Origin of the sequence: Actomonas aquatica (genome assembly GCF_019679435.2) — a bacterium.
Taxonomy (GTDB): Bacteria; Verrucomicrobiota; Verrucomicrobiia; order Opitutales; family Opitutaceae; genus Actomonas; species Actomonas aquatica.
Map to the genome: position 1 here is coordinate 3228151 of NZ_CP139781.1, position 115343 is coordinate 3343493.

General features: G+C 62.4%; 70 protein-coding genes, 1 tRNA gene and 1 pseudogene (2 of these 72 only partly in view). 38 read left to right on the forward strand and 34 right to left on the reverse strand.

The features are described from left to right. The 3 genes in view from K1X11_RS12690 to K1X11_RS12700 are tightly spaced (each overlapping or abutting the next) and all read left to right on the forward strand, a layout consistent with a single transcriptional unit that may run on beyond the window. Positions 1-1280, forward strand: partial view of a CHAT domain-containing protein gene (locus tag K1X11_RS12690; RefSeq protein ID WP_221032797.1) — the 3' end only. 1384 nt of this gene lie to the left of the window's left edge; the window shows 1280 of its 2664 coding nt (coding positions 1385-2664); the start codon falls outside the window, past its left edge; the stop codon is at positions 1278-1280. After that, positions 1270-1860 carry an RNA polymerase sigma factor gene (locus tag K1X11_RS12695; RefSeq protein ID WP_221032796.1) on the forward strand — a complete coding sequence of 197 codons (591 nt, stop codon included), beginning with the start codon at positions 1270-1272 and terminating at the stop codon, positions 1858-1860. Before K1X11_RS12690 ends, K1X11_RS12695 begins: the two co-directional genes overlap by 11 nt. Then, positions 1857-2873, forward strand: a complete 1017-nt coding sequence (locus tag K1X11_RS12700) for a hypothetical protein (protein ID WP_221032795.1) — start codon at positions 1857-1859, stop codon at positions 2871-2873. Before K1X11_RS12695 ends, K1X11_RS12700 begins: the two co-directional genes overlap by 4 nt. Positions 2874-2964: 91 nt before the next feature. Here the strand turns inward: K1X11_RS12700 and K1X11_RS12705 are convergent, their stop codons facing one another. After that, entirely contained in the window at positions 2965-3465 is a 501-nt protein-coding gene (locus K1X11_RS12705) for a GNAT family N-acetyltransferase (protein ID WP_221032794.1), read from the reverse strand. A gap of 171 nt (positions 3466-3636) precedes the next feature. On the opposite strand from K1X11_RS12705, the gene K1X11_RS12710 reads away from it, so the two are divergent. From K1X11_RS12710 to K1X11_RS12720, 4 genes and pseudogenes are all read left to right on the forward strand, one after another. Further along, entirely contained in the window at positions 3637-5667 is a 2031-nt protein-coding gene (locus K1X11_RS12710; protein ID WP_221032793.1) for a PAS domain-containing hybrid sensor histidine kinase/response regulator, read from the forward strand. A 94-nt stretch (positions 5668-5761) separates the two neighbouring features. Then, the gene (locus K1X11_RS12715) at positions 5762-6133 is read left to right on the forward strand and encodes a YciI family protein (RefSeq protein WP_221032792.1); all 372 of its coding nucleotides are present in this window, start codon (positions 5762-5764) and stop codon (positions 6131-6133) included. Beyond that, positions 6130-6948, forward strand: a pseudogene (locus K1X11_RS23510) (RNA polymerase sigma factor); the annotation flags it as partial. The gene K1X11_RS12715 and the pseudogene K1X11_RS23510, both read left to right, overlap by 4 nt. Continuing rightward, a complete protein-coding gene (locus tag K1X11_RS12720) occupies positions 6851-7393 on the forward strand; it encodes an RNA polymerase sigma factor (protein WP_221032791.1) in 543 nt (180 codons plus the stop codon). The pseudogene K1X11_RS23510 and the gene K1X11_RS12720, both read left to right, overlap by 98 nt. Before the next feature lie 56 nt (positions 7394-7449). Here the strand turns inward: K1X11_RS12720 and K1X11_RS12725 are convergent, their stop codons facing one another. Further along, the gene (locus K1X11_RS12725; protein WP_221032790.1) at positions 7450-8748 is read right to left on the reverse strand and encodes an MFS transporter; all 1299 of its coding nucleotides are present in this window, start codon (positions 8746-8748) and stop codon (positions 7450-7452) included. A gap of 185 nt (positions 8749-8933) precedes the next feature. Here K1X11_RS12725 and K1X11_RS12730 point away from each other — a divergent pair, with 185 nt between their 5' ends. Beyond that, positions 8934-10952, forward strand: a complete 2019-nt coding sequence (locus K1X11_RS12730; protein WP_221032789.1) for a M64 family metallopeptidase — start codon at positions 8934-8936, stop codon at positions 10950-10952. A gap of 141 nt (positions 10953-11093) precedes the next feature. Here the strand turns inward: K1X11_RS12730 and K1X11_RS12735 are convergent, their stop codons facing one another. Continuing rightward, entirely contained in the window at positions 11094-11318 is a 225-nt protein-coding gene (locus tag K1X11_RS12735) for a hypothetical protein (RefSeq protein ID WP_221032788.1), read from the reverse strand. A gap of 223 nt (positions 11319-11541) precedes the next feature. On the opposite strand from K1X11_RS12735, the gene K1X11_RS12740 reads away from it, so the two are divergent. Continuing rightward, positions 11542-12216, forward strand: coding sequence for a hypothetical protein (locus K1X11_RS12740; protein WP_221032787.1), 675 nt, complete (start codon positions 11542-11544; stop codon positions 12214-12216). Then, entirely contained in the window at positions 12213-14201 is a 1989-nt protein-coding gene (locus K1X11_RS12745) for a M64 family metallopeptidase (protein ID WP_221032786.1), read from the forward strand. Before K1X11_RS12740 ends, K1X11_RS12745 begins: the two co-directional genes overlap by 4 nt. Here the strand turns inward: K1X11_RS12745 and K1X11_RS12750 are convergent. Further along, positions 14186-15346 (reverse strand): MFS transporter, encoded by a 1161-nt coding sequence (locus K1X11_RS12750; protein WP_221032785.1) that lies wholly within the window; start codon positions 15344-15346, stop codon positions 14186-14188. The genes K1X11_RS12745 and K1X11_RS12750 overlap by 16 nt on opposite strands. Before the next feature lie 137 nt (positions 15347-15483). On the opposite strand from K1X11_RS12750, the gene K1X11_RS12755 reads away from it, so the two are divergent. The 3 genes from K1X11_RS12755 to K1X11_RS12765 are packed head-to-tail and all read left to right on the forward strand — an operon-like array spanning position 15484 to position 19114. Continuing rightward, on the forward strand, positions 15484-16866 hold the full coding sequence (locus tag K1X11_RS12755) for a vWA domain-containing protein (RefSeq protein WP_221032784.1): 1383 nt from the start codon (positions 15484-15486) through the stop codon (positions 16864-16866). Positions 16867-16868: 2 nt separating this feature from the next. Beyond that, positions 16869-18374, forward strand: a complete 1506-nt coding sequence (locus K1X11_RS12760) for a sensor histidine kinase (protein WP_221032783.1) — start codon at positions 16869-16871, stop codon at positions 18372-18374. Beyond that, positions 18371-19114 carry a response regulator transcription factor gene (locus K1X11_RS12765; RefSeq protein ID WP_221032782.1) on the forward strand — a complete coding sequence of 248 codons (744 nt, stop codon included), beginning with the start codon at positions 18371-18373 and terminating at the stop codon, positions 19112-19114. The genes K1X11_RS12760 and K1X11_RS12765 overlap by 4 nt, the downstream gene beginning before the upstream one ends. Before the next feature lie 631 nt (positions 19115-19745). Here the strand turns inward: K1X11_RS12765 and K1X11_RS12770 are convergent. After that, on the reverse strand, positions 19746-20156 hold the full coding sequence (locus K1X11_RS12770; protein ID WP_221032781.1) for a VOC family protein: 411 nt from the start codon (positions 20154-20156) through the stop codon (positions 19746-19748). A 188-nt stretch (positions 20157-20344) separates the two neighbouring features. On the opposite strand from K1X11_RS12770, the gene K1X11_RS12775 reads away from it, so the two are divergent. Continuing rightward, complete coding sequence (locus K1X11_RS12775) at positions 20345-22021, forward strand: VWA domain-containing protein (RefSeq protein WP_221032780.1); 1677 nt, start codon at positions 20345-20347, stop codon at positions 22019-22021. Positions 22022-22023: 2 nt separating this feature from the next. Here K1X11_RS12775 and K1X11_RS12780 read toward each other — a convergent pair whose 3' ends face one another. Beyond that, complete coding sequence (locus K1X11_RS12780; protein WP_221032779.1) at positions 22024-23931, reverse strand: methyl-accepting chemotaxis protein; 1908 nt, start codon at positions 23929-23931, stop codon at positions 22024-22026. A 169-nt stretch (positions 23932-24100) separates the two neighbouring features. Between K1X11_RS12780 and K1X11_RS12785 the strand changes: the two genes are divergently transcribed. Continuing rightward, positions 24101-24952 (forward strand): RDD family protein, encoded by an 852-nt coding sequence (locus K1X11_RS12785; protein ID WP_221032778.1) that lies wholly within the window; start codon positions 24101-24103, stop codon positions 24950-24952. Between the two features lie 125 nt (positions 24953-25077). On the opposite strand, the gene K1X11_RS12790 is transcribed toward K1X11_RS12785, so the two are convergent. Then, positions 25078-26358, reverse strand: a complete 1281-nt coding sequence (locus tag K1X11_RS12790; protein WP_221032777.1) for a fasciclin domain-containing protein — start codon at positions 26356-26358, stop codon at positions 25078-25080. A gap of 197 nt (positions 26359-26555) precedes the next feature. Between K1X11_RS12790 and K1X11_RS12795 the strand changes: the two genes are divergently transcribed. Next, the gene (locus K1X11_RS12795; protein ID WP_221032776.1) at positions 26556-27461 is read left to right on the forward strand and encodes a MerR family transcriptional regulator; all 906 of its coding nucleotides are present in this window, start codon (positions 26556-26558) and stop codon (positions 27459-27461) included. A gap of 56 nt (positions 27462-27517) precedes the next feature. Continuing rightward, positions 27518-28204, forward strand: coding sequence for a hypothetical protein (locus K1X11_RS12800; protein WP_221032775.1), 687 nt, complete (start codon positions 27518-27520; stop codon positions 28202-28204). A 35-nt stretch (positions 28205-28239) separates the two neighbouring features. On the opposite strand, the gene K1X11_RS12805 is transcribed toward K1X11_RS12800, so the two are convergent. Beyond that, on the reverse strand, positions 28240-29367 hold the full coding sequence (locus K1X11_RS12805) for a Gfo/Idh/MocA family protein (RefSeq protein ID WP_221032774.1): 1128 nt from the start codon (positions 29365-29367) through the stop codon (positions 28240-28242). 218 nt (positions 29368-29585) lie between these two features. Between K1X11_RS12805 and K1X11_RS12810 the strand changes: the two genes are divergently transcribed. Beyond that, positions 29586-33143, forward strand: a complete 3558-nt coding sequence (locus K1X11_RS12810; RefSeq protein ID WP_221032773.1) for an ATP-binding protein — start codon at positions 29586-29588, stop codon at positions 33141-33143. 77 nt (positions 33144-33220) lie between these two features. Then, positions 33221-34288: an alcohol dehydrogenase catalytic domain-containing protein gene (locus K1X11_RS12815; protein WP_221032772.1), complete on the forward strand. Its 1068-nt coding sequence runs from the start codon at positions 33221-33223 to the stop codon at positions 34286-34288. 64 nt (positions 34289-34352) lie between these two features. Here K1X11_RS12815 and K1X11_RS12820 read toward each other — a convergent pair whose 3' ends face one another. The 4 genes from K1X11_RS12820 to K1X11_RS12835 form a co-directional block, all read right to left on the reverse strand. Beyond that, positions 34353-36086, reverse strand: a complete 1734-nt coding sequence (locus tag K1X11_RS12820; protein ID WP_221032771.1) for an ATP-binding protein — start codon at positions 36084-36086, stop codon at positions 34353-34355. 52 nt (positions 36087-36138) lie between these two features. Beyond that, on the reverse strand, positions 36139-37281 hold the full coding sequence (locus K1X11_RS12825) for an FIST signal transduction protein (RefSeq protein ID WP_221032770.1): 1143 nt from the start codon (positions 37279-37281) through the stop codon (positions 36139-36141). 18 nt (positions 37282-37299) lie between these two features. Next, entirely contained in the window at positions 37300-38508 is a 1209-nt protein-coding gene (locus tag K1X11_RS12830; protein WP_221032769.1) for a hypothetical protein, read from the reverse strand. A gap of 112 nt (positions 38509-38620) precedes the next feature. Then, positions 38621-39667 carry a Gfo/Idh/MocA family protein gene (locus K1X11_RS12835; protein WP_221032768.1) on the reverse strand — a complete coding sequence of 349 codons (1047 nt, stop codon included), beginning with the start codon at positions 39665-39667 and terminating at the stop codon, positions 38621-38623. 160 nt (positions 39668-39827) lie between these two features. On the opposite strand from K1X11_RS12835, the gene K1X11_RS12840 reads away from it, so the two are divergent. After that, positions 39828-42032 (forward strand): hypothetical protein, encoded by a 2205-nt coding sequence (locus tag K1X11_RS12840; RefSeq protein WP_221032767.1) that lies wholly within the window; start codon positions 39828-39830, stop codon positions 42030-42032. 42 nt (positions 42033-42074) lie between these two features. Here K1X11_RS12840 and K1X11_RS12845 read toward each other — a convergent pair whose 3' ends face one another. The 3 genes from K1X11_RS12845 to K1X11_RS12855 form a co-directional block, all read right to left on the reverse strand. Continuing rightward, a complete protein-coding gene (locus tag K1X11_RS12845; protein WP_221032766.1) occupies positions 42075-43133 on the reverse strand; it encodes a phytase in 1059 nt (352 codons plus the stop codon). A 116-nt stretch (positions 43134-43249) separates the two neighbouring features. After that, positions 43250-46015 carry a TonB-dependent receptor gene (locus tag K1X11_RS12850; protein WP_221032765.1) on the reverse strand — a complete coding sequence of 922 codons (2766 nt, stop codon included), beginning with the start codon at positions 46013-46015 and terminating at the stop codon, positions 43250-43252. A 142-nt stretch (positions 46016-46157) separates the two neighbouring features. Further along, the gene (locus tag K1X11_RS12855; protein WP_221032764.1) at positions 46158-46625 is read right to left on the reverse strand and encodes an OsmC family protein; all 468 of its coding nucleotides are present in this window, start codon (positions 46623-46625) and stop codon (positions 46158-46160) included. Positions 46626-46715: 90 nt separating this feature from the next. Between K1X11_RS12855 and K1X11_RS12860 the strand changes: the two genes are divergently transcribed. The 5 genes from K1X11_RS12860 to K1X11_RS12880 all read left to right on the forward strand — a co-directional run bounded on the left by K1X11_RS12860 (position 46716) and on the right by K1X11_RS12880 (position 53851). Next, positions 46716-47444 carry a TrmH family RNA methyltransferase gene (locus tag K1X11_RS12860; RefSeq protein WP_221032763.1) on the forward strand — a complete coding sequence of 243 codons (729 nt, stop codon included), beginning with the start codon at positions 46716-46718 and terminating at the stop codon, positions 47442-47444. Further along, a complete protein-coding gene (gene kynU, locus K1X11_RS12865) occupies positions 47441-48697 on the forward strand; it encodes a kynureninase (RefSeq protein WP_221032762.1) in 1257 nt (418 codons plus the stop codon). The genes K1X11_RS12860 and kynU overlap by 4 nt, the downstream gene beginning before the upstream one ends. After that, a complete protein-coding gene (locus tag K1X11_RS12870) occupies positions 48694-49317 on the forward strand; it encodes a cyclase family protein (protein ID WP_221032761.1) in 624 nt (207 codons plus the stop codon). Before kynU ends, K1X11_RS12870 begins: the two co-directional genes overlap by 4 nt. A gap of 735 nt (positions 49318-50052) precedes the next feature. Continuing rightward, positions 50053-50682, forward strand: a complete 630-nt coding sequence (locus K1X11_RS12875) for an RNA polymerase sigma factor (protein ID WP_221032760.1) — start codon at positions 50053-50055, stop codon at positions 50680-50682. Between the two features lie 160 nt (positions 50683-50842). Further along, positions 50843-53851, forward strand: a complete 3009-nt coding sequence (locus K1X11_RS12880) for a WD40 repeat domain-containing serine/threonine protein kinase (RefSeq protein WP_221032759.1) — start codon at positions 50843-50845, stop codon at positions 53849-53851. A 93-nt stretch (positions 53852-53944) separates the two neighbouring features. On the opposite strand, the gene K1X11_RS12885 is transcribed toward K1X11_RS12880, so the two are convergent. Next, positions 53945-54469, reverse strand: coding sequence for a hypothetical protein (locus K1X11_RS12885; protein ID WP_221032758.1), 525 nt, complete (start codon positions 54467-54469; stop codon positions 53945-53947). A gap of 230 nt (positions 54470-54699) precedes the next feature. Between K1X11_RS12885 and K1X11_RS12890 the strand changes: the two genes are divergently transcribed. The 3 genes from K1X11_RS12890 to K1X11_RS12900 are packed head-to-tail and all read left to right on the forward strand — an operon-like array spanning position 54700 to position 57260. Then, positions 54700-55338: an RNA polymerase sigma factor gene (locus tag K1X11_RS12890; RefSeq protein WP_221032757.1), complete on the forward strand. Its 639-nt coding sequence runs from the start codon at positions 54700-54702 to the stop codon at positions 55336-55338. 22 nt (positions 55339-55360) lie between these two features. Further along, positions 55361-56206, forward strand: a complete 846-nt coding sequence (locus tag K1X11_RS12895; protein ID WP_221032902.1) for a zf-HC2 domain-containing protein — start codon at positions 55361-55363, stop codon at positions 56204-56206. Between the two features lie 58 nt (positions 56207-56264). Then, on the forward strand, positions 56265-57260 hold the full coding sequence (locus tag K1X11_RS12900; protein ID WP_221032756.1) for a DUF4097 family beta strand repeat-containing protein: 996 nt from the start codon (positions 56265-56267) through the stop codon (positions 57258-57260). A 26-nt stretch (positions 57261-57286) separates the two neighbouring features. On the opposite strand, the gene K1X11_RS12905 is transcribed toward K1X11_RS12900, so the two are convergent. After that, positions 57287-59062, reverse strand: coding sequence for a hypothetical protein (locus K1X11_RS12905; RefSeq protein ID WP_221032755.1), 1776 nt, complete (start codon positions 59060-59062; stop codon positions 57287-57289). 272 nt (positions 59063-59334) lie between these two features. After that, a complete protein-coding gene (locus tag K1X11_RS12910; RefSeq protein ID WP_221032754.1) occupies positions 59335-60534 on the reverse strand; it encodes an alpha/beta hydrolase in 1200 nt (399 codons plus the stop codon). Between the two features lie 109 nt (positions 60535-60643). Between K1X11_RS12910 and K1X11_RS12915 the strand changes: the two genes are divergently transcribed. Further along, positions 60644-61339 carry a pseudouridine synthase gene (locus tag K1X11_RS12915; RefSeq protein ID WP_221032753.1) on the forward strand — a complete coding sequence of 232 codons (696 nt, stop codon included), beginning with the start codon at positions 60644-60646 and terminating at the stop codon, positions 61337-61339. A gap of 45 nt (positions 61340-61384) precedes the next feature. On the opposite strand, the gene K1X11_RS12920 is transcribed toward K1X11_RS12915, so the two are convergent. The 6 genes from K1X11_RS12920 to K1X11_RS12945 form a co-directional block, all read right to left on the reverse strand. Beyond that, positions 61385-62596 carry a hypothetical protein gene (locus K1X11_RS12920; RefSeq protein WP_221032752.1) on the reverse strand — a complete coding sequence of 404 codons (1212 nt, stop codon included), beginning with the start codon at positions 62594-62596 and terminating at the stop codon, positions 61385-61387. Further along, positions 62593-63228: a bifunctional nicotinamidase/pyrazinamidase gene (gene pncA / locus K1X11_RS12925; RefSeq protein ID WP_221032751.1), complete on the reverse strand. Its 636-nt coding sequence runs from the start codon at positions 63226-63228 to the stop codon at positions 62593-62595. The genes K1X11_RS12920 and pncA overlap by 4 nt, the downstream gene beginning before the upstream one ends. A 17-nt stretch (positions 63229-63245) precedes the next feature. Next, positions 63246-63935 carry an NUDIX hydrolase gene (locus K1X11_RS12930; RefSeq protein ID WP_221032750.1) on the reverse strand — a complete coding sequence of 230 codons (690 nt, stop codon included), beginning with the start codon at positions 63933-63935 and terminating at the stop codon, positions 63246-63248. A 103-nt stretch (positions 63936-64038) separates the two neighbouring features. After that, the gene (locus K1X11_RS12935) at positions 64039-65505 is read right to left on the reverse strand and encodes a nicotinate phosphoribosyltransferase (protein WP_221032749.1); all 1467 of its coding nucleotides are present in this window, start codon (positions 65503-65505) and stop codon (positions 64039-64041) included. 45 nt (positions 65506-65550) lie between these two features. Next, entirely contained in the window at positions 65551-66108 is a 558-nt protein-coding gene (locus K1X11_RS12940; RefSeq protein WP_343212926.1) for an RNA 2'-phosphotransferase, read from the reverse strand. 104 nt (positions 66109-66212) lie between these two features. Beyond that, a complete protein-coding gene (locus K1X11_RS12945) occupies positions 66213-67496 on the reverse strand; it encodes an ABC transporter substrate-binding protein (protein WP_221032747.1) in 1284 nt (427 codons plus the stop codon). 262 nt (positions 67497-67758) lie between these two features. On the opposite strand from K1X11_RS12945, the gene K1X11_RS12950 reads away from it, so the two are divergent. Together K1X11_RS12950 and K1X11_RS12955 are read left to right on the forward strand one after the other, a co-directional pair. After that, entirely contained in the window at positions 67759-68235 is a 477-nt protein-coding gene (locus K1X11_RS12950; protein WP_221032746.1) for a hypothetical protein, read from the forward strand. A 107-nt stretch (positions 68236-68342) separates the two neighbouring features. Continuing rightward, positions 68343-69128 (forward strand): hypothetical protein, encoded by a 786-nt coding sequence (locus K1X11_RS12955; protein WP_221032745.1) that lies wholly within the window; start codon positions 68343-68345, stop codon positions 69126-69128. A 326-nt stretch (positions 69129-69454) separates the two neighbouring features. On the opposite strand, the gene K1X11_RS12960 is transcribed toward K1X11_RS12955, so the two are convergent. Continuing rightward, on the reverse strand, positions 69455-69631 hold the full coding sequence (locus tag K1X11_RS12960; RefSeq protein ID WP_221032744.1) for a hypothetical protein: 177 nt from the start codon (positions 69629-69631) through the stop codon (positions 69455-69457). Between the two features lie 150 nt (positions 69632-69781). Here K1X11_RS12960 and K1X11_RS12965 point away from each other — a divergent pair, with 150 nt between their 5' ends. Both K1X11_RS12965 and K1X11_RS12970 read left to right on the forward strand, forming a co-directional pair. Beyond that, positions 69782-70456: a hypothetical protein gene (locus K1X11_RS12965; RefSeq protein ID WP_221032743.1), complete on the forward strand. Its 675-nt coding sequence runs from the start codon at positions 69782-69784 to the stop codon at positions 70454-70456. A 109-nt stretch (positions 70457-70565) separates the two neighbouring features. Continuing rightward, on the forward strand, positions 70566-70688 hold the full coding sequence (locus tag K1X11_RS12970) for a hypothetical protein (protein ID WP_255599992.1): 123 nt from the start codon (positions 70566-70568) through the stop codon (positions 70686-70688). 19 nt (positions 70689-70707) lie between these two features. On the opposite strand, the gene K1X11_RS12975 is transcribed toward K1X11_RS12970, so the two are convergent. The 5 genes from K1X11_RS12975 to K1X11_RS12995 all read right to left on the reverse strand — a co-directional run bounded on the left by K1X11_RS12975 (position 70708) and on the right by K1X11_RS12995 (position 90844). After that, positions 70708-71649: a transposase gene (locus K1X11_RS12975; RefSeq protein ID WP_221032742.1), complete on the reverse strand. Its 942-nt coding sequence runs from the start codon at positions 71647-71649 to the stop codon at positions 70708-70710. Positions 71650-71812: 163 nt separating this feature from the next. Then, positions 71813-72256, reverse strand: coding sequence for a hypothetical protein (locus K1X11_RS12980; protein ID WP_221032741.1), 444 nt, complete (start codon positions 72254-72256; stop codon positions 71813-71815). 146 nt (positions 72257-72402) lie between these two features. Beyond that, positions 72403-73344 (reverse strand): transposase, encoded by a 942-nt coding sequence (locus K1X11_RS12985; protein WP_221032740.1) that lies wholly within the window; start codon positions 73342-73344, stop codon positions 72403-72405. Between the two features lie 216 nt (positions 73345-73560). Beyond that, the gene (locus K1X11_RS12990; protein WP_221032739.1) at positions 73561-74118 is read right to left on the reverse strand and encodes a hypothetical protein; all 558 of its coding nucleotides are present in this window, start codon (positions 74116-74118) and stop codon (positions 73561-73563) included. Continuing rightward, positions 74108-90844, reverse strand: a complete 16737-nt coding sequence (locus K1X11_RS12995) for an Ig-like domain-containing protein (RefSeq protein ID WP_324725975.1) — start codon at positions 90842-90844, stop codon at positions 74108-74110. The genes K1X11_RS12990 and K1X11_RS12995 overlap by 11 nt, the downstream gene beginning before the upstream one ends. A 491-nt stretch (positions 90845-91335) precedes the next feature. Here K1X11_RS12995 and K1X11_RS13000 point away from each other — a divergent pair. Next, a tRNA-Ile gene (locus K1X11_RS13000) sits at positions 91336-91411 on the forward strand. A gap of 468 nt (positions 91412-91879) precedes the next feature. On the opposite strand, the gene K1X11_RS13005 is transcribed toward K1X11_RS13000, so the two are convergent. Next, positions 91880-99733 (reverse strand): putative Ig domain-containing protein, encoded by a 7854-nt coding sequence (locus K1X11_RS13005; protein WP_221033165.1) that lies wholly within the window; start codon positions 99731-99733, stop codon positions 91880-91882. 336 nt (positions 99734-100069) lie between these two features. On the opposite strand from K1X11_RS13005, the gene K1X11_RS13010 reads away from it, so the two are divergent. The 4 genes from K1X11_RS13010 (at position 100070) to K1X11_RS13025 (ending at position 107124) form a co-directional block, all read left to right on the forward strand. Then, positions 100070-100666 carry an RNA polymerase sigma factor gene (locus K1X11_RS13010; protein WP_221033166.1) on the forward strand — a complete coding sequence of 199 codons (597 nt, stop codon included), beginning with the start codon at positions 100070-100072 and terminating at the stop codon, positions 100664-100666. A 39-nt stretch (positions 100667-100705) separates the two neighbouring features. Next, positions 100706-101128 carry an FHA domain-containing protein gene (locus K1X11_RS13015; RefSeq protein ID WP_221033167.1) on the forward strand — a complete coding sequence of 141 codons (423 nt, stop codon included), beginning with the start codon at positions 100706-100708 and terminating at the stop codon, positions 101126-101128. Positions 101129-101165: 37 nt separating this feature from the next. Continuing rightward, positions 101166-103787: a protein kinase domain-containing protein gene (locus tag K1X11_RS13020; RefSeq protein ID WP_221033168.1), complete on the forward strand. Its 2622-nt coding sequence runs from the start codon at positions 101166-101168 to the stop codon at positions 103785-103787. Between the two features lie 628 nt (positions 103788-104415). Beyond that, positions 104416-107124 carry a TonB-dependent receptor domain-containing protein gene (locus K1X11_RS13025; protein ID WP_221033169.1) on the forward strand — a complete coding sequence of 903 codons (2709 nt, stop codon included), beginning with the start codon at positions 104416-104418 and terminating at the stop codon, positions 107122-107124. A 36-nt stretch (positions 107125-107160) separates the two neighbouring features. On the opposite strand, the gene K1X11_RS13030 is transcribed toward K1X11_RS13025, so the two are convergent. The 3 genes from K1X11_RS13030 to K1X11_RS13040 all read right to left on the reverse strand — a co-directional run. After that, the gene (locus K1X11_RS13030; protein WP_221033170.1) at positions 107161-107601 is read right to left on the reverse strand and encodes a hypothetical protein; all 441 of its coding nucleotides are present in this window, start codon (positions 107599-107601) and stop codon (positions 107161-107163) included. Between the two features lie 34 nt (positions 107602-107635). Beyond that, positions 107636-108100 carry an FHA domain-containing protein gene (locus K1X11_RS13035; protein ID WP_221033171.1) on the reverse strand — a complete coding sequence of 155 codons (465 nt, stop codon included), beginning with the start codon at positions 108098-108100 and terminating at the stop codon, positions 107636-107638. 85 nt (positions 108101-108185) lie between these two features. Beyond that, a protein-coding gene (locus K1X11_RS13040) for an immunoglobulin domain-containing protein (RefSeq protein WP_221033172.1) crosses the window boundary here: on the reverse strand, positions 108186-115343 show its 3' portion. The gene runs 2856 nt beyond the window's last position; 7158 of the gene's 10014 nt are visible here — the last part of the coding sequence; its start codon lies off the right edge, out of view — the gene reads right to left on this strand; its stop codon occupies positions 108186-108188.

The following is a 115343-nucleotide window of genomic DNA, read 5'->3' on the forward strand; positions in this document are numbered from 1 at the left end:
CCCAAGCCGACGCCGCCGACCTCGCCGCCTGGCGTGCTGCCCTGCGCTCACCCGAGACCGACACCTCCACCCTCGCCGCCCTCGAAGCCCGCCTCGCCACCAGCGCCACCGAACTCGGCGCCCCCCGCCGCGCGCTCGACCTCCACCTCGCCGACCTCACCCCGCAGCTCCAACCCGGCGACACCGTCCTCGTTTTCTTCCTCCATCAACCGTGGGCCGACGGCCCGACCGCGCCGACGCACTACGGCGCGTGGACACTCAGCCCCGGCCAAACCGCGCCCACCCTCCACGACCTCGGTCCCCGCGCCAAGCTCGACGCCGGCATCGCCGCGTTCCTGACCAGCTTCGATCCCAACGCCCCCGCCGTGCAAAGCCTCGCCGCCCGCCTGCACGCGCTCCTGCCCGCCACCACGCGCCGCGCCCTCATCGTGCCCGAAGCCTCGCTGCACCAACTGCCCTTCGCCGCGCTGCCCTACGACGCCGATTCCTTTTGGGCTGAGCACCTCAGCGTCCTGCATCTCACCTCGCCGCGAGACCTGATCCCAACTACTATCGCGATTGCCTCACCGGACACGCCTCACTTCGCCGCCATCGGCGCGCCCGATTTCGGTTCCTCCACTTGGGCACCGCTGCCCGCCGCCGCCCTCGAAGTCGACCAACTCACCACCGCCGCCACTGCCGCCGGTTGGACGACTCACCCCGCGACCGCGGCCGACGCCACCGAAACCCAACTCCGCGCCCTCTCAGCCGACACCACTCACCTTCACCTCGCCACCCACGGCTTCGCCCTCGCCGACCGCGCCGACACCGAGCCTTCCGAACGCCTCGCCGCCAGCGGCCTCATCCTCGCCCAACCCCGCTTCGACGCTTGGACCGACGGCCGCACCGAGTTGCCCCTCGACCCGACCGACGGCGTTTTGACCGCGCTCGAAATCATGCCCCTCGACCTGCGCGGCGTGCAGCTCGTCACCCTCGCCGCCTGCACCTCCGCCAACGGCAGCATCGCGCCCAACGAGGGCCTCTACGGTCTGCCCCAAGCCTTCCGCCGCGCCGGCGCCGGCTCCGTGGTCGCCGCCCTCTGGCCAATCGACGACGACGCCGCCCGCGACTGGATGATCGCCTTCTACGAGCAACTCTTTGCTGGCGCCTCGATCGACGCCGCCTTCGCCGCCACCCAAGCCGCCCAACTCCGCGCCATTGCCGCCGACCAGGGCCCGGCCGCCGCCATCCGCCGCGCCGGCGCGTGGATGCTCAGTTATCGCGCTCCGCATGCCGACTGAGTCCCCCGCCTCCTTGGCCGCACTCCGTCGCGGCGACCCCGCCGCCTGGCGCACGGTCTACCACGCGCAGTGGCCGCGCGCGTGGAGCGCCGCCGCCAAATACCTGCGCGACCCCCGCGACCGCGAGGACGTCGCCAGCCACGCCCTGCAACAGCTCTCCACCCAGATCGCGAATCTTAAGAGTATGGCCCACCTCGACGCCATGGTCATCGTGCTCACCCAACGCCGCGCCATCTCGCTGCTGCGTGAGTTGACCGCGCAAAAACGCGCCGACGTCGCCCCCGCCAGCCTCGATGCCCTCGAGGGTGGCATCGACACCAACCGCCTCGAGGACACCCATCCCCTGCTCCCGCCCGATCACGGCACCCCGGCCGAAGCCGCCACCCGCCGCCTCGACCTGCAACACTGCCTCGCCGACCTGCCCGCCGCCGACCGCGACCTGCTCCACGCCTACTTCGTCGACGACCGCAGCTCCGCCGAAATCGCCGCCGCCACCGGCGCCAACCCCAACACGCTCCGCAGCCGGGTCTTGCGCCTGCTCGGCCACCTGCGCGACCGTTTCGAGTCCACCTCCCCATGAGCGCCGAACGCGACCAGTTTGAACAACTCGTCATCGCGTGCCTCGAAGCACCCGACGATACGACCGCGCGCGCCCAACTCGACGCTCTGCTCACCGCCCACCCCGAATGGATCGCCGACCGCACCGAGATCGAAACCCTCTGGCACGCCGCCCACCTCACCGCGCCCACCCTCGGCGAAACCCCCGTGCCCAACGCGCCCGCCCTGCCCCCGGAAATCGAAGCCCGCCTGATGGAGGCGCACTCCAACACCGCCAAAGTCGTCCGGGTCTCGTTTCGCACCAGCTGGTGGATGGCTGCCGCCGCTGCCATCGCTGTGCTGCTCACCCTCTTCCTTTGGCCCCGCGGCGGCGGCGGCTGGACGCTTGACGCCCAAGGCCAACTCACCACCCGCGACGCCGCCGACGCCCTGCTCGCCTACGCCGACGGCCAATGGACCCAGGTCGGCGCATGGGACACCACCATCGATCCCGCGCAACGCGCCACCCTCGAATATCTCACCGGCCAAGCTACCAACGCCAAGCCCAGCCGCCCGCGTTCGGCCAATGCCGTGGAAGTCTGGTCACCCCTGCGTATTCACTCCGGCGATACCGAGTTTCTGCTCTACTCGCCCATCGACCGCACGGTGCAGCTCGAAGTGCGCGCCTTCGAATCCTCCGCACCGTTGTGGTCGACCAGCGTCACCCTGACCGCCGGTCAACCGCAGTCCGTGCCCGCCCCGTCCCTGCCGCCTGCGGTGGCTTACGACCTCTTCCTCACCCCTGCCGACTCCCCCCTCGCTCAGCAGCACCTGCGCTTTGGTCAAACGATCGCCACGCCCAGCGCCGACACCCCCGTGCCGCTTTGGGCCGCGCAAAACCTCCTGCAAAACAACCCGCCCGTCGGCGAACTCATCGTCCGCCTCCTCCCCGCCGCAAAGGACTCAGCGGGCGCCCGCCAACTCCTCCGCGCCATCGCCGCCGGTTACGATCTCCCCAACCTCGCCGCCTACGTGGGCAAGCTACACTCCGAATAACCCACCCCCGCCCGCGCTCCCCCTGCTCCTCGGCATCCCGCATCCCGCATCCCGTATCCCGTATCCCGCATCCCGCATCCCGCATCCCGCCTCACAACCCCTTCGTCAGAAAGATCGCCTCCCCGGCGCCGTCCTGCAGCGCATAGCGCTTGAAGCCTGCCGCCAAATACGTGCGCAGCGCTCGATGGTTTTGATCGAGCACCTCCAGCGTCAGTTTACAGCAGCCTTCTGCTCGGGCCTGCTCTTCCGCCCCCGCCAACAGCGCCCGGCCCACGCCGCGCCCACGATGTGACGGCGCCACACACACGTCGTGCAGGTTGAGCAAAGGTTTCGCCGCAAAGGTCGAGAACCCCAGAAAACACACCGCGACACCCACCGCTTGCGAACCGTCGTAGGCCAGAAATACCCGCGTCGTCGGAAACGCCCGCAACCCCTCCACCAGGCGCTCCCGCACCTCCGCCCGCAGCGGCGCCCCGTCGCCCATCGCGTCCTGCGAATAGGTGTCGACCATCGCCAAAACCTCGGCGGCCTGCCCCGCATCGTTCAGATCCGCCAACACCACCCGCACGGTCGATTCATCACTGCTGCTCATCGTTCCAACAACGACCACCAGCCAAGCTGCGTCCAGTCCGCATTTTCGGGCGCGTTCCTGCTCCGCCGGAAACGCAACCGATTGACCTCTTTCACTTGTTTCATTTGCCTCCGTGTTGGTTCAGCCCACTTCTCCCGCTTCGCTTCTCTCTCCCGCTTTGCCTTTCGTCGCATGGGGCCTCCATCAGCTTCCTCGTCCCCATCCCCCTCGGATGACACTATCGACCCGGATCCGGCACTCTACCGCCAGACCTTCGCTCACGCCATCGAGGCCACCACCATCAGCTCCGACGGGCAGATCGTCGATATCAACAATGCCGCTCTGGCTATCTTCGGCTACCGACGGGATGAGTTGGTCGGTGCGTCGCTGCTAAAGCTTATCGCACCGACCTGCCGCACCGAAGCCTCGCTCTCCATCGATAAAAACCAACCCGCGCGTTACGAGATCACGCTCCAGCGCGCCGATGGCTCGCAATTTGAAGCGGAAATCGAGGCGAAAATGACCGAGCACGATGGGCGCCCCCTGCGGCTGACCATCCTGCGCGACATCTCCGAACGTCGTCGCCACCTCGCCTCCCTGCACGACCAGCAGGTCAAACTCGCCATGGCCATGCGCGTCGCCCAACTCGGCCACTGGGAACTCGATGTGCCCTCGATGACGTTCACCTTCGACGACAACCTCTGGTCCATCCTCGGCACCTCCGCCGAAACCGAAGGCGGCACCACCATCAGTGCCGACGACTACTGCCGACGATTCATCATCCCCGAAGATTCCGATCGCGTCGAAGAACGCATCGTCGCCTCCGCCCAGGCCCACAACGAACCAAACCGCCCCAACGACGGTCGCATCGAACACCGCTTCAGGCGCGCTGACGGCACCGAGGGCATCATGCTCGTGCACACCGCCGTCACCCGTGACGCAAGTGGCCGCGTCGTGCGCACCCACGGCGTCAACCAGGACATCACTGCCCTGCGCGCCGCCGAGATCGAACGCCAACGACTCGAACAACAGCTCCAACAAACCCAAAAACTCGAAGCCCTCGGCACTCTCGCCGGCGGCATCGCCCACGACTTCAACAACATCCTCACCGGCATCCTCGGTAACCTCCAGCTCGCCGCCATCGACCTCGACCCGGACCACCCCGCCCACATCAGCGTGATCGATGCCGACCGCGCCGCGAAACGCGCCCGCGAGCTCGTCAGCCGTATCCTTGCTTTCGGCCGGCGCAGCCCGGCCAACCGCGCCGCCGCCCCCCTCAACACCGTGATCACCGAGGTCGCCGATCTTCTCCGCGCCAGCCTGCCCCCCAGCATCCAGCTCACCACCGAGGTCCATCCACTGTGTCCCCTCGTGGAGTGCGACCCCACGGAGATCCACCAGGCCCTGCTCAACCTCTGCACCAACGCCGCCCAAGCCGTCTCGGCGCGCGAGGGCCACATTCACATCTCGCTCAACTACACCACACCCGACGACGACTTCTGCCAAAAGCACCCGCAGGTGAAACCCGAGCACCATGTTCACCTCAGCGTGACCGACAACGGAGACGGCATCGACCCCCAGCTGCTCCACCGCATCTTCGAACCCTTCTTCACCACCAAACCCACCGGCAAAGGCACCGGCCTCGGCCTCACCACCGTGCATCGGATCATGCAGAATCACCACGGAGCCGTGAGCGTCGAATCGCCCGAAAACGCCGGCGCCCGTTTCACCCTGCACTTTGCTCCGGCCGCGACCTCCGCCTCCAACCCGAGCCCCGCCTCCAACCCGAGCCCCGCCACCAGCCCACGCTCACGCCGCGACCCCGCCGCCCTCGTCCAACCCTTCGGCCGCGGTCGCCGTATCCTGCTCATCGACGACGACGCCACCGCTCGCTCCGCCAGCCTGCGCGCCCTCGCCCACCTCGGGTTCAACCCGCTCTCGTTCGCCGACCCGCGCAACGCCGTAACCCATCTGCACCAATGCCCCGATGATTTCTGTGCCGCCATCAGTGACCTCGCCATGCCCCACATGGACGGCATCGAACTCGCCTCCCAGCTCTCCGAGATCAATCCCACCCTGCCCATCATCCTGATCTCCGGCTACATTCACGACCAGTCCTCCCGCTCCGCCTCCGCCGTCGGCATCGCCCATATTCTGGGCAAACCCTACTCCCTCGCAGATCTCGCCTCCGTCCTTCGCACCACGTTGGAAGAAGCGAACTGAGTTTTTCCCCAAAAACAGCGAGCGCCCGTCCTCTCCCCGCCGTCCTGTTCGTGTAGAAGGTTGAACCCATCACCTTCAACCACACTTCTGCATCATGTCTTCCGCCGACGCCTCCGACGCCCTCCCTCAGTTCCTCCTCCTCTTCCGCGAACCTAAAACCGATGCCCTGCCCCCCTCCCCGGAGGAGCTGCAGGCCCTCCTCGCCGAGTGGACCGCCTGGGCCGACCACGTCGGCGCCGAGGGCAAATACCACAGCGGCAACCCCCTCGAGGAAAGCGGCGCCGTCCTGCGCGGTCCCGCCGGCGAACACGTGACCGATGGCCCCTTCATCGAAGCCAAGGAATTCCTCGGCGGCTACTTCCTGATCAGCGCCGCCGACCTCAACGACGCGATCACCATCGCCCGCGGCTGTCCCGGTCTGCGTGACGGCATGTCCGTCGAGGTGCGCCCCATCCTCGCCCATTGAGCGACGACGCCCCTCCCGCGGTCTCGCGCAGCCAGCGCCTGCTGGCCCACCTCTTTCGGCACGAATACGGCCGCTTGGTGGCGGTGCTCACCCGCCACCTCGGCCCCGCTCAGCTCGCCCTGGCCGAAGACGTTGTTTCCGACGCCCTCCTGCGCGCCGCCCAATCCTGGCCCTATCACGGCATCCCGCCCTCGCCCATCGCCTGGCTGCTCACCACCGCCCGGCACCGCGCGACCGACCTCTGCCGCCGCGACCAACGCTGGCAGCGCAACGAAGCCGCCATCATCACTCACCTCGAACAACTGTGCGCCCAGGTCCAACTGGCACCGACTGCCGTATTCGAAGAGGAACTACAGGATGCCACCCTGCGCATGATGTTTGTCTGCTGTGATCCGGGCCTCTCCCCCGCGGCGTCCGTCGCCCTCATCCTCAAGACGCTGGCCGGCTTCAGCGAAGCCGAGATCGCCGCGGCCTACCTGCAACCCCGCGACACCATCGCCAAACGCCTCGTGCGCGCCCGCCGCCAACTACGGGAGCATCCGCCCGCCTTCGAGCTACCGCCCCCGGCCGAACTTACGACCCGCACCGGCGCCGTGCTGCACGCGCTCTACCTCCTGTTCAGCGAAGGCTACTGCGCCTCCACCGGCGACCAAACCATTCGCGCCGACCTCTGCGCCGAGGCCCGCCGCCTGCTCGCCGCCCTTCGGCAGGCGCCCTGTGGCCAGACCCCCGCCGCCGCCGCGTTGGCCGCATTGTTCTGTTTTCACTCCGCCCGCCTCACCGCCCGCACCGACCTCGACGGCACCCCGCTGCTGCTCGCCGATCAGGACCGTCGCCTATGGGACCAGACACTCATTCACGAAGGCAGGCGACACCCTCACCCGCTATCACTGCGAAGCCGGCATCGCCGCCTGCCACTGCCTCGCGCTGACCTTTGCGCAGACCGACTGGCCGCAGATCATTCGTCTCTACCGTCAGTTTGCTACCATCGCGCCGTCGCCTCTGGTCACCCTCAATCACGCCGTCGCCCTCACCGCCGGCGGCCAGGCCGCCACCGCCCGCCAACTGCTGGACGAAGGCATCGACCGCCAAGCCCTCGCGGCGCACCACCGCTACCACGCCGCCCGCGCCTACGCCTGGCACGACCACGATCCCGCCATCGCCCGCGCCGCCTACCAACGCGCCGTCGCCCTCGCGCCGTTGCCCGCCGAGCGCGAGGCCCTCCTCCGCCGACTGGATTCGCTGCCGCAAACCCCGTAGCTGCGTTTGAGCAAAGCGAAAACGTGGCCCACCCTGCCCCCCCCGCCTCGGCCCGCTCAGTCGATCGCGTCCTGGCTCTCCGGTTCGTGCGGGAACGGCGCAAACCACGCCAGCAGCACCGGCGGTATCGACGCCAACAATACAAAACCAAAGAAGGTCGAGTAGGTCTGGTCACACAGCGAATAGACCCAACCGCTCACCGACCCGGTCGACCAGCGCGTCATCGCCATCACCCCGGTCGCAAACGCATAGTGCGTCATCTTGAACGGCCCCGGCGCCACCTGCTGCATCATGTAAAGCATGTGCCCCACCGACCCCATGCCGAAGCCGAACTTTTCCAACGCCACCACCGCGCCAATCAAGACCACGTTGTCCGGCAGCGCCTGGCTCAGGTAGTAGTAGGTCACGTTCGGCACGTTCAGCACGAGCACCAGCAACACGAGCGAGCGTTTCAGCGTCATGCGCGCCACCAGAAACCCGCCCACAAACGCCCCCACGATGAAGGCGATCGTGCCCACCGTGCCGTTGATGTGACCCAACGCCGCGTTGTCCAAACCGAGCCCGCCCAGCGCTCGATCATCGAGCATGAACAGGGGTCCAAACTTCTCGATGAACCCTTCGCCAAAGCGGTAGAAAAACACCACCGCCAGCATCATCCAGATGTGCGGCTTCTGGAAAAAACTCGCCCACGACTCCGTCAACGCCGGCCACGCTGCCTTCATGCCCTGTCCCTGCAAAGGCGAGATCTGCCCCGTTGGCAGCGTGCGCAAATGCCACAGGCCAAACGCGCCCATCACCAGCCCCGTGCCGCCCATCACCAGAATCCAGCAATGCACCCACGACAACTGCAGGTCGTTGTGCAACCAGCCCGTGAGCGACACCAACAGACCCGACGCGATCACCGCGCCGAGATTCCAACACATGCCCTGCAAGCCCGCGTAACGCGCCTGATCCCGCACCGGCATCGTCGTCATGAACACGCCGTCCGCCACGATGTCCTGCGTCGCCGACGCAAACCCCACGATCCAGAAGAACGCCAGCGACGCCCGGAAGAAGCCTTCCAGCGGCAAACAGAACGCCACCGCGCCCAGGCCGAGCATCATGGTGAACTCCATCGAGATCACCCACCACCGCTTCGTTTTGAACGGCTCCAGAAACGGCGACCACAGCGGCTTGAGCACCCACGGCAGATACATCTGCGAGGTGTAGAGCGCGATCTCCTCATTCGAGACGCCGAGGTTCTTGTAGATGATGGCGGCGACCACACCGACCGTCACATTGGGCAAACCCATCGCCAAATACAGCGAGGGCACCCACGTAAGCGGGTGGCGGGGGGAACGAGCAGATTCAGACATGCGCGGGGGTTTTGATTTAACCCAAAACCTGCACGTAAATCCGCCCCCACCGCCAGCTCCAAGTCAGCTCCAACCTTAGGATGGCTCACCCCGTCCTCACCCGAACCCTCGCAAACACAGTCGACACGCCACCGCTCCTCTGAACGAATCTCCGCCTCAGGCTGGCCACCCGATTCGCGTTTCGCATGTCCGCATCACTTCCCCCGCCCTCCCGCCTCCGCCACCACTGGCTGTCCCGGCTGCTGCTTACCGGCCTCCTCGCCAGCCTGGTCTCCGCCCAGACCATCACCGTCCGCAACCTGCGCGACACCGGTCCCTCCGCCAACCGTCTGAACGTCGTCATCCTCGGCGACGGTTTCACCGGGGCCCAGGAGACCGCGTTCTTCAACGAGGCCACGTGGGCGCTCAGCGCCATCGTCAATGATCCCGCACTGCAGCCGTTCTACGAATATATCAACGCGACCGCCATCTTCACCGAGAGCGCCGAAGCCGGCACCCGCATCCCCGCCGAGAACCTGACCCCCGACACCTACTTCGGCGCCTCCTTCACCGACGGCGACGATTCCCGGTTGGTGTATATCCAAAACAGCGCCGGCCAATCCAAAGTCTACGACCTGCTGCTGCAGCACGTGCCGGACTACGACTACGTGGTGCTCTTGATCAACAGCACCCGCTACGGCGGCGCCGGAGGGTTTCCCATGACGGCCACCCTGCATTCGAGTTCCGCCGAAATCCTGCTCCACGAGAGCGGTCACAGCTTCGCGGGACTGACCGACGAATATGTCGACGAGGCCAACGCCGACTACTACCCGATTGCCGAATTCGCCAACAGCACTTCGAACCCCACCCGTGAATCGTTGCCGTGGCGCAAGTTCGTCGATGACGGCACCCCGATTCCCACCACCTCTTCGTTCAGCACCGCCATCACCAGCATCGGCGCGTATGAAGGCAGCCACTACCGCAGCACCGGCCAGTTCCGTCCCGTCTACGACTCCAAGATGCGCTCCCTCAACCGCCCGTGGGGCGCCGTCAACCTGCGCGCCTTCAGCGAGAGTGTTCACGCCCTCAACCTCGAACAGGCCACCGAACTCCCCGACATCATCAGCGAACCCGACCCGAGTCTCTACACCCCCGGAAGCCTCCTCTCCTTCTACGTCAACGCCTCCAGCCCCGGCCCACTCTCTTACCAATGGATCAAGGACGGCCGCTACCTGCCCGAAGCTCAGTCGCTCAGCCTCGATCTCGGCGTCGTCTCCGCCCTCGAATACGGCGTCTACACCGTGGAGATCACCAACGCCGTCGGCACCACCACCTCGCGAGCCATCGCACTGGACGCCAACGGTGCGCGCTTCCTCGAGGACGATCCGGCTCCCTCGGATCCCAATGGACGCCTCACCAACCTCTCGGTCCTCTCCATCGCCGGCTCCGGCGAGCAAACGCTCACCCTCGGCTTCGCCGTCGACAACGCCTTGGACGGCGCGACCAAACAACTGCTCGTCCGCGCCATCGGCCCTGGTCTCAGCCGCTTCGAGGTGCCCAACACCATTGGCGACCCGTTCCTCACCGTGGCCCCCCTCGGCTCCAGCACCAGCGAGACCAACGACAATTGGGGCGGCAGTTCCGAATTCGCCAACATCTTTGCCATGGTTGGCGCCTTCGCCCTCGAGGATGCCGCCAGCACCGACTCCGTTCTGCGCGTCACCGCACCCAAGCTGCCACACACCGCCCAAGTCAGCAACCGCCTCCTCAGCACGGGCCGCGCTCTGATTGAGGTTTACGATCTCGACGGTCTTTCCTCCCCGCGACTCGTCAACCTCTCCGCCCGCAGCGCGCTCAGCCCTGGTGCCCCCTCGCTCGTCGGCGGTTTTGTCTACGAGGGTTCGGCCCCCAAGCGTTTCTTGATTCGCGCCGTGGGACCGAGCTTGAGCCAGTTCAATATCGGCAACCCGCTGCCCGATCCCACGCTCACAATTCACTCCGCGTTGACCGGATCCGTCGTCGCGACCAACGACGACTGGAATGGCGACGACGCGCTGGCGGCGGCGTTCGATTCCGTGGGCGCGTTTGGCTTCAGCGACACCACCTCCGCCGACTCCGCCCTTATCATCGAATTGGCCAACGGCCCCTACACCGCGACGATTTCCCCCGCTCCCGGCAGCGACACGTCCGGCACGGTGTTGATCGAGGTTTACGAATTGCCCTGAGCGGCCTCCGCGCACTCCGCAAAAAACCGCCCGGTTTCACCGCGCGGTCGGGTCAAGCTGGCGTGCTCCTGCCGTCCTGTTCGCAGGACGGTTGAGGAGCCGCGCAGCTGGTGCATCACATCGACTCGGAGCAGCAACCGCTCAATCGATGCGCAGGTATTTTTCCGCCGGAATCTTGAAACGGTGCCCTGAGTCCAGATCCGTGAAAATGTGCCAGTGCGGATCGTCTGTCTTGTGCACCGCGACCTCTAGTTTTTGGCCCGGTTCGTAGTGGTATTCCGACGCGACCAAGACGTGGTCTTCATGTTCGATCGCTTCACCCAACTCGCCGCTGTGCGGCTCCTTAATTTCAATATGCCAGTGCATGGGAGGTATGGGGTTATGCCTTCCACTGGCTCTCACACGAAGGGCGGGGAGCCAGCTTCGGCGTTACGGGGGATGCCGCTGACCATGACCGCCCCCTGCGCCCACGTCGATTCCCCTCATCGCGCAGTTTCTGCCAAACAAAGCGCACCCCCTGCATCCTCCGGGAACCTCCCTCCCTCAAGGGAGTCGACTCCTCCCTTCGCCCACCTAATCCTCCCACCTCTTGCCGAGCTTCCCCCCGCCATCCGCTTCTTCTTCAACCCGCCGACGCCTCGTCGGACTGGTCGTGCTGCTGCTGCTCTTGGTCGGCGCGGGCTTCATGCTACTTCGCCCGCCGCCGCGTCCGGCCACGGCGTCCACTCCGGCCACCGACACCCCATCCGCCGACATCACCTCGGATCGTCCGGCCACGGGTGCCTCAGCACCCTCGCCCGCTCCGCTCGACTCGCCAGACGCATCCACCACCACGGTCGATCTCGCCACCGAATTGACGACCAACCTCCAACCCGGACGGATTGCCTTTCTCACGCTGTCCATCGATCCCACCGCCGGCACCGCCCAACTCACCGCCGCCCGCGGCTCCGCCGGACGCGCCAAAGCACTGCCCGTCCGGCCGCGGCCCGGTTACCTGCGCGTCGACGCGTTCGACGCGTCGGGTGCACTCACTTTTTCCGCCTCCGTGCCGGACCCAACCAATCGCCATCTCGAGCACCCCAGCGCCGAGGACCCCCACCAACTCACCACCACCGTAATCCGCGATCCGGACGCACCGCTGCACCTGCGCCTGCCCGGGGAATCCCAAGCCACCCGCCTCATTCTCTATCGCCTCTCCCCCGATGCGCCCTCCGCCACCGCGCCGTGGGCTCCTTTTGCCACCGTGACGCTTCCTCGCTCATGATCTCTCGTATTCCCGACGCCCTTCGCCTGCTGTTCCTCATTGGCCTGACCACCGCGTTCGCCTCCGCCCAGACCGCCACCGTGCGCAGCCTGCGTGACACCGGTCCCTCCGCCCAGCGCATCAATTTCGTCATCCTCGGCGATGGCTTCACCGCCGCTCAGGAAAACAGCTTCTTCACCGCCGCCGAAAACGCCGTAACCACCCTGCTCACCGACGAGGCCTTCGCCCCCTTCGCCGACCTCATCAACGCCACCGCCATCTTCACCGCCAGTGCCGAAGCCGGCACCACCATCCCGGCCGAGAACCTTGCCCCGGACACCTACTTCCGCAGCACCTTTTCCGAGGGTGAGTTCTCCCGCCTCGTTTACATCGACGACCCCACCGGCCGCGCCCGCGTCAACGACCTGCTCTTCACCCACACGCCCGACTACGACCACGTCGTGATGCTCGTAAATACCCCGCGCTACGGCGGCGGCGGCGGGTTCCCCCTCTGCGTCACCTTGCACGAAAGCACCGCTGGCGTGCTCCTCCACGAGAGCGGACACAGCTTCGCCGGTCTCGCCGACGAATACGTCGATGAGGAAATCGCCGACGACTACCCGCCCAACGAATACCCCAACAGCACCGCCGAAAACACCCGTGAACGCCTGCCCTGGCGCCGCTTCGTGAGCGACACCACGCCCGTCCCCACCACCGAAAGCTTCAGCACCGACATCTCCATCATCGGCGCCTTCGAAGGCAGCTACTACCGCAGCACCGGATATTACCGCCCCGTCTTCGCCTCCAAGATGCGCGACCACACGCAACCGTGGGGCGCCGTCAACCTCCGCGCCTTCGCCAACGCCGTGCACCAACTCGACCTCAACCAGGCCGAGCTGCCGCCCTTCGTGGCCAACCTCTCCGTGCCCGACAACTACACCCCCGGCTCCCCCCTCGTTCTCTCCGCCACCGCCCAGGGCGTCGGCCCCTTCACCTACCAGTGGACGAAGGACAACCGCTTCATCATCGGCCAAACCGACGCCGCCCTCAACCTCGGCAACGGCAGCCCGTCCACCTACGGCACCTACACCCTCGAGATCACCAACGCCGCCGGCACCACCCGCTCCCGCACGGTCATCGTCGACGCCTCCGGCGCACGTATCGAGGAACAGGATACAAGCGGCGTCGGCCGCCTTACCAACCTCTCGGTCCGCACCCTCGCCGGTCCGGCTTCCTCGCCCCTCACCCTCGGCTTCACCATCGACCAAGGCTCCGCCGGCGCGACCAAGGAGCTGCTCGTGCGCGCCGTCGGCCCCGGTCTCGCCATCTTCGAAGTGGCCAACTACCTCGGCGACCCGCAGCTCTCCATCGGTGCCCTCGGCAGCAGTGACCCGCGCGTGCGGAACGACAACTGGGGCGGAGACGCCGCACTCAGCGACGCCTTCACGCGCGTCGGCGCCTTCCCCCTCGACGACCCCGACAGCGGCGACGCCGCCGTGCTGCTCTCCGCCCTGCAACGCCCGCACACCGCCCAAGTCACCAGCACCCTCGAAGGCATCTCCGGTATCACTTTGGTGGAAGTCTACGACACCGAAGACCAAGCCTCCCCGCGCTTGGTCAACCTCTCCGCGCGGGCCGCCATCGATCCCATCAACCCGATCCTCGTCGCCGGCTTCGTCTACGCGGGCGACGCGCCGAAACGTTTCCTCATCCGCGCCATCGGCCCAGGACTCGCGACCTACCACGTGCCCGACTTGCTCGAGGATCCGCAGCTGGTGGTTCGCTCTCTCACCACCGGCCAGATCGTCGCCGCCAACGACAACTGGGCCGGCTCCGACGAACTCGCCGCCGCCTTCGCCGCCGTCGGCGCCTTCCCGCTGACCGATCCCGATTCGACCGATGCCGCCCTCATCATCGAACTCGAGAGCGGCCCCTACACCGCCACCGTTTCGCCCACCGCCTTCGGCTTCGGCACCGTGCTCGTCGAAGTTTACGAACTGCCCTGAGTCGGCGCCGGCGTGAGCCGGTTGAGCCAGCGCACCAAACCTGCCTGCAACACCGCGCCCACCGCCACCACGAGCATCACCAGCCACGGGCCGCTCACCTGCACCACCCAACCCATCGCGGCCGGCACCACCGCGCCGCCCACGTAAGCCGCGCCGATCTGCCGCCCGATCACCGGCTGCACCGCGTCCGGCGCAAACCGCCGCGGCACTTCGTGCATCATCGTCGGATACACCGGCGCAAAGCCCAGCCCCAGGATCAACACCGCCACCATCAGCCCCCCCGTGCCCACCGGCAGACACAAGCCCACGCCCCCCGCGATCGCCAACAGCGTGCCCGCCACCAACACCCGCCGGTTGCCCAGTCGATCCACCACAAAACCCACCGCAATCCGCCCCCCCGTGATCGCGCCAAAATACAACGACACCGCCAACCCCGCCGTGCCCACGCTCACCTCGCGCGCCACCACCAGGTAGGTCGCCACCCACAGGCCCGCGCTCATTTCGATCGCCACATACAGCGCAAAAATCACCGCACTCAGCCACCCCGCCACCGAGTTGGCCGGCATCGTCGGCACCGCCCTGCCGCCCGCCGTCGCCGCCTCTTCCGCCGAGCGCGTCGGCACCGCCTTCCACCAACTCAACGTTGCCAAAAACACCGCCGCCAAAACCAACTGCGCACTGCCGATCAGCGTGTAGCCGAGTCGCCATCCGCCGTCGCGCTCCACCACCTGCGCCATCGCCAGCGGTCCCACCGTCGCGCCGATTCCCCAACACGCGTGCAACCAGTTCATGTGTCGCCCGCTGTAGTGCCGCGCCACATACCCGTTGAGCCCGGCATCCACCGCGCCCGCGCCCAACCCCAGCGGCACCGCCACCACCAGAAGCCATACCACGTGCGGCGCGTGCGCGATGCCCAACAACGCCCCGCCCGTCATGATGCCACTGACCAGCACGACCGGCCCCTCGCCCAGCCGTTTGATCACCGCCCCGCTGCCAAAGCTCGACCCGGCCGAAAACAAGGTCAGCCACAACATCAACGGCCCCGCCAAGCCCAGCGCCAGCCCCAGGTCACCATGCATCCGCGGCCACGCCACGCCCAGCGTGCCATCCGGCAACCCCAGACTCACAAAGCCCAGATAAATCACCGGCAAAAGCCAACGTGCTGCCCGTTTTGCATCCATTCCCCCAGCCTGCCACGTGCACCCCGTTGCTTCCAAGCCTGACAATTTCTTACAACTGCCTGACAACTCCTCCCCGCCCCTCTGCTAGAGTCGCCCCCTCCATGCTCGACCGCCCGTTCCGCTTTCTCTGCCGCCTGCTCGCGACCACCGTCGTCGCCAGCACCGTCGGCCTGCACGGCGCCGAGCTTCAGCTCGAGCTCAGCTCCGAACGCGGATTCTACCCCGAGGCCACCGAATCCGAAATCTTCGTCGCCGCCCGGATCCTCCCGCCTCCCGCCCCCGCCAACGCCCGCCCCGCCCCGCGCAACCTCGCCCTCGTGCTCGATGTGTCCGGCTCCATGGCCGGTGAACCCATCCAAGCCCTGCGCACCGCCACCCTCGCCACCCTCGACCGCCTGCAGGATCACGAAACCCTCGCCGTCGTCGCGTTCGGCTCCGAGGTCTCCACGCCGCTGCCCGCGACCCGCGTCGACCAAGCGCGCACCCAAACCGACGCCCTCACCCAGCTCGAACCCGCCGGCGGCGCCGCCCTCTACGACGCCCTCAACCAAGGCGCCGCCCAACTCCGCCGCTTCGCCACCCCCACCACGCGCGATGAACTCATCCTGCTCGTCGATGGTCCACCCACCCGCGGCCCCCGCGAGGCCGACGACTTTCTGCGCCTCGCCAGCGCCCTCGCCCGCGAGGGCATCCGCCTCACCACCATCGGTCTCGGCGCCGACTTCGATGAAGACCTGCTCGCCGCCCTCGCCCGCACCGGCGGTGGCCGCTTCCTCTACGCGCCCACCCCCGCCGACCTCCAGTCCACGCTCGCCCAGGCCGTCACCACCTCGACCGCCACCGCGCCCGTCGCCCGCGACCTCACGCTCACCCTCACCTTCAAACCCTACTTCAATACCCTCAACCCCCACGGTCGCATTCCCGCCGAGTCCACTCCCACGCAACTCACCTACTCCCTGCCCGACCTCGCCCCCGGCCAGCCCGTTGCCTTGCTCGCATCCGCCACCATCTGGAACGCCTACGCCGCCGTCGGCCACCAACCCGCCGCCGTCACCGCCCAACTCACCTGGCGCGATCTCAACGCCCCGGCCGACGCTCCCGCCCGCACCACCTCCGCCGACCTTGACCTCCGATTCAGCGCCGACGCCCGCACCGTAAAGGAATCGACCCACGACGAAACCTTCCGCCTCGCCGTCGACACGCTCATCACCGACGGCCTGCAGGACGCCATCGGCCACATCGACGACGGCGATTTCAACCGCGCCCAACGCACCCTGCGCCGCACCCGCACTCGCGTGCACGACCTCGCCGTCACCCGCGAAGACGACGCCATCGCCGCCCGCCTCGTCGCCCTCGACACCTACCTCGCCGAAGTCGCCGCCCGCGGCCTCAACCAACTCGATCGCAAAATCCTGCGCTCCGGTCTCTCCAACGCCTTCGCCCCGCCCGCCGCGGACGACGACAACGAGGACGCTCCCCGCTGACCATGCCCCCCTCGCGCACGCGCTTCCGGCAGGTTCTACCGTGGCTGATCCTCAGCCTCCTCGCCGTTGGCGCCGTCATCGCGCTGGCCCTGCTCCACTTCACCACCACCAGAACGCTGCACGACGAAGGTAACCGCGCCCGCGACAGCGCTGCTGCCGAGTTCGAACAACGCGCCACTCAATACCTGCGCACCACCCGCCTCGCCGTCTTGGCCGAGTTGATCGCCTTCCACGAGGAAGGCCTCGCCTACGCCTTGGAGCGCTGGAACGAATCCAACGAAGTCGTCGTGGACACCTTCCTTCTCCCCCCCGGCGAACGCGTTCCCGCGCACATCGATGCCCACTCGCACGAGATTGAAGTCAAACCCCTGACCGCTCTTCCCGACCTGCCGAGCGACCTCGGCTACCAGGACGAGAACCTCGAAAACATCCGCTACGCGGGCCGCACCGCCCACCCCATCGCCGGCTTCGCCGCGTCCCGCGAGGACCCGGATGCCCCTTGGGTCATCTGGTATCGCGCCGGCCCCAGCGAACCGATCCGTGGTGCCATGGTGGATACAACCCCGATCATGGCCGAGCTGCAGACGCTGTTGCCCGACCCCACCGTCGCCCACGTCGACTCCCTCTACCACCGCCTCGAACCCAACCTAAAACTGCCGGGGTTCCCCGCCCGCAACTTCGGGTTCTCGCTGGGCACCCTGGCGCAGAACCGACTGGAAACGGCCAACCACATCGGCCTCGTCGCCGGCCTCCTCCTCGCCGGCCTCATCACCGGCGTCGCCCTGCTCGTGCGCCAAAGCCAACGCAACACCCGCGACGCCCTGCGTAAAACCACCTTCGTCTCACTCGTCTCCCACGAGCTGCGCACCCCCATCACCTCCATCCGCATGTTCGCCGACATGCTGGCCGACCCCGCCCTCCCCGCCGCCAAACGCGAAAAATTCACCGCCACCATCCAACGCGAATCCACCCGCCTCGGTCACCTCATCGAACGCCTGCTCGCCTTCAACGCCCTCGAAAAAGGTCTGCCCCCGCCGCCCCGGCACCCCGTCGAACTCACCGCCCTCATCCGCGAAACCATCGACACCGCCACCCCGCCCCTCACCGCCGCCGGCCTCACCCCTGAGCTCACCCTGCCCACCACCCCCGTCACCCTCGCCACCGACGCCGAGACCGTGCGCCAGGCCCTGCTCAACCTGCTCGACAACGCCGCCAAATACGCCCCGTCGTCCGGCCCCCTGCGTATCCAACTTTCCACGACCGACGTCCACGCCACCCTCACTGTCACTGACCAGGGGCCCGGTGTCCCCTTCTCCCAGCGCGAGCGCATCTTCGAAGCCTTTGTCCAGGGTCACGACCGCCTCACCGACAAACAACCCGGCCTCGGTCTCGGCCTCGCGCTCTCCCGCGCCGCTCTGCGCACCATCGGCGGCGACCTCACCGTTGCCCCCAATTTTCCCGCCGATCTCCCCGGAGCCACCTTCACCATCCGGCTGCCCCTCGCATGACCCCGCCTCCCACCCGCCACGTCCTCATCGTCGAAGACGACGAAGCCATTCGCGAAGCCCTCACCGCCGCGCTCGAACTCGACGGCCACCGCACCAGCGCCGCCGCCACCGGACCGGCCGGCGTGGAACTCGCCACCACCCAGCGCTTCGACCTCATCCTGCTCGATCTTATGCTGCCCGGTCTCAGCGGCTACGACGTCTGCCGCCGCATCCGCGAACACGACCGCGACGTGCCCATCCTCATGGTCACCGCCAAAGCCGACGAAATCGACAAAGTGCTCGGCCTCGAACTCGGCGCCGACGACTACATCACCAAACCCTTCGGCACCCGCGAACTCCTCGCCCGCGTCCACGTCGCCCTGCGCCGCAGCGACCGCCGCGCCGAGCTCGTCGCGTCTCCGCCCGATCCCAGCCAGACGCCCCAGCCGACGTCCACGACCGACACCTTCGCCTTCGCCCACGCCACCATCGACCGCAAACGCTTCACCGCCCGCCGCGACGACGGTTCCAGCACGGAACTCTCGGCCAAGGAACTGCACCTCATCGAGTGCTTCCAAGCGCACCGCGGCGAAGTCCTCTCGCGCGAAGCGCTGCTCAACACGGTCTGGGGCGTCGACTACCTCGGCACCACCCGCACCCTCGACCAGCACCTCGCTCAAGTGCGCAAAAAAGTCGAAGACCCCGATCGTCCCAAGACCCTCAAAACGATCCACGGCATCGGCTACCAATACCTCGCATGAGCCCCAACGGGGCTCCCCCTCTTTCTCTTTCGTCTTTATCTTTCTCTTTATCCCCACCGGCCGAACCCCGCTCGCCTACCGAACGCGGCGACACTCCGTGTCGTCAGAGAAAGATAAAGATAAAGACGAAAGAGAAAGAGGCTCAGCCGCCCTTCCAGGTGTAGCAGCGGCCGTCTCGGCCGCTCCCCCCTGCCCCTCCGGCCGCTAGCGCGAGCAAGCTCGCAGCCTACAGTTCGTATTCGAACCCTCCTCGGAAGCCGCGCCCTCAGACCCGCTTCCCCCTCCACCGAACGCGGGCGACACGCCCGCGGCTACATTCCCCCATCCAAGTGTAGCCGCGGCCGTCTCGGCCGCTCCCCCCTGCCCCACCGCCCCACCACAACCCAACCCCTCACCACATGTTCGTAATACGAACATTCACCGTAACACTCTATGAATAAGTTACTTATCATCCATTGTTCGTATTACGAACATGTGGTGGGCGCGTTTTGGGGCGGCTTGCGAGGGTGCGAGGGAGGAAGGGCGGGGAGGCCGGTTGCGCTCTGCTGCCGGGGTGGGCCGCGGGAACGCGGGTTAGGGCCTGCCAGGGAAAGCCCCAGGCTTTTGTCGAGTTGCGCGGATCCAGGCGCGCTTAGCCCATGGGACTGCAGATCTCGATGAGGTGACCGTCGGGGTCACGCACGTAGGCCACCATTTGTCCCCACGGTTTGGATACGGGGGCCGTAAACGCCTCCGCTCCGCTGGCCACGGCATGGGCAAAGGCCGCCTCCACTTCCGTCGTGACGAAACCGATTTCCACGCCCTGCGGTGCTGCGCCGCGCGCCGGCATCGCGGGCGCTTGGCCCAGCACGTCCTCCGCCTGCGCCTGACTCACCAGACCCAACTTGGTCGAGCCGGTATCGAGCTCGCCGTAAGCCTTGTCTCCCTCCACGTGCAACATCGTGCGCGTGAGCCCAAACGCCGTTTCGTAGAACGCCATCGAGGCGGCGGCATCACGCACATAGAGAAGAATGTATCCGAGGGAGAGAGAAGGAGCACTCATGGTGCCTCGAACGCTGCCGCACGGCCCCCATTCGGTCCACTCCCATTCCCGCTTTCTGACAATCCACTGACACCTTTGCACAAACTCTTACCTCCCTCTGACAACGACCACGCGGAGTCCCGGTAGAGTGGGGGCGTAGTCGAGGTCCTCCTGACCTCACCCCTTCTCCCCTCAACTCCCGCATTCCTATGAAGCTCCCCTTCCTCCGCCAAGTCACTGCCACGACGCTCGCTGCTTTATTGACCTGTCCTGCTCCCGCCCTCCTCGCGCAAACCGCTTCGCCGCCTCCGGCAGACGAAGAGGACGAGGAGCTCATCATTCTATCGCCTTTCATGGTATCGGCCGGCAGCGGGGGTAGCTACGCCGCCACATCAACGCTCGCAGGTTCCAGCATGGGTGCCACCGCCGGTGGCGCGCAGGACATCAACTACTTCCGCTCCGGCGCCGGTCGCGGAGAGGTGCCGCACCCGGATACCATCACCGCCGAAGGGCTCTTCTCCGAATACGATCTGCCGCTCGACCTCGGACACACCTCGCCCGAACTTTTTGTCGTGCAAGCCGCCGCCGCGCCCGCGCGCTTTGAGGTCCTGCCCGAGGTCACCCACCTGGCCCAACTCGGCTTCAGCTCCGGCCTCGCCGCCGCCACGTGGGAACGGGCCCCGCTCAACCTCGTCGCCGTGATCGATAAGTCCGGCTCGATGGCCGGCCACCCGTTGGACCTCGTGCGCCAGAGCCTGCAACAGGTGCTGCGGCAACTCGGTCCCGGCGACCAATTGAGCATCGTGCTCTACGGCGACCGCGCTCACGTCCACCAACCCGTTACGCGCGTCGCGGCCCACACGCGCCATCTGCTTGAACGCGCGATCCGCTCCATCCGCTCGAACGGCTCGACCAACATGGAGGAGGGACTGCAGGTCGGCTATCAGGTGGCGCGGGAGTCCGCCCGCGATTTCGCCGGCACCACTCGCGTGATGCTCTTCACCGACGAGCGCCCGAACGTCGGCGACACCTCGCCGGAAAGTTTTATGGGTATGGCGCGCGCCGCTTCGACCGACGGCATCGGCCTCACCACCATCGGCGTGGGCGTGCACTTTGGCACCGCGCTGGCCGAGCAACTCTCCAGCGTGCGCGGCGGCAACTTGTTCTTCTTCCCCGACGAAGCGGAAATGCTGACCACCTTCACCGAGGACTTCGACACCATGGTCACGGAGCTCGCTCACGACTTCTCCGTGCGCATCCGCCCGGCGCGCGGCTTCCGCATCGCCGGCGTGTTTGGACTGCCCGCCGACCTGCTCCGCTGGGAAGGCAACGACCTCGTGTTTACGGTGAACACGATCTTCCTCAGCAAGCGCAAGGGCGGCATCTACTTCGCCCTCAGCCACGAGGGCGAAAAGGCGCGCGGTTACTTGCCGGCTAGCCCTGCCCGCCCCGGCGACCGCGTGGCCCAGATCGACTTCAGCTACTCCGAAACCGAAGCCGGGCGCACCGTGCGCGCCCAGTCTGACGTGCGCCTACAGCACCCTCGCGATCTGCAGGCCGGACTCACCCGCGGTCGCGCGCTCGTCGACGAATTTCTCACCCTGCGCCGTGCGGCCTCCGCGCACCTCTTCGACAACGACCAGGAAACCGCCTTCCAACTCACCGCCGACCTCGTGCGCCGCCTCGAACGCATCGACGACCCAGCGCTCGACCCCGAACGCACCCTCGCCGCCAACGTGCACCAGACCTTCGCCGAGCTCTCCGGCAATACTGTCGAACTGATTTGCGGTCTGTCGATTGAGGTCATCGACGAGGTCGACGATGACGGCATGCCCCACCGCGAGGTGCCGGTCGACAACCTCACCGGACTGCCTTCCCGCCGCTGAGATCAGACGGGCGCCGGCCGCCGTCGCTGGGGCGACCGGGCCGGCGCTTTGCGTCTGACCGAACCGGATGCCGCTGGGGTAGTCTGCGGCACCACGTGCACTCCGATCAAAAGTGTCTCCAAAGAATCGATACGACTGCGAACTTCGCGCGCGTGACCTTCCATCCGGTGCGCCGCGCTGGCCGACTCCTCTGACGCCGCCGCGTTGCGCTGGGTCACCAGGTCGATCGTCGAAATGGCCTTGGTCGCCTGATCGATCGCCGCACGTTCCTCGGTCGCGATTTTCTCGACGGACCGCATCGACTCCCGTAGCCCCGTGGCGTGGTCGACGATGTGAGCCAGTTGATCATCGACCTGCCGGGTGATCGCCGTGCCCTCCGCCACGCTGCGATGCGCATTGTCGATCTTCGCCCGGGTGGAGTTGGCCGAGGCCACACTCTTTTGCGCGAGCGTGCGCACTTCCTCTGCCACGATCGCAAACCCGGCTCCGGCTTCGCCTGCCCGCGCGGCTTCCACCGCGGCGTTGAGCGCCAACAGGTTGGTCTGGAACGCGATCTCCTCGATCTCCTTCACGATTTTGCCGATGTCGGAACTGGAAGCTTCGATGCCCTCCATCGCCCGACGCATCTGCGACATCGATTGCGCTCCGGCCGCGGCGGCTTGATGCGTTTGCTGCGAAAGGGTCTGCACTTGGTCGACGTGGCCCACGCTGTCGTTGGCCATGCCGCGGATCTGCTCCAAGGTGGCGTGCAGCTGTTCCACGCTGGCAGCCTGTTCGGAACAGCCGTCAGCCAGTTCGGTGCTCGCCCGCGCCACGAAGTCGGAGATCTCCTGCCCTTCGTTTGAGCTGCGTTCGAGGTCGCGGGACGCCTCCCGGATCGAACGATCGATGCGCCGCACGATCAAAAAGCCGCCGACCGCGAAACCACACACGGCCAACAACACCAATCCGATCTCGCGTATCATGCCGTTGCGGGTGGCGGCTCGTTTGGCCGCGGTGAAAGAGGCAACGTCCTGCAGGATAAAATCGCGATACTGCGGAAACGCCTCGTTGAAAGCGACCACCTCGGCCGCCACGTCCCGCACCAATTTGGGCGCGAAGGTCTTCTTCTCACCGTTGGCACTGAAGCCACCGGCGCGCACCTGCTCAGTCGCAGCCACGATCGTGGCCAAGTGAGCATTGTCGACCAAGTCGCGCAGCTCATCGAGCCCGTCTTCTTCCGCCATCATGGCGATGCGGTCGATCATCGGGCGGCTGTCGTTGAGGAAGATTTCAAACCGCGTCGTCACCATCTCGGTGACCGCGCCGGACTCCAGGGCGTAGTTCAGCAACCCCGAGTGCCTATCCATCATCAGCTGCATTTGCATGACCAGATCGGCCACCGTGATCTTGCGCACCAACTCCGCGTCCTGGGTCTCCGTCGCGAGCTGCGGAATCATGCTGAGCAGGCGCTTGATCTCGTCGTTGTAGAGCAAGGTGGTGGGCCAGGGGTCGGCGTCCTCCACGAGGGACCGATGGCGGATGGGTTCGAGCCGCTCCGCAAAATTGAGCTCCGTCGTCATCAGCTTACGAAACCGCGCGGTGTGCTCCTGCAACTGCATCGAATCGACCAGCGCGTGGGTCTCCGCGATAACGGCTTCGGTCTGCGCAATGAGTTCCCGGTAGCGCGCCCGACCTTCCTCCAACTTGCCCTTCTCGCCGTGCATGGTGGAAGCCGCCCACACCCCGCCACTCTCCTGCGTGAGGGTATCGCCGAGCCGGATCATCTGCGCGAGAAACGCCCCCACCCGATCGAAGTTGGCCAGACTGCGCTGCTCCTGCGCCCGCTCAAACACCAACACCCCGCCGAGCACCAGACAGACGGCGATGGCGAAAACGTTCAGGGCAACGATCTTGGCCTTGATGGACATGACGGGAGACGGGGTCGAGGGTCGAAAGCGAGGCGGAGCTCCACCGTGGCGGCGGCACGCGCTCCACCTGGCTTATCGGCTCACTGCCTCGCCGACCTAAGTAATTCCCCCTGTTTGCAACGCGGTTGCACCCCCACGTGGACCTACCCATGCTCCCGGTCGCCTCGCCATGCCTGACGATACACCCATCGACGACCTCGGAGCCGCCGCCACTCCGCCCGCCGGTCAAACCAGCGCCCGCCGCCCGAAAGGGGTGCTCGACGCCGCCCGGTTACAAGTCGCTCCCACCCTCCTCGGCACCCGCCTCGCCAAACCCTGGCAACGGGCCGCGGCCATGGCGATCGACCTCGTGGTCATCGCGTGCCTCTCGCTCCTGTCCCACCCCGTGCTCGGTCTGCTCACCGGCGCGACCTTTGCGGTGCTGGGCACCCGCCGCGAGAGCGACGCCAAGACTTGGGCCATCCTGCGCTGGGGACTCATCGCGCTCGGGGCCATCGTGATCGTGCTCTCCGGCGCCCTGCTCGCCGGCAAACCACTGGTGCGCTCCGGCGCCTTCAACCTCGCCGCCGAAAGAGAAGCACCCGATCTGTCGCCGGTTTATTTGCCCGCCGCTCCCTCGTCCGCCGACCTGCGCGATGCGGTGCGACGACTCGATGCGCAGGTCGACTACCTGAAGCAGGAAAACGCCGCGCTGCGCGACGAGATCCGCGGCAACTCGTGGCTGCGTCTCGCCGCCGACACCTCCCGCACCATGGGCTTCACCTTCGGCTGGGCCGGCGTCTATTTCACCCTCACCACCCTGCTGCTGCGTGGCCGCACGGTCGGAAAGCTGATCCTGCGCACCCGCGTAGTGCGCCTCGATGGCCAGCGCCTCACCGGCATGGACGCCTTCATCCGCAATGGTGGTTACGCCGCCGGCCTCGCCACCGGCCTCATCGGTTTTGCCCGCCTGCTCTGGGATCCCAATCGCCAAGCCATCCAGGACCGCATCGCCGGCACTGTGGTCATCCGCCCGGAGTGATCGCCCAAAACAAAAACCGCCGCCGGGCGAAACCCGACGGCGGCGATGGCTACGGTCTACATTACCTATGAAGCAAAAGCTCGGGAGGTGAGGCGCGCGCTACGCGGTGCGGCGCGCACGCGACCTCACATCGGCGGCAGAATCACAGTGTCGATGATGTGGATGACACCATTGGAGCTCTGCCAATCGACGCCGGTGACGTTGGCGGTTTCGATCATCACGCCGCCGTCGGTGCTGAGCGTGGCATCGTCACCGTTGGCCATGCTCACCTCGCCCGCGGCGACGGCGGAGGATTCGACCTTGGTGCCACTGATCACGTGGTAGAGCAGGATGTCGCGCAGGGTCGGAATGTTCTCTTCCTGCAGCAGACTCTCGACTGTGCCTTCCGGCAGCTTGGCAAAGGCTGCATCGGTGGGCGCAAAGAGCGTAAACGGACCCGCGCCATTCAACGTGTCGACCAGATCCGCGGCGGTCACCGCGGCCACGAGGGTCTCGAAGTTGCCCTGAGCGACGAGGTTCTCGACGATGGTCTGACCTGACGGCGCTTCACCCGGGAGGATGACCTCATCGATCACGTGAATCGTGCCGTTGGTGCCCATCCAATCGACCTCGATGATGTTGGCGTTGTCGATCATCGCGCCGTTCTCGGTGGAGAGACTGGCGGGCACGCCGTTGGCCATCATGAGCGGACCGGTGGCGACCGCCGACGCCGGAATTTCCTGACCGGAAACGACGTGATAGAGCAGAATGTTGGTGAGCGCCGGGATGTCGTTGAGCAGGCCTTCCACGGTGCCGGCCGGCAGCTTGGCAAACGCCTCATCCGTCGGCGCAAAGAGCGTGAACGGACCCGCGCCGGAGAGCACGGTGTCGAGACCCGCCGCCTGCACGGCGGCCACGAGCGTGGTGAACTCACCAGCCGCCACGAGGTTGGCCGGAATGTTTTTCTCTTCGATGAAGAAGGTTTCGAGCAAGCCGTTGGCCGGCGTGTCATGACCGTGCAGGTGCACCGTGTAAGCGCCGGGCACCATCATGGCCAACATGGCGCTTTCGTTTTCATCGGTGGGCGCGTAACCGGAGGCGCGAATCGCGTAAGACTGGCCGCCCGTCATCCAGTTGTCGTTTTCGCCCATGAGGGTGGCGCCAGCGTAAACGCTGATCGCCGGGTCCGTGACCACATTGGTCAGGCCGAAGTCGGCCAGCGTCGGACCGAGACCGCGGAAGAGCACCGGCACGTAATCATCGGCCGGACCTTCCACCACGACGCCGGAGATCATCGTGTTTTCGCCGGTGCCTGCGAGGCCGCGGGTGGAGACGTTGGTGGCTTCGACGGAGGAAGCATGGTTATCAGCGAGGAGGGGGGAGGCCGAAAGCAGCACTCCGGTGAGGAGGGTAGTTGTGAATTTCATGGTTTGGGTGGTTCAAGGGTAAACAAAACCTTCACAAAAGATAGCGCCTGGCGCATTTTTGTTTAGCTTTTGTTGAGCCTAACCGGACCAGCCCACCGCCGATGGGTTCCTCTTTTCACTCTAAAAGCCCGATTTTCCGCTCCGCACACGAAATCGCGCTGGCCCCCCTCCTTGTTGAGCTTTTGTTAGCTTTTACTGTGACGTCCGACCTTCACGTTCCGATCCGTATTGCCGCCGAACGCAGCGGCCTCACTCCCCAGCGCATTCGCATGTGGGAGAAGCGGCACGGCATTCTGGCGACCCACCGCAGTGCGACCAACCGGCGCCAGTTTACGGAGGCAGAGGTCGAGTATCTGGCGCTCCTGCAGCAGGCCACCACCGCTGGCCATCGCATCGGCGATCTCGCTGCCCTGTCCATGGAGGAAATCCGCCACCTCCTGGCCAGCCCCTCCACCCCTGCGCCGACCTTTGCGGGCGCCACCAACCACGTCGATGAAGCTATCGAAGCGGTGCGGGCGCTCAATGAAACCGAGCTGCTTCGGATCGTCGATGAGGTGCACCGGGAGGAAGGCCACCAAGCATTGCTGCAACACTTTGCTGCGCCGCTGCTCGAGCGCATCGGACACGAATGGGTGGCCGGCTCGCTGCGCACCCTGCACGAACACTTCGCCACCGCCGCGCTGCGCAACGTGCTGCTGCAAGGCGTCCGTCCCTACGCTCCCGGGGTCGACGATCCCGGACTGCTGTGCGCCACGCCGGTCGGCCAACTACACGAAATGGGCGCGGTCCTGACCGCCGCCGCCGCCGGCAACCAAGGATGGCGGGTGTTATATCTTGGGGCCAATCTGCCAGCGCTGGAGATCGCAGCCGCCGCACGGCAAACCTCGGCCCGGGCGGTGGCGCTAAGCATCGTGCACCCCGCCGATGATCCGCGCCTGCCCGGCGAGCTACTGGCCCTGCGCGAAGCCCTGCCGCTGCCCACGGCCATCATCGTCGGCGGTCGCAGCGCCTCATACTATCGCGCCACGCTGGACCGCATCGCGGCCTTCACGCCCTCCGGGTTGCCGGACCTCATCACTCAGCTGCAAAAGCTGCGCGGGTAACCAAACGGCAGACCCGCGACTTGCGAGCCGACGACCGCCCCCTTGGACTTCTGGCCGTGCGCCGTATCGCCCCATTTCTTTGTCTTCACCTCGTCCTCGCGTGGTGGAGTCCCGTGCCCGCGCAGGAGGTGCAGCGCCACGGCGTCGTGTTTGAAGCGTGGATACGCGACACGTTCTTCGATGGCTACGAGCCGGAAAGCTACACGCAGAAATGGGACATTCCGGCGACCGCCAACCTCCGTCACGGCGGCCTGCCGGTTAATCCCAAGGCAACCAAATATCGCACCGCCGTTGGGCTCGGTGATGCGCTGCGCCAATACGACATCGACCAACCCTTCATCCTACTGGTCGGCTTCTGGGAACAGGACGGCGACGTGAAGCGATTCGTGAACATCACGCCGGTGACCATCCACCCGGAGACCTGGCGCATGATGTGGGGACCGGTGACGCGGTCCGACCTCGAGGAACTTGATGCGCTGATCAAAAACCGCGACCTCGACTATCGCGAAGTCCGGGAGCGGGCGCAGGCGATGAAGCGGGCCCCGCCCTTCAGTGAGTCGCTCATCGTGCTCAACCCCAAGATCGGCTCGGGGCCGCGCGGCCAACGGCGCCTGCAATGCAGCCTGCGTTTCGACCACCTCTTCGATCTGCTCGCCAGCCACGCCGATCGCACCCCCAGCGACCACCCCACCCTCTGGGGCAAGCCCTTTCCCGGCCCCGTCCGCTCGGCTCCCCGATCCTAAGGGGTCAATCTTATAATCTTGAATCGCCGCCCCACCTACAGTGCAACCGCCTGGCCGGACGCCGAAGCCCGGTAAATCGCATCGATGAGCACCATGTCGCGCCGGCCCATCGCCGCCGGCACGATGTCTTCGCCGTCGGTGAGAATCGCCGCCGCAAACGCATCCATTTGGTGCGCCTGTTGGTTGAAGCCATCCATCGACGCCAGGGTCTCGCCGTCGAGCTCCATCCGCAGACGGTCGTAGGAGAACGCGGGTTGGAGTCGCAGCGCTTGATTGGCCGCGGTGGCGGCAAAATGGTTGGAGCCCTCGACGCCGCTCGACGTGCCTTCGAGCTTCGAACCGTCCGCCCACTCGAAGGTCCAGTTGATCGTCTCTTCGACCTCGCTGAAGTATTCAGGCCGGGTCTTGGGCGGCTCACTCGCCGTGACCGCCATGGGCATCTCCCCGCCCTTGGCCATGAGCGCGGATTGGATGACATAGATGCCGGTGTTGGGCAGCTGCCCACCACCCGCCAGCGCCTTGTTCACCCGCCAATCGTAACCCGTCCCCATGCGGTAGCCAAACCCGCCCTGCATCGCGATCGGACCGCCCCAGGCCGCCTCCGCCGCGAGCGCTTTGACGCGTTGGTGATAGGGATGGAAATGCAGCCGGTAACCCATCGACAGCCGCACACCCGCCTCCTCGCACGCCGCGATCATGCGGTCGCATTCCGCGACCGACGTAGCCATGGGTTTTTCGCAGATCACGTGTTTGCCCGACGCAGCCCCGGCCAGCACATCCCGCTCGTGCAGCCCCGGCGGGGTCACGCTGTAAACGATGTCGATATCAGGGTTATCCGCGATGCGGTGCATCGTATCATAATCGTAGATACTCGACTCGGGAAACCCATAGTCCCGCGCCCAACGACGTCCCTTGCCGTGCGGGTCACCCGTCACCACGCCGCGCAGTTCGCAAAAGCGCGTCTCTCGCAGGGCCGGCCCCAGTTGCCCGGTGGAATAGCCGCCCAACCCGATGAGCGCGACGCCTAGTTTACGCCGACCAGCCAAGACGTCCTGCGCATACAGTCTCCTGCTCAGTCCGAGCCCCAAACCCACCCCTCCGATCAGACTCTGAGCAAGAAAACGACGACGCGAAGACAGGGGAGGAGCGGGGTAAGCGTTCATGGTGACTCACGATGCCCAAAGCTCGCCGGAGCGCAAATCCACCACCCAGCTCCGCGTCGTGAGCCCAAACTGCGTAATAGACCCCAGCCATTTGCGTAATTTCTCCACTTACTAAATGCCCCACGACTCATATAGGGTCTTCACCGTGGTTCGGATCACTGGCCTGGTGCCGTTGCGACGGCGCCGATCCGGCACCACTCCCCCCTCTTTTACTTGTAATGACTCGAATCTTGCCCACGCGAAACTGGTTCCGCCGGAGCCGGTGTCTCTTGCTGCTCGGCCTGACCGCCGCCGCCGCGAGTCTCCGTGCGCAGGAGATCACCCCTTCGCTGGATCAAGCCAACGCCACTCGGATCGCGCGCAGCACCGCCGAGTTTTGGCTCCTCGCCTCCGAAAACCCGGACATCCCGCTCGCCTACGACATCGAGTGCGACGTGACCTACTACAACCCGGCTTGGAACCTCATGTGGGTCCAAAGCGGCCCGACCGGCGAATACGCCATTCCGGGCTCACAGCCGCGAACCATCCGCTCCGGCGACCGCGTCCGCTTTCGCGGCACCATGCCCCCTCCCGTCACCAATTTTGATCTCTCCACCGCCACCACTGAGGTGATCGGCCCGTCCCGTGCACCGGTCCTGCCCCTGCCCGCCCCCAGTCTGGAAAACCGTCACCTGCGCAACCACCTCGTCAGCTTCGAAGCCTGGGTCGACAAGCAGTCCCCCATCGACGACGAATTCATGCGGCTCACCTTCTCGTATCTCGGCGCGACGATCAACGCCACGGTCAGCCTGCAGGCAGCCGACTATCCGTTGCCGGTGTTGGTGGACCGTCGCGTGCGGGTGCAAGGCGTCTTCGCGCCGCGCATTGATCCCACCGGAGCCAACAGCGAGCTGCAGGTGATGATCCCCGGCCTCGCGCAAATCACCACGGTGGGTTGGGTCGGAGACGATCCGCGTTTCGAGGTCCCCATCCGAGCAATCGCGGATCTGCCCAACCTGCCCGTCGGCACCGCGGTGCGCCTCGAGGGAGAAATGATCCACCAAAACACGGGGCGTTCGCTCACCGTTCGCGACGACTCCGGTCAGATCACGCTCGAGTCCGCACAGCTCCGTTATTTGCGGAGGCAGGACCCGATCGCGTTGGTGGGCGAGGTGGTTGAATCGGAAGGTCAACACACCCTGCAGCACGTCATGTTTAGACGCGGCTTCGCACCGTTGTCGTCCGATCAGCAAGCCGCTCACCCGGAGCACGCCCGTCGCCTGCTCAATCTGGCCGCCCGCGTGCGGGAATTACCGGAAGCGGAACTCACCCACGGCCACCAAGCGAATTTGCGAGGCGTCGTCAGCTGGAGCCACCCCAACGTCGCCCACTACTTCCTGCAGGATGCCAGCGGCGGCCTGCAAATCCTCCGCGGCCCGGGCAATCCATTCTATGCCCCCGGCACCAACTTGGAAGTTCGCGGAGAAGTGCAGCCGGGCGACTTTGCTCCGGTGCTCGCCGAACAAGACGTTGAGGACGTGGGCGCCATGGCCTACCCCCAGCCCCGCGAACTCAGCCTCGAGGACGCCCTCTCCGGAGCTCACGACGCCCAGTGGGCCTCCCTGCGTGGATACGTGTATGCGGTGTCCCGGGATGACGGAATTTGCACCCTGCACGCATCAACGCCGCACGGCGACTTCGCCGTCCACATGGTTTCCCCCCGTCCCCGTCGCGACTTGTTGCACGCCGTGATCGAAGCCCAAGGCGTGCTTCAAGCGATCGCCTCACCGGACCGCCAACTGACCGGCGTGCAGCTCTGGGTGCCCGAGCCGCACTTGCTCAAGAATCTCGACGCTGCGCCCGCCGACCCGTTCGACCCACCCACCCTCTCCATCGCCCGCCTCGGTCGCTTCAATCCCGGCGCGGATATGTCCAACTTCGTCAACGTCACCGGCACGGTCCTCGCCCACCTCCCGAACGGTTGGCTCTACCTCTCCGACGGCGACGCCGTCATCCGCGTGCACACCCGCGAGACCCTCACCTTCCCTCGTGGTCGCCGGCTCGAAGTCGCCGGTCGCCTCGGTCGTGACCACGGCGATGTGGTTCTACGCGAAGCCCTGCTTCGCCCTCTGGGGGTCGGCGAACTCCCGGCCGCCTGCGCCCTCCCAAGCGAGCCCTCCGAACTGACCCGTTTCGAAGGTCGCCTCGTGCAACTGCACGGCACGGTGCTCACCGCGGCCTCGGCCCGCGACTACGTGCGCCTGACCGTCGCCCAAGGCCCCTTGGTGCTCGATGCGCAACTGAAGTTTCACCCCGCCGACCGCCCCAGCGACATCGATGCCTGGACCCAACCTGGTGCCCACGTCGAACTCACCGGTGTCCTCCTGCCGGCCGCCACCGAAGCCCGCACCTCGAGCCTCGCCCTGCGCCTCTCCGAACCCGCCGACATCGTCCTGCGCCAGACCGCCCCTTGGCTCACCACCAACCGGCTCACCAACATCGCACTCTCCTTGGTGATCGTGCTGGGCCTCGGCATCCTCTGGGTGCGCGTGCTGCGCCGCCGCGTGCGATCCCAAACCTTCCGCATCAAAGAACAGATCGAACGCGAGTCCCACCTCAACGAGGAGCTGCAAAAGGCCACCCGCCTCGAATCTCTCGGCCTGCTCGCCGGCGGCATCGCCCACGACTTCAACAACCTGCTCACCGTCGTCCTCGGCAACCTTTCCCTGCTGCGCCTCGACATCCCCCGAGGCAGCGACGCCGACGACAATCTCAGCGAAGCCGAACGCGCCATCAGCCGTGCCCAACAGCTCACTTTGCAGCTGCTCACCTTCGCCAAAGGCGGCACCCCCGTGCGCCACGCCGAAGCCTTGCCCGACATCGTGAGTGAGGTCACCCAATTCGCCCTGCACGGCACCAGCGTGCGCTGCGACCTCCAGGTGGCCGACAAGCTTTGGCCGGCACACGTCGACAAGGGCCAGATCTCCCAAGTGGTGCAGAACCTCACCATCAACGCCGTCCAAGCCATGCCGCGCGGCGGTCGCTTGGAAGTCAGTCTCGCCAACGCCGGTCCGGACACCCCGCGCCCGCCCACCGTGTTCCCACAGCCCTACGTGCGTTTGCGCATCACCGACAGCGGCATGGGCATCCCCGCCAACCAACTGCCGCGCATCTTCGATCCCTACTTTTCCACCAAGTCCGACGGCCACGGCCTCGGTCTCGCGACCGTCTACTCCATCGTGCGCAAACACCACGGCGACATCGAAGTGGAGTCGGTCGAGGGCTTGGGCACCACCTTCACCATCTGGCTTCCCGCCGCCGTCCAGACGCCCACCGCCGACGAAACTTTGACCAACGACTCCGCCATGCCTTCCGCATCCATTCCGCCCGAAACCCGCATTCTCCTCATGGACGACGAGCCCAGCATTCGCACCGTCGCCTCCCGCATTCTGCAGCATCTCGGTTATCACCCCGAGGCCGTCGTCGATGGCGACGAAGCCATCACCGCCTTCCGCACCGCTCAAGCCGAGGGCAAACCCTTCGCCGCGGTCGTGCTCGACCTCACTATTCGCGGAGGCAAGGGCGGCCTGGAAACCCTCGCCGCCCTGCGCAGCCTCGATCCCGCCGTGAAGGCCGTCGTCTCCAGCGGATACTCTTCCGATCCCGCCGCCGCATCCTACCGCGACCTCGGTTTCGATGACCGCATCCCCAAGCCCTACGAGATCGCCACCATCGACCGCGTCCTGCGCAAGGTGCTGGAGGCCTCCGAGCCGGCGGTCACCGCCAGTCCGGCCTGAGATGCGCTCCGCCACCGGGCGACCAACCGCCACGCGCTTTGTGTCGCCGCCTCGCACTCGCCGTGCAAGCTGGCGCGATGATGCGCGCGACTCGACTGCACGGCCCCCAAGACCTCCGCCACGATTCGGTGCCCGCCGCAGGCGAGCCCAGCCCCGCCACCGTGCGACTGCGCATCGATGCCGTCGGCGTTTGCGGGTCCGACCTGCACCTGTATGAGACTGGCAGCATCGGCGGCCGCGTCGCCGACGAACCCTTCATCCTCGGTCACGAATTTGCCGGCACCATCGATGCCGTGGGAGCCGATCCGCGCACCGCTGACGGTCAAACCCTCTCCATCGGGCAACGGGTCGCCGTCGATCCCGCCGTGCCCTGCGGTCAGTGTGAGTGTTGTCGTGAGGGTAACCCCAACCTTTGCCCGCATCACCACTTCTTCGGCGTGCCGCCCGACGCCGGCGCCCTCCGCGAATTTGCGGTGGTCCCCGCCCGCAACTGCTGGGTGCTGCCCGACGCCACCTCGGCCGCTGTCGGCGCGCTGCTCGAACCGCTCGGTGTGGCCATGCACGCCACCGATCTCGCCAAACTACGCATCGGACAAAGTGTGGCGATCTTCGGTGCCGGGCCGATCGGGCTGCTCATTCTGAGTCTCGCCCGCCGCAGCGGCGCGGATCCCATCTGCGTTTTCGAGCCGGTCCCTGAACGCCGCGCCAAAGCCCGCGAACTCGGCGCCACCCATGCGTGGGACGTGCCGACCGACGCCACCGACGCCGCGGTGCTGCAACCCCTGCGCGAAGCCACCGCGGGCCGCGGAGTCGACGTCGCCATCGAAGCCGCCGACGCCCACCGTTCCGTCGACCTCAGTTTTGGCGCCGCAAGACCCGGAGGCCGCGCCGTTCTGGTCGGAATTCCGGCCGACGATCGCACTCATTTCAGCCACGCCGTGCCGCGCCGCAAAGGCCTCACGGTGCGTTTCGCCCGGCGCATGAAACACACCTACCCGCGCGCCCTCGCCCTGGCTCAGGACCCTGACTTCGCCGCGATGCTGGAGGGCCTGATCACCCACCGTTTCCCCCTCGCCGAAACCGCCGCCGCCTACGACCTCGTGCACCGCCAAGCCGACGGCGTCATCAAAGCGATCATCGAATAACGGCCGGAGAGAGAACTCCCACCGCCACGAGCAACGGCACCATCAATATCATGAATTTGCCGCCTCACGCCTCCAACCGATCGCGCACGGCTTGGAGCACGGTTTCGCGGCGCACGGGTTTGGGCAGGAAGAGGTTCATGCCGGCCTGCGTCGCCCGCTCCCGCGTCTCTTTAAACACGTTGGCGCTCAAGCCGATCACCCACGGTTGCGTCGGGGTGCCCTCCACCCGCTGACGCAACCAGCGCGTCACTTCGATGCCGTCGCGACCAGGCATCTCCACGTCCATGAAGATCACGTCGTAGCGATTGCGCTCCAACAGTTCGCAGGCTTCGTCGCCGTCGCACGCAAAGGCGATCTGTTGGTAGCCGCCCATTTCCAGCATGAGCCCCACAACACGGCGATTGGTCGGGTTGTCATCGACGACCAGGATGCTGGCCGGGTCACTCGGTTCCGCTTCAGGCTCGGCTTCGGCAGCGTCGTGGACCCCATCCATCGGATCCACCGCCTCCGGCGCGGTGAGACAAAACTCAAACGTCGACCCTTGCCCTTCCACACTCTGCACTTCGATGCCTCCACCCAAAGCTTCGCAAAGTCGCCGGCAAATCGCGAGGCCCAGGCCGGTGCCACCGTAGTTGCGGGTGGTGGAGGAGTCGACCTGACTGAAGGGCTTAAACAGGCGATCCAAGCTGTCTGCTGCGATGCCGATCCCCGTATCGATCACGCGCCCGATGAGGCGATCGGGTGACTGGTAATCGAGCTCGACCTGCACGCTGCCCTTGGCGGTGAACTTGACCGCGTTGCCCACCAGATTGAGCAGGATTTGCCGCAGGCGGGCGCGGTCGCAGCGCACAAAGGGCGGCAGGGGGCCGACCACCTCCACCTTGAGCGCGAGGTCTTTGCCTTCGAGCCGCGAGCGCATCATGTCGACGACGTCGGCCGCGACCATGCGAGGGTCCACCGGCTCGACGGAAAGCTCCAGTCGGCCCGCCTCGATTTTCGAAATGTCGAGCACGTCGTTGATCACTTCGAGCAGGCCTTCACCGGAGCTTTCAATCATGCGCACGTAGCGCTCCTGCGCGCCATCGAGCTCCGTCTCCCGCAACAGGCTGGTGAAGCCGATCACCGCATTCATGGGCGTGCGGATTTCGTGACTCATGACCGCGAGAAAATCGCTCTTCGCGCGGTCGGCACTCTCCGCTGTTTCCTTGGCCTGCCGCAGCTCGGCTTCGGAGTGTTTAAACTCGGTGATTTCCACCGCCGATACGATCACTTCGGTCACGGCTCCCTCCGAGTATCGCGGCTGCAGTTGAGCCACATACCAAAGTTCATTGGCCGCATCAAAACCCTCGTAGGTTGCGGCCTGCCCCGACCACGCTTGCTCATAGGCTGCGCGCACGACCGTCACTTGATCCGCCGGCAGGAAGTCCTCGAGGGCCTTGCCTTCCACCGCCTCAGCACTCCAACCCAGACGCAGCGCCAGCGCGCCGCGACAAAGCGTATGCACAAAGCGACCCTGCTCCCGCCGGAAACACAGGATCATGCCCTGCTGCAGTTCCAAGGTCTGCTCGTAGTAGCGGGTGAGATCCTGCAGGCGGCTCTCCGCGTCATGCCGGATCTTTTCGTTCGCGGCCGTAAGCTCCTCGGACACCACCTCCAGCGTGCGCTCCACAAATTCCCGCTCCTGATCGGCCTGCACATACGCCGCATCCACGGCTTCCAGAAAGTCCGCCAACGGACCGGAGGTGACATCCAGGCCGACGAGTTTTTTGCGGATCTGGCGAGCGAGCAAGGGGTGCATGACTGAGCGGACGAGAGAGGTTTTGAAAAAGTGGGACAGCGACCTGAAGCCTTCAGTCCGTCCGTTCTCCCAACAGGGTGTAGGTGAGGGTTTGATTATGGAGGTGGCAATCGCGCGTAAAGCCGCGCGGACCCAACTCACCATACGAATAAAAACCGGTCGCCGCACGGACTCCTCCGACGGCCTGCAGCATCGCTTCCAATTCCTCCTCCGTGCGCTGGTCGAGCAACAAACGACGCCCCACACAGCTCACGATGAAAGCCAACTCCGCCTGCTGGGGCGATGGATGTCTGGCTTCCCCCTCGCCCGCCTGTTCCGCCGCCCGAATCAGTCGCTCCACCGTAAGTTTCGTCAGTTGCACCGACGCGCCCTGCGGCACCCGTCCGGCAAAGGTCACCGATTGCTCGACTTCATCCACGGCCAAAATTGTGCGCACCACACTGGGGGCGTTGCCATCCTCGGAGAGCAACTCGAGCGGAAACAGCAGGCCGGTCGCCGGCAGCCCGCTGGCCCGGTCACCGAGGTAGGTTTTGTAGAGGCTCAGTGCCGGCTTCCCATCGAGTTCGTATAACACATTGCCCCGCGAGCGCGTGACCCGCCGACGTGGACCAAATTGACTCCAGCCCGCCCCCGAGCCCCAACTCACCTCCAGATCGGCGCCATACAGGCCGATCGCAACGACCTTGTCGGCCGCCACCGCCGTGCCCGAGACGACCAAGGTTTCCGCAAACCGAGTGCCGTCCCCCGCCAGGCCGCCCGTCGCGGTCACGCCCTCCGGCAAGCCCTCGCGCAAACCGTCACTCAAGGCAGCCCCATCCACGTGCAGCCCCTCGCTCACGACCAGGACATGCCGCAATTCCGGCCCCGCCAACGTCTCGGCCAACCGACGCCCAATCCCCGCGCTTTCATGTGAGTCCGCGACGGTTTCCACCGCCACCTGCACGCGAGTGGTGGCAAATTCGATCACCGTCGCCACCGCCACCTCATCGCTGATGGTGGCACCCGCGATCTGTCCGGCCGTGCTGCAGCCCACAATTTCCGCCGCCGGAGCTCGCGCCTGCAGCTCGCTCAACAAGCCCGCGTCTTCCCGCAAAGCCTGCCCGCTGGCGAAAACCAAAACCAATTGCGCGCGCGCGAGCTCGGGCCCCGCCGGCGTCCATACGCCGTCTCGGCGCAACAAGGTCGTGGTCTTCATGAACAGTCACTCATCGGCCTAAGCAGGGCTGGCTGAAGTCCCAAAGCCCATCGCCGCCTTCAGCCAGCTCCAGGCTTTGTTGATGCCGATCGGCTGCACGCCGCGACTCAGTTCATACGTCGCGGCCAGCTCCTCCTCATGCGTGCGGTAGCGCGGCGGCAGCACCAGGATCTCGCCGCGCGCATCGGTCACATTGGAGAAAAAGGCACCGCGCCCCACTGCCAGCGTGGCGGGATTCGGCACCGGCGTGCGCCGCTCCGGGAAGACCAGCCACGGCCGGTAAACAAACTCCAACGAACCCGTCTCCTTCTTCATCAAACGACCGTAGGTGCGCTGCGGCGCGCCGCCCAACCCCGTGCCGGCAAACACCTTGTTGGCATCCGGCGCGATACGGAAACGCCCCTTGCGCCCCGTGAAATAGTCCCAGCAGAAGATGCTGCTGAACACCGACAGGCGGAAGGACCAGCCCGCCACAAAATACGCGATCACGATCACCACCAGCGAGAGCCCCGCCCCGATCCACGGATCCATCTGCCCGGCAAACACCAGCAAACCGAGCAAGGCCGTGCGACCGGCCTTGAGCGCCGCGTCGATCGCGCCCCACGGGCTCAGCAGGATCAGGCCGTTGATAGCGTGGGAGCCCATGAACACCACCAGGTAGATGGCCAGTCCCGCCGGCACCGTGATGATGTTGAGGAACCACGACCAATCGATCGCCGCCAAATGCAGCATGCCCACGCCACCCAGATCCACCGTGTGCGCCACCGCGGAAGCGTCCCCGCCGTTGATGATCATCTTTGAAAGCATCGACATCGTGAAGGGCACCACCGCGCCCGCCGCGACCAAACCCGTAGCCTTGTTCTCAATCGTCTCGAGCACGTCGAACGGCTTCTTCCAGCCCGGCGGCAGCGCCGCACCGGCCGCATCCTTGAGCGCGACCGCGCCCACCAAACCGAGCGCCGGCAGCCAAAAACTCATCTGCGCAAACCACGGCAGGTCGGCCCGACCCGCCTCGCCCGCCTGAAACCACAGATAAGCCCCATACGCCCCCGTGCCCAGCAGGGGCGAAATCGCGATGCCCGTCACTGCCGTGATCGCCGCCGCGACATGGCCGGCCGGAGAGTGATCCGAACCAACGACCGTCTCGGCCTCCGTCGCTCCCCACAACGGGAGCACGATGACAGACAACAGGAACAATAGGGCGACAACCGGAGCGAAGCGTTTCATGGCGGTAAACAGGAGCAGCGAAGTTGCGCCAAGGCATAGGCCCGTCCCCGGACTTTGCAGCCGAAAACTTGCATTTGGGTGCATCCACTTACGGAGGCCGCCACCGCCCTGCTCAGCCGTAACGCACCCCTAGCTGAGCACACCAGTCGAGCATCGCCGCCAGGTTGCCCCGGGTGTCGGCCCAGGGGCAGGCCGGCACTTCGCGTTGCCCAGCCCGCACGGCGGCGGCAAACGCATCCGCCTCGTAGGCATAAAGATCCCGATCCGGCGTGACGGTGATGTGCTCGGGCGCGCCCGCACCATCCGCCCACACCTCCAGCACCGTCGGCTCCGGTTCATGGTGCACCACAAAAGGCGACGGCACCACGATACGGCCCTTACTGCCGTAGACGCGCACCACGTTTTCCTGCGTCACATCCGTGCCGCAGGACAACTCCGCCGTCATCCCGCCGGCAAACTGCGCCACCGCGCTCGACCGCACGTCGGTCCCCGTTTCCGGATGCACGACCCCCACCGCATGCAGCGCCACCGGCTCGGCAAAGGCCGTGCCCTGCGCCACTCCCGCCAGCAGCCGCGCGTAGGACAGCGGGTATCCGCCCACGTCGAGAATTCCACCGCCGCCGAGGGCCTTGTTCCACAAGCGACCCGCCGCATCAAAAGGTGCATTAAAACTGAACGCCGACTGCACGTGGCGCAGCTCGCCGATCGTGCCCGCGCGCACCAGCTCGACCAGGCGGGCCGTCTGCGGGTGGCAGCGATACATCCATGCTTCCATCAGGGTGCGGTCATGCGTCGCCGCCGCGGCCTGCATGCGCTCGACCTCGGCCAGACTCATGCCTATCGGCTTCTCGCAGAGCACGTGTTTGCCCGCGGCCAGCGCCGCGACCACGGCATCCTCGTGAAACGGGTGCGGCGTCGCCACATACACCGCTTCCACCGCGGCATCCGCCAGCAGGGCCTCCCGACTGCCGTGGGCGTGCGCGGGATCGATCCCGTGCTCCGCCGCGAAGCGTTGCGCGGCGGCCTCGTCCCGACTGCCCACGGCCACGAGTTGGCCGGTCTGGGCAGAGCGTAGTCCACGAGCAAATACACCGGCAATGTGCCCGGTGGCGAGAATGCCCCAACGCAGGGGTGGAAGTGTAGCAGCGGAATCGGTCATCGGTCGAATGGGTAAAACAAGCTTTCGCCTCCGGGTCCCGTAAAATCCCGGGCCTCAGCTCCAACCGCCGACTCGCCAAAAAACGAGTTCACAAGTGCGGCCCCGGTGCTAAGCGTTTTTGCCAACGACCCTCGTTACCGCCTGTCGCGCTGTTGTTTAAATGAAGGACCTGTTCCACTGGCTCGATCTCCACCCCGTGTTCTACACCACCGCGGGAGGCTGCGCATTGGCCGCGATGCTGGTGGTTTGGGCGGCGGTGGGTTTACGGACACCGGACGCGGCGGGCGAGCCACGTCGCTGGCGACGCTCCGGCTTGGCCTGGCTCGGCTGGGCCGGTGGTTTTACCCTCCTGCTCTTCGCCTGGCGATGGCCCCTGCTGCTGGACTCATTCCCACTGAATCCCGATGAGGCCGGCTTTGTCGCCAGCGCTATGAAGGTGCTGCACGACCCGGTGTTCTTCCGTTCGATCGACAACACCACCTCCGGTCCACTTGCCTCCCTGCCGCTCGCGCTGGCTTTCGCGCTCGGGCTCCCGGCCGATTACTTCACCGCGCGCTTCGTGGCGATTCTGCTGGTGGCGGGAGCATTGGCGTTCAGCACCCAAGCCATGCGACGCCTGGCGGGACCGCGCGCCACCGTCATCGGCCTACTGCCGGCTTGGCTGCTGTTCACCCTCGGGCAGGACTGGGACTTCACTCACTACAGCTCTGAAGTCCTTCCGCTGTTCCTGATGGGCTTGGTGGTCTGGGGTGTGGTGCGCGCAGCCGACCGCGGCTTTGGCGGGATGATTTGGGGCGTTGCCGGGTTCAGCCTGGGTTGCCTGCCCTGGGCCAAATTGCAATCGGCCCCCATCGCCCTCACGCTCGGCCTGTGGGCCACCGGATGGACCTTGTTTCGCCCCGATCGCTCCTGGACCCAACGCGGCCGCAGCGTCGGCCTTCTGGCTCTCGCCACGATCGCCCCGACCGCCCTGCTGCTCGCCGGTTATGCGCTCTCGGGCGAGCTGAACAACTGGTGGCAGGCCTACGTGCTCAACAACATCATCTACGCCGGCGGCATCCCGGGCGACACCGGGGTGGAGAACATCCTCAAGAGCGCATCCTACACCTATAACCTGCATAGCTTTCTCTTCGTCAGCGTCGCCTTGGTTTCCATCGGACTGAGCTGGACCCGCCATCCCCATCGCCAACCCGGCTTCTGGCTGGGCGCGCTCACCACGGTCTCTTCGGCCTATGCCATCATGGTGCCCGGTCGCGGATTTCAGCACTACGCGCTGTTTTTTATCCTGCCCACCGCCTGGTTGAGCTGCGCCCTGCTCGGCCATTGGCTGGACCGCTCCACGGCACCGCGCCGCAACGCCCTCGCCCTGCTCAGCTTGGTCTGCGTCGTGGCCGCCCTGCCCATTATCACCCGCGCCTCCCACCTGTATCCGCCCGAGTTGGGCCAGGCGTTGAACAACTGGCGCTTCCCCCACACGCAAATCGCGGAGGTCCTCCGCCACCTGCGCCAACCCCAGGACACGCTCTCGGTCTGGGGCTGGGATCCCAACCTCTACGTGCAATCCGGCCTGCCGCCCGCCACGCGTGACGTGCACACGGAGAGGCACATCAACAAGCACCCCATGCGCGAGGGCTTCTACTTGGCGCTCTACCTGCAGGAACTGCAGCGCTACCAACCGGCCTTCTTTGTCGACGCGGTCGGGGCCAACGCCTTCCAGTTCAGCAACCGGCGCGAAGAGGGGCATGAGACCGTGCCCATCGTGCGCGACTACATCGCGGCAAACTACACCTATGTCGGCGATTTTTCACCCTGGCGCCTCTACCTGCGCAAGGACCGCGCCGCCGATCGCAGCGCCGTGCTGGATGCCCTGGCCTACTCGGTGCGGCGTCTCCCGCCCCTAGCCGATCAGCCCCGACCCGAGGTGCAGATCGGCCTCCTCCCGAACGTCCCGCGCCGCAACGTCGAGGGCAAGGAGGTGAGCATCATGGAACCGCCTCTCTCCATCGACCTGTTCCTGCAAGGCAACGAACAGAGTGTAATCTTCGAATACGGCTACGACCCGCGGGCCTACGAACGCGACGACCAGGGTGATGGCTCCACCTTCGTGCTCTCGATCCGCTACCCCGACGGTTTCGTCCGGGAATTCTGGCGACACCACCTGGACCCCTCCCACCTGCCGCGCCATCGGGGACGGCAGGAATCGGAGGTGCCATTGCCGCTGATTCCCTCCGGTTGCCATCTGGTTGTGCAAACCACCCGCGGCCCCTACGGCGACGGGGCGTGGGACTGGCCTTGGGTGGCCAATTTCCGCTTCCGGCGCGGGCCACTGATCAGCGCCGAGTTTATCGATTTTTCCCAGCGCTGACTAAGTAACGGCGACCGCGAGCGCGGTCGCCGTCCGTTGGAATTACTTCAGACCCGCCGCGGCGGCGATGTCGTCCCAGGCGTAGAACTGGAAGGTCTTGTCCGTCGACATGGCCACAAACAACCCACCGGGATAACCCGGCAAAGCGACCGCCGTCACGTCACTGCCGTCGCTCTCATCGGTGCTCAAGGTCACCGCCGTGACAAACTGGTGATCATACGGATCGCTCGCCGTGCCTTCGCGGGTGAAGATGCGGAAGGTATTGGCCTGCTGGTCGGACACCAGGATGTAGCCGGTGCCGGGACCGGTCGGATAAATCGAGATGCCTTCGTGGTCGCGGGCAAAACCGGTGAGGCCGAACTCCGCGAGCTGGTCCTCCGCGTCCTCCGCCAGCGGATCGGCGGCGTATTGGCGAATCCCATACGTCTCGTCGGAATAGTAGATGAAGCCCAGCTCGTTATCGACCGCGATGGCCTCCACCTCCTTGCGCCCGCTCCACTCACCGAAGGCCCGGGTGAAGAGGCCGCGCAGCACGCCGGTTCCGTCGTCGACCAACCGATACTGATGCAGGTAACCGGCCGTCGGCGCGCCAAAGTCCGAGCGACTGACCACCGCAAAAAGCGCCCCATCGGTCGGGCGGGTGTAGAGCGCGATGCCCATCGGGTCGCGGGCGCGCTCGCCCTCAAACACCGGAATGCCGCCACCGTCGACCGGCGCCATGTCAGGCAGTCGATAGACGCGCAGACGGTGCGCCAGGCGTTCGGTCACGACCGCAACGTCGATCTTTTCGCCCCCGACCATCACGCCGTAGGCGATGTCGACATTGTTGGGCCGGGCGAGCCCGCGCACCGAGAGGTCCTTGCGCTCGACACCGTCGAGGCCGAAGACCAGCAGAGCACCGTCCGCCTTCTTGTCGGTGCCGACGACGAGGCTTTGCGCCGGATCGGTCGGATGCACCCAGATGGCAGGATCATCAGTGTCGTGTTTGGCAAACGTGGAAACCACGCGCGGCGCCACCGGCGTCGCAGCTGTAACCAGCGAGGTGATACCGACAAAAACAGCGGCACCAAAGAAGAGAGCATTACGAAGAGATGCAGACATAAGAGAAAAGGGGCGGCGGGTGGGCCACGGACGCAGACAAGGGGTGGCACCCTGCGGTGCCGCCCCGTCTACGATACACAACTATGGACTAACTACAGACCGAAGCGGTCAAAGGTTCAGAGGCTCCAGCGCACGCCGAAGTTGGCGGTCCAGTCGTATTCTTCCCACTGGCCGAGGCGATCGCCGCCGCCGTTGGGCGACTTGAAGAACACGCGGAAGGGTTCGTTGGTGATGTTGGCCCACTCGCCAAAGATTTCCCAATTGTGGTTCACGCGGTAACGCACGGTGAGGTCGAGCTGGGTGGCATCGTCAACCCAGACATCCTCGTAGATGTCGCCGCCGAACTCCTCGTCTTCACGCAGACGCTCGCTGCGGTGATTGAGCGCGAGGCGGGCGAAGAAGCCCTTGCGCTCGTAGGTCAGCGCCAGGTTGCCGACGAGGTCGGAGTTGCCGATGAAGTCCAGGGTCTCGCCCGGGCGGGTCGGGTAGGTCGCCTCAGAGTCGGCAAAGGTGACGTTGGCCATCACGCCAAAACCGTCGAACGGCGCCGCCAGCATCGTGAGCTGCTGCTGGTAAGCGAGCTCGAGACCGCGAATCTCGCCGGAGCTACCGTTGGCAAAGGTGGTGAGTTCGTAGTCCGGCAACGGGGCATAACCGCCGTCGACTTCATACTCGTAGGAGAAGTTTTTGATGTCCTTGTAGAACACGCTGGCCGACATCACGCCGAGCGACGGCAGGTAGTATTCCACCGAGGCATCCCAGTTGGTCGACTCGAGGGCCTCGAGGGCCGGGTTGCCGAGGAACACTTCCTCGTCATCGTGATTGATCGCGATGCGAGCCGCGCTGCTGCCAAAGGAAGGACGCGAGAGCGAATTGGAGAAGGAGGCACGCAGCACAATGCTGTCACTCAGATCGTGGCGGAGGTAAACGCCCGGCAGCCAGTTGGTGTAGCTGCGGGAGAAACGCTCGTTGCCGAGAACGACCTCGTTCTCGAGATCAACCTGCTTGCCGGTCGAGTCGAACTTCGTGCGCTCCACGCGGACACCGGCCGTATAGGTGGTGCGACCGATCGTGGTGCTGCCCATCACGTAACCCGCGAGCACGTCCTCATTGGACACCCAGTCGTCGAGCTCACTGTCTTCAAAAACACGCTCGGCGTCAAAAGAGGACAGGTTGGGGAAGAACGCTTCAGCCGCCGCCGCACGATCAATGCGGGGGACATCAAAACCAAACGGGTAATCACCGATTTCGCCCGCCAAGTTGGCGAAGCTGAAGGAATCCGGGCCGTCGGAATATTCAAACACCTCGACTTCGGAGGTCTTCTCTTTGCTGCGGAAAGCGCCACCAAACTTCACGAAAGACGGCGCGTCGCCGCCAAAGTCGTAACGGGCATTGAGCAAGGCATCGAACTCGGTCTCGTCACCAGCATCGCTGGTGAACTCCACGCGCTGCAGCTCGTAGGAAGCAGGGTTCTCAATCGAGGCGCCGGCGAGCTGGCTGATCCTCAGATCGTAAGCATTGCTGAAATCATAGGTGAACACTCCGTCACGGGTGTTGCGGCGGAAACGGTATTGCGTCTCGTCCGGGCTCTCTTCGTGGCCCTTCGAGTAACCAAGTTTGCCGTCGATCGTCCAAGCGCTGTTGCGAAAATCGAACCCGGCGGAAACCGCCTGCAGGTCCTGATCCTTCACGCGGTCGCGCAGGTCGCGACGGAAGCGGCGCAGGTCTTCGATCGTGGCGGAATTGGCGTCGAGCGCCACGAGGTCACCCTCGGTGAAATCGATCACCGTGCGATAGCGCTGCTCGGTGTCCTTGAAACGGTTGTAGTTGCCGCGCACATACCAATCGAGGTTCTCATTCGGACGCCCCTCGATCGCGGCGGAGACGCCGTAACGCTCACGCTCGATGACGTAGTCGCGATAGTTCATCGCTTCGAGGAAGTAGTAGTCATTGCCGTCGGTCGGGGACTCCTCTTCGCTCCAGCCATCGTTCTCGTAGTTGTAGGAGCCGAACTTGCGCACCTGCCAGGTCGGGGCGATGAGCAGGCCGAGTTTGCCGTCTTCCGTGACGGTGGAGAACTTGCCGTTGAACTTGTAGCCGGTCTTGCCGGAGAGCGCGGAGTAGATGCCCTGCGCCTTGAACGAAGCATGCATGCCGTCGTGATCGAAGGCGCTCTTGGACTTGATGTTCACCGTGCCACCGATGCCTTCACCATCCATGTCGGGGGTCGGGACCTTGGTCACCTCGACGCTGTCCATCGCGTCGGCCGGGATGACGTCGAGCGCGATGCCGCGGTCGCCTTCCTCCGGGCTGGCGAGTTTCACGCCGTCGAGCTGCACGTTGTTGAGCGCGTAGTTGATGCCGCGCACCACGATGTAACGCCCTTCGCCTTGGTCACGGTAGAGCGACAGGCCCGGCACGCGCTGCAGCGCCTCGGCGGCGTTTTGATCGGGGAAACTGCCGATGGCGTCGGAGGCCACGATGTTGCTCAGCGTATCCGCCGCACGCTGGGCGTTGATCGCACGGGCCGTGCCGACCACGGCGCCTTGGATGACCATCGCTTCCATCTCGAGCACCTCGAACGCGGCATCGAGGCGAGTCACGCCCGTGGAGCTCACCTCCACGGCGGACTCCATTTCATCATAGCCCACGTAGGAGAAGCGCAGCGTCTGGCTGCCTGCTTCAACGTTGGGCACGGTGTAACGGCCATCCGAGCCGGTAAAGGTGGTGGCGGCGGTGCCCGCCACTTGGACGCGCACGCCCTCGAGGGCGAGGCCAGTGTTGGCGTCGATCACGCGACCGCTCACGGTGCCCAAGGCTTGGGCCAGCAGCGTCGCGGCAGAACCGAGAGCAAGAAGAAGGGTGCAGAGAATGCGTTTCATAGGGCGCAGGTGTAAGGTGGCCTCTCGGTTCACCTCCCTGCCCGCTCCGGTCAATCGACCACACCGCCCGTCACCAGAACTTCACCCTCCCGCCAGCCTGCCGTAACCTACGTGTCGACCAGGTGACGGCGTCACCCGTTTGTCACCGTTCCGCAACGACGACCGTGACCTGCGTCTTCACCGAATTCGCGATAAAACAGGCCTCGTGCGCCCGGTGGTGCAGCTCGCGCTCGACCTCCACGCTCGGACTTTCTCCCTCGTAACTGACTTCCGGATACAGCGTGACCGTCTCGACCCAATACCGCCCCTGCGTATCCCGCGCCATCACGCCCACCGCCCGATCACGATAAGCGGTCACCTCGAGCCCGGCCTTGGCCGCCAGCGCCAACCACCAGAGCATGTGACAACTGGAGATCGACGCCACAAACGCTTCCTCGGGATCGACGTGCGCCGGATTGCTCCACGGCGCCGGCACCACCGACGGGGCCGGCGAGGCCGGCACGGTCAGGCCGCCGTCAAACGTCCAGGTGTGCTCCCGCGAATAACGCCCCTGGGAAAACGCGGCCCCGTCCGGCCGCTGCCATGCAATGATCGCGAGGTGTTCTGCCATGTTGCAGGGGCTAACGGCCGCCACCGCCGTTGCGCAAGCTCGCGCGAGCATGACGTTGCCTTGGCGCCGCCCATGCGCCGTGCTCCTCCCATGCCGCTCACCAAGGCCCAGATCCAACGCTTGCGCAGCCTGCGTCAGAAAAAGACCCGCGAAGAAACGGGTCTGTATGTCGTCGAAGGTCCCAAGGTCGTGACTGAGCTGCTCGCCGCCGGGCATCCCTTTGCCGAGGTCTATGCCACACCCGATTGGACCCAACCCGCAGGAGCCGCCGTCGAGATCGTGACCGCCAGTGAGATGGAGCGCATGAGTCACTACCCCACCCCGTCGCCCGTGCTCGCCGTCGGTCGCATCGCCCGCGCCGAACTCGCCGCCGGCGAACTGACCCACGGTCTCACCCTCGCCCTCGATGGCATTCAGGATCCGGGCAACGTCGGCACCCTGCTGCGCATCGCCGACTGGTTTGGTTTCGAACGCGTCCTGCTCTCACCCGACTGCGCCGACCTCTTTTCCCAGAAGGTCATCAACGCCTCCATGGGCTCCTTTGCGCACATGCGCGTCATCACGACCGACCTCGCCCCCGCGCTCGCCGCGGCCGCGCCCACCGTGCCGGTCTACGGCTGCGATCTCGACGGCACGCCCCTCAGCCAACTCCAACCGCCCGTCGCCGCCGTCGTCGTGATCGGCAGCGAAGGCCGCGGACTCTCCGCCGCTGTCGCCTCCACCCTGTCCGAGCGCATCACCATTCCACGTCACGGTGGCGCCGAGTCGCTCAACGCCGCCGTCGCCGCTGGCATCGTCTGCGCCCACCTGCGGCCATGACCACGCCGATCGCCACCGACGACGCCACGTGGGCGCCGTTTCGCGCGGAGTTCCACCTGCCGCCCGACCAAATCTACCTCGACGGCAATTCGCTCGGCCTGCTCAGCCGCCGCGCCGAAGCCGCCGTGCAAACCGTGCTGCGCGACTGGGCCACCCACGGCATCGGCGGTTGGTCCGAGGGGGGCTGGATCGATCTCGCCGAGCGCACTGCCGCCGATCTCGTCCCCCTGCTCGGCGCGTCGCCTCAGGCCATCGCGCTCACCGCGCAGACCACGCTCAATCTCCACCAACTGCTCGCCACCCTCTTCGATCCGGCCCACCCCACCCGCCGCGTCATCCTGGCCGATCCGATCAACTTCGCGTCCGATGCGCACGCCATCGAAAGCCATCTCCGCCTCCGCGGACTCGATCCCGCCTCCCACCTGCGTTGGATCCGCTCCACCGATGGGCGCACGCTGGAGACCGCCGATATCGTGGCCGCCTTCACGCCCGATGTGCAGCTCGCGATCCTGCCGGGCGTGCTCTACGTGAGCGGCCAACTGCTCGACCTGCCCGCCATCAACGCCGCTGCCCGCGAGCGCGGCGTGCTCATCGGCTGGGACCTCTCCCACAGCATCGGCGCCGTGCCCCACCACCTCGAAACCGAGGGCGCCGACTTCGCCTTCTGGTGCACTTACAAATACCTCAACGCCGGCCCCGGTGCCATCGGCGGGCTCTTCCTGCACCCTCGTCATCACGAACGCCCGCCCGGCCTCGCCGGCTGGTGGGGCGTCGATCCAGTCCATCGCTTCACCCTCGATCTTGCTCATCGCCCAGCCCCCGGAGCAAGCCGGCTGCATGTGGGCACGCCGCCCATCCTCAGCCTCGCGCCGCTTGCCGGGTCGCTGGAACTCTTCCCGCTCGTCGGCGGCATCGCCGCTCTGCGCGCTCGTTCCCTTGCGCTTACCACCCATCTGCTGGCCCGCTGTGATGACACCCTCGCCGCTCTCGGCGTCACCATCGCCACGCCCCGCGACCCCGCCGCCCGCGGCGGACAAGTCGCCCTCGTCCACCCCGCCGCCGGCCGGCTTTGCCCCGCCCTGCGTGCCGCCGGTGTCGTGCCCGACTATCGCCATCCCGACGTGCTGCGCCTCGCGCCCAGCCCGTTTTACAACACCTTCGCCGACGTCGATGCCGCCATCGACCGCCTCGCCGAAATTTTGCGCTCCCAATCCTACCTCGATTGGCCCGATCCCACCACCGCCGCGCCATGAGCTTCATCGACATCACCCGACCGCTCCGCTCCGACACCCCGCCCTGGCCAGGCGACCATCCGGTGGTGTTCACCGCCGCCGCCCGCATTGCCGAGGGCAGTGCCGTCAACCTCGGCAACCTCTCCCTCAGCGTGCACAACGGCACCCACGCCGACGCCCCCTACCACTACAACGAAAACGGCACGACCATCGACCAGGTGCCGCTCGACGCCTACGTCGGTCCCGCCCAGGTCGTCGACGTCCGTGGCCACGCCACGATCTCTGTGGCCCTGCTCGAATCCCTTGGCGCCCCCACCGCCCCGCGTTTGTTGCTTCACACCGGCGCGTGGTCCGCGCCCGATCAATTTCCGGAGACGTGGCCCCTGCTCGACCTCGACGTGCCGGCCTGGTTGGCTGAACGCGGCGTGCGCGTCATCGGCCTCGACGCGCCTTCGGTCGACGCGCTCACCAGCAAGGACCTGCCGCGCCATCACGCCTGCGACCACGCCGACGTGCTCATCCTGGAAAACCTCCTGCTCGATGCGGCATCGCCCGGCCTCTACGAACTCATCGCGCTGCCGCTGAGGATCGCCGGGGCGGACGGCTCCCCCATTCGCGCCGTCCTGCGCCCCCTCGCCTGAACCCAGGCCCGCCGCTGGAAAATTTTGGGACCGCCAGCACACTGGCCTTCGCGCTGGCGGCCCCGTTCCCGAGGAGTCGGTGACTCGACTCTTTAAACGACTCCTCGAAATTCGTTGATGCTCCTCATGGTCTCAACCGCTTGAAGACCAGAAAAACGCTCCCGTCATGATCGAACCGGGAAGACAGCTTGAGACCTGCCTTGGCCTGAGCTTGGCAAGCCAGATCAATCTTCGACTGCAGCTGCTGGTTCGATGCATCCATCGACACACAGACAATCTTGACCCGCTTTCCCGGTAGTCCCGGTAGCACGTCCGCCGGCTTGGGGGCCGCAGCAGTCGTCGCTGGCGGAGACCAACGGCCCTTCACCGAGATGGGCGAGTCAGCCGATCCTCCGGAAAACGACACGCGATCCCACCATCCACTCAGAACCTTCGCGACCCCACGCAACCGCGGCGAAGCAGACAGCTCCGGGGCATGAGACTTAGAAAAAGGGGAGGAGGTAGGCGACATCGGTGGGACCAAAGCGTTCTTTACCCAGTGAAACGGGTCAAAATCCCCTATCCTTTCAAAAACTTTCAGATTTCTTGAAAATAGTTTCTCCGAGCCAGGCGCCCTTTCTTGTCACGATAGGTGCGTCTCGCGCGCTTTCCCCTCGTCGCGCCTCCCCAAATGCGAAAAAATTTCAATTAGCAGAAAGATTCGCCGCTTTCGGCCCGTTTCAGGTGCAAATGCCGATGCCAACCTTGTCCCAACCTTCTCTTCTCACCCGCCCAAGTCTGCTCCACCGACTGCGCGACTGGCGCGACAACTCCAGCTGGGAAGAGTTTCACCGCCTCTACCGCCGCTTCATTCACGGCCTCGCCACCCGCGCCGGCTTGAGCAGCAGCGAAGCCGACGAAGTCGTCCAAGAGGTCCTCCAAAATGTCGCTCAACGTATCTCTGACTACGAGATTCGCGACCGCCGTGGCGCCTTTCGTCGCTGGCTGATGAACCAGACCCGCTGGCGCATCGCCGACAAATTTCGCCAGCGCGATCAAGCCAGCCTGCCCGACGGCACTCACGTGGTTTCTCCGCTCAATGACCACTGCGACCCCATGGAGGACGTCCCGGTCGAAAACGACATCGTCGATTTTTGGGAAGTGGAGTGGCAGCAGCACATTCTCAACACCGCCATGGAGTGCCTCGCGCGTCAGGTGCCGGCCAAACACTTTCAGGCCTTCGAACTCTACAGCCGTCAGGGCTGGCCCGTGCGCCGCATCGCTCACGACCTCGAGATGAACGCCGCCACCGTCTACCTCATCGCCCACCGCCTCACCAAGCGCCTGCGCAACGAGGTGGATCGCCTGCGTGACCGCCACGGCTAAGCCTCCGCGGCCACCGCGTTTCCCCCTTTCGCTTCCGGTTCCTAATCACCGTAGCTCGCGCCGTGCGCCCCCTCCGGGGCCGCGGCGCTTTTTTATACCCACGTTTGAGCAAACCTGAAACAGGTCGACGCTCTGTCATCCCTTTGCCTCAATCGCCTCCGTGCCGCCGGAGGAAGCCAACCCTACCACGCCCCCACCACCACTGATTCCCGACTACGAATTGCTACGGCGGGTGGGAAGGGGCAGCTATGGCGATGTATGGCTGGCGCGAAGCCAAACCGGACTCTTTCGCGCCGTAAAAATCGTTTGGCGCTCCCGCTTCACCGACCTCGCCCCCTACGAGCGCGAGTTCAACGGCCTGCGTGAATTCGCCCGCATCACCGCTGGCGAATCCCGCCAACTTTCCCTCCTCCACGTCGGCCGCAACGAAACCGAAGGCTTTTTCTACTACGTCATGGAGCTGGCCGACGATGTCGTCACCGGCCGCGAGATCGACCCCGGTTGCTACGAGCCGCTCACCTTCCGCCATTTCCGGACACACGACATCTCGCCCCCCATCGACGAGGTCATCGCTCACGCCATCGAACTCGCCGGTTGCCTAGCGGAGCTCCACTCCACCGGCCACATCCACCGCGACGTCAAACCGTCCAACATCATCGTCGTCCACGGCCACGCCAAACTCGCCGACATCGGTCTGGTGACCCACACCTCCGACGCCCTCACCTACGTCGGCACCGAGGGTTTTGTCCCGCCCGAAGGTCCCGGCACCATCGCCGCCGACATTTTCTCATTCGGCAAAGTCCTCTACGAACTCGCCACCGGCCGCGATCGCAACGACTACCCGCGCCTGCCCGAAAACCTCGGTGACCGCCCCGACCGCACCCAGCTGCTCGAGCTCAACGAGATCATCCTCCGCGCCTGCGCCAGCCGCCCCGAAGAACGCTACGCCGATGTGGCGAGTCTGCTCGCCGACCTCCAGTTGCTCGTCGCCGGACGTTCCGTGCGCCGCCTGCGCCGCGCCGAGGCCGGCCTCTCCCGCGCCCGCCGCTGGATCGCCATCGCCGCCGCCATTGCCGCCGTCGCCTCGGTCGGCGCCTACCTGGAACGCCAACGCGCCAACGTCGAATCCGCCGGACGCCGCGCCGCCGAGGCCGAACTCGCCGCCCGCACCCGCGAGTCCCTCTACTCCGCCAGCATCGCCAACGCCCAACGCGCCCTCAGCGCCGGCGAATACGGCCTCGCCCGCCTCGCCCTCGCCGACGGTGCCCCCGCGCCCGGCGACCCGGACCTGCGCGGCTTCGAGTGGTTTGCCCTCCACAACGAAGCCGCCGGCGACCCCGCAATCATCCTGCGCGAGTCCGGCCCCCAGGTGTCCCGCCTAAGCCTCTCCCCCGATCGTCGCCTCGTCGCAGTCGAGGACACCAGCACCACCGTGCAGGTCATCGAGATCGAGACCGGCCACATCGCCTACCAGCTCGAAGGGCTGCACCGCGTCGCGGGCTTCAGCCCCGACGGCCAACGCCTCGTGGGCAGCACCCCGGACTACGAACTCGAGACGTGGTCCCTCGCCGATGGCTCCCCCGATCCGCGCCCCAATCAACCCGGCATCTTCCGCCCCCTCTTCGCCGATGCCACCGCCCCCCGCCTGTTCTATTTTAAAGACAGCCGCGATGAGGCGCCGCATGTCCTCGGTATTCGAAATTACAATACCGACCGGGACGAACTCACCTTCACCGTGCCGCATTGGGAATCGGACCAAAGCGCCTGGGTCTTCCGCGAAGCGCAGGCCAATGCCGACCTTTCCCAGCTCGCTCTGGTCATGCAGCGAGGCCTCAGCCCCCACACCGACTTTCGCCTCTGGTTTTGGCACATCGTGGACGGTGCCGCCGTGCTCCAGTTCACCCGGGACTCCAGCGACTTCCCGGTGTTGTTTGATATCTCCGCCGACGGCTCAACCTTTGCCTACTGCATCGACCAAGCCGAAAACCACTTCTGGGCCCATGGCTTGCCGCAAGCGCCTTGGTCCGGCCCCGCAATCGGCTGGGAAGCCCTCTCCAGCGCCATCTCGCCCGACGGCTCCAAAATCGTCATCGGCGATCGCGAGCGCAAAATGTTGGTCTACGATTCGCTCACCGGCGCGCAGTTGGGACTGCACCGCGGTCACGTCGGGATCCCCAACGCCAGTGTTTGGGTCGATGCTTCCCGCGTGATCAGTGCTTCCATGCAGGGCGACGTGCGCGCGTGGACGATCACCGCTTCGAGTGGCGAAAAGCTTCATGAGTTTAGCCTGCCTCCCACCACCGTCGCGACCTACAATACTCGCGCGGTCTTCGAAATAGACGGTGGCCGCGTGTTCCTACCCTCCCAAATCGGTCAGAGTATGTTCTTCGACTTGGCGACGGGGCGCAGCCAAACCGTCCCGGCCGAGCTGCGATCGGTCCTGCATTTTGAGCGCGGGGAATACCTCTGGGTCGATGACCAAGGTCGCTGCTGGCAGAGCAACACCGATACCCCCTCCGCACCGCACCGCGCCATTGCCTTGCTCGACCCGGACGAGGCTTTCAACCACGCCTCCATCTCGCCGGATGGCCATTGGATTCTCGCCACCAGCCAACGCGGCCAGATCGTTCTCTGGGATCGCTTGGCCGAAGAGATCGTCTTCAAGGATCGACGCCCCCTGGCTCCCGCCTACCCGGCGATCAACAACCACGGTCATATCACCTACCTGTCGCCCGATCAGATCCTGCAAACTTGGGACCTGCTTACCAACACCCTGCTGGCCGAACGCAAAATCCTCTGGCGCCCCTCGGCCCTGACCGTGTCTCCCGATGGCAAATGGATCGTGGCCCCCGAGGGCGCCCGCGGCTTCTCCTTCCTCCGCGCGCACGACCTGAGCACTGCCCTGCACGACCCCACCACCTACACCATGGCGATCACGAGTGCCTTTCACCCCGACTGCCGGCTCTTCGCCACCGCCGGCGCGTTGGGCACCGTGCGACTCTTTGGCCTCGATGACGCCGGCGCGTGGCATGAACGCCCCCCGCTGATTTTCGCCGACCCCGGTTCCGAACGAGCCCAGGACTTGGCCAGCCGAATCACATTCAGTCCCGACGGCACCACGCTCATCGCCCACACCCGCACGGGCTACCTCCGCATCTGGCGGCGTTGATCACCGCGCGGAGTGAGCCCAAAAAAAGCGCGGTGCCCGCCCCCATGAGGACGCCACACCGCGCCTGTCCAACGGACAACCACAGATAAAAAATCAGGGATTCTCTTCACCGCCCGGAATCGGCGGCGGCGGGTTGCCACCACCCTCGCCCCCTTCCGGTGAGCCTCCACCGCCTTTCGCTTCCGGCGAACTCCCGTCCTCGCCCAACATCGCCATAGGCTCCTTACCCGGCACCGGCGTGCGCACCGGCACCACCTGCACCGTGCAGGTCTGACTCGTAAAACTCAGCTCGGCAGCCACCGCCGTCCCCTGCGCCGGCACCGTCACTGCCGATCCCACTGGCAGCGCCGCGAAGGCGCCGCCAGCCGGCTTAAATTGCGCGTCACCCGCCAACACCGTCAGCTGCACCGCATACTGCGTCGCCTGCGCCCCCACCGTGCGCAGGTTGTAAATCGTCACGCCCGCCGGATCCGGACCCGCCGGCAACGTGGCGATATAGAGCGTCGGCCGGGCATCCGCCGCCGCACTGGCGGGACGGAAGCCTTGCCAAGACACCCTGCGGCCATCGGCCATCAGGGCATCGTAAGTGGTGACAAGAATCAGGGGATTTTTGCTCATAAGTATCTGGGAGTCGTGAGTTTTGGGTCGAAGGCGACGAGGCAGACCGGAGCCACACCTCATCTCTAAAACGACGGCGCGGCCCGGAATCTTTCAAAATAATGTCAAAAGATCACCAATATCGACCACCGAGCCGCCTCATCCCACCACCGGTTCACTGCAAAAGCCTGTAACGCTGCCACGGACCCGCGGTTCCCCTCCCCACTAGCCACTCATGACCCGCCCTCGCCGTGCCGTCCTCCTGCTCACAAATCAACTTCGCCTCGCCGTCCGACCGCGCTACAACCACGGACAACCCCACCATGGATGAGGCCAGCGACCATGACCTGATGCTTGCCGTGCGCGCCGGCGAACTCGCCCGGCTCGGCGACCTCTTCGAGCGCCATCACCGCATGCTCCACGGCTTCCTCGCCCGCCTCACCGGCAACCCCGATGTCGCCGAAGACCTCGTGCAGATCGTCTTCCAACGCATCCTCAAATACCGCCACACCTACCGCGACGAGGGCAAGTTCACCGCCTGGCTCTACCACCTCGCCCGCCGCGCCGCCGCCGATCACTACCGCCGCGCCAACCGCGCCCCCATCCCCACCGATCCGACCGACTTTACCACCGTCGCCGACGACGCCACTCCCACCGCCGACGACCAGGCCACCCGCCGCGACGAGCTCGACCTCATGCAACACGCGCTCTCCCTCCTCCACCAGGACCAGCGCGAGATCCTCGTCCTCCACCGCTTCCAACACCTGCAACACGACGAGATCGGTCGCCTGCTCAACATCTCCGCCGGTGCCGCCAAAGTCCGCGTCCACCGCGCCCTCTCCGCCCTCCGCGACAAATTCTTCAAACTCCGCCGCACCTCCGCGGCCTGAGCCCTCAGCCCTCCCTTTTCCCATGAACTGCCAACGCATTCAGGATCACTTCATCGATTACCAGGCCGGCACCCTGCCCACCCACGAGGCCGCCGCCGTCCGTGATCACCTCAAGACCTGCCTCACCTGCCAACGCGAGTGGGCCGACCTCCAGCAAACCTTGCTCACCCTCGACAAACTGCCCGTCGCCGAGCCCTCCCCCCGCCTGCGCGCCAACTTCTACGCCATGCTCGACGAAGCCCAGGCCGAAGCCGATGCGCCCAGTCCCTTCGCCCTCGCCCGCTCCCGGATCGATAGCTTCTTCGCCGCGCTGCTCCCCAGCCGCCCCGCGCTCCAATTCGCCCTCACCGTCGCCGTGCTCATCGGCGGCGTCTGGCTCGGCGCCCGCGTCATGCCCGCTCCCGAACCCGAGGTGCGCGTCGTCACCCAACCCGATCCCGCCACCCAACAGGAACTCGCCGACCTACGCCAACGCGTCGAATCCATGGACCGCGTCGTGAGCACCCACCTGCTCACCCAACCCGCCACCCAACGCCTCCAAAGCGTCATCGCCGCCCTTAACGAAAACGACGCCAACGACCGCACCCTCGCCGACCTGCTCAACACCCTCGCCTTCGACCCCAGCGTCAACCTGCGCCTCACCGCCCTCGAAGCCCTCTACGCTCACGTCGATCGCGCTCCCGTCCGCGCCGGCATCATCAACGCCCTGCCCCGCGAACCCTCGCCGCTCGTCCAGGTTGCCATGATCGACTTCGTCGTCGCCTCCCGTGACCCCGACGCCGCTCCGGCCCTCAACCGCCTCGCCCAAAACCCGAGCGCCGACGCCGTCGTGCGCGAAGCCGCCCGCCGTGGTCTCGCCCTGCTCTGAGCCCCTTTAGTTTTCAACACCTGCAACATCACGTTCACCACCAACTTCGTATCCGTTTATGAAATACATCACTCGACTCCTGCTCACGGCCTCCGTCGGTGCCCTCGTCTTCGCCGCCGCCGCCCGGGCCAATGAGACCACCTTCAAGTTCTCCGATCCGTCCCAACCCGGCCACCTCACCGTGCACATCGCCCACGGCTCCGTGCTGGTGATCGGCACCGACGATGAAGCGGTCACCATCGAAACCGACGCCGACGCCGGCGCCGGCGAAGAGCGCCGCCCCGATGGCCTGCGCGTTATCAGCTCCAGCACCACTTATCACTGCGAGGAAGCCGACAATCAGATGCTCCTCACCTACGGCCTCGACAACTGGGGCCAACCCGCCGACTTCGTCGTCCGCGTCCCCCGCGAGACCTCCCTCGACCTGCGCACCAACTACGGCGGCGAAATCGAAGTCCAAGCCGTCGACGGCAATGTCACCGTGCAAAACCTCAACGGTGAGATCGATCTGCGCGACATCGGCGGCGGTGCCATCATCGAATCCATGAACGGCGAGATCAGCGCCAGCTTCACCCGTCTCAGCGCCGAGAACCCCGTCTCGATCACCACCATGAACGGCGAGGTGAGTGTGCGCCTCCCGGCCGACGCCTCCGCCAACGTGCGCTTCCGCTCCCAAAACGGCTCCATCCTCACCGACTTCGACGAGACCGAACTCGTCACCCAAACCACCTCCGGTCCCGCCTTCGCGCCCGATATGCACGAAGAGTTTGCCGAAGCCGCTCGCGAGGTCGCGGCCGAGGCCGCCGAGATCGCCCGCGAGGTCGCCGAAGAGGTCCGTGCCGCCGTCGCCGAGATGCGCGAATCGGAGAAGACGTCGATCAAGGTCAAGGCCCCCCGCGCGCCGCGAGCCCCGCGCGCGCCCCGCGCCCCGAGCATCCCGTCACTCTCCGGCGGCAAGGTGATCAGCGGCACGCTCAATGATGCCGGCGACGCCAATGGCGACCTGCAGATCGCCACCATGAACGGCGACATCATCGTGCGCAAAATCGACTGAGCGCGCCAAGGCGCGCCCCGTCTCGCTTACTCGCTCTTCGCCGCGTCCGACGATTCCTCGGGCGCGGCTTTTTTGTCGGCCGAACCTGCGTCGGAAGCCTTTTCGGTCGCCGCCTTCTTGGTCGTCTTTTTCGTTGTCGAACGCGAGCGGGAACGCTTCGGCTTGGTCTTGGCGTTCAGCCACAGCGAGTCGTCCTTGGCGTTGCGATTGAGCCAAAGGATCTCGTCGCCGAGCTCGGCAAACTTCGGCTTCTCATCGGCATCATCCGGCACGTTCAGGCCGGCCTTCACCAACGCTTCGAGCAACTCGACCGCCGGCTTGTTGAGCTTGCGCGCCAGAGTGTCGATCTCCGCCGCCGCGCCATTGCCGCGGGACTTGGGCTTCAACAACAGGCGCAGCGCCGGCAACGCCTTCGCGCCCGGCTCAAATTTCACTTCAACCTCTTCAGTCTCGGTCGTCGTCGCATCATCGGCATCCGCCTCGGCCGCCGGCTTCACCGGCTCGGCGGGTTTCTCCTCCGCGCTGGACTGATCTTCGTCCGCTGCAGCGTCGGCTGCTTCGGATTCCGCGTCCTTGGGCTTCACCGCATCCTTGTCCTTGTTTCGCAGCTTGTCCTTGTCGCGGGCATTGATCCACACGCCACCGCGGCCGTCTTTCTTCAGCCAATACACTTCGTCGCCCACCTCCACAAAGGCCGGCTTCTCGTCGTCCTTTTCCGCCAGCTTCAGACCGATGGACTCAAACGCTTTCAAGAGGTCTTCCTCGCTGTGCTTGAGGGCCTTGGCGAGGAAGGACAACGAACCCGACTGGCCCGGACCGCGGCGATTGCGGCGCATCTTCGGCTTCACCAGCTCGATCACCGCTTCGCCTTCCGGCAGCGGCTCCGGCGGCTTGTTGGCCTCGGCCTCCGCCGCAGCCTTGCGGGCGGCTCGCTCGGCCTCGCGCGCTTCGCGTTCGGCCTGCGCCGCGCGCTTCTTTTCCTGCTCGGCCTCGTGTTCGGCCCGCAGTTCCTCCGACGCCGGATCCTCCGGGTCGAGCTTGCGCATCTGCGTCGGCTTAAACCGCGGCCGCGGCTTCTCGCGCACATTGATGAAGGTCTGACCGCGGTTGTTGCGGTTCAGCCAGTAGAGGTCGCCCTCAAACTCAAAATACTCGGGCAGGTCGTCGTCGTTTTCCGGCACGGTCAGACCGCACTCCTGCAACGCGCCGAGCACATCCTCCGGCTCCTGCTCCCAACGGCGCGCGAGGTAGTCGATCGCCGCAGCCTCGCCCAGACCCTTCTGGTTGCGGCGCAGGTGCGGTTTGATGGCGTCGAACAAGGTCGGCAGATCGTCATCGAGCGACATCTCATCCCAATCGTCGCCCAATGAAGCGGCCTCAGCCTCTTCGGCGAGTGCCTCCGGGTCGTCGTCGCGCTCGGTGTCGCGCAGGGTGCGCAAACTCTCGTCACGATGGGATCCCTCTTCGTCGCCCTCGCCCGCGATCGCGGCAGCGGCGGCCTCGCGAGCCTTCTCGGCGTCACGTTCGGCGGCCTCCTTGGCCGCGCGGGCGGCGGCGAGCTCGGCGCGGTTCTTCTCCTCTTCCGCCTTGGTCTGCGCCGCTTGGGCCGCCTCAAGCGTCCAATCGCGTTGCGTGCCGCGGCGAGCCAGCCCGTTAAAAGCCAGCGGATTATCGGGCGCGGTGCGGAAATCGATGATCTCCCACTCGTCCTTGCCCAGTTGATTCAGAAAATTCTCCAGCAACTGCGGGTTCGCGAACCCACCCTTCCCGCTGCTGATCACTTTGTATTCCCAGATAGCCATGAATGCTTGGTTTTTATGCGTTTAAGCGACCCACCCCTCCCAGATCGCACGCCCCCAATCGAGAACATTCTCACCCCCGCCCCCGCCAACCACCCCTTCCTCCCCCCATCAAAGTTGTCACCCATTAGGTGACAATTCGCCATTACCCCCTTAACAACAACAAGTTCCGATCCCATAAAAGGACACCTCCCCAGCCACCAGTCCCCAGCTACCAGCTACCAGCACCCAGCTACCAGCTACCAGCCCCCAGCTCCCCAGCGACCAGCCTGCCTCTACCGCTCCGCACAAACCGTCCGCAGGAACTCCCGCACCGCGTAGCGCGTGAGCTGCCCACCTGGGCCGTGCAGGTTGTAGTCGAAGGCATGCACGCCCCACGGAAGCTCCACCAGCACGTGCGGCACCCCCTCGTCGTCCAGCTTCGCCGCCAGGCGCCGCGAGTGCTCAACCCAACACAGGGTGTCGATCGTGCCGTGCATGAGCAGCGTCGGCGGCGTCACGCCCTGCCGCACCATCCCCTGCGCGCTGGCCGAATCGTAGCGCTCCCGATTCTCCAGCGTCGGCTCCCCACCCAAAAATTGGTTCATCAACTTCACCGAGTTGAGCACGTCGTCCTCCCGCGCCAGCGACCAAACGAAGTTCATGTCGTAGACGCCATACAGCCCGATGAACCCACGCACCGCCTCGTCCGGCGCGCCGTAGGCCACCGCACTCGCGATCTGCGCTCCGGCCGACCGACCCATCAGCACCAACCGCCCCGCATCGATGCCGAGCTCAGCCGCGTGCGCTTTTAGCCACGCGATCGCCACCAACACATCCTGTCCCTGCGCTGGCCACGGATGCTCCGGCGCCAGCCGATACGAGACCGCCGCCACCGCATAGCCCTCGCCCGCCAGCCAGTGGTTAAAGTCGACCAACTGCTCGCGGTCGCCGCCATCCCAGCCACCGCCGTGCACCACGATCACACACGGCACCCGCCCGGTCACCGCGACTCCAGTCGGCGCATAAAAATCCAAACTCAACGCGTCCGCCGTCCCCGCCCCGGCAAACACCCGCGTGCTCACCCCCACCCGTTCCACCCGCGGAGTCGCCAACAACATGTCGCCAAACGAGGTCACCCGAAACGTCGACACCTTCGCGCCCAGCCCCTGCTCCACCGCCTGCGGCAACCGCTGACCCACCAGCGACGCCATCACCGCCGGCGCCAAAAACAATCCCGTCGCCACCAAGCTCGCCGCAAACCCGCCCCCCACCAACAGCCACTCCCGCCGCGGCGACGCCGCATCACTCACGCCCAACACCGCCCCATGCGCCACGATCGCACACGCCAACACCAGCGCGACGATACCCAGGTAGTGGCCAAACTCGCCCGCCACGATCGCCGCCTGCCACACAGCCTTGTTCCACGCCTGCACCACCACCAGCGACGACCACGCCAGCAACGCCAAAGCCAAACTTAAAAACACCCAACGCATGCGAGCTCAGACCCCACACCAACTCATCCGATCTCGCAAATCCCCATTCCCCTCCCCCAAACGTTTACCGCCCGCCAACGCCCAATCAAAAATCGAAAATCCCATCCCCATGCGCCGCCTCGACCAACTCCTCGCCAACCTCGGCTACTGCTCCCGCCGGGATGCCCGCGCGTGGACCAAAGCCGACCGCATCACCACCACCACCGGCGAGCCGCTGAAAAACTCTGCCCAGAAAGTCGACCCCGCCGCCGTGCTCATCGATGGCGAGCCGCCCGACCACCCCGACGGCCTCCTCCTCCTCCTACACAAACCCACCGGCCTCACCTGCTCCCACGACGAGCGTGAAGGTCCGCTCGTTTACGAACTGCTCCCCGCCCGCTGGCGCGCCCGCAACCCCACCGTCACCAGCATCGGTCGCCTCGACAAAGACACCAGCGGCCTCCTCCTCCTCACCGACCAAACCGCCCTCGTCCACCAGCTCACCAGCCCCAAACACAAGGTCCCCAAAATCTACCGCGCCACCGTCGACCGCGACCTCGACCCCGCGCTCATCCCTCTCTTCGCCAGCGGCACGATCGAACTCGAAGGCGAGAAAGCTCCCTGCGCCCCGGCCGAGCTCACCCTTGTCGACGCCCGCACCGCCGAGCTCACGCTCATCGAAGGCAAATACCACCAGGTCCGCCGCATGTTCGCCACCCAAGGCTACCACGTCGAAACCCTGCACCGCACCACCTTCGGTCACCTCACCCTCGACGACCTCCCCCCCGGCACCTACCACGAACTCCCCCTCACCACCTTCGCGTAGACGGCCGCCGCCGGAGCCGGCGACGGCCTTTCACCGCAACCGCCTTCAACTTTCGTGCAGGTGCAGTTGGGCGGCGTCGCTCTTGCGGCCGCCGTCGATGCGAATCAGCCGATCCGGGTGTTGGTATTGGGCCACCAAATACCGCGTGAGGTCGACCTTAAGATCCGCCGCGCCCGTGAGGAACGCCAGCCGTTGCGCGTCGGTCGCCTGCTGTTGCTGGAGGTCCAGTTCACCCGCACGTCGGCGCAGTTCGAGCGCCTGCTCCTCCGCCAACCGGTCGCGCTGCCGTCGCGCGGCATGCTCGGCCGTCTCCAGCTCCACCCGGTGCGTGAGTTCCTGTTTGGCGAGCTCCTGCTGCACCTGCTTGCGCCGTCCGTCGCGCTCCTGCTTCAGGTCGGCCAGATCCTGCGCTTGCCGTTCGGTCTCCGCCTCGAGCTTCAAACGCGTGCGCGCCTCGATCGCGTCGTCGTGCATGGTCTGCAACGTCGCGCTCGCCTCGTATCCCCGGTAGACGATTTTCCCAATGCGATAGCCGGTCAGCTCCGCTCGCCGCACCAGTTGCGCATACGTATCCAATTCGTTGAGACGTTCGGTGCGCTCCTTGAAGGCTTCGAAAGTCAGCTCGGCGGCAAAGTCGATCACATCGGCCGTCGTCGCGTTGATGAAATCGGCAATGGGATCATGCGTGCGATCCAGCATCTCTTCGATGTCACGTAGTTCGAAGAAGATCATCAGTTGCACGGTGATGAGCGCGTCATCCGCCGTGCGCACGTTCTCCACATCGTAATAAAGCTGATCCGGCATCACTCGCAGTTTCTCAAACTGCAACGCCCGGGCGACCTTGCGCCGCGGTTGGCGCGGATCCGCCCCATGCCAGCTGAACCGATGCAGCCACTCGTCCGGCGCCGGCACGAACAGCGCCGGTCCCCGCGCCACCCGCCGTGTGACCCGACCGTCTTGCTCCCGGTAGATCACGATGGCCTCATTGGCATTCAGTTTCAGCTTCGGGGCAACCTCGATGCGCTCATGGCGCAGCGGGTCAAACCACAGCGCCGCCGGCCCCGCCCGGTGCTCGATCCCACCGTCCGCCCGATGCACAACAAGGTATTCCTCCGGCCCGGCGAGGTGTTGCTCCAGCACCTGCAACCGCGCCCCCCAGGTCCAGACTCGACGCGGCCCGTCCACCGTAGTGGCTCGACCACTACGATGCCAAACCAGCGCTCGCTCGCCTTCTCGAATCACGTGTGGGACAATCATGGCTTCAATCCTTTCTCCAACAGTTGCTTGCTATCCGTGAGGCGGACTCCGGCCGCGACCATGGCCGCCAACGCCCGCTCGACATCCCCGTCCGCGAGATCCACGCCACGGCAACCATCGGTGACCAACGTCACCCGGAAACCGGCCGCCACGGCATCGATCGCCGTGGCTTTCACACAATAATCGGTCGCCAAGCCCATGACCGCGACGTCGGTCACTCCCTGTGCTTGCAGATAGTCCGCCAGTCCGGTTTGGCGGCGACCGCCGTTGTCCTGAAACCCACTGTAACTATCGATGGCGACGTCAGTGCCCTTGGGAAACACCGCGGCGATTCTCGCCGCGTTCAGCTCCGGCGCAAATGCCGCGCCGGGCGTGTCCTGCATACAATGCACGGGCCACAGCACCTGCGGCAGGCCGCCGAGCTCTGCCAGGTCGCCGACCTGCGCGCCCGCATGATTCGCCGCAAAACTCCCGTGATCGGCCGGGTGCCAGTCCTGGGTTGCAGCCACCACGTCAAAGGAATCCATCAAGGCATTGGCGACGGGAATCACTGCATCTCCGCCCGGCACGCCCAAGGCGCCGCCCGGCAGGAAATCGTTCTGCAGATCTACGAGGATAAGAGCCGTTTTCATGGTGGGATCAGTTGGGTTCACAGTTCGAAATTGAAGCCGCGCTTGCGCAGCGCCTGGTAGGCCGCCTGGTCAAAGCGGTAGAGTCGGGCGGCACGATGCGCCACGTCCTGTTGGATCTCGTGCGTGTCCTGCAGCAGACCCATGCCTTGAATTTTTTTGCGAAAGTTCCGCTTGTCCAAAGGCTGCTCGAGGACCGTCTCGTAAAGCCGCTGGAGCTCCGACAGCGGGAACTTCTCAGGCAACAACTCAAAGCCGATTGGCTCGTAGCGGATCTTACCCTTCAGCCGCTTGAGCGCCATGTTCACGATCTCTTCGTGGTCGAAGGCCAAGTCCGGCAAATCTGCGACCGGAAACCACGCCACTTCCTTCGCGTCGCTCGCCGCTCGCACCGCGTGGTCCATCAGCTTCACCAACGCGTAATACGCCACGCTGATCACTCGTTCCCGCGGATCCCGCTCCGGCGCGCCAAAGGTGTAGAGCTGCTCCAGAAACAATCGGCTCAACCCGGTCTCTTCCGCCAACTCGCGGCGCGCCGCCGTTTCCAAGTCCTCCGTCATTTCCACAAAGCCACCCGGCAAGGCCCAGCTGCCTCGGTGCGGTTCTCCGGCCCGCTGCACCAAGAGCACTTTGAGGTCGCTTTCATCAAAACCGAAAACGACGGCATCCACGGTGACAGCCGGGTGAGCATACTGGTAGGTGAACGACATGGGACGGCAGGTAGGTGTTATTTCGACACTATGTCAAATTCCAATGTGTTATTTCGACACTTAGTCGACACGTGAAAGCTCCATCAACGTTGGATCGCTCCGCTCACGCGCCGGGCGCTTCGCCGCGTGCTTGCTGGATGAGCTTGTGCTTCAACTCGTGTAGCTGAGGCCCGAGTCCGACCGGGTATTCGTGCGGATTCAGCAGGCGCCGAATACCCGGGTGCGTGCGACTCAACTCGGCCCGTGCGTGGGCTTTGGTCTCCTCCAAAGTCGGGCGATCGTAGACCAGTTCGCCGTTCCGAAAAATTGGCTGCAGCAACAGCTCTTCGCTCGCCTCGGCCGTCACCCGCTTGCGCCGCATGCTGTCGGCCGGATCCACGATGGTGCGGCTCGTCTCGCCCCCCTCGCCTTCGTTGATGATTTGGTCACCCGCGATCAGGCCGTCCTGCACGAAACGACGCACCTGCAGGATGCCGGGATTCGAGACCTTGATCGACTGTTCCGAAAGTTTCAGCCGGTATTGCCAGTTCCCCGCACCGTCGCGAATCGCGCCGAGTTTGTAGACTCCCCCCAAAGCCGGTTGATCGAAGGCCGTCACCAGTTTGGTGCCAACGCCCCACAGCCCGATCTTGGCTCCCTGCTGCTTTAGCGAGGCAATGATCGTCTCGTCCAAATCATTGCTCGCCACAATCACGGCGTCCGGAAAACCGGCCGCATCAAGCAGTTTGCGGGCTTCAATCGAGAGGTAGGCCAGGTCACCCGAGTCCAATCGCACGCCCACCATCTCGTGCCCCGTTTCGCGCAATCGCTTACCCACCTCGATCGCCGCCCGCACGCCGTCCAGCGTGTCGTAGGTATCCACCAAAAACACACAGTTGTTAGGCATGGCATCCGCGTAGGCTTGAAACGCCTCCGGCTCGCTATCGAACGACATCACCCAGCTATGCGCGTGCGTGCCCTTCACCGGGATGCCGAAGAGCTTTCCGGCCAAAACATTCGATGTCGCTGCACACCCGCCGATGTAAGCCGCCCGACTGGCCGCCAGCGCTCCATCCACGCCCTGCGCCCGCCGCAGCCCAAACTCCAGCACCGGCTCGTCCTGCGCCGCCTCACAAATGCGGGCCGCCTTGGTGGCAATCAACGTCTGGTAGTTGATGAGATTTAAGAGCGCCGTTTCCACCAGTTGCCCTTGCAGAATCGGCCCCTGCACCCGCAAGAGCGGCTCGTGCGGAAACACCACCGTCCCCTCCGGCACCGCGTCCACCTCGCAGGTGAACTTCAACTCGCGCAGGTAATCGATGAAGCCCTCTTCGAACAACGGGCTTCCATCGTTGCCCTCCAGCGTCTGCAGATACGCCAGCTCGTCTTCATCAAAATGAAACGCTCGCAACCAATCGATCACGTCCGCCAAACCCGCCACCAACGAATACCCGCTCGCAAAGGGCGGCTTGCGGAAGAACAGGTGAAAGACGGCCTCACGCTCATGCGTGCCCGTCTTCCAGTAGCCGTAAGCCATCGTGAGTTGATACAGGTCCGTCAGAAGCGGCGAAGCAGCAGCATGGTTTTGCATGACGCCCCTTAGTGTTGTTTTGACACTTTTAAGACAAGATCAAATTCACGCGGTCTCCACAGCCTCGCTGGAGAGAAACTGCGGCGGCACGTCCGCCGTCAGCCAGACGCCGTTCGCAGAACGCCAAAACATCCGTCCAGCCGCCACCATTCCACCTGCATCCACGACCAAAATATACGGTCGTCCGTGTCGCGCCCCCACCTGCCGGGCCGTTGCCACATCTGCCGACAGATGCACGTGCAGCCGCCCCATCGGTTTGAGACCCTCCCGCTCAATCGCTTCCACAAAACGCGTGGCCGTGCCGTGAAAGAGCTGCGCTGGCGGGGTCGCGACTGCCAGATCCACGTCCACCTGCACCGAATGCCCCTGATTCGCCCGGATGCGCTCGCCAGTATCGTCGATCAGGAAGCGCCGCTTTTCGTTGGTCTGCACAATCTCCAGCAGCTCCTCCGGCGTGATCACTACTCCCGCGTCGGCCGCGCCCCGCAACAGCTCACCCACCGCGACCCATCCCTGGGCATCCAGCGCCACCCCCGCCGCCGCCGGATCGTGCCGCAACACCAGACTTAGAAACCGTGACTTACGAACCAACTCCTTGCGCATGCCCGCAACCCAAACCACGGCAACGGCAAAGACGATCGCGAACTGATTCCCCGCCAGGCCGCCCGCCTCCCCCGCCTTGGCCAATCCGCGGAGCGATCAGGAACTCACTCACCGTCGCCGGATTTCTTGTCCCGAACTCCTGGATACAAGCGATCCATGCAGTCATCGCAGAACCCGTGGCTGAACTCCGCCCGGGTGTGCTCTGCGATGTAAACCTCCACGTGGTGCCAATACCCCTCGTCGTTGCGCACCTTCTTGCAGCCCGCGCAGATCGGAATGATGCCGCGCAGCTCTTTGATTTCCCCCAACGCTTCGCGCAGGGACGCCGCCTGTTCGCGCACCTGCCGATTTAATTGCGCAAATCGCACCACCGCGCCCAACAGCCCGAGGATCACGAGCAACGCCACCACCAGCGCCACCACCAGTCCCCATGACTGCGCCGCCACCGACTCATCGCGCCACACCATACCCGCGAGATCGACGTCGCCCTCCACCATGCCGAGCTCCCGATAAACCTCCGCGATGTGCTGCCAACGTCCGGGATTCTGATAACCCAGCTCCACCACATCCGAGAGAATCAGCTGCCGCAGATGCTCCGCCTCAAACCGCAGATGCGCCCGACTGTGTCGCTCACTGTAGCGCGTGAAAATCAACTCCACCATCTCGTCGACGTGCGCCAGCGCATACGCCCAGCCCCGCAACGACGCCTCCCGAAAACGCCGCACCCGGTCGCGGTCCGCCGCCACCACCGCCTCGGTGGTGAACAACACATCACCGTAAAAATCGATGCCTCCCGCCCGCGGTGAAAACGACCGATACGCGACCCCGGCATCCTCCAACAAAAACGCCTCGTCGGTCACATACGCCGACATCGCCGCCACCTCGCCCGCCATCAGCGCCTGCGGCCCAAACGTGTGCGGCACCCACTCCACCGCACCCTCCGCGATGCCTTCAAATTTCAGGTAGGCCAGCAGCTCCTCCGCGTGCGCCTCGAGCATCACCCGCCGTCCCGCCAAATCGTGCACCGTATCAATGCCCGCGTTTTCCGGCGTCACAAAGGCCAGCGCCGAGTGCTGCAAAATCGCCGCCAGCGTCACCACCGGCTCCCCGGCCTCGCGCAGCAGCACCAAGTCCGACCCCGCCACTCCAAAGTCCGCCCGCCCCGCCAGCACCACCTCGGCCGGCTCCTCTCCCACTTCGGGTTCACGCAGCGTCACCGCAAAACCGGCCTCCCGATAATACCCCTGCGCGATCGCCGCGTAGTAGCCCGCCGACTGAAATTGGTGCCGCCATTTTAACTGCAGCGTGACCGGCTCGAGTTCCGCATCGCGCGTCGCGGTCTGAGCCGCCACCGGCGCGACGACCCCGAGCATGGCCAGCCACCCCATCGTCCATCGCACTGGCCATACAAATTTCCCGAGCAATCGCATCGGAACACACCCCTGCCCGCTCCGGGGCGCGACCGCGAGCCCAATGTCCGCCCCCCGGAAACTACGCAGCCTGTTCGCCCGCGCTCAGGGTCTCTCACCTAGGCCTGAACCGGGACCCCATCACTATCCCGTAAACAGCCTGTCAAAGCCCCGCCGCCGGCTACATTGCCGTTCCCCGCGTGCCGAGATTTTCGATACAAACTCACCCTCGATTTTCGCCATGCACCGCCGCCTCTTCCTCCTCAGCTTCATTTGCCTCGCCCTCGCCGGGCGGGCGCACGCCGAGTCGCGTTGGGACACGATGGGAGTCGGCCTCAGCACCACCGATGTCGCCGCCGCGTTGGGCTCGCCGCTCATCGTCCACGGCGGCCACGGCTTTGAGCAATGGACCTTCGATCACGGCGGCACCGTCATGTTTCACAACGGTGCGGTGATGCATTGGAACACGCCGCGTGGTTACCGCGCCCCGTCCCGCCAACCGCTCGTGGCCAGTCACATGGCCGGACTGCGTCGCCCCGATTTTTCCCGCTTCACCAAAGCCACCGCGGCCACCGCCGTGGCCGCGTCGACACCGGAAACCACCAAGACCCTGGTCGACGAATTTGATGAGCCGCCGGCGCCCCCCTCCGACGAAATCGCGCCCACCCAGCAACAGCGGGTCCGCGTCCCGACCTTCGACGAGTTGGCGCAGTCCTGAGCGGCCAATGCCTCCGCGCGACCGCGAAAGGTCAGCGGCATCGACAGCTCCGTTCAGCGGTGCAATGCATGGAAGCCTCGCCTCACCGGCGCCTGCTTCCATCGGCCATGAACCAGTTCGACCGCTACATCGGCATTGATTACTCCGGCGCCAAAACGCCGGCCTCCAGCCTGCCGGGTATCCGCGTCTACTACGCCGATCAGCGGGGCGACGAACCCTTCGAAATCGATCCGCCGCCCAGCCCACGCAAATACTGGACCCGCCGCGGACTCGCCGCATGGCTCCAGCAGGAACTCGCCGTCGGGCCGCCGATTCTGGTCGGTATCGACCACGGGTTTTCGTTTCCGCTCCCCTACTTCCAGCGCCACCACCTGCCGCCCGATTGGCACGACTTCCTGCGCGACTTCCGCGACCATTGGCCGACCCACCTCGACGACATCTACGTCGACCACGTGCGGGAAGGTGTGGTCGGCAACGCGAAAGCGCGCCAAGGCGATTCACACTGGCGACGGCTCACCGAAGTCCGCTCCGGCGCCGCCAAGTCGGTCTTTCATTTCGACGTGCAAGGCAGTGTGGCGAAATCGACGCACAGCGGACTCCCCTGGCTACTGCACCTCGTCGAAACCGTCGGCCACTGCGTGCACTTCTGGCCCTTCGACGGCTGGCAACCACCGGAAGGAAAGTCGGTCATCGCCGAGATCTACCCGCGCCTCTGGCACGAAGGAGAAGACATGGAAGGCCGCACCCCCGACCAACACGACGCCTACTTGGCCGCAAGTTGGATGCAGGAAATCGACCTCTACGGCGAAATGAACGAATGGTTCAACCCGCCCCTCGGCGCCCACGACCGAGAAATCGCCGACCTGGAAGGCTGGATCCTCGGCCTTCGGTGAATCGCGGACCTCGGCCCCGACCCCCGCAAACCCCTCAACAGCTGTAACCCATGTCCCGGGACTATCAGTTACCTATATCCCCGGATCATCCCGAATAGCAGAGTTGGCGATGTCGACTGGGTCCACCGCGGTAAAAATTCCGCAGTAACCACTGCGGCATGCAACTGCACGAATCCCTGTCAATTACGGGATGGTGGATCTAAACCATGGAACGGCCCGAGTAATTCCACGGTAGAGTCAGGCAGCAAAACTTCCTTGGGCAAGTCGTGCCACGAGCCAACTGCGGCCATTACTTTTAGGTCACGGATCCGAGTGATGGACAAAATTCAAGCTTCCACCGCCATCAAGTCCTGCCGGGCCGGTTCACCGTCGACGACGAATGCGTCGCCGTCCTCGGGAGTAAAAAGGCATAGATCGGACTCCGCGTGCGCCAGATCGGGTTTTTCCATCGCGCGCCGTTCCATCTCCAAAAATTTTTTAAGGCGGACCATCGCATGCGTCATGCTGCCGGCTACCCAACAATCTGGACATGGTCTCAATCCAAACTTTGTGGGCAATGGATTCGTCGCTCATACCTGCGGAAGATGGGTTGGATTGCCTCGGTGTGCCACCGGTTGTTTGACGAGCTTGGCCACCGGGTTCATTCACCGACTATGCTCGCAGAACTTCCAGCCATCATCGCTGCGATCGCGCCGGCAATTTCGGTTTCCGCGGGATTCATCGCGGTGACCACTTTCTTCCGATCCACCTTCGGAAAGCAGGACGAGGTGATCAAGCAACTGGGGAAGCGTGTGACCGAGCGATACGCGAAGGAAGAGTGGCGACTTAAAGCGGCCAAGGAACTCGTAGCAGTATTTGGTGAAGTCGCCCCCTTGGTTGGTCCGGTCCGAGAATCCGTGAAGCGAGACAATCTTCGACTACTGATGTTCGTTCTCGGAGCGGCTGGAATTCAGGTGATTGATTTCCCAACGAGCGCCAGTCCGTCAAATCCCGCATTCGAATTCTGGGATTTCGGACTTCTGGCCGCTCAAATGGGCGCAGTCCTAATTCCGCTTACCGACGGGATCATGGGCGAAGAGCGGCGCTTCCTCAAGAACTGCGCTGTGCTGCAGGACTGGGCTTTCGAATTACTGCACCGCGACGACGTCGTCCTCCTGAATAAGAAGATTGAAGAGAATCATGTCTTCAAAATGAGGGAAGGGGATACGAAAAAAGAAATCGCAAGTCGCGCTGATGAGATCCGAAAGAGAATAGAGGAAAATCGTCGGGAACAGAATCGGGGTGACGACACTTCCAAAGAGGATCCGAACCAACCCCGCCCTGATTAAGCGGAAACCACAACCGCCTCGAATCGATCGGCGATGAAGAAGGTCCGGTATGATCCGGGGACATAGGTAACAGATAGTCCAGGGACATGGGTAACACTAAGAAGGGCGTATGCCCTGGAAAGACGTGTCACCCATGGACCAGAAGATGCAGTTCGTCAGTTTGGCGGCCACCGGTCGCTTCAGCGTCTCGCAGTTGTGCGAAGACTTCGATATCAGTCGCAGGCGGGCTTAAGACGTCAGGGCTTAAGACGTCAGGGCTTGACTCTTGACAAAAGCCGCTCGACCGCGGCTCTGCCTTCCTTTTTCAGCAGTAACCGGCGCACGAACTGACTCGCACTGGCGGCCTGTCCCATTTCAAGGCGAGTTGCCAGCCAACCATTCGAGACGGAGGTGGACTGTTTTAACGCTGCCGCCAATAGCACCTTTTCCGGAGCTGACTTCCGCTTCCCCAACTTGCCCAAGTCGATCCGCGCGCTTGCCGCTAGGGCTACCAAACGATCCTCCCAGACCTGTTCACGTTCTTTGCGCAACTCTCCGGCACCGCTCCCCTTGAAGCGCTCCAGTTCTGCCCCTCGCTCCTTCATTTCCTCCATCTGTTGCTTTTTGAACTCAAACGAACCCAAGCACCAACCACGGCTCATCTTCTTCGCCACCAGCTCCTTCTTGCCCACCACATCCTCCGCGAGGAATTCCAAATACTCACCATAGCAACGCCAACCTCGAGCGGTGTCTTTCAGGCCGCCGGCCGTATCCAGCACGGTGGATGGATCGAGCCACGCCGGCCGGTGTTTTTTGTCCGCAAACCTAGCCAGACTACCTGGCCGATAACTCCAGGCTTCGGTCGCACTCACCACCTTGGCCCTTACCGGGTTGAGATGGATATAGTGGCAGACCTGCCCAAAGGCGTCTCCCGGCTCTACCAACAACGCCTTGTAGCGGCCCTGAAACGGTCGTCCAATTTGCGTCCGAATCACGTTGAATCGGCGGATCCAAGTCCCCTGCAGCCACTTCATTCCCTCGCTCAAGTTTGGCTCGGTCAGTTCGATCGCCAGGTGAAAGTGATTCCGCATCACCACGTAAGCGTGCACTCGCCATGCATACCGCTGCGCAGCCAGATCCAGCACCCGCTCAAACGCCTGCGCCGCCCCCTTCCCGCCAAAGATCGAGGACCGATAGTTCCCACGATTGATCACGTGGTAACACGCTCCTGCATATTCAATACGCCATGGTCGTGGCATCCCCAATCAGGCGTCACCGCCGGCAGTTTTGTCAAGAGTCAAGACCTGACGTCTTCCGCCCGTTTACCCCGCCTGACGTCTTCAGTCCGCCTGACGTCTTCAGTCCGCCCTGACGTCTTCAGTCCGCCCAACTGTCATCAAGGGCTGCACGCGCCTCCTTAAAAATCCATTCGAGGAACGCCGAGAACGAGGCGAAATGGAGTGTTTCGTTTCCCTTAGATAGTGCATTGGAGTCGTAAGCAAAGAGCCGTCCTTCCAATGGAAGATAGACGTAAGATTCTCCCGCGTGCTCCATGACTTTCAACGCAGGCGCCATCTCCGGTGGGAGGTTCCTAGATTCGGTCAAGGCACTGAAAGAACCGTCGTCACTACCGGCTAGAACAATATTGAACGGGCCAACCGTGGCGTTTCCAACCCCTACCACGAACGCCTCCATATCTTGGGGTAGCGCCGTTCCGATATAGTCCACTAACGGCCTGAGCTCCTCGGGGCCGACACGACCCCATACTCGCCCCTCAAGGCCATTGGATCGCAGCTTTTGCTGCATTTCTGATTTTGTCATTGGTCAGCTCCTAATTGCTTCGTTCGCCAGCGCCAATACGAAGGCACTTCTCGACGGAAGGCCTCTGCGGCAGCCGGATCTGTAACGCGCCAGCTTGGCAGCGGAGCGTTATGTTTAACCTTCTTATGCGGGGCGGACTAAAGACGTCAGGTCTTGACTCTTGACAAAAGCCGCTCGACCGCGCCTCGACCTTCCTTTTGCAGCAGTAACCGTCGCACGAACTGACTCGCACTGGCAGCCTGTCCCATTTCAAGGCGAGTTGCCAGCCAACCATTCGAGACGGAGGTGGACTGTTTTAACACTGCCGCCAATAGAACCTTTTCCGGAGCTGACTTCCGCTTCCCCAACTTGCCCAAGTCGATCCGTGCACTTGCCGCCAGGGCTACCAAACGGTCCTCCCAGACCTGTTCCCGTTCTTTGCGCAACTCTCCGGCACCGCTCCCCTTGAAGCGCTCCAGTTCTGCCCCTCGCTCCTTCATCTCCTCCAGCTGTTGCTTTTTGAACTCAAACGAGCCCAAGCACCAACCACGGCTCATCTTCTTCGCCACTAACTCCTTCTTTGCCACCGCGTCCTCTGCGAGGAATTCCAAATACTCACCATAGCAACGCCAACCTCGAGCGGTGTCTTTCAGGCCGCCGGCGGTATCCAGCACCGTGGACGGATCGAGCCACGCCGGTCTCTGCTTCTTGTCCGCAAACTTGGCCAAGCTACCTGGTCGGTAGCTCGATGCTTCAGTCGCACTCACCACCTTGGCCCTCACCGGGTTGAGATGGATATAGTGGCAGACCCGCCCAAAGGCGTCTCCCGGCTCGACCAACAACGCCTTGTAGCGGCCCTGAAACGGTCGTCCAATTTGAGTCCGGATCGCGTTAAACCGTCGGATCCAAGTCCCCTGCAGCCACTTCATTCCTTCGCTCAAGTTTGGCTCCGTCAGTTCGATCGCCAGGTGAAAGTGGTTCCGCATCACCACGTAAGCGTGCACTCGCCACGCATACCGTTCCGCGGCCAGATCCAGCACCCTCTCAAACGCCTCAGCCGCCCCCTTCCCGCCAAAGATCGAGGACCGATAGTTCCCACGATTGATCACATGGTAACACGCTCCCGCATATTCAATCCGCCATGGTCGTGGCATCCCCAATCAGGCGCCGCCGACCGCGCTTTTGTCAAGAATCAAGACCTGACGTCTTGAGTTCGTGCCTGACGTCTTGAGTTCGTGCGCCTCCGACCAACACAACAAGCTCAAAAGCTGTAACCCATGTCCTTGGACTATCTATTACCGATGTCCCCGGACCATTCCATCCAGTTACTCTACCGAGTCAAAATCCACGATTGATGACTGCTCAATCAAAGAACCAAACGAAATACCCAGTCCCTCAACCGCACCGCTCACAATATCCACAATGACAACATTGCCATCCGCCATTCCATTCAGTGCTAATAATACCTTTCGGCCATTCTTGCTGTTCATATTCCGAACAACTTCCCCAATCGCGAATGGTATAAATCCGCCTCCACCGTTCTCCTTTCGCCGCAGGAGATTCGGCTGATTGCGCAGCCAATACAAACTATCCTCACTTGTAAGACCGTTAATAGAGCCACGAAAACAAAGAAAATATTCAATTAATATCAATTGAGATTCGTTAATTTTATAAACATGAAATCCATCGACAGAACCCCCGTTCCACTCTCCATAGTATTCCTTAATCTCATCTGAAACCACCACTCCAGACTCGATACTGAACTCCTCAAAATCTCCATTCCTTTGAATGTGACCGTGTTTGAATGGGATTTCCATTTCAGATTCTGAATGTAACGTCAAAACGATGCCTAAATTAATCAGGAAGAGAAGATTAGTTTTCACCGGAGTAAGGAATTAATCTAACAGGATACTGAGGGAAGTGCTTTTTCAAGCCTTGATATCCAGCTTGATTGTCCACGGCTATCTGAAAACCCAGATTGCAGGAGGAGGATACCCGAGAAGCTCGGGAAAATTGCGCCTCTAGTGAAGTCAGCACCCGAGGATTAACGCCATCATTGTTTAGAAAACCATGTCTCGTCTTCGCCTCGTAGGCGAGATTCGGACCGACAAATGGCGTAGCGGCGTCGAAATTATACGCCTCATTATCCTGCGCGATGACTAATAGTTCAGCGGAAACCCCGCCCTGAAGACTTGCAGCATATTGATCATGATACCTATCTCCGCCACGAGAAGGAACCCTTGACATTTCACAACCAGCTTGACCACCTTCATCAACAGGCGGCAACCATGGAATGGGACCGGGTCTTGGCTTAGGTTCCGGGCTAGGCTTAGGTTCGACTTCGCCCACGATTTCATAGAATTGAGTCCTCCGGCCGCTCCCGACCGAATCGATGTAGGAGAAATTTTCGTATGCGTCATACAGTGCATATACGGAAACAACCGCGAGTGCCGCCCGCAGAAACAGGCTGATGGTCTGTGCCGCCTGAAGTTCCACAGCAATCGAGCTTCTCCCCGAGTAATCCACATAACCTACCGGATCATGGTGCGTATAGCTATACTTGTGTAATGTATACGGATCCCAACTGAAACCTTCAAAAATATCGGAATTCCAAAACCTTCCGTTCTCCGGGTTCATGAACCGTGCCCTAAGATAGTAGAGCCCGGCATCTGGATCCCACTGCTCTCCACGATAGAGATAGCTATTCTCAGTTAGCCCGACAGATGTAACAATAATACCAAAGGCATCGTATACATAGGTAACTGTAATTGAGCCGGATTCGTCGGTCAGTTCACGAACCGTGCCTCCTCCGTCGTAGACGTAGTAGTTTAGGTCGAACGTTGAAGCAGCGGGCGGCAGTGTTGCTTGGCTGATGAGGTCGTTGCCGTAGGTGTAGACCTTGGTGGTTGTTTCGAAACCGGGGTCACCGCCCCCGGCTACAGCAGAGGTGCGCTCTTCAAAGACTTGGGCGTAGCCGGTGAGGTTGTTGGTATCGACCAAGTAACTGGTGGTGCGCCCGACCGTGCCGACGCTGTTGACGATGAGCTTTTGGCGGCGGAGGCCGTCGGCGTCGTAGGCTACAATCACCGATGAACCGTCGCTGCGTGCGCGGACGATCAGGCGGTCTTCGAAGTCATACACGTCGGGATCCGACGTGGTAGCGAGTAGTGGGTAGCGAGTAGCGAGTTGATCGGAATTCAGCGTGTTGCCGTTGGCGTCGTAGGTGTCGCTGTCGAGCCAGTCGCGGACGTTGTAAGTGCTGGACTGGTCGGTGACGGCGGGGATCGACGAGAGGCGGGTGAGGCGATTGCCGACTTTATCGAGGTCGTAGGTCACGGTGCCGAGTTCCGCCGCGGTGGCCGATCCGGTGACGGTTTCACCGCGGAGGCGGTAGAGGTCGTCGTAGGCGTAGGTCGTGACTTTGAACGGACCAGACGGAGCTGGTCCCTCTGTGACCGATTGGCGGTGGCCACTGGCGCGCAGGGCGTAGGTGTAGTGGTGCAGGGAGCTTGCCGATCCGGGGTCACCGACCCCGGCTACAGCGGCTACCGTTACGTTCAGCGTGCGGAGGCGGTTGAGGGTGTCGTAGGTATAGGTGTGGGTGACCCCGTTGGGAGTGGCGACGGTTTCCAAGCTGCCATTGTCGTTATAGGTGTAGGCGGTGGCTTTGGCCGGCACACCCGTCGAGGCATCGTCGACATAAGCGAGGCGGTTGGCGTCGTCGTAGCGGTAGCCGATGTTTACGCCGTCGGCGTTGGACGAGACGACGTCCTGTAGGAGTCCGTTGGCGTAGTAGCCGTAGTCGAGTCGGCCGGCGGCGGTATCCTTGTAATCGAGGCGGCCACGTTCGTCGCGCGGGGTCGACTCGGCGTAGAGTTGGACATCGGACGCATTGTAGGTGCGCGCGGCGGTGCGGGCTCCGTTGTCGTCGTAGTCGTATTCGATGCGGGCGATGGCGTGGCTGTGGATGAGCGATGGATGGGTGACATCGGCCGTCTTCGTCTTGAGACGGTTGAGCGTATCGTAACCAAAAGTCGTGGTATGTCCGGCGAAGTCAGTGCGGTGCCAGAGGTTGCCCCATTCGTCGTAGTCGAGCACTTCGCTCACCTCGGCCACGCCATTGGCGGGATCGGACGGGAGCGTGCGGGTGAGCCGACGACCGAGCGCATCGGTGGCGTAGGTCGTCACCCGACCGAGCGCGTCGGTCTGTGTGGTTTGGTTACCAGCTTCGTCGTAGGCGTATCTCGTTGAAACGAGATCCGCAGTTGAAGGAGGCAAGCTGAAGTCGAAGTCCGACTCGACGAGTGACTGGTCGAGGTATTGGCGGACCTCAACGAGGCGGCCGAGGCCGTCGTAACGGTAACGCGTCAGCTTGCCTTCCTGATCGCTGACCGCGACACGACGACCGAGGGCGTCGTAGAAGGTCTCGGTCTGCGTGACCGGATGCTCGTCGGTGGCCGGGTGGATAACCAGGTAAGGACGGCCTTGTTCGTCGTAGCGGGTCTCCGTGGTGTTGCCTCGCGGATCGGTGATGTGGGTCACGTTGCCGGCGTTGTCGTATTGGTAGCCCGTGGTGAGATTGCCGGTGGCCAGGTGCTGAATGCTCTGCTTACGGCGCTGGAAGCATGAGCAGCCGTCTTCGTAAACGAACTCGGTGCGGTTGCCCAACTCGTCGTAGGTATCGGTGACGCGGCCCACCAAGTCATAGACGGTTTCCGTGCGCGGGTTGTCAGCGAGGCGAGGATCATCGGCGCTGGTCGGCGCGGCATCGTCGATGCCATCGTTGTCGTCGGGGAAGAGGGTGAAACGCTGCCGGCCTACGGCGTCGTAAACCATGAACGTGCGGTAACCGCGGCGATCCTGGGTCCAGATGCGGCGACCTTCAGCGTCGAAGCCGGCACGCTCGCTGGTGCCATCCGGATAGGTAGTGGCGACTACGTTGCCGCGATCGTCATAGTCCATCGAGGTGATGCGAGCGGCGGAGTCGTCACCCGCTTCGTAAGCGGCCACGCTGGTCGATTGCACGCTGGCGGCTTCAGCACCGAAGGACGTGTAACGCATTTCCATGACGCGGCCATCGGGCAGGATGGTGGCCACAAGGCGGTTCTCCGCATCGAAGCGGTAAGCCGTCACGATGTCTTCGCTGGATCCGTCGAGCAGCGTGCGCGTAACGATCTGAGCGAGCTGGTTCTGCTGGGCGTCGAGGATCGAGCGCGTGCTGCGCAGCACCGTGCCCTCGGCGTCGGTCACGGTGGTGGTGACGAGTTGGGTGGCGGTCGGGTAACTGGCGTCGGAGTAGCCATAATCGTAATCCGTGTCCGTCACTGTAAGCAGCGCATCGGTGATGGTATCGAGCGTGCCGTCGGCGTTGTAGGTGTAGGTGGTGGTGGCGGCTTCGGCGGTCCCGTAGCCTACGGTATGCGTAAGCAGGTCGTTGGTGACGGGATCGTAGGTGAAGGACTGCACGCGACCGTCGGGGTCGGTCATGAAGAGCGGTGCACTGCGGCTGTTGTAGGACGTGCGCGTCGTGTAACCAATCGTCGGCGTAGCCGCATCCTCGGTGGCGTCGGCACCGATGGTTTCGACGGTGACGTTGCCGCGGGCATCATAGGCCATCGAAGTCACGTTGCCGTAGTGATCGATGCGCAGTCGCTCGCGGTCGCTGTCGGGGTAGTAGGAAAACTCAGTGACAGCACCCATGGCATCGAGCTGGGTCGTGATGTTACCGCGTTCGTCGTAGTAGTAAGTGGTCGGATTGCCGAGGCGGTCGGTGATGGTCTCGAAGCGACCGGTGGCGTCGATGCCGCGGTCGAAGATCGTCTCCTTGCCATCAGCATCGATCTGCTTCTTCAGGCGACCGTTTCCATCGTATTCGGAGCGCAGGGCCGGGAGGCCGCGCGGATCGAGAATGCGTGTGAGGTAGGTCGGGAAGTTGGGGTTCTCGTAGAAGAACTGCGTGGTATCGAGCTCACGATCGGTGACTGACTCGAGGCGGCCCTCCGTGTCGTAGAGGTAATCGATCTGCCGCCCTACGAGATCTTCGATGTAGTCCACGCGACCCGTGGCATCGCGCACGATGGACACGGTGCGTTCGATTGGATCGGTATCGGTCACCTGCGCGGAGGTGATCGTGTCGATGCGTTGATTGGCGTCGCGACCGAGGGTGAGCTCATTGCCGGTGAGGTCATGCATCTCGAGTAGACCGAGCTGTTCGTCGAGGATCATCACCGTGCCGTCGCTGGTGGTGAGGCGGAACCGGGTCGGGTTGAACGGAATGTAGTCGAAGTCGCCGTATTCGCCGAGGTAGAGATCCTGATCGCCCGTGCCATCGATCCAGAACTGTTCGGCTAGCACACCAGTGGCGTCGATCGGCTCAAGGGTCGCTGTCGTGTCGCCGAGCGGGTAGAACTTGTAGAGCCCCTCGCGGACGATGGAGGCGAAGGACCGGTAATCGGGATCGCCGGGGCGATTCTTCACCAAGGCGCCGGCGCGGAAGCGATGGGTCTCACCGTCCGGCATGGCGATCGTTACGATACGTTCGTCGATCGGCAACACGTCGTAGAACTGTATACCGTCGCCCGACTGCGGCGTCTGCCACCAGGCCGTGCCGAGGTTGCGGTTCTTCTGCACGCGCACGTTACCCACCGCGATCCACCAACCGGGCCCGAAGTCCCCTACTCGCTGGTCACGACTGTCATAGGTGCGGGTGATCGAAATCGGAATACCGGGGGTCGGCACCGACAGGTCTTCGAACGCGATCGAGAAGGCACCGATCTTCATGTTGCCGTCCACCACGACGGCGAGTGGACCGTAGGTCGTAGTGCCGCCAGCGGAGGCGACAACCAGGCGCAACTCGTAAATGCCATTGAGCAAGAGAGTCGGATCGAAGATTCCGATCACATCCGGAACAGCTGCCGACTCGCCAGTCGCTGCCGTGCCAACCGGATCGATGCCGGAGGCGACACTGATCCACGGTTCAGCAGAGCCCGACGTGTCATCGCCCGACGGCCGGAGGCGGTATTCAAGATTCCATGACTGCAAGGATCCTGACGAGATCACGCCGGAGACTTCGGTTGGCGCGGAGATACGGCTATCCTCGGCCGGACTGGCGATGAAGGCACCCGCGCCAACGACATCCGGATCGTCGGAGACGGTGATTGAGATTTCGGGAGAAGTGGTTGCGAATCCCGCGTTGTCCGTGGCAACGGCGGTGAAGGTGTAGGAGCCGGCCGAGAGTCCGTTGGTGAGCGGCCAGAAAAAGACGTCGGGCTCGTCCGCGGAGGGCAGGGTTTGTTCGCCGAGTTTCTCCGCGCCGTTGAAGAATTCGACCTTCGCGATAGCCACGTCATCCGTCGCGACCGCAGCGATCTCGAAGTAGGTGTCGGCCAACAAAATGTTACCGTCGGCCGGTTCAAAGATCGTGATCGAGGGAGGCGTGCCATCTGGCGACTCGGCAACCTCAACGGTCACTTCGTCGAAGGCCGACAACTCCCCGTCGTCGACCGTGAGCCGCAGCACATAGGTGCCTGCTGTATCGAAGGTGAACGAAGGCTCCGCGATCGCGGGGTCACTCACCGCAACCAAGCCCGGCCCACTCTGCTTAGTCCAGAGATAGGTCAACGCCGCCGGCGGATCCGGCAGACCGTCGTCCGCGACGAGGATCGCCGCGGAGACCGGAACCCCGACAAACGCCGACCGCGGCTCCGAGGCGACGACAAAGGGAGCAACGTTATGTAGCACCGGCGGTTTTCCCTGGGCGCCTGAGGCATGGATCGCCGCGATCTCCGCCGCACTGAGCGGCCGACCATAGAGCGCTATCTCGTCGAGCACGCCTTGGAAGTAGCGGTTCTCCCGACGCAAGGACCCGATCTGCAGGTCGTAGGTCGTCTGCATCCGCAGGTTCGCCGCCTGCGCCTGGTCGAGGATCATCACGCCGTTGCGATACAGCCGGACTCGGCCCGTCACTCGATCGTAGGTCACCGCCACGTGCGTCCACGTGTTCGCCGTAAAGACGTTGTCTGCCTGCACTCCTAGACTGCTGCCGCTGGTCGGGCGCAACTCTGCGTAGAGGCCTCGGCCGTTGTTCCATTGCCGTAGGCTCAGACCTTCGGATCCTTCGTTCGCCCATAGCACCAACGGCACGTCCTGTGTTCGGCTCGGGTTTACCCATAACTCGATCGTGAAGCCTGCTTCACTCACTCCAAGGTCCAGATCGGCGTGTTTCGTGATGCGTCCATGGTCGTTCACGCCGTCAAAGGTAAAGCCTTGCGACACTTGACCCGTCCCGTAGCCCGCTCCTTGCAGCAGCTCCACATCGTGGCCTCCGTTGATTTGCTCGTGCGGATCGCCATTACCCGGCCACCACGCCGCCATATCTGTCGGCACGGCTGCGTCGAACACGACGTCCGCTCGCACCAACACCACGTCAGGCGTCGCTTGCAGGAGTCCATCATCCGCATCCAGTTGCAGCAGGTAAGTGCCTGCTTCGCTGAACGACACGCTGGTGGACGCGCTGCTCGCATCGCCAAAGATGACGGTCGCTCCCGCTGGACCTTCTACCAAGGCCCATCCCACGGTGAGCGCGCTGCCCGCCGGCTCGCCATCATCACTCACGGTGCCGGTGAGCGTGGTGCTCAGAGTCGTGATCGATTGATCCGCTCCGGCATAAACCACCGGAGCCAGATTGCCATCGAGCGGCGGTTTTCCCTGCGCGCCCGAGGCATGGATCGCCGCGATCTCCGCCGCACTGAGCGGCCGACCATAGAGCGCTATCTCGTCGAGCACGCCTTGGAAGTAGCGGTTCTCCCGACGCAAGGACCCGATCTGCAGGTCGTAGGTCGTCTGCATCCGCAGGTTCGCCGCCTGCGCCTGGTCGAGGATCATCACGCCATTGCGATACAGCCGGACTCGGCCCGTCACTCGATCGTAGGTCACCGCCACGTGCGTCCACGTGTTCGCCGTAAAGACGTTGTCTGCCTGCACTCCTAGACTGCTGCCGCTGGTCGGGCGCAACTCTGCGTAGAGGCCTCGGCCGTTGTTCCATTGCCGTAGGCTCAGACCTTCGGATCCTTCGTTCGCCCATAGCACCAACGGCACGTCCTGTGTTCGGCTCGGGTTTACCCATAACTCGATCGTGAAGCCTGCTTCACTCACTCCAAGGTCCAGATCGGCGTGTTTCGTGATGCGTCCATGGTCGTTCACGCCGTCAAAGGTAAAGCCTTGCGACACTTGACCCGTCCCGTAGCCCGCTCCTTGCAGCAGCTCCACATCGTGGCCTCCGTTGATTTGCTCGTGCGGATCGCCATTACCCGGCCACCACGCCGCCATATCTGTCGGCACGGCTGCGTCGAACACGACGTCCGCTCGCACCAACACCACGTCAGGCGTCGCTTGCAGGAGTCCATCATCCGCATCCAGTTGCAGCAGGTAAGTGCCTGCTTCGCTGAACGACACGCTGGTGGACGCGCTGCTCGCATCGCCAAAGATGACGGTCGCTCCCGCTGGACCTTCTACCAAGGCCCATCCCACGGTGAGCGCGCTGCCCGCCGGCTCGCCATCATCACTCACGGTGCCGGTGAGCGTGGTGCTCAGAGTCGTGATCGATTGATCCGCTCCGGCATAAACCACCGGAGCCAGATTGCCATCGAGCGGCGGTTTTCCCTGGGCGCCTGAGGCATGGATCGCCGCGATCTCCGCCGCACTGAGCGGCCGACCATAGAGCGCTATCTCGTCGAGCACACCTTGGAAGTAACGGTTCTCCCGCCGCAGCGACCCGATCTGCAGATCGTAGGTCGTCTGCATCCGCAGGTTCGCCGCCTGCGCCTGGTCGAGGATCATCACGCCATTGCGATACAGCCGGACTCGGCCCGTCACTCGATCGTAGGTCACCGCCACGTGCGTCCACGTGTTCGCCGTAAAGACGTTGTCTGCCTGCACTCCTAGACTGCTGCCGCTGGTCGGGCGCAACTCTGCGTAGAGGCCTCGGCCGTTGTTCCATTGCCGTAGGCTCAGACCTTCGGATCCTTCGTTCGCCCATAGCACCAACGGCACGTCCTGTGTTCGGCTCGGGTTTACCCATAACTCGATCGTGAAGCCTGCTTCACTCACTCCAAGGTCCAGATCGGCGTGTTTCGTGATGCGTCCATGGTCGTTCACGCCGTCAAAGGTAAAGCCTTGCGACACTTGACCCGTCCCGTAGCCCGCTCCTTGCAGCAGCTCCACATCGTGGCCTCCGTTGATTTGCTCGTGCGGATCGCCATTACCCGGCCACCACGCCGCCATATCTGTCGGCACGGCTGCGTCGAACACGACGTCCGCTCGCACCAACACCACGTCAGGCGTCGCTTGCAGGAGTCCATCATCCGCATCCAGTTGCAGCAGGTAAGTGCCTGCTTCGCTGAACGACACGCTGGTGGACGCGCTGCTCGCATCGCCAAAGATGACGGTCGCTCCCGCTGGACCTTCTACCAAGGCCCATCCCACGGTGAGCGCGCTGCCCGCCGGCTCGCCATCATCACTCACGGTGCCGGTGAGCGTGGTGCTCAGAGTCGTGATCGATTGATCCGCTCCGGCATAAACCACCGGAGCCAGATTGCCATCGAGCGGCGGTTTTCCCTGGGCGCCTGAGGCATGGATCGCCGCGATCTCCGCCGCACTGAGCGGCCGACCATAGAGCGCTATCTCGTCGAGCACACCTTGGAAGTAACGGTTCTCCCGCCGCAGCGACCCGATCTGCAGATCGTAGGTCGTCTGCATCCGCAGGTTCGCCGCCTGCGCCTGGTCGAGGATCATCACGCCATTGCGATACAGCCGGACTCGGCCCGTCACTCGATCGTAGGTCACCGCCACGTGCGTCCACGTGTTCGCCGTAAAGACGTTGTCTGCCTGCACTCCTAGACTGCTGCCGCTGGTCGGGCGCAACTCTGCGTAGAGGCCTCGGCCGTTGTTCCATTGCCGTAGGCTCAGACCTTCGGATCCTTCGTTCGCCCATAGCACCAACGGCACGTCCTGTGTTCGGCTCGGGTTTACCCATAACTCGATCGTGAAGCCTGCTTCACTCACTCCAAGGTCCAGATCGGCGTGTTTCGTGATGCGTCCATGGTCGTTCACGCCGTCAAAGGTAAAGCCTTGCGACACTTGACCCGTCCCGTAGCCCGCTCCTTGCAGCAGCTCCACATCGTGGCCTCCGTTGATTTGCTCGTGCGGATCGCCATTACCCGGCCACCACGCCGCCATATCTGTCGGCACGGCTGCGTCGAACACGACGTCCGCTCGCACCAACACCACGTCAGGCGTCGCTTGCAGGAGTCCATCATCCGCATCCAGTTGCAGCAGGTAAGTGCCTGCTTCGCTGAACGACACGCTGGTGGACGCGCTGCTCGCATCGCCAAAGATGACGGTCGCTCCCGCTGGACCTTCTACCAAGGCCCATCCCACGGTGAGCGCGCTGCCCGCCGGCTCGCCATCATCACTCACGGTGCCGGTGAGCGTGGTGCTCAGAGTCGTGATCGATTGATCCGCTCCGGCATAAACCACCGGAGCCAGATTGCCATCGAGCGGCGGTTTTCCCTGCGCGCCCGAGGCATGGATCGCCGCGATCTCCGCCGCACTGAGCGGCCGACCATAGAGCGCTATCTCGTCGAGCACGCCTTGGAAGTAGCGGTTCTCCCGACGCAAGGACCCGATCTGCAGGTCGTAGGTCGTCTGCATCCGCAGGTTCGCCGCCTGCGCCTGGTCGAGGATCATCACGCCGTTGCGATACAGCCGGACTCGGCCCGTCACTCGATCGTAGGTCACCGCCACGTGCGTCCACGTGTTCGCCGTAAAGACGTTGTCTGCCTGCACTCCTAGACTGCTGCCGCTGGTCGGGCGCAACTCTGCGTAGAGGCCTCGGCCGTTGTTCCATTGCCGTAGGCTCAGACCTTCGGATCCTTCGTTCGCCCATAGCACCAACGGCACGTCCTGTGTTCGGCTCGGGTTTACCCATAACTCGATCGTGAAGCCTGCTTCACTCACTCCGAGGTCCAGATCGGCACTTGCCTTCACGGTGCGACTCAGTTCGCGGGTTCCAAAGTCGTAGCCCAGACCCACTTTACCCGGAACATAGATCGCATCTCGGGTGCCGCCTAAAATATGATTGGAGACGACATCCAAATTGGAGCCATTCAACGGCCACCATGCCACGGCGTCGTTCGGAATCAGTGCATCGTAGCGGAAACCGATGCGAAACTCTGCCAAATCACTTCGCTCCTCCTGCCCGTCGGTCGCGGAGAGTTTGAGAACGTGGAGGCCTGCTTGAGTGAAAGCTATCTCCGGTTGAATACTGTTGGTATCGCTGAACACCACCGCAGCGGCATTGCCCAAAATTCGCCATTCCACCGCCAGTGCATTCCCGCGAGGCAAACCGTCGTCCGTCACAACGGCTTGCGGGCGAATGGAGTCGCTGAGGTCCGACACGACCTCGTCAGGACCGGCATAGACCAAAGGGGGCTCATTGATCTCAACAAGGATCTCCACCTCATCAAAAACCTCAAACTCGCCGTCGCTGACGGTGAGGCGGAAGCGATAGGTCCCCGGGTCGAGCATCGATACGAGGCTCGTGGCGGCATCGGGGTCTTCGATGAACGCGAACCCGGGACCATCCTCCAAAGTCCATTGGTAGCTGAGCTGTCCTGGAGCAGGTAATCCATCATCAATCACGCTTCCTTGCAAAGTGTAGGACGCCGAAACCGCCGAACGCGAATAAAGCGCCATCAAGTCACGCTCTTGGTAACGATTTACCACCGAAGTGAGCGGATCGTCCGGGTCGATCACGATAACCGGGTTCCCGTTTTGGTAAAACAGCGTCTCGATCCCCTCAAAAATGGGGTGATCCGAATTCACCGCCAACGTGCCACTGACCCCGTTATAAGGAAAACTGTAGGCCAGACCGAAATATTCCAGAAAGTCGTTATACCAACTCGCCTCCACGTGGGCGTCACAACCGCACCATTTGGTTCCGGCACTGATATAGACACTCCCCCCTCCTTCGACGTATTGGATGAGGATCGCATTGTCGACGTCGTTGGCCGCAAGGAAGACGGCATCGAACTCAAGGAGTGTCTCCAGCGTGAAAGGTATTTCCGAACTCACTACCCATTCGTGACCGTCCGCTTCGAGTGCAGCCTTGAGAGAGTCTCCAGTGTAGGCGAAATCTACCGAACCGGGAACGGTATCGGTGTAAGCGAGGAACCGCCCCGGCCGCCCTCCGGTAAACCAATGCGCCATGTTCTGTGCAAACAGACCGGCGTAGGGACTGGCCGCAAATCCTTCCTCGGTCAAAGTCCACTCGTCGTGATTGAGGATGATATTTCCGTAGGGACTGATTTCAGTGCTCGTCCCAACTGCTGCGGTCGCGTCCAATCCGGCATCCACTGTTGGCGGTTGATTGGGGGCCGCTACCATTATCGTCACAACACCAGGGTCTGAGTCCAAAACTCCATCGTTGGCGAGGAATGCAAAACTGTCGCTCCCGGAAAACCCGGGCTCTGGGGAATAAGTGAGTGCAGGAGCAGTTCCTGACAAGACTCCGTGCTCTGGCTGAGCGACGACCAGAAAAGTGAGGGGATCACTCTCAAGATCCGATGCAGTCAAGGTCAGCGAAACCGGGGTATTTTGAAAGGTTGTCACCCCTTGAGAGATCGCCGCAGGGGCGTCATTGACCGGTGCGACTTCGATCGTGATCGATGCAGGCGCGGAGATCAGGGACCCATCACTCACCTGGAAAGTGAAGCTGTCGCTTCCGTTGGCATTCGGACTCGGGATGTAGGTCAGGTCAGGCGCAACCCCGCTGAGCGTGCCGACGGTGGGTCCATCGATGACGACATACGTGAGCACGTCGCCATCGACATCGATTCCAGCCAAGGTGATTGCGACCGCCGTGTCCTCGAGGGCATCTACGGTTTGGGCAGAGGCGATGGGTGCATCGTTCGTAGGTGTAATCTGAATACTCACGATCGCGGGGGCCGATTCGCTCTCTCCATCCGTGACGCGGAATGCGAATGCGTCCGAACCGTTGAAATCGGGATTCGGGGTGTAGCTCACGTTTGGCGCGATGCCGCTGAGACTGCCATACGCGGGATTTGCATCGATCACGTAGGTGAGCCCATCGCCGTCGATATCCGTGCCGGTTAGCGTGATGGGGAGCGAGGTATCCTCCGCCGTCGTGACGCTCTGGTCATCCGCTGCGGGGACGTCGTTCACGGGTGCCACTTCGATCGTGATCGTGGTCTCGGCGGAATCGAGTTCACCGTCATTGGCGACGACAACAAAGCTGTCCGTGCCGTTAAAGTTGGCGGTCGGCGTGTAAGTTAATTCCCCCGCCGCATCCACGCTCAGCGCACCATTGGTCGGCCCGGCGGTGATGGTAAACGTGAGTGGGTCATCTTCGATATCGGTGGCCGTGAGCGTAAACGTGAGCGGCTCATCTTCGGTCGCAGCGAGGGTGGCGGCTTCGACAACCGGTGCGTCGTTGATCGGCAGGATGGTGAGTGCAATGAGTGCGGGCGCAGAATCGGCCTGACCGTCGTTCACCGTTATCACAAATTCGTCGGTGCCGTAATAGTCTTCGTCCGGCGTGTAGGTCGGCGCGAAGGGATCGCCCGACAGGGTGCCATGAACCGGCGGCGTGACCACGGTCAGCGTGAGCGCATCCCCTTCCGCATCAAATGTCGCCAGCTCGACAACCACCGCCGAATCTTCGTCCAGTTCCACCTCGGCCGCAGCCACGCTGGGCGCATCGTTCACCGCGGTCACAGTGATCGCGACGGTCGCTGGAGCAGAATCGACAGTGCCATCATTCACCACGAAGGTGAACGCGTCGGGGCCCGCGAAGTTCGCCTCCGGCGTGTAACTCAGCGCTGGCGCGGTTCCGCTCAGCGAACCGTGGGTCGGTCCCTCGATTACGGTGTAGCTCAGGGCATCTCCATCGATATCGCTTCCGGTCAAAGTGAACGCCACCGACGTGTCTTCGTCGGTCGAGACGGACTGCCCGGCCGCCACCGGCAGATCGTTGCCGGGCGTGACGATGAGTGTCACGGTGGCCGGGGTCGAATCCAGCAAAGCATCGCTGGCGAGATAGGTGAAACTGTCGCCGCCGTTGAAGTCCGGCGTCGGCGTGTAGGTGGCCGTTGTTCCGACCAGCACCAACGTGCCGTGCGCCGGGCCCTCCAAGATGGCAAACGTCAGCACGTCACCGTCATCGACATCGACACCGCTCAGCTCGATGGCGAGCGCGACGTCCTCAGACGTGGACACCGTCAGGTCGTCGGCTGCGGGGGCGTCATTCACCGATGCAACGACGAGTTCGACCGTCGCGACGTTCGAGTCGGCGCTCCCGTCGTTCACGACGAACGTGAAGGTATCGCCACCATGGTAGTTGGCCGCCGGCGTGTAAGTGAGATCCGGTGCGGTGCCGGACAGGGTGCCGTGGGTCGGGGCGTCGACGATTACGTAAGCCAGCGCGTCGCCATCGATATCGGTGCCGACCAACGGGATCGCAGCGCTGTCGTCTTCCGCCAACTCGACCCGTTGCGAGGCCGCGACGGGCACGTCGTTGACCGGCTGCACAGTGACGGTGATCGTTGCTGGCGCGGACTCCAACTGGCCATCTGAAGCCGTGACCGTGAAGGTGTCCTCACCATAAAAATTCTCGAGCGGCGTGTAGGTAACCTGGCTGCCGACCAACACCACGGCACCCGAGATCGGCGCGGTCGCGATAACGAAGCTCAAGCTGTCGCCATCAGGGTCGCTGCCGCTCAGCGCAAACTCGACGGCCGTATCTTCGAGCGTCGTCACCGCCTGGGTGGACGCACTCGGCGCGTCATTCAAATTGGAGACTGCAAGCGTCACCGTGCCCACGTTCGACGTGATTGATCCATCGGAGGCGCGGAACGTGAACACGTCGGTTCCGTTCGTGTTGGCTGGCGGCGTGTAAGTCAGATCCGGAGCGGTGCCATCGAGCGTGCCGAGGATCGGCGCATCGATGATCGCAAAACTCAGGACATCCCCATCGACGTCGGTTGCCGGTAGCGTGATCGCGAGCGTATCACCTTCATCGACCGCGAGGGTGAGGTCGCTCGCCACCGGCGCGTCATTGATCGGGTGGATCACCAGCGAGACGGTGGCAACCGACGATGTCAGTGCGCCATCGGAGCTCGTGTAGGTGAAACTGTCCGCGCCGTGGAAGTTGGGATCCGGCGTGTAAGTGAGCGTGTCGCCCGCGCCGCTCAGCACGCCGAAGCTTGGTGCATCAGCGACCGCGAAACTAAGGGTGTCGCCGTCCACGTCGTTGCCGCTCAAGCTCACCGCGACCGGCGTGTCTTCGTCAAGTGACGCGCTCACGTCGTCCGCCGTCGGCGCATCGTTCACCGCCGCGACCGTAATGGTGAACGTCGCCAGGTTCGAATCGCCGGCCCCGTCCGACGCGCGGTAGGTGAAGGAATCGGTGCCGTTAAAATTGGCCGCGGGAGTGTAAGTAAGGCCGGGCGCCGTGCCCGACAGGCCACCGCTGGTCGGGGCATCCACCACCGTGTAGCTGAGAGCATCGCCGTCCGCATCGTTCGCCACCAGCTCAACGTCGGCCGGGTTGTCCTCATTGGTCACTATAGCCAAATCTTCCGCGACCGGCAGGTCGTTCACCGACTGGACCACGAGCGTGACCGTGGCCGGCATCGAAACCAAACTTCCGTCAGACACCGTGAAGCTGAAAGCGTCTTCGCCGGCGAAGTTCGCAAAAGGCGAGTAGCTCACCTGCGCCCCTACCAACGTCAACGACCCAGAAACCGGCTGCGTATCGATCGCGAAACTCAGACTGTCGCCATCCGGATCGCTGCCCGTGAGCGTAAACTCGACCGCGGTGTCTTCCAGGGAGTTGATCGTCTGGGCGTGTGCCGTCGGCACATCATTCAGGTTGGTGATGCTGATCGTGACCGCACCGACTTCGGAATACGCCGAACCGTCGAATACCCGATAGGTGATTGTTTCGACTCCATTGGTGTTCGCATTAGGCGCGTAATCCAAGTCGGGCAAGGTGCCGCTCACTGCGCCCAAGACCGGCGCGGTAAGCAGCTCGTAGCTCAACGCGTCGCCATCCACGTCGGTCGCCGGCAACACGAACGCGAGCGTATCACCTTCATCGACCGCGAGGGTGAGGTCACCGGCCACCGGCGCGTCATTGATCGGGTTGATCAACAGAGATACCGTCGCCGCCGCCGAAGTCAGTGCGCCGTCGGAGCTCGTGTAGGTGAAACTGTCCGTGCCGTGGAAGTTGGGATCCGGCGTGTAAGTGAGCGTGCCGCCCGCGCCGCTCAGCACGCCGAAGCTCGGTGCATCAGCGACCGCGAAACTAAGGGTGTCGCCGTCCACGTCGTCGCCGCTCAAGCTCACCGCGACCGTCGTGTCTTCGTCGAGTGACGCGCTCACGTCGTCCGCCGTCGGCGCATCGTTCACCGCCGCGACCGAGATGGTGACTGTCGCCAGGTTCGAATCGCCTGCCCCATCCGACGCGCGGTAGGTGAAGGAATCGGTGCCGTTAAAATTGGTCGCGGGAGTGTAAGTAAGCCCGGGCGCCGCGCCGGACAGGACACCGCCGGTCGGTGCATCCACCACCGTGAACAAAAGCGCATCGCCGTCGGCATCGCTCGCCAGCAGGCCGACTGCGACCGGGGCATCCTCGTCGGTCGCGATCGCCACGTCCACCGCGACTGGCAACTGGTTCGGGACTGCCGCCGCGCGCAACTCCAACACACCACCGCTGTTGACCGTGAGTCGATCGGCGACGACACCACCGACCACGCGGCCATTGATATTCACCGTGCCATTCGGGGCCTCGATGAAACCATACAGCACGGCCCCGCTGTTGTCGTTGAGGCCGCCTGAATGCACCCGAAACTTCAGCCAGGACGGGTTGGCCGGATTACCCGCCAACGCGTTGAGATTCAGATCATATCGCACGGTCACAATCACCGGCCCGACCACCGAAAGCACCGAATTGCTGTTCAGAGTGAGACATTGGAAATGATAGATCGCAGGCTCGGTGGCACCCGGCACCCCGAGCACAAAGCCCGCCCCGCTGTTGGCGGCGAAATCACCGTAGGTTCCGGCCGGGACCGTGACATTGCCCACACCGCTGTTGAGATTCAGATTACGCAGGGTCGCAAAGTCCCCCGGCGACTCAGAACCATTGTTCAGATTTACATAACGGTTGCCGGTGGGATTCGGCGGCGCGGAAACCGTCGGTAGGGCAACCGCATCGACCCGACGAACGATGCCACCGATGGAAGATCCGCTGTTGATGGTGATGCCGTAATTGCTCGGAGCGGCACTCCCGTCAGCATCCACGATCAGGCCAATCTCCGGACTACCGTTTTGATTAATCTGCGGCGAGCCGGGCACCCGCAGCTCGCCGGTGATCTGCGCCCCGCTGTTCATATTCATCCACTCTCCCAGCATCATCTGCACGCTGCCCTCGACCTGACCATTGATCTGCGGGGCATGACGCACTTGGGCGACGGGATCGTCGGCTTGCGCGAAAAGCGGCGCAGAGAGACCGACAAGAAAGCTAAGCAGCATAAGGCGCGAAAACCCGCGCGGAGGCAAAAGGTGGCAGGACATATCGGGAAGAAGCTGTTCCAGAAAGCCGGCCAGTGGCACTCAGGGTGCGGTCACCCTACCTCGCTGCAAACAGGCGTCAATAATTCATAAAATATTGATGCGCATTTGCTTCTATAACCCGTTAGCTAGGGACTATTATCCATTCAGTGCCTGAGACAACTAAGCTAATAACCGCTTCAAGTTTTAACTCTGCACCACAAAAACTCTAACCGGATAATCCGAATCGGCGTGGAACCTACGCCTTGAGACCGACGACCAAGCCAATTCCCGAACCAGATATGTCGCGCCCACTCGCGGCGAGGGACGGGCTTGTAGCGCAAGGGTTAGTTCCGAGTGCGAAGCGCGATATCTCGGCATCGAAATTCGATGCAGGCACAGGGGACCTGTCTCCTGCGGATTTCCACACTGGACGCCTCGCCCGAAATCACACCATTTTTCCCATCGGAGCGGGCTTGTAGCTCAATGGTTAGAGCAGGGGACTCATAATCCCTTGGTCAAGGAGCGATTCTCCCTCTGAAATGGCCTTCTGAAAACGTGCCACTGGACACTTCTTGGACACTTTTTTACCGCACCGCAGACCAACCACTTTTTCGGGTCGAAAAAAGCTACATCCACCACCGTCCGAAGGTGAGTGCCTCCGCGAGCAAGGCACCCATTGTTTGTGCGTACATGAGTCGAACCCCGAGTGACGCCGATCTGAATGCTATCGCTGAACGATTTCTTGAACTCTTTGCCCAACGACTAGCCCAAGTGCTTCCGGCCCCCCCCGTGGAGAAATCCTGCTGCGGCATGTTAGTCGGAAGAAAGTGCCGAAAGACTTCGCAACGCCCAGTTACCTTCCAGTTGCCAATGCGCCCACCCCTGACTCAAAGGGCGTGCGCCACTGTCTGGTTGCCGCTGGCGCAACCTTGTCATGGTAACACCGAACCGTTCCTTCCGATGCCGAAAGTAGTCGGAGGTCTTAGCTACGGATGAAAGATCAACATTGCCGGGTTAGTCAACGGATCCCGGGGCAAACCCGTCCTCGGTGCCCGACTGAGCGTGGTATTGGCCGGTGCGGACGCTACCTTCCCGAGTGTTGTAGAGTTCAATCACCCGGAGCAATTCACCCAACGAGATCTCCGCATTGTGATCGATATCGGCCGAATGGAATTGGCCGAAACTCGGTGCGGTCCCGCGCGGTGTTTCGGGATCGGCGCGGAAGCCATCTTCCGTGCTTGTCTCCGCTGGCGCATACCGCCCCGTGCGCACTGAACCACTGCGGGCGTTGTAGAGTTCAATGACTCGCAGAAGTTCACCGAGGCTGAGTCGGAAGTCCTTGTTTGTGTCAGCGGAGTGCGTCGTGGGCGCCGGAGTGAGCACGAGCGGATCGGGCAAAACCAAAGCCTCAAAGCCCAGGTCATAGGCGCGCGGCTCGACCATCGCTGAAATCGCAACGGGCCCTTCGGCTGCAGCGGGGACATTCAAGGTATAGGTAACCTGGGCTTCTCCTGTCGGCAGACCGAGCCATGCCCACTCGAGCACCAAGGTATCCCCAACCTGCGGCAGAAACTGCGCCGAGCTTTCACTTCCGGCGTAAGACCAGGATTCGCCTGCAACATCGGGCGGCATCACGACAGACAGCCCGAGCCCTGTGACCTCTTCACCGTAACTAACGACGACGTTCACGGTCACTGTTCCTCCCGGGACATACCCTGTCCCGACGACGGACTGCATTGTCGTCACCTCGACGACGAAAAGGTCCGCACGGGCCGAGTCCATACCATGGTCGTTAGATACCTCAACAGAGTAGCTACCGCGATCCTCCAATGACGCTGCTGGAATCGTGTAGGTAGCTTCAGTGGCACCCGGAATCTCGCTGCCATCGTGAAACCACTGGTAAGTCGGAGCTGGATCACCCGTGGCCTCGACCTCGAAGGTGGCTGACTGACCGAGAGCGACGTATTGTGTCGTTGGCGGGACCACGATTTCGGGCGCGGCGCCGGCATCAGGCGCGGCTTGAGTCAGCACATGTTCCTGACCGCCAATTAAGATCGTACCTGCACGCGATTCGCTTGAGGTATTGGCGTCCACCGATACGCGAACCACGCCGTTGCCTTGCCCCTGAACAGGGGTAACGTCCGGCACCCACCCCGGAATCGATTCGACTTTCCAACTCGTGTTTGAAGTTATGGTGATGTCATAGGAAGTTTCGCTCGCCCCAACTGAAATCGATTCAGGGTCGATGGTCGTAATGCGGTCTAGCACCGTGACCGTCACCGGTTCCGAATCAGTGCCCCCCCATCCATCGGAAACAACAACCCGGAAGGAATAAACACCGGGGCCATCATCCGCGGACGGCGTCCAAGTGAACTCGCCCGTTGCGATATCAATTGATGCGCCAACCGGGGCATCCTCCAAAGAAAAGGAGAAGATTTGCGCCGGCAGGTCTGGGTCGGTCGCTGTGACAACAAAACTCAGGTCATCTAGCTCCATGACCTGCTTATCACTTACCGGGTCCAAGACCGGTGGTTCGTTGTATTCCTGCACTCTCACCGTGATCGATTCAGCATCACTTTCGACACCGTCGGAGACTTGCACGGTGAAAGTGTAGTCTCCCGGCCCCTGCGGTTCGGTCGGCGTCCATGCAAAAACACCGCTGGTCGGATCGATCGACGCGCCATCAGGTTCGCCCTCCAATGAGTAGCTCAGGCTCTGAACCGGAATATCCGGATCCGTCGCCGAAACCACAAAATTCAGTTCTTCCAGTTCAGTGGCCTCTCTGTTTCCGAGCGGATCCAACACCGGCGCTTCATTCACTTCGTTCACCGTGATCGTAACCGGTTCGGAATCGGATGCTCCTCCTACGGTCGCTACTGCAGACCTGATCGTCAATAAACGGAACCCGCTCTCGTTGATTCCATCCGATTGCGTCCAATTGACAGTTTCCGAGCCATCGATCTTCATGAAATAGATTTCGCCACCTTCGCCGAAGGCGACAGTCTCATCATCCAACCATTCAAGTGGATAGGTCCCGGAGGATGTCTTGTCACGAATCGTCTCGAGTATGCTTGGTGTCGCCCAATCCATCAGACCAAGACCAGTGCCGGCCGAAGTTGTCATTTGAACGAGCAAGCGGGAACCGTTTGGCGACGGTATAGCGAATCGCGTTCCCCCAGATACAGCGCTCATCAAATCGGTCACCTCGCCATCGTCCCAAATATGGACGACATGGTAATCCGCCCAAGAACTGGCAACCCGTGTATCCGAGAATAGGATACGACCATCCTCCAACCAAGTAAAGGACGTCTTATGCGTTGAATAGCCCCGCGGCTCCGCATCGCTCATGAAGGAATCCGTGGTTCCATCTGCCAAATTGAGAAAGAATGAAAGCCGTTCAGTTGAGGACGCGGTATTCTCTCCCTCCGCAAAAACCACTTTTGCTCCGTCGGGCGAAAACGCAAAACTGCCACTCACGTGAACGTCCGCGACCCTGCGCAGATTTCCGCCATCGAAATCCGCCAGGAAAAGTCGACCATCACCTCGGTCTTCGCTCTCATAGACATTAATTCCGAGACGTCCGCCGACCTCATCAAAATCGAATGCCGCCACCTTCATTGGGCTTTCGAAAAACGTGAGTGGCGTCGCTGTTCCGGCCACACCGTTTTCCCACAGAGCACGATACAAATTATTGGTCCCACTCTCATTGGAAATCCAGTAGGCAAAGACCTCTCCTGAAACACCTCCCCCATTTGTGCTGCAGGAATCCGCTCCATCGGTCACTACCACGTCGAAGGTGTAGGTGCCAGGCCCCTGCATCTCGGTGGGAGTCCAAGTAAAGACCCCGCTTACTGGATTGATGGAAGCACCGGACGGTTGCCCCACCAGAGTATATGTCAGCATCTGCGCCGGAAGGTCGGGATCGGTCGCCGAGGCGGTGAAGCTAAGTTCTGTCAACTCGTCCACCGTCTTATCGCCGATTGCGGAGAGCACGGGAGGATTGTTTTCGGCGAACGACGCACCAAAATGCGTTACTCTGATGTGCGCTATCTTACTCCCGGAGCTGTCGTCGCGAATAAACACAGCGTCAATTTCGTTCAAATCGGTAACCGTGACTTGGTAATTTTGTATTCCCGTTGGCAACCACTCGCTCGCACCCAGTTCGCGATAGCTCAGGCGAGCCAAACCTCCGGCCTCCCAATCTATCTCCCCCTTCATTTCCAACCAAGTCGCTGGTGGAAGGGAAACGGTTCCGGTTACACTTCCCGACTCCGAACCGGTAGCAATGAACCGATAGTTTCCAAGGACCCTCTGCGCAGCAAATCCTAGGCTTGGTTGCACGCCGTCCCCATCCATCAAGAACACTTGGCTACTTGTATTCTGACCACTGCCCCCGGTTGCGGATACGCTTCCGACCCAATAAACCTCGGTTCGCAAGACACCAGTAAAGTCGAACTCCACATCTACCAGATTCCAAGCCATGTCCCCCCCCGAAACGGCCTGACCTAGTTCGGAATCTCCTGTATCATAAACACTTTGTGAGGACCTTCCTGAGTATGTTTTCCATCCGCCCTGACCGGAAAGAGCACCCGCAGAGTAGGATTCAAACCCTTCCTCGAAGACGACCCTTCCCCTGATCTCTCCAGCTTCTCGCACGAAAACCGTAATCTCCTCCGAGTCCGTCGTTGTGCCGTCCGAAACCACCACTGTGAAAGTGTAGCTGCTCCCGGCCTGAGCCTCCGCCGGCGTCCATTTGAAGACACCCGTGGAGTCATTAATTTCCGCTCCACTTGGTTCATTCACCAGCGAGAAACCTAGAGTCTGTGAAGGTAAATCGGCATCGCTGGCTGTCGCAATGAAACTAAGTTCCGTCAGTACGGGTGCAATTCTGTCTCCAATATGGTCTAGCACCGGACCTACGTTCACTTCATCTACAGTGACCGTGATCGTCTCCGAATCGGTTGCCGCACCATCGGAAACCTCTATTGTGAAAGTATACGAGTCCGGTCCCTGCAATTCAGTTGGAGTCCAGGTAAACGCCCCACTCGTTTCGTTGATAGTGCTTCCCAAGGGAGCGCCAATGAGTGTGAAAGTGACGCTTTGCGCAGGAACATCGGGGTCGGTGGCTGAAGCGATGAAGCTCAATAGGTGCCCCTCGTTCACGCTTTTTGCTCCAATAAAGTCGAGGACCGGCGGACTGTTGTCATCGCTCTTTTCGATGACTCGAACAGTTTCGTTGCCCGCAACATCCAAAACACGCACCGAGAGAGGTAGATCTTGGGGGTGCACGCTAAAGCGCCAGACTTCCGGTGTGCCAAGATTGGGCGAACCGTTGGAGGCGGTAACCACTGCCAGACCCGAGAGGGCATCGCTCGCGGTTCCCTGCACATCAAACGCGACGCCACCAGAAGTGCTCGGAGTATCGAAATCAGCACTTTCCAATACAGGTGGCGTAAGGTCGACATAGAAGTTGCGCACCGCCGGGGTGGGATCGACCAGACCATCCAACTGCGAAACCCGTAGAGCCACTGCAATCCCCCCCTCTCCGAGCGAGTCCACGGTGAATCGTGATTCGCCGGCGGAGGGCGTCGTCCAACTTCCGATAGGATAGTCCGCTTGCCAACTGAACAAAAGATCTTTTTGGTCGAGGAAAACCGCGTCGCGTCCTTGTCCCGTCAATGTAATTGACGTTGTATTTACCCACTGGTCTTCGGCCGGAAATATGGAAGCGATGCTCGACTCAGGAGCCAAATCTAAAGCGTTGAAAACAACGGGCGTCAGGGTTGCAGCTATGTAGCCTGCCATGGTTGCAGTTGCTTCGATCTTGTAGTCACCAGGTCGATTGAGCGGCAAAGAAGTCACATAAAGTCCACCACTTTGTTCAATAGTGTTAAACAGAACACTCGATCCTTCTGGTGGGATCAATTTACCCGAAACAGTGGCGCCGCTAATTGCTTCTCCTTGGTAAGTAACTTGGAATGCCACCTCATGGAGGGTGCCTTCCACCGGAGTTGAGGGAATTTGCGAGAGGGCCAGCGCCAATTCGGGCGGACCGCCTAGAGTGAGTGTGTTGCTAGCGGTATTGTTTCCTATTTTACTGTCGCCGGCGGTCATGGCGGTCGCCACGATATTATAAGTTCCTCCCGGTAGACCTTGAGTGCCCCAAGTCACGGGTAGGCTGGCACTGCTTTGGAAAGTTTCCAGGCTTGAAAGAAGTGATCGCGAGTAATTTTCCGGCCCTGTAACCGTCAGCGAAACGTCGGAAACTTCGGTATAACCTCCCGCTGCAGCCAAGTTTACGGTGAGTCCAACCGCATCACCGCTACTGGCGCTGGAAGGAACGAGCAGACTGACGGATACATCATGCGGTTCGAGCACAGTTAGCTCAAGTCGTTGGAAAACAGATCGACCGCTTCCATCATCAGCACTGACGAACCACTCATAGTTACCCGGGGCTAGCCCACTTGTTTGCAGTTCAAAAACAAGATTCCCAGATTCGCGATCTCGACTCCAATTTTGGTCGTCGATCGTGTCGCCCTGTCGCCAGCCTCGTAGAACATCCATGTTATAAATATTGAAGCTGGCATCGATTAGAAAATCCGCCTGTTCACCACGGAGGACGGTCTGCTTTGCCGGTGTTGCGCGAGCCGAAGAACCGGCAATGCCATACTCTATACCAGCCATTGGAGTGCCGATATTTGACATTCCCATTACATAAATCAGGATGTCATCACGCAGGTAGAGATCGTAAAGATCAAAACGTTCGTTCGAGTCCACCGTTGCACCACTACGCTTAAGGTTGGCTTGAAAGTAACGTCCCGCATTCACACCGACGATTTCGAGAGTGTAGCCGGAACCTAAACTCACGTTCCAAGGCGAGCTACCCACAAAATCAACCCACACATCTCCCCCAGTATAACCATCGGCATCTTCGACATCACCGACAAAAACCCCCCACGATACACTGTTATCGGTTGGATTCTCATCACCCTTGCTGGAGATCGCAGTCACGACAATCCGCCAAAGTCCAGTTGTATTGCCGACTGTGAAGTTCCGGCGCAGACTTTGCGACTGTGAGGCTGGATAGCTGCTAAGCATTTCGGCGCTGGGCGCGTTGCCTGACATCAGTTTTCCACTGGGATCAAAAACTTGATATTCCAAACGCACATCAGTCGAGAAGTCCCCCGCATTGAAAACACTAAACTCCACATTCGACGTGCCACCGGACCCGCGGCGTCCCGACCCGCTGATCAACCGAAGCTCAATGTCATAGCCCTCGACATTCCGGGTAGTGGTGACGGTGGTCTCAGTAGATGCTTGAAGGTTGATATAGTTCGCCGAAATCACAATCTCATGGGTGCCACTGCTATTCGGTGCTGTCGCTTGGAACGAAAAAGACCCATTCGATTCGGTTGTGGCGATCCCGACAGTCAAGTCACCCAGCTGAATCTGCACAGGCAGACCCGAAAGAGCATCGCCATCGAGGCTCAGTCGTCCCTCGACCAAAAAGCCTTCGCCATTGAACGCGAAATAGGGTCCTCTGCTATTCAACGAAAGCACCGAATCGGGGACTTGCACCGGTTCCATTTCCGCGGCGTTCATCTGCGCATCACGCAGCGCCAACTGGCGGCCTGATTCATAGCGGCTTTGTAATTGAGCTTTGGACGAACCATCGTCCGGACGAAAAATCAGAAGCTGGAACCAATTCAGCCAACCGCTGTTCTCCGCTACTTCTAGGATATAATCATAGGCCAGAATCTGCGTCGCATACTTGAGTTCGGCAATCTCCGGTTCATGCAAGCCAAGTCGGCGATAAAGCGTTGTGGCGATGGTGGCATAGTGCAGAGCATCGACATAGTCAGCGGATTCGGTGAAAAAATAGCTCCAGGCGGCAGGAACCGCCGCCCAACCTGGATGAGTCAGGGCAAGTTTTTTCGTAGCTAATTTGTAGCCTTCATTGAGCCCCTTTTCTATAATGGCAGAAAGATTATCTTCGAAAGCTAGGATAAAACTTCGCATGGAATCTCCCTGTCCGAGTGCCTGCATATTCGCGCGAACTTCGTCGATGGCGGCATCCCACGCCGCATCACGCTTACCACTCAAGGTTTGGGAAAACAATTCCTGCGATTCCAACACATCGAGCCTTTCCAAGGCCAACTCTGCCGCAAAGGCTTCGTAATACGCAATGGTTACAACAAAATCATTGACAAAGAGTGCATCTGATAACCCGTCCATCGCACTGTCCACCTTATCCAGAATCGGCGTTTTCCCCTCCACCAACTTCAGTCGCTTCATGCTATTACGCAATGCGCCCTGAAAATTCTTATTCTTAAACTGGTGGATATTACTCTCGGATAGAAACTGCGCTACATCGCCTGCAGCTTGAGCACTCGTGAGGAAGGCTCTGGCCTGCGAGTATTCGGCGGACCCAACACCCATCAACTCAACCAACTGCTCGTCCCATCGTTTACGTGTTGACTCCCGACTTGCAACAAGATCGGTAATGACTTTAACGTAAGCATTCTTTCTAAAATGGTAATGATATAGATTATCCCGTTTGATCGAATCTAGACCAAACCACCCTGAAGGATCAAAAAGCGCCCCCATCGAATCAGACGCTGTGTAAGGCCTTATCAGGCCGAACCCAAAGTCTTGGATATCCCCATTGGAATTATACTGGATTGGAAAAAAGAACGTTCCATCTGAGTCATTCGCCAGGGGGTCATAAAAATCCTGTGCGACTGAGCACAACGGAAGCAGTCCGAAAACTAACAATCCGCCGATAACATTAGAAGATTGGTTAACCTTATTAAAAAATGGGACGAAAAACTGCGACCACCTGCGATCGAAATACTTATTAAATTCCATTGGGATTAATATTGAATTATACTAATGAATAATGGTTCATCAATATGAGTTTTGGGCCAATCGACTGGCAACCATTCCCTCGGACATGTTGATCCTTTTTCCTACCGAGGTGCTCAAGCACTCTACTGTGGAACGGCGAAGTGAAACTCGAAATCTGTGTCCGAACATATTCCAACCGTATTGCTCCCTTCAGCCGAGTTCTGACCGCTTGGTGAAAAATTGCCAATTTTCCATCCAAAATGCCTGACGAATTAACCCTTGCGTGCGAAACGAATTGGATTTTGCCAGTCACTAGTGTCCTCATGGCTCACCACTGACCCTTCACTTCTCGAGCTTATGCGGGCTCCGGGAAAGGAGCAGGCGGCTTGGGATGCGTTCTTTGAGCGCTACACGCCGGCGCTCCGGAGCTATTGCGCCGGCATCGGGCTCCACGCGGCTGAGGTCGACGATGCGGTGCAGGATGCTCTCATTCTACTGGCGCGGCTGATCGGAGACTTTCACTATGATCCGGCGCCTGAGCGCCGATTCCGCAACTACCTCATCACCCTCGCCCATCGCTGTGCGCTCAAGCAGCTGCGTCGGGCCGCGCGCAAGCGCAACGTCGCCCTGACCGAGGACCATCACGGTTCGCGCGCCCCGATCCATCTGGGAGCCGCCGATTCACGACGCTGGCTTCGCGCGCTGGGCGAATCGGCGCTGTGTCTGCTCGCCACGGAAGTGCGAGCCACCCCGCGCACCATCGAGATCTTCCGCGCCTCCGTGCTCGAGGCCCGACCGATTCCCGAGGTGGCGGAAGAGCATCAGGTTTCCGCCGATGAGGTCTATAGGGTGCGCTCGCGCTACTTCTCCCGCTTCAAGGACTGTTACCTGCGGCTGGCACAAAATTCCGGGGCCGACTTCGAAGCGGCCGCCGACTACGTGCGGGAGCTTTGAGGTCAGAATGCGAGGCCTCATGACAATACAGCTCCAAGCATGAGCGCTGATTCTCCCAATCACCCCACCGGCGCTCCACCGGACAACTGGAGCCAATCATTGCGGCATGCGGCCGGACTGCTCCTCGCGGTGTCTCCGCTTTCCGCCGGGCGTTGGTTGCTGGATTACGATGCCGAAGCCTTTCCGCGCGCGACTTCGCTGGAACCCGTCACCACGATAGGGCGTTTCGACGAGTGCGACCTCGTGCTGCCTGAGTCGGAAATCTCCCGTCGCCACGCGCGGATCATCTGGGATCCCGACACCGAGGAGAGTTGGCTGGAGGATCTCAACTCCACCAATGGCTGTTGGTTGCGCGGCCAGCGCTTGGCCCGGTTTCCGCTTCACAACGGCGACACTTTTCGACTCGGTTACCACACCCTCGTTTATGTTGAATTGCCCGAGGAAGATCGCTCCGACCCATGACCGGTGAACAGGCGTCCTCTTTCGGACGATGCCCGTCATGAGTCTGACCAGCGACAATTTCCCCCCGGAGTTTCCACCCACTGCCAAGGTGCGGGAGTGGCAGGAGGGACTGAAAATCGTAGATCGCTTTCGTCTCCAACGCCTGTTGGGCCGCGGCGGTCAAGGCACCGTGTGGCTGGCCGAGGACGAGCTCCTCCAAACTCCGGTCGCACTCAAACGTTTCGCTCCGCACTTTTCCTGGCTCGCGCCAACCGAGATCGAGCGCATCCGCCGCGAAGTGGTGCGGGTGCGAGCCATCTCCCACCCGGGGGTGGTCCGGTTGCACGACCTGCTCGCGCTGCCCGACGGCCTGGTGCTCGTGATGGAGTGGATCGATGGCGAATCGGTGGCCGATCTCATCCGTCGCGAGGGGCCGCTCACCCCGGACCAAATCCTGACGTGGTTGCCCGGTCTGTGCGAGGCGCTCGATCACGTGCATGCCGTCGGAAAACTGGTCCATCGCGATCTCAAGCCGGGCAACGTGCTGCTGGATCGCGACGGCCGGGCGCATCTTTGCGACTTTGGTATCGCCGCCCCTCTCGCGGAGAGCCTCGCCCGCATGAGTGGCCTGTCCTTGCCGGGCACGCTCGCCTACATGAGCCCGCAGCAGCTGTTTGGTGCCGATCCCGCCCCCTCCGACGATCTCTATTCGCTCGGTGCTCTACTCTACGAATGCCTTTGCGGCGAACCTCCCTTCACCCAAGGCCACCTCCCGGCCCAGATCGAACGTCTCATTCCGGAGAAACTGAGCACCCGTCGCCACCGCAAGAACCTCAAACCCGCCCCGTGGGAGAAACACTGCGATCGCCTGCTGCAGCGCTGTCTGGACAAATCGCCTGAAGCCCGCCCCCAGTCCGCCAAGCAACTGCTGGCGCTGGCAGATGGGCGCGAGACACTCCGTCCCAGCTTAAGGCGCTGGCGCCAGATCGGAATGATCACCATCGCAGTGGTCGGACTCACCATGATTGCATGGCGTAGCGCCTCCCCCCTTCGCTCCCACCTTTCCCTCGCCCCCACCTCGCCCGCATCCGCCACTCCCCCCAACTGGCGCGACTATCGCCGCGAGCCGGCCCGCTATTGGAGTGGAGTCATCGCGGATACGCTGGTGCTACACGCCCCGCTGGGAAGTCAATGGATTGACACCAGTGGCTTTGGCCATCGCCCCACCTACCTCGCCGGAAGTGCCACCGATCCCTGGGGGCACGCCAACGAAGCAGTGGCATTCGATGGGCGCACCCGGTGGCAGGTCCCCGCGCATCCGGTTTTTGCCCTTGGTTCGGACGATCCCTGGACCCTCGCCATCTGGCTGCGGGTGGACTCCCTCAATGGTTCTCTGTTTCAACTCACGCCAGCCGATCCGGCGTCATTGGGGCTGGAACTGGCCCTGCAGGACGGTAGACCCCGGCTGGATTGGCATTCGACTCGCTTGGGCGACCGAGCCTGCTTTCTCGCCGACGCCACCCTGACCCCAAACCGTTGGCACCATCTGGTGGTTCAGCGAGGACCCGATGACCTGCGCATCGAGGTGGACGGCGAGGCGGCCGGTGCGTTTCGTTTGGACTCCTTGCCTACGATTCCCGCCGGCGCTGAGGCGACGCTCAGTTTCGGCCGGACGGCCACACAACGATCCGGTCCCCAACTCACCTTTGCGCTCGACGAGTTGCACTTTTGGCGTGCCGAGCTCTCGACCGACGCAAAGCGCTCCGTATTTCTCCGCGATCCGACCCACTCACCCGCCGACCCTCGGGCCTTCTTTCGCACTGCTCGTCGCTACCGGATACTCGAAGAGGGCACGGATGACCTCGCGGTCCTGCACCAACGCATGAGCGACACCTTCGGCCAAGACTCTGCGGTTGCGGCGTGGGAAGATTTAAAGCGCGACTTCGATCAGTTCGGCGACCTGTTTGCCATGCTGCATGGTGGAGCCGATCGAGGCTCATGGCACGTGACCTACCGCGGAGACGCCACCTTCTCAACGGGTCGGCTGATGCGGCTCCAACGACGCGCCAGCGATATCTCGCCGCAGTATCTGGCGCAGGATGAATTCTTCGACCGCAGCTTCGTGCTGGGATCCTGGCTCACGGTCAATGGTGCCATCGTCACCCTGCCGGACGCGGATGTCGCAGTCGCCTCGACTTACCTGTCTAGCGAGCCAGGGATGTCCGACTGGCCGGCAGGAACCGAAGTCACCGACCAAACTTGGCCCCTGCTCCATTCCGGGAAAAGTCTAGCCATAGGAGTCGGGTTGCAGCCCTTAAAACCGTCACAATCCGACGAGCTCACGTTGAGCTGGCAACCGAGCCACGCCACGCAAGCAGCGTTGGAGTGTCGGATCTCCCAGGGTCCCAACCGAAGCGAAGATTACGCGCTCTCCATTCGGGAACACGGACGCGAGGTGGCCCAGCGTCGTTTTTTGATGGATACCACCCGCCATACGCTATGGCTGGTCATACGTGGGGATCGACTGGTGCTCGTCCTTGCCAAAGTCGGCAGCTTTGCTCGCACGCTCGAAGTGGAAATCACGCTCAGCCGGGCTGTGCCCCGTGGGGAAACGGTGATGCGATGGAATGCAGAGGGCGATAGCCTTCGTCCCCAGTGGATCGAAGCAGGCAGCCTGTGAGCGTCGTGACCCGCGGCCACCCTGACCGCACGAGCGTAGAGACTCCCGGCAGGGCAAGGGCCAGAGGAGATGGCGACCGCGACGAAAAATCGCTGCCAAGATCAAAAACTAGGATGCCACCTGGGAGGGTTCCGGCCCGGAAATGAAGGCGCAACGAATCGTGCCGGCACTGGGCGCAAAGAGACTCGTCGCGCCCCCCATCAAGGACCGATAAAGTCCGGAGAGGGAAGATGTCTTGTCAATCCACAGAACGCCGTCGGTCGTCCGGACGAAGTCGCCTTCCACCCCGAGGATTGCGTCGAAGGATTCGCCCTCGCCCCAGATGGCGCGGACCACCTCGGACAGATCACCATCCGACACCAAGTCGTGTTGCAAGGCGAGCTTCGCGCGCCCCCTTAAAACCAGCGGCCGTAGTAATTTGAATCGATGAACGACCTTGGCTAAAAAATTTATTCAAGCCTAACCGTAATTCCCATATTTATACCGAATTCCAACGACTAGCGATCAGCTCATATGAGTTGTGTGAATACCAAATGCCAGATATTGGAAATATCCGGCCGTTTTTTGCAGTAAGCTCATTGCAAGTTCGAAAAGTCCAGAAGGGATCGCCAACGTCGGAACAACTGTGATGCTTCCACGTAACCCCCTGAAAGCCGCATTTTTAGGAGTGGCCCTGATCGCCGGATCCACCCATAATTCATTTGCGCAAGCATCGAGTGAAAACGTGCTCGATCCGGTCGAAGTTGTCGGGACTCGGCTGCTCGAATTCGACGGTAGCGTCTTTTCGAAATTCGAAGTCGACGCGTCCGAAATTGAATTGAGCGGCGCCACCACGGTGGGCGATTGGCTGCAAACGCTGCCCGTCAATAACGGCGGGCTGAACAGCTTTGCGTCGAACCCCACCAGCGACGCCTCAGCCCGCCAAAGCGTGAACTTTCGCGGACTGGGAGGCTCGGCCACTCTGGTGCTGGTGAACGGGCGAAGAGTGGCGCCGATGGGGTTGCTGGATGGCAGCGCACTGCCCTTTGATATCGGCGCACTGCCGCTCGGCGCCCTGGAGTCGGTCGAGGTCTTGCTAGACGGGTCTGCTGCGACCTATGGAGCCGATGCCGTGGGAGGGGTGATCAATCTCCGGACGAAACGCGGGTTTAGCGGCGGCAAGGCCAAGGTAGCCTATCGCCAATTTGAGGACACGGATTGGAGCCGGCGGGAGGCGTCGCTGGTGCAGGGGGTTTCAAGGGACGGGTATTCGGTGCTGATGGCTCTGGACTACGCCGCCAACAACGACGTGCGATTTGGCGATCGGCCGGTCTCGCGCACCGAAGACCTGCGAAGCATTGGAGGGCGGGACCTGCGCTCGACCTTCGCCTATCCGGCTTTCGTCAACATGCCCTACACCGGAGTTCCTGCTGAATTGGCGGGTAAACTCGTGGGCTTGGGGACGATCGATTCGAATGGGGTCATCACGTGGTCGGGACCGGCAACCACCGTCGGGCCGCAGGACTTTGTGGAGGTGCCACCCAACGTGCTGCCGGATGGTTCGCCCCGCCCCGGAGACTCGCGCACCGCATTCGACCAGGCCCCCTACACAAGCATGATCCCGGCCGAAGAGATGTTTGGCGTATGGCTGAGCGGGAGGGTCGAGCTGTCGGAATCCACGGAAGCATTCGCTGACCTGGCCTGGCGGCGGCGGGTGCAGGACGGTGCCATCCAGCCAGTCGTCGTTTCCTTGCGCAACGAAGGCGCGCAAGGGGTGGGCGACGGTCCCAACGGCGCAGTCATTTTGCCGGCGAGTTCCCCCTACAATCCGCTTGGGGTCGATCTGGATGACGTGCGGTTCTCGTTTGCAGAACTCGGGTCGCGTCACCGGATTTACACCAACGACGTGATGCGGGTGGTGGCCGGAGTGGAGGGACGGTTAAGTTCAAACACGCACTGGACCTCCGGGGTGCTTTGGACGCGCAACGCCGTCGATGAAGTGGCCGAAAACTACATCACCGACCAGATGCTGCAGGATGGATTGAGCGGACGCTTGGGAGGCTACATCAATCCGTTCGGCCCATCCGATCCCGGCGTGATCGATCGGGCGCGCACGGAGCTGCACAACGATCAGGACTATACGCTAAGCCAAGTCGACGCGCGGATGCAGCACACGTTTCACTCTGGGGGTTGGGGACCAGAGTGGGTGTTGGGCGCAGGCGGCGAATGGCGAAACGAAAAATTCCGCGCCCGCCCCACTCCGCTGGCCGAAGTGCGCGGTTACGTCGGGTGGGGTGTCCCCGCAACGCGGACCCTGAGTCGGGAAACAGCGGCGGCCCACGTCGAACTCGGAATGCAGCAATGGCACGGCGTGGTGGCGCATGTGGCCACGCGAGCCGAACACAACGAAAACTACGGCACCGCTTGGACGCCGCAACTGGGAGTCACTTACCAATTGCACCCCAACCTACTGATACGGGCGCGACGTGCGGAACTATTCCGCCCCCCGGAATTGATCGTCACCGGCGGCGATCGAATCACCTACACCTCCACCGTCGGAACCGACCCCGAACGCCCGGACCTGGGATCCTACAACGTGCTCTACACCGCCGGGAGCAATGGAAGTCTCGATCCGGAAAAAACCACCGCGTGGCGAGCCGGACTGGTTTGGGACAACGACAAGGGAGATTTCAATATGACACTCAGCGCAGACTTCTGGCGCTACGAGCAACGTGGACTCATCACGCGTTTTGGGACTCAGAACATGCTGGATTTCGAAGCGATTTCTCCGGGCAGTTTCACTGACCGCATCATCCGTGACCCCAACGAGCCCGACGGACGCGCCGGTATGATACGCCAGGTCGACGACTCCTACATCAATATCAATCAGGCCACAGCTCAAGGATGGGACTTCGGGAGTAAAATCCAGTGGGGTGATCACCGTGGAGCCCACTGGCTACTCGATGTTCTGGCGACCTACCTGATGCAGCACTCGCGCGCCGACCCGCTCCGTGGCAATCGAGAATCTGCGGGCAATTCGGGCCGCCCCCAGTGGCAGGGAACGGTGGCGCTTTCATATTTAACCGGGCGCTGGGATGCATCCCTATTCGCCAACTACATCGGATCGCAGACGGGGCGCGGTTACGCCGTGGACGGCGACATCGGATTGGACAGTCGCGTTTTCACCAACCTCTCATTCGGCTGGCGGGTGCGTCCGGAACTGCGGGTGCAGTTTTCGGTGACCAACGTGTTGGATGTGAACCCGCCCGTCCTGTTCAGCAGTAACCGTGGGTATTCGCCCGGCAACTACAACAACCGTGGCCGCGGCTTCACTTTGGCGGCGGAACACACTTGGTAGGGCACCGGACCGCTCGTGTTGTTTTCTGCGCAGCCCCTAGTCTTTTGGCGGCGTCGGCGAAACCGCCACGATTTCAATCGAAACCAGGTCACGTTCCCCGCGTAGCTTGTAAATGATGGCTCCTTCGATGTTGGAAAAATTGCTCAATCCGGCGGGATATCGAAGATCAATACGGTAAGAAAACCTGTCGGCCGGCAGGTTTAGGTAGGCAAACTCCGCAGCCTCCGTTGAGCCCGGCACGGGACAAATACTGGGCAAGTTTTCCCCGCTGGCTCCCACATAACTCCACCCCTCGGGCAGGTTTATGTTTACCCCCAGCGTGGAGATCGCCTTCCCGGAGTATTCGAAGGTTAACTCACAGGAGACACTGCCACCTCCAGAAGAGATTTTGTCCGTGAGGAGGACAAAATTGGAGGATTGACCAAACACTCCGATGACAGACGAAAAAGCTAAGACTAGCGCACTGATTTTTTTCATGATTCCGAAGCTGGAAGAGTTGGAGGAAGTAGACTCACGTTTGCGTAGAAACAGAATCTTGGTTGTCGCCCCCGAGCTGAGAGGGTTGATTGCAGAAGAGCATAGGAAAGGAACCGAACTCGATTTGCATACCGTCGCGAAGGTCCACGGTTGCGGACATTTTTCCATTTACGCTGGTGCCGTTTGCGGAGTCTAGATCGGTCAAAACAATGCGGTGTGACGTGCAGCAAATCTTCGCATGCCGCCGTGAAACGCTGCGTATAGACAATACAATGTCATTCCCCGGGGCTCGTCCGATCGTGGTTCGATCAGCCAGCAGCTGAAACACTCGCACCGTCCCATCCTCCGGATCGCGCCAGATCAAATTTGGCCCCGAAACGTCCACGGCCAAATCACGAAACAAGGTGCTGATAAATGATAGCCGCTGTCTGATGCCGGAAGGGTGAGTTGAGGCTTCCAGAGCCTCCGCATCCGGCGGAATCTGAGAAGAAGAGGGCATCAGGCTTGTGCGTGTTGGCGACTATGGTCAGCCTATCATTTCCAAGTTTTCGAAAACCAGTGACGAAGCCCGAAGTTGGGGCAGATCAAGGTAGTTCATTTTCGGGACCGGTTGCGAAACCATCAATGGTAGAGGGATCTGCATGGTATTCCCCGGTGCGAACGGTGCCATTGCGATAGTTATAGAGCTCGATCACTCGGAGCAGTTCCGAGAGTGAGAAACGACAATCTTGATCCGTATCCGCGCAGTGATAGGGTGGACACTCTGGCGTTCCTGAACCGGTTGCAAAACCATCGATGGTCGTCGGGTCCACGTGGTATTCACCCGTGCGCACGGTGCCGTCGCGCGTATTGTAGAGCTCAATCACACGGAGCAGCTCAGAGAGCGAGATACGGTAGTCCCCATCCGTATCCACACAGTAGGTTGACGGCATTTCATCAATCACCAGCGGATCCGGCATCACCATGGTCTGAGGCTGCATGCCATCATAGACCGGGGTCAGAATGGCAGTCAGCATGACCTCACCGTCTTGCTCTTCCGGCACGTTGAGGGTGTAGACGAACTCAAACGGACTCGGGAAGAGTGTGGTCCAAGCCCATTCCAACAATTCAGTTGTCCCTCCCGCTGGTGGAACCTGCCCAACCTGACCACTCGAGGACGCCAGACTCCATGGCGAATCCGCAACGTCATCAGGGAGAAGCAACGCGAATCCCAAAGTGCTGATTGGCTCGACGCCCGTGGGGGTGTGCACCCCGGTATAGTTAATGGTCGTTTTGACCGAAACGGTGCCGCCGGCTTGGTAGCCCGCCCCTTCAACTTGGTGTGCGGCGAAGATATCCACAACCGAGAGGGATGCGGACACTGGATCGCTGTCACCGGCCGGGTTCGAGACCACCACCGAGTAGAAGGCAACATCGTCGATCGCGACATTCTCCAGAACCAACGATGGGGAAGAGGCGCCTTCGATCAGGCTGGAATCCTTGAACCAAGTATAGGCGAGAGGCGGAGTGCCTTCGGCCGTGGCTTCAAGCGTCGCGGAGCCACCAGCTATTGCCAACTTGTCCTCCATTATTGTGACAGCTGGCACGAGTCCTTCGACAATCTGGTAAGTGGCATACGACGATCTTTGCCCGTTCTCGCCCGAGATCGAATAAAGTGCTTCGGCATCGAAAGCCTGAGCCCCAACGAGCCCCTCAGGATAGGTCAGTTCCATATCAAAGGAAGCCGATCCGGAGGGTGGAGAGAAGTAGGCAAATTCAGCCATCTCGGTCGTTCCACGACTAGGAATTACCGCAGGATAGTCTCCGCCTATCACTGAGCCAAACGCCCAACCGTTGGGCAGCGTAATCTTCGCCCCGATGGTCGAAATCGCCACTTCCGAATAGTTCATCGAAACCGAGATAACCGCCGTGCCGCCATTCGGGGAATAGTAGCCGTTCCCACTCAAGCGGAACGCCACCGGAGGGTCTTCCTTTTCGATGGTCAGACTGACGGGATCCGAAGTTTCGCTACTGACTTCGTTGGCCACCACAACCTGATAGCTGCCTTGATCCTCTTCTGCCACTTCGGTGACGACCAAACTGGATTCAGTCGCGTCAGGGATCAGATTACCGTCTTTGGACCACTGGTAGGTGATATCTTGGTCGCCGGAAACAACGACCGTGAAGGTCGCATTTTCGCCCGGTTTGACGATCCGACCGATCGGCTGTTCATCGATACTGACCGGGGCCAACACATTCACCTGGGCCAACGTTGAAACAATCTGTCCTGCCGAATTGGATACAATCACCGTGTAGGCACCGCTATCCGTTTTTTGGGCAGAGGGAATCGAAAGCGTGTCAGAAGTGGCGCCCGGAAGCACCGTCTCATCTTTTCGCCATTGATAGGTTAGAGCTTCACCTGTCGCCGCTACTGAAAGGGTTACTTCAGCCCCGACGGCAACCGTTTGACTCTCTGGTTGAGTGCCAATGGCCGGGGGAGCAAGGGAATCGCCCGCGGTCGTGATCGAGACATCGTCAACGAGATTAACCACTCCCACGGAGCGCCCCTGCAAGACCAGGCGTCCGGTTGCGGTGCTGCTGTAATCAATCCAACCAGCTGCGGAGGTGTGTATCACGGACCCATCCATGTAATAGGTCACCGAACCGTTTTCATTGAGGCGGAAGGAAAACTCGTGCCATTCGTTGACTGTCGCCCCCACCGCAATAACTGCAGCCGATGGCGTGTCCCCCAAATGCACCGTGCCATTGCCTCGATGGTGCACGTAGGGGAGTAAGGGGTCAGTGCTCACGCCTTCGCCAGACGTGACGAAAACGGACAGGTCCCTAGAGTCCAATCCCACAGTGTTGCTAGAGAGATCGGAACCGGCGCCCGAACTCGCGGTGAACACTCTACTTGCTACGACCAACCCCGGCGTGACCTCGAAAGTATGTTGGGTGGTCACACCACTGTGCCAGTTCGCATCACCATTGTTGTTGAACGAGTAGATTCCCAAGACGTTCCCGTCCGACTTGAGCACCGAAGCTGGGCTGCCCCAAGCATGCCAGACCTCGAGGTTGATTTCCCCGGACTCCCAGTCTTCTGTAAACGGAAGTCTCGGCGAATGCTCGTCCAAGAGAGCCTGTCCCGCAATCCGTCGAATATCGTCAATGGAGGCAGTGCCGGTGAAGACTCGCAGCTCATCGATTTGAATACCGCTGCTCACATGCTGAGGATTACCGTTGCGCGCGGAACTATACTTGTAGGCGCCGATAAATCCTTCTGCAGCGGCGAACGTGGCTGAATTGATCGCTGCTTCTTCAACCAAGCTTCCATTGACGTAAAGTCGACGTTGGTTGGCCTCGACGTCCACTGCAGAAGCAAGATGAATCCATCGACCATACAGGTTGCTTAACCGAGAATCGAACTGACCATTGTTCAGGTCGCCAGGATCATACACGGAATAAACGCGATCCGGTTTAGCTTCCGACTCCGGTGCCAGTCCCAAGATAAACCCTTGGGCGAAATCACCCGTTTGGTAGGTCAACACGTTGGCCGCCGGCCTGTTGTCATTCTCATTCGTGAACCAAGCTTCTTCGCTTTCCATCCTCACCCAAGCGCTCACCACGAAGGATTCGTCACCCAAGGGAAAGACGGGAATCGCGATACGATGGTCGGGAATGTTGGGCATTTGCATCGCGAGCCCTTCGCCCGGTCCCGGCACGAATTGAACGTCGCCACCCACAGATTGCCCGTCCAGTTCTCCCAGCGCGTCGTCGAGAGAGTTTTCGAATGAGTATCGAACCACTTCGACCAAGTCCCAAGAAGGCACCAGTGATTCGGACCAATTCAGGATCTCGGCCTCGGACATGACGGACGCGCGAACTTCGAACCCACTGAGACTACCCGTGAAAGGGCTATGCGGTAGCTGGCCTTGGAAACGAGTCGCACCAAAGCGAAGGATTCCTCCATCGGTGTAATCTGCCGTGGAACTTATCGTTTCGCTTCCTTGCAACTGACCGTCCAAAAAGAGGCGCGCGACACCGTTTTCTTGGTCCAGTGTAACAGCGAAGGTATGCCACTCACCATCGTTGTAGGAGTTCTCAACGTTTTGGGTGATTACCCAACCGACATGGCCAGATGACGAATAGCGACCGCCAACACCCAACTTTCCGTTGGCGAAGGCGACATCAACGGCAGTGAATCCATCGTAACCACCCGAATCATAGGTGCCGAACAAGGTGCCGCCATCCGTGGTCGTCTTGAAGGCCATGAGAACCGTGTGACTCATGGGCGGAGTGTCCCCAAAGATTTGGTGGTCCGAGGGTCCACTCAAGTAGGACGATCCGTCAAATTCCCACGACGGCAGTCCGTCGACAGGACCAATGCCAGCGGTGACCCCTTCGTTGGAAATATCGGAGTCGAGCAATGTGGGCTTCCAATTCCCCGTATAAGCGGGCACGTGCAAACGGTAGAGATAGGACTTGTCTTCTGCGCTCGCGTCTCCGCCCAACAAGTAAATGTAGTCCCCCTGTCGAGTCGCCGCGCCTCCGTTGAGGTGCTCCGGTATCGCCTCATCCAGTTTGACCAAAGACGCATCTGCCGCGTTCAACTTGAAGAGCGACAATACGGTGCCTTCCGCTTCCCTCAGGATGAAATAGCAGTCTTGCTCACTATCAACCCAAGCGAGGTCGCCGAGGGTAGCAACAACATAGCCCGCTGGGATATCGGCCAGCTCAGTCACAACCCGCGTGCTCGGATCGTAGTAGGCTACCTTTCGATTACCCCAGGAAATGAGGTAAAACCCGCCGAGCTCGTCGTAAACTGAATACAACGAATTAGCTGCCCAAGGGAGCTGGCCAACGGACTCAAACATTCCGCTCACTGCATTGAATTGATAAATACTTCGAAGGTTACTACCGTTGTGCCCGCCAAAGAAGTAGACGTTGCCCTGGCCGTCACTGGCAGCGGACACATCCCAGGTATTTTCAGGATACCCGACGGCAAGTTCAGCGGCGGACGGAGCCGCTGGGTCGAATTCCACAATCCTGCTGCGCGAACCCCAACCGCCGCCGCTGGAAGGACCGCGAGCTGGACCGAGGTAGATCTTTCCGTCACCGGCTGCTGCCGAGGACAGTCCCCACCCCATGCCGTAGGGCAACGAGGCAGAACTCTCCGTGAACAATGACGCGTCTGTATTCCAACGGAATACCTTCGCGGACCCGGAGGAGGCGCCGTCCAGACGTCCACCGAAGATAAACAACGAATCGCCCATCGCTGCCATGGTCGCGTCGATGATGCGAACAGGCAGTTCAGAGACTTTTTCAACAAGAGGATGATCCGGCGAATCAGACAGCGTTATCGAATCACTTCGCGTCATCGATATGCCATTGCCGTTGCGCAACTGAAGATAGACCGTTTTGAGCTCCAATTCACTGCTCAACATAAAAACCGGCGCACCCATATACGGCAACCAATTGGAATCTACAAAATTTTCATTCTCACTGACCCGGTATTCGTCAGGCACACCGCCACTCCAAACATGATTGAGTGTTACGGTGCGGCTTCGGGTAGATTCGCCCCCCCCATTGATATCAAAGGATTCAAGCGAAGGAGGCCCCGCATCTACTTCACTAAAATGTGCGATCACTTCCATATCTGCCGTAACCCCTATCGAAAGGGGATTCTGTGTCTTAAGCTCCTGGGTGGTTATAACTCCTAATATCGCCCAGCGATCAAACTTCATCCCAGTGTGCGGAATTGCGGTAAACTCGACCATTTGCCCGTGGGTATAGGCTGACGCATCCGGACTGATTACTACACTTCCGCCTTCACTTGGGGACGCACTCGCCGAAACGGTATAGGAGAGAGGCTCAAACTCCGCGATGAGCGTAATACCACTGGATACGACTTCCACACTTCGTTCCGCTGCTTCGTGACCATCCGACCACCGGACAAAACGATACCCCAAACTTGGTTCCGCGCTGATGGATACGATTGACCCCACATCGTAAACTCCGCCGCCCACTACATCGCCACCAGCGAACGGCGAACGTTGAAGAACGATGACTGCCGTATCTGGCTCGGGTTCGGCCACAACGAGGGTCGTCGACACGAAATTATAGCCCTGCTGGTCCAACTGTCCGCTCCCCGTTGAAACGGGATCCCGCCTATCAGCTATCGTCGCGCGATATTTCAGCGAAACCGTGGCCCCTGGGGTCGCATCTGAATCTATGGCGAGTGGCAACCGAATTGAGTAAGTGGAACCTGAGGAAACGCCTCCACTTCTCCACCCGGAAACCAAGGCCTCTTGTGAATTGATTAATTCGCCAGCCGAATTGTAAATTTCGCTATTCTCGGGGTAATAGGTCAATGCTGAGTGCCACTCCGAACCGCTCAGCTGTCCCACGCCCACCAACGATTCGTCAAACGACACGTCCAAGTAGGTGTCGACATCCGAGAGGGTAGTTCCAGTGCTGGTCAAAGACAGGATAACTTCAACGACCTCCCCCGGAACCGGCGATTCATTCGAAACTTCAATCGATACGACCGGGGTTGCCTTCGCTTGAAATTGATTAAAGTCCACGTCCGCTACGTTGCCATCGACCATTATGGTGCTGCTGGCAAAACTCGCACTCCCCTCCGCAAAATAATCTGCATCTCCGACCGTGACAGTCCTCGCTCCCGCGGGAACGCCAGTCAAATTATACGTGCCGTCGTAGACCGTCACAGCCGATTGCCCAGTTTCAGTTGAGACCGTGACTCCTCCAACGCCCGAAAACGGGTAATTCCTGGAAGTCACAACTCCCGAAATAGTGTAGGTATCAATCTCATTAAAAGCCAACGAACGCTTCCAACCCACCAACGATCCATTCAGTTCCCCTCCGCCGTCCCATACACCACTCCCAGATACAGTCTCAGAATAAAATTTTATCGGTCCCGAATGCCCCGCAAATCGACCCAGTTCCCCTCGATCCACCCTCAAAGTAATCCCATCGTCCCGCTCAGGAATCCAATCCCATGTCACGGTGGTCGCATTAGACAATGCACTAAAAACATAGGACCCCTCCGTAAAGTCCGATGTTGTGAAATAGAATTCGGATCCGACTGCACCCAACGTCTCAACCGGAGACCTCAAATTAGTTTCTCTAAGAGTTTCACTTGTCATAAACGAATGACTAAATGGCCAGGTGTAATAGACTGTTTCATCGGGAATAAACGGATCCAAGAATGTAAACTGCATCTCAGTTTCAGGACTATTATTTTTTATATATTCACCAGCACTATAAATCGCCCAGGATCCAGCACTATGAGCGATGAATTGAATCCTATCTAAATTTTGAGCACCAACCTTCCGAACGATCTCCTCCCCCAACACCAGTCCATGTTGATAAGCCCTTTCCGCTGCAGTAATTGCGTAATTTTCCATTGCCACCAAAGATACCGCAAGCGGTGCTAACACCACGATAGCCGCCGGTATCTCTTCACTGGAAGAACCTGCCTGAGGACCGACCAACGAGACGAAAGCAGCATCATCTTCTTGATTGGGAAACAACGGGGGCCACCACTTCGCCGTCCTTGCATCATGGGACCAGTCATACCTCACCACGCTCCAATCATCCATCAAGTGGTCTTGACCAACGATTTTATGATAAAGGTAATTTAGTGAATCATCCTTATTTGCGTCCCGCTCCACCGTAGGGCTCCCATATTCGGCAAATCCATCCGTCCACCCATGAACTAATACAATTATTTTTCTGTCTTC

What these genes read in the sequence shown, in the direction of transcription:
- K1X11_RS12745 (WP_221032786.1), top strand. Translation starts at nt 12,213, where the DNA reads ATGATCTCTCGTATTCCCGACGCCCTTCGCCTGCTGTTCCTCATTGGC.
- K1X11_RS12955 (WP_221032745.1), top strand. Translation starts at nt 68,343, where the DNA reads ATGAACCAGTTCGACCGCTACATCGGCATTGATTACTCCGGCGCCAAA.
- K1X11_RS12895 (WP_221032902.1), top strand. Translation starts at nt 55,361, where the DNA reads ATGAACTGCCAACGCATTCAGGATCACTTCATCGATTACCAGGCCGGC.
- K1X11_RS12735 (WP_221032788.1), bottom strand. Translation starts at nt 11,318, where the DNA reads ATGCACTGGCATATTGAAATTAAGGAGCCGCACAGCGGCGAGTTGGGT.
- K1X11_RS12860 (WP_221032763.1), top strand. Translation starts at nt 46,716, where the DNA reads ATGCCGCTCACCAAGGCCCAGATCCAACGCTTGCGCAGCCTGCGTCAG.
- K1X11_RS12945 (WP_221032747.1), bottom strand. Translation starts at nt 67,496, where the DNA reads ATGGGGTGGCTGGCCATGCTCGGGGTCGTCGCGCCGGTGGCGGCTCAG.
- K1X11_RS12840 (WP_221032767.1), top strand. Translation starts at nt 39,828, where the DNA reads ATGAAGGACCTGTTCCACTGGCTCGATCTCCACCCCGTGTTCTACACC.
- K1X11_RS12810 (WP_221032773.1), top strand. Translation starts at nt 29,586, where the DNA reads ATGACTCGAATCTTGCCCACGCGAAACTGGTTCCGCCGGAGCCGGTGT.
- K1X11_RS12910 (WP_221032754.1), bottom strand. Translation starts at nt 60,534, where the DNA reads ATGCGTTGGGTGTTTTTAAGTTTGGCTTTGGCGTTGCTGGCGTGGTCG.
- K1X11_RS12815 (WP_221032772.1), top strand. Translation starts at nt 33,221, where the DNA reads ATGATGCGCGCGACTCGACTGCACGGCCCCCAAGACCTCCGCCACGAT.
- K1X11_RS12900 (WP_221032756.1), top strand. Translation starts at nt 56,265, where the DNA reads ATGAAATACATCACTCGACTCCTGCTCACGGCCTCCGTCGGTGCCCTC.
- K1X11_RS12995 (WP_324725975.1), bottom strand. Translation starts at nt 90,844, where the DNA reads ATGCTGCTTAGCTTTCTTGTCGGTCTCTCTGCGCCGCTTTTCGCGCAA.
- K1X11_RS12725 (WP_221032790.1), bottom strand. Translation starts at nt 8,748, where the DNA reads ATGTCTGAATCTGCTCGTTCCCCCCGCCACCCGCTTACGTGGGTGCCC.
- K1X11_RS12885 (WP_221032758.1), bottom strand. Translation starts at nt 54,469, where the DNA reads ATGAGCAAAAATCCCCTGATTCTTGTCACCACTTACGATGCCCTGATG.
- K1X11_RS12775 (WP_221032780.1), top strand. Translation starts at nt 20,345, where the DNA reads ATGAAGCTCCCCTTCCTCCGCCAAGTCACTGCCACGACGCTCGCTGCT.
- K1X11_RS12825 (WP_221032770.1), bottom strand. Translation starts at nt 37,281, where the DNA reads ATGAAGACCACGACCTTGTTGCGCCGAGACGGCGTATGGACGCCGGCG.
- K1X11_RS12770 (WP_221032781.1), bottom strand. Translation starts at nt 20,156, where the DNA reads ATGAGTGCTCCTTCTCTCTCCCTCGGATACATTCTTCTCTATGTGCGT.
- K1X11_RS12915 (WP_221032753.1), top strand. Translation starts at nt 60,644, where the DNA reads ATGCGCCGCCTCGACCAACTCCTCGCCAACCTCGGCTACTGCTCCCGC.
- K1X11_RS12765 (WP_221032782.1), top strand. Translation starts at nt 18,371, where the DNA reads ATGACCCCGCCTCCCACCCGCCACGTCCTCATCGTCGAAGACGACGAA.
- K1X11_RS12850 (WP_221032765.1), bottom strand. Translation starts at nt 46,015, where the DNA reads ATGAAACGCATTCTCTGCACCCTTCTTCTTGCTCTCGGTTCTGCCGCG.
- K1X11_RS12905 (WP_221032755.1), bottom strand. Translation starts at nt 59,062, where the DNA reads ATGGCTATCTGGGAATACAAAGTGATCAGCAGCGGGAAGGGTGGGTTC.
- K1X11_RS12695 (WP_221032796.1), top strand. Translation starts at nt 1,270, where the DNA reads ATGCCGACTGAGTCCCCCGCCTCCTTGGCCGCACTCCGTCGCGGCGAC.
- K1X11_RS12715 (WP_221032792.1), top strand. Translation starts at nt 5,762, where the DNA reads ATGTCTTCCGCCGACGCCTCCGACGCCCTCCCTCAGTTCCTCCTCCTC.
- K1X11_RS13005 (WP_221033165.1), bottom strand. Translation starts at nt 99,733, where the DNA reads ATGGAATTTAATAAGTATTTCGATCGCAGGTGGTCGCAGTTTTTCGTC.
- K1X11_RS13030 (WP_221033170.1), bottom strand. Translation starts at nt 107,601, where the DNA reads ATGAAAAAAATCAGTGCGCTAGTCTTAGCTTTTTCGTCTGTCATCGGA.
- K1X11_RS12845 (WP_221032766.1), bottom strand. Translation starts at nt 43,133, where the DNA reads ATGTCTGCATCTCTTCGTAATGCTCTCTTCTTTGGTGCCGCTGTTTTT.
- K1X11_RS12805 (WP_221032774.1), bottom strand. Translation starts at nt 29,367, where the DNA reads ATGAACGCTTACCCCGCTCCTCCCCTGTCTTCGCGTCGTCGTTTTCTT.
- K1X11_RS12830 (WP_221032769.1), bottom strand. Translation starts at nt 38,508, where the DNA reads ATGAAACGCTTCGCTCCGGTTGTCGCCCTATTGTTCCTGTTGTCTGTC.
- K1X11_RS12920 (WP_221032752.1), bottom strand. Translation starts at nt 62,596, where the DNA reads ATGATTGTCCCACACGTGATTCGAGAAGGCGAGCGAGCGCTGGTTTGG.
- K1X11_RS12820 (WP_221032771.1), bottom strand. Translation starts at nt 36,086, where the DNA reads ATGCACCCCTTGCTCGCTCGCCAGATCCGCAAAAAACTCGTCGGCCTG.
- K1X11_RS12705 (WP_221032794.1), bottom strand. Translation starts at nt 3,465, where the DNA reads ATGAGCAGCAGTGATGAATCGACCGTGCGGGTGGTGTTGGCGGATCTG.
- K1X11_RS12940 (WP_343212926.1), bottom strand. Translation starts at nt 66,108, where the DNA reads ATGCGCAAGGAGTTGGTTCGTAAGTCACGGTTTCTAAGTCTGGTGTTG.
- K1X11_RS12730 (WP_221032789.1), top strand. Translation starts at nt 8,934, where the DNA reads ATGTCCGCATCACTTCCCCCGCCCTCCCGCCTCCGCCACCACTGGCTG.
- K1X11_RS12710 (WP_221032793.1), top strand. Translation starts at nt 3,637, where the DNA reads ATGGGGCCTCCATCAGCTTCCTCGTCCCCATCCCCCTCGGATGACACT.
- K1X11_RS12965 (WP_221032743.1), top strand. Translation starts at nt 69,782, where the DNA reads ATGCTCGCAGAACTTCCAGCCATCATCGCTGCGATCGCGCCGGCAATT.
- kynU (WP_221032762.1), top strand. Translation starts at nt 47,441, where the DNA reads ATGACCACGCCGATCGCCACCGACGACGCCACGTGGGCGCCGTTTCGC.
- K1X11_RS12785 (WP_221032778.1), top strand. Translation starts at nt 24,101, where the DNA reads ATGCCTGACGATACACCCATCGACGACCTCGGAGCCGCCGCCACTCCG.
- K1X11_RS12950 (WP_221032746.1), top strand. Translation starts at nt 67,759, where the DNA reads ATGCACCGCCGCCTCTTCCTCCTCAGCTTCATTTGCCTCGCCCTCGCC.
- K1X11_RS12780 (WP_221032779.1), bottom strand. Translation starts at nt 23,931, where the DNA reads ATGTCCATCAAGGCCAAGATCGTTGCCCTGAACGTTTTCGCCATCGCC.
- pncA (WP_221032751.1), bottom strand. Translation starts at nt 63,228, where the DNA reads ATGAAAACGGCTCTTATCCTCGTAGATCTGCAGAACGATTTCCTGCCG.
- K1X11_RS13020 (WP_221033168.1), top strand. Translation starts at nt 101,166, where the DNA reads ATGAGTCTGACCAGCGACAATTTCCCCCCGGAGTTTCCACCCACTGCC.
- K1X11_RS12870 (WP_221032761.1), top strand. Translation starts at nt 48,694, where the DNA reads ATGAGCTTCATCGACATCACCCGACCGCTCCGCTCCGACACCCCGCCC.
- K1X11_RS12755 (WP_221032784.1), top strand. Translation starts at nt 15,484, where the DNA reads ATGCTCGACCGCCCGTTCCGCTTTCTCTGCCGCCTGCTCGCGACCACC.
- K1X11_RS12835 (WP_221032768.1), bottom strand. Translation starts at nt 39,667, where the DNA reads ATGACCGATTCCGCTGCTACACTTCCACCCCTGCGTTGGGGCATTCTC.
- K1X11_RS12930 (WP_221032750.1), bottom strand. Translation starts at nt 63,935, where the DNA reads ATGTCGTTCACCTACCAGTATGCTCACCCGGCTGTCACCGTGGATGCC.
- K1X11_RS13015 (WP_221033167.1), top strand. Translation starts at nt 100,706, where the DNA reads ATGAGCGCTGATTCTCCCAATCACCCCACCGGCGCTCCACCGGACAAC.
- K1X11_RS12970 (WP_255599992.1), top strand. Translation starts at nt 70,566, where the DNA reads ATGCCCTGGAAAGACGTGTCACCCATGGACCAGAAGATGCAGTTCGTC.
- K1X11_RS12935 (WP_221032749.1), bottom strand. Translation starts at nt 65,505, where the DNA reads ATGCAAAACCATGCTGCTGCTTCGCCGCTTCTGACGGACCTGTATCAA.
- K1X11_RS13035 (WP_221033171.1), bottom strand. Translation starts at nt 108,100, where the DNA reads ATGCCCTCTTCTTCTCAGATTCCGCCGGATGCGGAGGCTCTGGAAGCC.
- K1X11_RS13010 (WP_221033166.1), top strand. Translation starts at nt 100,070, where the DNA reads ATGCGGGCTCCGGGAAAGGAGCAGGCGGCTTGGGATGCGTTCTTTGAG.
- K1X11_RS13025 (WP_221033169.1), top strand. Translation starts at nt 104,416, where the DNA reads ATGCTTCCACGTAACCCCCTGAAAGCCGCATTTTTAGGAGTGGCCCTG.
- K1X11_RS12760 (WP_221032783.1), top strand. Translation starts at nt 16,869, where the DNA reads ATGCCCCCCTCGCGCACGCGCTTCCGGCAGGTTCTACCGTGGCTGATC.
- K1X11_RS12790 (WP_221032777.1), bottom strand. Translation starts at nt 26,358, where the DNA reads ATGAAATTCACAACTACCCTCCTCACCGGAGTGCTGCTTTCGGCCTCC.
- K1X11_RS12960 (WP_221032744.1), bottom strand. Translation starts at nt 69,631, where the DNA reads ATGACGCATGCGATGGTCCGCCTTAAAAAATTTTTGGAGATGGAACGG.
- K1X11_RS12980 (WP_221032741.1), bottom strand. Translation starts at nt 72,256, where the DNA reads ATGACAAAATCAGAAATGCAGCAAAAGCTGCGATCCAATGGCCTTGAG.
- K1X11_RS12875 (WP_221032760.1), top strand. Translation starts at nt 50,053, where the DNA reads ATGCCAACCTTGTCCCAACCTTCTCTTCTCACCCGCCCAAGTCTGCTC.
- K1X11_RS12855 (WP_221032764.1), bottom strand. Translation starts at nt 46,625, where the DNA reads ATGGCAGAACACCTCGCGATCATTGCATGGCAGCGGCCGGACGGGGCC.
- K1X11_RS12700 (WP_221032795.1), top strand. Translation starts at nt 1,857, where the DNA reads ATGAGCGCCGAACGCGACCAGTTTGAACAACTCGTCATCGCGTGCCTC.